Origin of the sequence: Vibrio nomapromontoriensis (genome assembly GCF_050337205.1) — a bacterium.
Classification (GTDB): Bacteria; Pseudomonadota; Gammaproteobacteria; order Enterobacterales; family Vibrionaceae; genus Vibrio; species Vibrio nomapromontoriensis.
Map to the genome: position 1 here is coordinate 287506 of NZ_JAKJSS010000007.1, position 115343 is coordinate 402848.

The 115343-nt window shown below is 44.0% G+C and carries 95 protein-coding genes (2 of these 95 only partly in view); 42 read left to right on the plus strand and 53 right to left on the minus strand.

The features are described from left to right. The 4 genes in view from L4D05_RS05440 to L4D05_RS05455 are tightly spaced (at most 9 nt apart) and all read left to right on the plus strand, a layout consistent with a single transcriptional unit that may run on beyond the window. A protein-coding gene (locus L4D05_RS05440) for a TolC family protein (protein ID WP_428793267.1) crosses the window boundary here: on the plus strand, nt 1-586 show its 3' portion. Its footprint begins 839 nt before the window's first position; 586 of the gene's 1425 nt are visible here — the last part of the coding sequence; the start codon falls outside the window, past its left edge; the stop codon is at nt 584-586. Beyond that, nucleotides 583-1557, plus strand: coding sequence for an HlyD family secretion protein (locus L4D05_RS05445; protein WP_428750967.1), 975 nt, complete (start codon nt 583-585; stop codon nt 1555-1557). Before L4D05_RS05440 ends, L4D05_RS05445 begins: the two co-directional genes overlap by 4 nt. A gap of 9 nt (nt 1558-1566) precedes the next feature. Further along, on the plus strand, nt 1567-2748 hold the full coding sequence (locus L4D05_RS05450) for an ABC transporter permease (protein WP_428750968.1): 1182 nt from the start codon (nt 1567-1569) through the stop codon (nt 2746-2748). Then, entirely contained in the window at nt 2745-3884 is a 1140-nt protein-coding gene (locus L4D05_RS05455; protein WP_428793268.1) for an ABC transporter permease, read from the plus strand. Before L4D05_RS05450 ends, L4D05_RS05455 begins: the two co-directional genes overlap by 4 nt. A gap of 129 nt (nt 3885-4013) precedes the next feature. On the opposite strand, the gene L4D05_RS05460 is transcribed toward L4D05_RS05455, so the two are convergent. The 15 genes from L4D05_RS05460 to L4D05_RS05530 all read right to left on the minus strand — a co-directional run bounded on the left by L4D05_RS05460 (nt 4014) and on the right by L4D05_RS05530 (nt 17424). Continuing rightward, complete coding sequence (locus L4D05_RS05460) at nt 4014-5507, minus strand: hypothetical protein (RefSeq protein ID WP_428793269.1); 1494 nt, start codon at nt 5505-5507, stop codon at nt 4014-4016. Between the two features lie 223 nt (nt 5508-5730). Further along, complete coding sequence (locus L4D05_RS05465) at nt 5731-6372, minus strand: OmpA family protein (RefSeq protein WP_428793270.1); 642 nt, start codon at nt 6370-6372, stop codon at nt 5731-5733. Between the two features lie 61 nt (nt 6373-6433). Then, nucleotides 6434-7984: a TadE/TadG family type IV pilus assembly protein gene (locus L4D05_RS05470; protein WP_428751170.1), complete on the minus strand. Its 1551-nt coding sequence runs from the start codon at nt 7982-7984 to the stop codon at nt 6434-6436. A 2-nt stretch (nt 7985-7986) separates the two neighbouring features. After that, nucleotides 7987-8529, minus strand: a complete 543-nt coding sequence (gene tadF / locus L4D05_RS05475) for a tight adherence pilus pseudopilin TadF (protein ID WP_428793271.1) — start codon at nt 8527-8529, stop codon at nt 7987-7989. Next, nucleotides 8519-8998, minus strand: a complete 480-nt coding sequence (locus L4D05_RS05480; protein WP_428750974.1) for a TadE family protein — start codon at nt 8996-8998, stop codon at nt 8519-8521. The genes tadF and L4D05_RS05480 overlap by 11 nt, the downstream gene beginning before the upstream one ends. Further along, nucleotides 8998-9744 (minus strand): tetratricopeptide repeat protein, encoded by a 747-nt coding sequence (locus L4D05_RS05485; RefSeq protein ID WP_428793272.1) that lies wholly within the window; start codon nt 9742-9744, stop codon nt 8998-9000. Before L4D05_RS05485 ends, L4D05_RS05480 begins: the two co-directional genes overlap by 1 nt. A 16-nt stretch (nt 9745-9760) precedes the next feature. Beyond that, nucleotides 9761-10609 (minus strand): type II secretion system F family protein, encoded by an 849-nt coding sequence (locus L4D05_RS05490; RefSeq protein ID WP_428750976.1) that lies wholly within the window; start codon nt 10607-10609, stop codon nt 9761-9763. Beyond that, on the minus strand, nt 10606-11508 hold the full coding sequence (locus tag L4D05_RS05495) for a type II secretion system F family protein (protein WP_428750977.1): 903 nt from the start codon (nt 11506-11508) through the stop codon (nt 10606-10608). The genes L4D05_RS05490 and L4D05_RS05495 overlap by 4 nt, the downstream gene beginning before the upstream one ends. Nucleotide 11509: 1 nt before the next feature. Further along, nucleotides 11510-12781 carry a TadA family conjugal transfer-associated ATPase gene (locus tag L4D05_RS05500; protein ID WP_428793273.1) on the minus strand — a complete coding sequence of 424 codons (1272 nt, stop codon included), beginning with the start codon at nt 12779-12781 and terminating at the stop codon, nt 11510-11512. Beyond that, nucleotides 12778-14019: a CpaE/TadZ family protein gene (locus tag L4D05_RS05505; protein ID WP_428793274.1), complete on the minus strand. Its 1242-nt coding sequence runs from the start codon at nt 14017-14019 to the stop codon at nt 12778-12780. The genes L4D05_RS05500 and L4D05_RS05505 overlap by 4 nt, the downstream gene beginning before the upstream one ends. Further along, nucleotides 14019-14498 (minus strand): hypothetical protein, encoded by a 480-nt coding sequence (locus tag L4D05_RS05510; protein WP_428750981.1) that lies wholly within the window; start codon nt 14496-14498, stop codon nt 14019-14021. The genes L4D05_RS05505 and L4D05_RS05510 overlap by 1 nt, the downstream gene beginning before the upstream one ends. Then, nucleotides 14495-15862, minus strand: coding sequence for a type II and III secretion system protein family protein (locus L4D05_RS05515; RefSeq protein ID WP_428793275.1), 1368 nt, complete (start codon nt 15860-15862; stop codon nt 14495-14497). Before L4D05_RS05515 ends, L4D05_RS05510 begins: the two co-directional genes overlap by 4 nt. Then, nucleotides 15862-16689 (minus strand): RcpC/CpaB family pilus assembly protein, encoded by an 828-nt coding sequence (locus L4D05_RS05520; RefSeq protein WP_428793276.1) that lies wholly within the window; start codon nt 16687-16689, stop codon nt 15862-15864. Before L4D05_RS05520 ends, L4D05_RS05515 begins: the two co-directional genes overlap by 1 nt. 19 nt (nt 16690-16708) lie before the next feature. After that, complete coding sequence (locus L4D05_RS05525; protein WP_428793277.1) at nt 16709-17161, minus strand: prepilin peptidase; 453 nt, start codon at nt 17159-17161, stop codon at nt 16709-16711. Nucleotides 17162-17217: 56 nt separating this feature from the next. Continuing rightward, nucleotides 17218-17424 carry a Flp family type IVb pilin gene (locus tag L4D05_RS05530; protein WP_428793278.1) on the minus strand — a complete coding sequence of 69 codons (207 nt, stop codon included), beginning with the start codon at nt 17422-17424 and terminating at the stop codon, nt 17218-17220. Nucleotides 17425-17907: 483 nt separating this feature from the next. On the opposite strand from L4D05_RS05530, the gene L4D05_RS05535 reads away from it, so the two are divergent. The 3 genes from L4D05_RS05535 to L4D05_RS05545 all read left to right on the plus strand — a co-directional run bounded on the left by L4D05_RS05535 (nt 17908) and on the right by L4D05_RS05545 (nt 22996). Further along, the gene (locus tag L4D05_RS05535; protein WP_428750987.1) at nt 17908-18798 is read left to right on the plus strand and encodes a LysR family transcriptional regulator; all 891 of its coding nucleotides are present in this window, start codon (nt 17908-17910) and stop codon (nt 18796-18798) included. Nucleotides 18799-19019: 221 nt separating this feature from the next. Beyond that, nucleotides 19020-20777: a gamma-glutamyltransferase gene (gene ggt / locus L4D05_RS05540; RefSeq protein ID WP_428793279.1), complete on the plus strand. Its 1758-nt coding sequence runs from the start codon at nt 19020-19022 to the stop codon at nt 20775-20777. A 152-nt stretch (nt 20778-20929) separates the two neighbouring features. Further along, nucleotides 20930-22996: an alpha-amylase family glycosyl hydrolase gene (locus L4D05_RS05545; protein ID WP_428793555.1), complete on the plus strand. Its 2067-nt coding sequence runs from the start codon at nt 20930-20932 to the stop codon at nt 22994-22996. Nucleotides 22997-23124: 128 nt separating this feature from the next. Here the strand turns inward: L4D05_RS05545 and L4D05_RS05550 are convergent, their stop codons facing one another. The 3 genes from L4D05_RS05550 to L4D05_RS05560 form a co-directional block, all read right to left on the minus strand. Next, entirely contained in the window at nt 23125-24582 is a 1458-nt protein-coding gene (locus L4D05_RS05550) for a glyceraldehyde-3-phosphate dehydrogenase (RefSeq protein ID WP_428750989.1), read from the minus strand. A gap of 307 nt (nt 24583-24889) precedes the next feature. Then, nucleotides 24890-25657 (minus strand): siderophore-interacting protein, encoded by a 768-nt coding sequence (locus L4D05_RS05555; protein WP_428750990.1) that lies wholly within the window; start codon nt 25655-25657, stop codon nt 24890-24892. Between the two features lie 276 nt (nt 25658-25933). After that, on the minus strand, nt 25934-27082 hold the full coding sequence (locus tag L4D05_RS05560; RefSeq protein WP_428793280.1) for an arginase family protein: 1149 nt from the start codon (nt 27080-27082) through the stop codon (nt 25934-25936). 234 nt (nt 27083-27316) lie between these two features. Between L4D05_RS05560 and L4D05_RS05565 the strand changes: the two genes are divergently transcribed. After that, on the plus strand, nt 27317-27538 hold the full coding sequence (locus tag L4D05_RS05565; RefSeq protein ID WP_428750992.1) for a hypothetical protein: 222 nt from the start codon (nt 27317-27319) through the stop codon (nt 27536-27538). Nucleotides 27539-27667: 129 nt separating this feature from the next. Here L4D05_RS05565 and L4D05_RS05570 read toward each other — a convergent pair whose 3' ends face one another. From L4D05_RS05570 to L4D05_RS05595, 6 genes are all read right to left on the minus strand, one after another. Next, the gene (locus L4D05_RS05570; RefSeq protein ID WP_428750993.1) at nt 27668-28051 is read right to left on the minus strand and encodes a Rid family detoxifying hydrolase; all 384 of its coding nucleotides are present in this window, start codon (nt 28049-28051) and stop codon (nt 27668-27670) included. 112 nt (nt 28052-28163) lie between these two features. Continuing rightward, nucleotides 28164-29378, minus strand: coding sequence for an aromatic amino acid transporter (locus L4D05_RS05575; RefSeq protein ID WP_428793281.1), 1215 nt, complete (start codon nt 29376-29378; stop codon nt 28164-28166). A gap of 100 nt (nt 29379-29478) precedes the next feature. Further along, nucleotides 29479-30939: a tryptophanase gene (gene tnaA / locus L4D05_RS05580; RefSeq protein ID WP_428750995.1), complete on the minus strand. Its 1461-nt coding sequence runs from the start codon at nt 30937-30939 to the stop codon at nt 29479-29481. A 221-nt stretch (nt 30940-31160) separates the two neighbouring features. Then, nucleotides 31161-31235: a tryptophanase leader peptide gene (gene tnaC, locus L4D05_RS05585; protein ID WP_390902880.1), complete on the minus strand. Its 75-nt coding sequence runs from the start codon at nt 31233-31235 to the stop codon at nt 31161-31163. A gap of 225 nt (nt 31236-31460) precedes the next feature. Further along, nucleotides 31461-32645 carry an alpha/beta hydrolase gene (locus L4D05_RS05590; RefSeq protein WP_428793282.1) on the minus strand — a complete coding sequence of 395 codons (1185 nt, stop codon included), beginning with the start codon at nt 32643-32645 and terminating at the stop codon, nt 31461-31463. Nucleotides 32646-32711: 66 nt separating this feature from the next. Continuing rightward, complete coding sequence (locus L4D05_RS05595; protein WP_428793283.1) at nt 32712-33074, minus strand: putative hemolysin; 363 nt, start codon at nt 33072-33074, stop codon at nt 32712-32714. 516 nt (nt 33075-33590) lie between these two features. On the opposite strand from L4D05_RS05595, the gene L4D05_RS05600 reads away from it, so the two are divergent. Together L4D05_RS05600 and L4D05_RS05605 are read left to right on the plus strand one after the other, a co-directional pair. Further along, nucleotides 33591-34799, plus strand: coding sequence for an MFS transporter (locus L4D05_RS05600; RefSeq protein ID WP_428750998.1), 1209 nt, complete (start codon nt 33591-33593; stop codon nt 34797-34799). A gap of 314 nt (nt 34800-35113) precedes the next feature. Continuing rightward, a complete protein-coding gene (locus L4D05_RS05605; protein WP_428793284.1) occupies nt 35114-35839 on the plus strand; it encodes a DUF3581 domain-containing protein in 726 nt (241 codons plus the stop codon). Nucleotides 35840-35907: 68 nt separating this feature from the next. Here L4D05_RS05605 and L4D05_RS05610 read toward each other — a convergent pair whose 3' ends face one another. Together L4D05_RS05610 and ydiJ are read right to left on the minus strand one after the other, a co-directional pair. Beyond that, nucleotides 35908-36375 (minus strand): methyltransferase family protein, encoded by a 468-nt coding sequence (locus L4D05_RS05610; protein ID WP_428793285.1) that lies wholly within the window; start codon nt 36373-36375, stop codon nt 35908-35910. Nucleotides 36376-36513: 138 nt separating this feature from the next. Further along, a complete protein-coding gene (gene ydiJ / locus L4D05_RS05615; RefSeq protein WP_428793286.1) occupies nt 36514-39558 on the minus strand; it encodes a D-2-hydroxyglutarate dehydrogenase YdiJ in 3045 nt (1014 codons plus the stop codon). 286 nt (nt 39559-39844) lie between these two features. On the opposite strand from ydiJ, the gene L4D05_RS05620 reads away from it, so the two are divergent. The 6 genes from L4D05_RS05620 (at nt 39845) to L4D05_RS05645 (ending at nt 45033) form a co-directional block, all read left to right on the plus strand. Then, on the plus strand, nt 39845-40522 hold the full coding sequence (locus tag L4D05_RS05620) for a DUF3334 family protein (protein WP_428793287.1): 678 nt from the start codon (nt 39845-39847) through the stop codon (nt 40520-40522). A 195-nt stretch (nt 40523-40717) separates the two neighbouring features. Further along, on the plus strand, nt 40718-41401 hold the full coding sequence (locus L4D05_RS05625; RefSeq protein WP_265673150.1) for a DUF2786 domain-containing protein: 684 nt from the start codon (nt 40718-40720) through the stop codon (nt 41399-41401). A gap of 61 nt (nt 41402-41462) precedes the next feature. Continuing rightward, a complete protein-coding gene (locus tag L4D05_RS05630; protein ID WP_428793288.1) occupies nt 41463-42518 on the plus strand; it encodes a tetratricopeptide repeat protein in 1056 nt (351 codons plus the stop codon). Between the two features lie 128 nt (nt 42519-42646). Then, nucleotides 42647-42832, plus strand: a complete 186-nt coding sequence (locus L4D05_RS05635) for a hypothetical protein (RefSeq protein ID WP_265673152.1) — start codon at nt 42647-42649, stop codon at nt 42830-42832. Nucleotides 42833-43311: 479 nt separating this feature from the next. Further along, nucleotides 43312-43722: a hypothetical protein gene (locus tag L4D05_RS05640; RefSeq protein WP_428793289.1), complete on the plus strand. Its 411-nt coding sequence runs from the start codon at nt 43312-43314 to the stop codon at nt 43720-43722. Nucleotides 43723-43926: 204 nt separating this feature from the next. Beyond that, entirely contained in the window at nt 43927-45033 is a 1107-nt protein-coding gene (locus L4D05_RS05645) for a phosphoribosylaminoimidazolesuccinocarboxamide synthase (protein ID WP_428751005.1), read from the plus strand. Nucleotides 45034-45114: 81 nt separating this feature from the next. Here the strand turns inward: L4D05_RS05645 and L4D05_RS05650 are convergent, their stop codons facing one another. Together L4D05_RS05650 and L4D05_RS05655 are read right to left on the minus strand one after the other, a co-directional pair. Next, complete coding sequence (locus L4D05_RS05650) at nt 45115-45501, minus strand: transporter (protein ID WP_428751006.1); 387 nt, start codon at nt 45499-45501, stop codon at nt 45115-45117. A gap of 210 nt (nt 45502-45711) precedes the next feature. Next, on the minus strand, nt 45712-48066 hold the full coding sequence (locus L4D05_RS05655) for a helicase-related protein (protein WP_428793290.1): 2355 nt from the start codon (nt 48064-48066) through the stop codon (nt 45712-45714). Between the two features lie 196 nt (nt 48067-48262). On the opposite strand from L4D05_RS05655, the gene L4D05_RS05660 reads away from it, so the two are divergent. From L4D05_RS05660 to L4D05_RS05670, 3 genes are all read left to right on the plus strand, one after another. Continuing rightward, nucleotides 48263-49951, plus strand: coding sequence for an NAD-dependent malic enzyme (locus L4D05_RS05660; RefSeq protein ID WP_428793291.1), 1689 nt, complete (start codon nt 48263-48265; stop codon nt 49949-49951). A 121-nt stretch (nt 49952-50072) separates the two neighbouring features. Continuing rightward, nucleotides 50073-50396 (plus strand): DUF3392 domain-containing protein, encoded by a 324-nt coding sequence (locus L4D05_RS05665; protein ID WP_265673158.1) that lies wholly within the window; start codon nt 50073-50075, stop codon nt 50394-50396. Nucleotides 50397-50488: 92 nt separating this feature from the next. Then, nucleotides 50489-51148, plus strand: a complete 660-nt coding sequence (locus tag L4D05_RS05670) for a SanA/YdcF family protein (RefSeq protein ID WP_428793556.1) — start codon at nt 50489-50491, stop codon at nt 51146-51148. 57 nt (nt 51149-51205) lie between these two features. Here the strand turns inward: L4D05_RS05670 and L4D05_RS05675 are convergent, their stop codons facing one another. Beyond that, nucleotides 51206-52486 carry a GGDEF domain-containing protein gene (locus L4D05_RS05675; RefSeq protein ID WP_428793292.1) on the minus strand — a complete coding sequence of 427 codons (1281 nt, stop codon included), beginning with the start codon at nt 52484-52486 and terminating at the stop codon, nt 51206-51208. A gap of 252 nt (nt 52487-52738) precedes the next feature. Between L4D05_RS05675 and L4D05_RS05680 the strand changes: the two genes are divergently transcribed. Beyond that, a complete protein-coding gene (locus tag L4D05_RS05680) occupies nt 52739-53563 on the plus strand; it encodes a DUF2797 domain-containing protein (RefSeq protein WP_428751011.1) in 825 nt (274 codons plus the stop codon). A gap of 113 nt (nt 53564-53676) precedes the next feature. On the opposite strand, the gene L4D05_RS05685 is transcribed toward L4D05_RS05680, so the two are convergent. Together L4D05_RS05685 and L4D05_RS05690 are read right to left on the minus strand one after the other, a co-directional pair. Then, nucleotides 53677-54903: a cysteine desulfurase-like protein gene (locus L4D05_RS05685; protein ID WP_428793293.1), complete on the minus strand. Its 1227-nt coding sequence runs from the start codon at nt 54901-54903 to the stop codon at nt 53677-53679. Then, nucleotides 54887-55543 carry a 2OG-Fe dioxygenase family protein gene (locus L4D05_RS05690; protein WP_428793294.1) on the minus strand — a complete coding sequence of 219 codons (657 nt, stop codon included), beginning with the start codon at nt 55541-55543 and terminating at the stop codon, nt 54887-54889. Before L4D05_RS05690 ends, L4D05_RS05685 begins: the two co-directional genes overlap by 17 nt. A 525-nt stretch (nt 55544-56068) precedes the next feature. Between L4D05_RS05690 and trxB the strand changes: the two genes are divergently transcribed. The 3 genes from trxB to cydC all read left to right on the plus strand — a co-directional run bounded on the left by trxB (nt 56069) and on the right by cydC (nt 60630). Then, nucleotides 56069-57025 (plus strand): thioredoxin-disulfide reductase, encoded by a 957-nt coding sequence (gene trxB, locus L4D05_RS05695; RefSeq protein ID WP_428793295.1) that lies wholly within the window; start codon nt 56069-56071, stop codon nt 57023-57025. A gap of 103 nt (nt 57026-57128) precedes the next feature. After that, nucleotides 57129-58916: a heme ABC transporter permease/ATP-binding protein CydD gene (gene cydD, locus L4D05_RS05700; RefSeq protein WP_428793296.1), complete on the plus strand. Its 1788-nt coding sequence runs from the start codon at nt 57129-57131 to the stop codon at nt 58914-58916. Next, nucleotides 58909-60630 (plus strand): heme ABC transporter ATP-binding protein/permease CydC, encoded by a 1722-nt coding sequence (gene cydC / locus L4D05_RS05705; RefSeq protein WP_428793297.1) that lies wholly within the window; start codon nt 58909-58911, stop codon nt 60628-60630. Before cydD ends, cydC begins: the two co-directional genes overlap by 8 nt. Nucleotides 60631-60684: 54 nt before the next feature. Here cydC and L4D05_RS05710 read toward each other — a convergent pair whose 3' ends face one another. From L4D05_RS05710 to L4D05_RS05720, 3 genes are all read right to left on the minus strand, one after another. Then, nucleotides 60685-61989: a hemolysin family protein gene (locus L4D05_RS05710; RefSeq protein ID WP_428793298.1), complete on the minus strand. Its 1305-nt coding sequence runs from the start codon at nt 61987-61989 to the stop codon at nt 60685-60687. Between the two features lie 335 nt (nt 61990-62324). Then, nucleotides 62325-63422, minus strand: coding sequence for a 3-phosphoserine/phosphohydroxythreonine transaminase (serC, locus tag L4D05_RS05715; protein WP_428793299.1), 1098 nt, complete (start codon nt 63420-63422; stop codon nt 62325-62327). 136 nt (nt 63423-63558) lie between these two features. Next, the gene (locus tag L4D05_RS05720) at nt 63559-64839 is read right to left on the minus strand and encodes a DUF945 family protein (RefSeq protein ID WP_428793300.1); all 1281 of its coding nucleotides are present in this window, start codon (nt 64837-64839) and stop codon (nt 63559-63561) included. A gap of 146 nt (nt 64840-64985) precedes the next feature. Here L4D05_RS05720 and L4D05_RS05725 point away from each other — a divergent pair, with 146 nt between their 5' ends. The 3 genes from L4D05_RS05725 (at nt 64986) to L4D05_RS05735 (ending at nt 68518) form a co-directional block, all read left to right on the plus strand. Continuing rightward, complete coding sequence (locus tag L4D05_RS05725; RefSeq protein ID WP_428793301.1) at nt 64986-66935, plus strand: ATP-binding protein; 1950 nt, start codon at nt 64986-64988, stop codon at nt 66933-66935. A gap of 105 nt (nt 66936-67040) precedes the next feature. Continuing rightward, complete coding sequence (locus L4D05_RS05730; RefSeq protein WP_428793302.1) at nt 67041-67538, plus strand: response regulator; 498 nt, start codon at nt 67041-67043, stop codon at nt 67536-67538. A gap of 434 nt (nt 67539-67972) precedes the next feature. Then, nucleotides 67973-68518: a hypothetical protein gene (locus L4D05_RS05735; protein WP_265673178.1), complete on the plus strand. Its 546-nt coding sequence runs from the start codon at nt 67973-67975 to the stop codon at nt 68516-68518. A 147-nt stretch (nt 68519-68665) separates the two neighbouring features. Here L4D05_RS05735 and L4D05_RS05740 read toward each other — a convergent pair whose 3' ends face one another. Then, on the minus strand, nt 68666-69265 hold the full coding sequence (locus L4D05_RS05740; protein ID WP_428751022.1) for a TfoX/Sxy family DNA transformation protein: 600 nt from the start codon (nt 69263-69265) through the stop codon (nt 68666-68668). A 371-nt stretch (nt 69266-69636) separates the two neighbouring features. Between L4D05_RS05740 and L4D05_RS05745 the strand changes: the two genes are divergently transcribed. From L4D05_RS05745 to L4D05_RS05765, 5 genes are all read left to right on the plus strand, one after another. Further along, nucleotides 69637-70560, plus strand: coding sequence for an HDOD domain-containing protein (locus tag L4D05_RS05745; protein WP_428751023.1), 924 nt, complete (start codon nt 69637-69639; stop codon nt 70558-70560). 111 nt (nt 70561-70671) lie between these two features. Next, nucleotides 70672-71577 carry a LysO family transporter gene (locus L4D05_RS05750; protein WP_428751024.1) on the plus strand — a complete coding sequence of 302 codons (906 nt, stop codon included), beginning with the start codon at nt 70672-70674 and terminating at the stop codon, nt 71575-71577. Nucleotides 71578-71666: 89 nt separating this feature from the next. Next, on the plus strand, nt 71667-72179 hold the full coding sequence (locus L4D05_RS05755; protein ID WP_428751025.1) for a hypothetical protein: 513 nt from the start codon (nt 71667-71669) through the stop codon (nt 72177-72179). A 178-nt stretch (nt 72180-72357) separates the two neighbouring features. Next, the gene (gene panP, locus L4D05_RS05760; RefSeq protein ID WP_428751026.1) at nt 72358-74025 is read left to right on the plus strand and encodes a pyridoxal-dependent aspartate 1-decarboxylase PanP; all 1668 of its coding nucleotides are present in this window, start codon (nt 72358-72360) and stop codon (nt 74023-74025) included. 373 nt (nt 74026-74398) lie between these two features. After that, a complete protein-coding gene (locus L4D05_RS05765; protein WP_428751027.1) occupies nt 74399-75253 on the plus strand; it encodes a MurR/RpiR family transcriptional regulator in 855 nt (284 codons plus the stop codon). Nucleotides 75254-75318: 65 nt separating this feature from the next. Here the strand turns inward: L4D05_RS05765 and L4D05_RS05770 are convergent, their stop codons facing one another. After that, on the minus strand, nt 75319-76545 hold the full coding sequence (locus L4D05_RS05770) for an iron-containing alcohol dehydrogenase (protein WP_428793303.1): 1227 nt from the start codon (nt 76543-76545) through the stop codon (nt 75319-75321). Between the two features lie 503 nt (nt 76546-77048). Between L4D05_RS05770 and L4D05_RS05775 the strand changes: the two genes are divergently transcribed. Further along, entirely contained in the window at nt 77049-77315 is a 267-nt protein-coding gene (locus L4D05_RS05775; protein ID WP_102470603.1) for a GrxA family glutaredoxin, read from the plus strand. Nucleotides 77316-77577: 262 nt separating this feature from the next. Beyond that, the gene (locus tag L4D05_RS05780; RefSeq protein WP_428751029.1) at nt 77578-79260 is read left to right on the plus strand and encodes an aspartate:alanine antiporter; all 1683 of its coding nucleotides are present in this window, start codon (nt 77578-77580) and stop codon (nt 79258-79260) included. 73 nt (nt 79261-79333) lie between these two features. On the opposite strand, the gene L4D05_RS05785 is transcribed toward L4D05_RS05780, so the two are convergent. Then, nucleotides 79334-80977: an ABC transporter substrate-binding protein gene (locus L4D05_RS05785; protein ID WP_428751030.1), complete on the minus strand. Its 1644-nt coding sequence runs from the start codon at nt 80975-80977 to the stop codon at nt 79334-79336. A 173-nt stretch (nt 80978-81150) separates the two neighbouring features. Here L4D05_RS05785 and mpaA point away from each other — a divergent pair, with 173 nt between their 5' ends. Beyond that, on the plus strand, nt 81151-81960 hold the full coding sequence (gene mpaA, locus L4D05_RS05790) for a murein tripeptide amidase MpaA (protein WP_428751031.1): 810 nt from the start codon (nt 81151-81153) through the stop codon (nt 81958-81960). Between the two features lie 59 nt (nt 81961-82019). On the opposite strand, the gene L4D05_RS05795 is transcribed toward mpaA, so the two are convergent. The 11 genes from L4D05_RS05795 to L4D05_RS05845 all read right to left on the minus strand — a co-directional run bounded on the left by L4D05_RS05795 (nt 82020) and on the right by L4D05_RS05845 (nt 95960). Next, nucleotides 82020-83303 carry a glycosyltransferase family protein gene (locus L4D05_RS05795; protein WP_428793304.1) on the minus strand — a complete coding sequence of 428 codons (1284 nt, stop codon included), beginning with the start codon at nt 83301-83303 and terminating at the stop codon, nt 82020-82022. 149 nt (nt 83304-83452) lie between these two features. Beyond that, nucleotides 83453-84487, minus strand: a complete 1035-nt coding sequence (locus tag L4D05_RS05800) for a hypothetical protein (RefSeq protein WP_428793305.1) — start codon at nt 84485-84487, stop codon at nt 83453-83455. Further along, a complete protein-coding gene (locus L4D05_RS05805; RefSeq protein WP_428751034.1) occupies nt 84474-85865 on the minus strand; it encodes a DUF3131 domain-containing protein in 1392 nt (463 codons plus the stop codon). Before L4D05_RS05805 ends, L4D05_RS05800 begins: the two co-directional genes overlap by 14 nt. Before the next feature lie 11 nt (nt 85866-85876). Further along, the gene (locus L4D05_RS05810) at nt 85877-87286 is read right to left on the minus strand and encodes a DUF3131 domain-containing protein (protein WP_428751035.1); all 1410 of its coding nucleotides are present in this window, start codon (nt 87284-87286) and stop codon (nt 85877-85879) included. Nucleotides 87287-87316: 30 nt separating this feature from the next. Next, nucleotides 87317-88633 carry a DUF3131 domain-containing protein gene (locus L4D05_RS05815; RefSeq protein WP_428793306.1) on the minus strand — a complete coding sequence of 439 codons (1317 nt, stop codon included), beginning with the start codon at nt 88631-88633 and terminating at the stop codon, nt 87317-87319. Continuing rightward, nucleotides 88623-90485: a glycosyltransferase family 2 protein gene (locus tag L4D05_RS05820; RefSeq protein WP_428751037.1), complete on the minus strand. Its 1863-nt coding sequence runs from the start codon at nt 90483-90485 to the stop codon at nt 88623-88625. Before L4D05_RS05820 ends, L4D05_RS05815 begins: the two co-directional genes overlap by 11 nt. Nucleotides 90486-90569: 84 nt before the next feature. Next, the gene (locus L4D05_RS05825; RefSeq protein ID WP_428793307.1) at nt 90570-92726 is read right to left on the minus strand and encodes a glycoside hydrolase family 2 protein; all 2157 of its coding nucleotides are present in this window, start codon (nt 92724-92726) and stop codon (nt 90570-90572) included. 18 nt (nt 92727-92744) lie between these two features. Then, nucleotides 92745-93194: an ATP-binding protein gene (locus L4D05_RS05830; protein WP_428793308.1), complete on the minus strand. Its 450-nt coding sequence runs from the start codon at nt 93192-93194 to the stop codon at nt 92745-92747. 39 nt (nt 93195-93233) lie between these two features. Next, complete coding sequence (locus L4D05_RS05835; RefSeq protein WP_428793309.1) at nt 93234-94358, minus strand: nucleotidyltransferase family protein; 1125 nt, start codon at nt 94356-94358, stop codon at nt 93234-93236. A 33-nt stretch (nt 94359-94391) separates the two neighbouring features. After that, nucleotides 94392-94724: an STAS domain-containing protein gene (locus tag L4D05_RS05840; protein WP_428751041.1), complete on the minus strand. Its 333-nt coding sequence runs from the start codon at nt 94722-94724 to the stop codon at nt 94392-94394. Between the two features lie 12 nt (nt 94725-94736). Beyond that, nucleotides 94737-95960 (minus strand): SpoIIE family protein phosphatase, encoded by a 1224-nt coding sequence (locus L4D05_RS05845; protein WP_428793310.1) that lies wholly within the window; start codon nt 95958-95960, stop codon nt 94737-94739. Nucleotides 95961-96107: 147 nt separating this feature from the next. On the opposite strand from L4D05_RS05845, the gene L4D05_RS05850 reads away from it, so the two are divergent. Beyond that, nucleotides 96108-97091 carry a hypothetical protein gene (locus tag L4D05_RS05850; RefSeq protein WP_428793311.1) on the plus strand — a complete coding sequence of 328 codons (984 nt, stop codon included), beginning with the start codon at nt 96108-96110 and terminating at the stop codon, nt 97089-97091. 305 nt (nt 97092-97396) lie between these two features. After that, nucleotides 97397-101836: a beta strand repeat-containing protein gene (locus tag L4D05_RS05855; protein ID WP_428793312.1), complete on the plus strand. Its 4440-nt coding sequence runs from the start codon at nt 97397-97399 to the stop codon at nt 101834-101836. Between the two features lie 125 nt (nt 101837-101961). Here the strand turns inward: L4D05_RS05855 and L4D05_RS05860 are convergent, their stop codons facing one another. The 4 genes from L4D05_RS05860 to L4D05_RS05875 form a co-directional block, all read right to left on the minus strand. Beyond that, the gene (locus tag L4D05_RS05860) at nt 101962-102195 is read right to left on the minus strand and encodes a YfgJ family double zinc ribbon protein (RefSeq protein WP_428793313.1); all 234 of its coding nucleotides are present in this window, start codon (nt 102193-102195) and stop codon (nt 101962-101964) included. Nucleotides 102196-102628: 433 nt separating this feature from the next. Next, a complete protein-coding gene (locus tag L4D05_RS05865) occupies nt 102629-103933 on the minus strand; it encodes an HlyD family type I secretion periplasmic adaptor subunit (RefSeq protein ID WP_428793314.1) in 1305 nt (434 codons plus the stop codon). An 8-nt stretch (nt 103934-103941) separates the two neighbouring features. After that, on the minus strand, nt 103942-105642 hold the full coding sequence (locus tag L4D05_RS05870) for a type I secretion system permease/ATPase (protein WP_428793315.1): 1701 nt from the start codon (nt 105640-105642) through the stop codon (nt 103942-103944). 125 nt (nt 105643-105767) lie between these two features. Next, nucleotides 105768-106400, minus strand: coding sequence for a hypothetical protein (locus tag L4D05_RS05875; RefSeq protein WP_428751049.1), 633 nt, complete (start codon nt 106398-106400; stop codon nt 105768-105770). Between the two features lie 232 nt (nt 106401-106632). Here L4D05_RS05875 and L4D05_RS05880 point away from each other — a divergent pair, with 232 nt between their 5' ends. Next, entirely contained in the window at nt 106633-108120 is a 1488-nt protein-coding gene (locus L4D05_RS05880) for a DUF3131 domain-containing protein (RefSeq protein ID WP_428793316.1), read from the plus strand. A gap of 75 nt (nt 108121-108195) precedes the next feature. Here the strand turns inward: L4D05_RS05880 and L4D05_RS05885 are convergent, their stop codons facing one another. Continuing rightward, the gene (locus tag L4D05_RS05885; protein WP_428793317.1) at nt 108196-108540 is read right to left on the minus strand and encodes a RidA family protein; all 345 of its coding nucleotides are present in this window, start codon (nt 108538-108540) and stop codon (nt 108196-108198) included. A gap of 258 nt (nt 108541-108798) precedes the next feature. Here L4D05_RS05885 and L4D05_RS05890 point away from each other — a divergent pair, with 258 nt between their 5' ends. The 5 genes from L4D05_RS05890 to L4D05_RS05910 all read left to right on the plus strand — a co-directional run. Further along, nucleotides 108799-109728 carry a 2-dehydropantoate 2-reductase gene (locus L4D05_RS05890; protein ID WP_428751052.1) on the plus strand — a complete coding sequence of 310 codons (930 nt, stop codon included), beginning with the start codon at nt 108799-108801 and terminating at the stop codon, nt 109726-109728. 160 nt (nt 109729-109888) lie between these two features. Then, nucleotides 109889-110119, plus strand: coding sequence for a glutaredoxin family protein (locus L4D05_RS05895; protein ID WP_250617161.1), 231 nt, complete (start codon nt 109889-109891; stop codon nt 110117-110119). Between the two features lie 372 nt (nt 110120-110491). Then, complete coding sequence (gene nosR / locus L4D05_RS05900) at nt 110492-112609, plus strand: transcriptional regulator NosR (RefSeq protein WP_428751053.1); 2118 nt, start codon at nt 110492-110494, stop codon at nt 112607-112609. 78 nt (nt 112610-112687) lie between these two features. Next, nucleotides 112688-114580, plus strand: coding sequence for a TAT-dependent nitrous-oxide reductase (nosZ, locus tag L4D05_RS05905; RefSeq protein ID WP_428793318.1), 1893 nt, complete (start codon nt 112688-112690; stop codon nt 114578-114580). A 75-nt stretch (nt 114581-114655) separates the two neighbouring features. Further along, nucleotides 114656-115343, plus strand: the 5' portion of a protein-coding gene (locus tag L4D05_RS05910; protein ID WP_428793319.1) for a nitrous oxide reductase family maturation protein NosD. The gene runs 638 nt beyond the window's last position; the window shows 688 of its 1326 coding nt (coding positions 1-688); its start codon is at nt 114656-114658; the stop codon falls past the right edge of the window.

Below are 115343 nucleotides of genomic sequence, written 5' to 3' on the forward strand. Positions count from 1 at the left end.
AGCGATCCTCGATGCAAAAGAAAAACAAGCTAGCAGTCTTATCAAAGCTGAGAACGGCAAATACTATCCTGAAGTATATGCTTACGGTGACTATAACCTTTATGAAGGGGATTCATTAGCCAATCAGATGACCCCTGATTGGTTAGTCGGTATTGGCGTCAGCGTGCCACTACTAGAAAATACCGGGCGCAGTGAAAAAGTTAAAGCAGCAAACAGTGCTGTGAGCCAAGTTCAATTCCTAAAACGCCAAGCAAAACTAGATTTAAGCGTATTAGTAGAAAAGACCTATTTAGAAGCCCAGCAAGCCCTCGACGAAGCGGTTGGACTAAATTCAAGCCTATCATTAGCAAAAGAGAATCTTTTACTAAGACAAAAGGCGTTTGCTCAAGGTTTAGGTCGCTCCATTGATGTCGTCGATGCCGAGCTTTATGTTGCGAGCATTAAAACACAACAAGCCGCCGCAAGTTTCCAGTACCTACTCTCTCTCAACAAGTTACTTGCGCTATCCAATGAAATGAACAGCTTTAACCAATATAAATATAACTCTATTAATCCTGCAAAAATCACTAGTAAGGACGTATCATGAACAAGGTTAAACCAACACTCGCGACACTAGGCGCGCTCGTTATTGCAGGTTGGGTCGGTTATAAGTTTTTTGACGCTTATCAAACGCCACCCTTTCGTCTTCAAGGACAAATTGAATCTCAGCAATACAGTATTTCCTCTAAGGTACCTGGCAGAATCGATCAAGTCATGGTTCGCAAAGGTGATGAAATTAAGGAAGGACAGCTGGTCTTTACCCTTCATAGCCCAGAAATCGACGCCAAGCTAGAACAAGCTGTTGCAGGTGAAAAAGCAGCTGGAGCGCTCGCGCAAGAGGCCAACAACGGTGCTCGCCAACAACAAATCAGAGCTGCAGAAGATCAATGGCGTAAAGCTCGCGCTGCCTCCCAACTTATGGAGAAAACCTATCTGCGTGTCAATAATCTATACAAGGATGGTGTCGTTGCAGAGCAAAAACGTGATGAAGCCAAAACACAATGGCAAGCCGCTAAATACACTGAAAGTGCCGCTTATCAAATGTTTGAAATGGCAAAAGAAGGCGCGCGTAAGGAAACTAAAGTTGCGGCAGCTGAAAAAGTTCGCATGGCAGCAGGCGCAGTAGCCGAAGTTGAAGCCTATGCCGCAGATACTAAGATTCACTCTTGGTTTGATGGCGAAGTTTCTCAAGTACTGCTTCATAGTGGCGAGCTCGCTCCGCAAGGTTTTCCGGTTGTGACCGTTGTCGATACCAAAGATTCATGGGCGGTTTTAAATGTTCGTGAAGATCTACTACAACATTTCGAAAAAGGGGCTGAATTTACCGCATACGTGCCAGCTTTAGATACCGACGTCACATTCAAAGTTAATCACGTGGCCGTGATGGGCGATTTCGCTACTTGGCGCTCAACGGACGCCACTCAAGGTTTTGATTTACGTACTTTCGAAGTAGAAGCTCGCCCTCTGGATCATAAAGATAAGTTACGTATGGGCATGAGCCTAGCCGTTGAGATGTAAGGGCTGAGTATGAACCAGCGTTCTAACACTGTATCGTCCATCTCCCCAGATGGGCGGCACTACAATCAATGGCATATACTCCGCCATGATAAATGGCTGCTTTCATGCCTGACTTGGGTCCCTGTTGCCTTGTGCTTTTCCATCTATTGGATATTTTCTCAAGGCATCGCCAATAATTTACCAGTCGGTGTTGTCGATCTCAGCAAAAGCACCCTATCGCAGAAGCTGATCCGTAATTACGATGCGACCTCAATGTTGAGTATTGATCATCAATATGACGATATTCAACAAGCTAAATCTGCACTGATTGACGGCGATATCTACGCAATCTTGTATGTACCCACCAACTTTGATAAAACCATTACAAAGTCACTTACCCCGCAAGTGACGCTGTTTTATAACAGCCAATACCTACTCGTTGGACGTTTAATTAATTCGGCTGCGTTGCAGGCTCAAGGCACCTTTAATGCGCAAGTCGGTGTGGTTAAAGCTCTGTCAAAAGGCAACACAACAGGCTTGGCTGCGATGGGGAATGCCGTCACGGTAAGAACTCAAATAACTCCCCTATTTAATAAAGGAACCAACTACGCCCAATTTCTTGTATCCGCCATTGTTCCTGCTATTTGGCAAATCGCTATCGTTTCATTTACGGTATTAGTACTCAGTGCAAATTATCGTATTTCTGGATTAAGGTCGTGGTTTGGAGGCACATCAATTGTGAATCACCTAGGCCGTACACTGTTTCCTTATTTTTTGTGGTTTTTATTGCAGGGTTCATTTTTCCTAATTTGGTTCTACGACATCATTGGTTGGCCGATGGAAGGAAGTTGGCTGGTACTGTTTTTTGCACAAGTCATCACGACGTTAGCCTGTATGATCATGGCTTGTTTCTTTTTCTTCCTTACCTGTGATGCGGCAAGAGCAATGAGCTTCGCGGGTGCATTTACTGCGCCGAGCTTCGCATTTATGGGGATCACCTTTCCGGCGGCAGATATGACAACCCTTGCAACGGCTTGGCGAGAACTGCTGCCAATCAGTCATTACATTGAGGTTCAAGTGAGCCAAGCAAGTTACGGCGTCACAGCCATTCAATCTCTTGCGCACCTCACACCTATGGTGGGTTATGTCATTCCACTAATGCTGACCGTCGTACTGATCAAACAACATATGAATAAGGAGTCACAGGTATGACGCTACTCGAACATATTAAACTCGAGCTAAAAGCGATTCTCACCAACCCTGTGGTCACTCTCACGGTATTCGGTGGTGTCATCTTTTACTCATTTCTTTATCCCCTTCCATACACTACACAGATCCCGCGTGAGTTGCCGATTGCCGTCGTAAACCTAGATAGAAGCCAAACCAGCTATCAACTCGAACGCATGGTCGATGCAACACCAAACGTAACGGTGATAAGCCGACTGAGCGCTATTGCAGATGCTAAACAGTGGTTTGAAGAAGGGAAAATTACTGGGTTTATTGTTATCCCTGAACACTTTTACAAAGATCTCATGATGGGAAAAAGTCCGGTACTTTCCTACGCAGGTGATGCCGCACTATTTCTGGTATACGGAACCGTGGTTGAAGGGCTTGCTCAGGCTGGAGGCACGCTCGCAGCTAAAGCAAAAGTGTCTAAGCTATTGATTGATGGCGTACCGCTCGAACTGGCAGCTAAGCAATATGCGGCTACTGTGCTAAATGCGAAGCCGACGTTCAACCCGCACATGGGGTATATCGACTACGTTGTACCCGCCGTCTTTGTGCTAATTCTTCAACAAACCCTAGCGATGGCATCGGGGTTAATCGGAGGCACTCAAAGGCAAGGGAGTGGCTACTGGCAAACACAATCGCCCTTCAAGGTGATAGCAGTACGCACAGGGATTTTATTGGGTTTCTACTACATACTCGGCATGTTTTATTTCGGTGCCAGTTTTGATATGTATGGCATCAGTAAACTCGCCCACCCTAGCGAAATGCTCACCTTAATGTTGCCGTTTTTTCTCACTACATGCTTTATTGGTATTCTGGTTGGGGCAATCACGCCTAGACGAGAGCTAGTGACGGTATTGATTCTACTTAGCTCAATGCCATTGATTTTTTCTGCTGGGTTTATTTGGCCAAGCGAAATGCTACCTGCGCCAATGCAATGGTTTGCCGCCATCTTTCCAACCGAACCGGCAATTAACGGATTTTTAAAGCTAAATCAGATGGGTGCCGATTGGTCACAAGTGTCAGCGCAATGGAGTCAATTGTGGCTTCAAGCCGTGGCTTGGGGTGGATTAGCGTATTGGAGCTTTTCAAGAAATCGTACTAGTAACACTGATTAAGTTCATCGCAAAATAGTGCCCACACAAAAAAGCCAATGGCACATACCATTGGCTTTATTCGACTAGTCGAGCAGTAAACACATCATTGAAAATAACGGGATAATGCTAAGCGTTCGATCATGCTGGGTCTTACCAATTTTCAGTCATGTTCATCATGCAAACAAACTTATTTTTAGTAATTTTCTTCGTTGCGTTTTCATCAAGAGTGGATGAGAAAACCTTGCCTGATGACAACCAGTAGTTACCAATTCCCAGTTTATTGCCGTTTAACAGATATTGATACGCGGTGCGCGAAGCCAATTTAGAAGACAGCTTATCAGCACAGTACCTTGCCGCATCTGACTTTGTTAAATACACCGCTTTACTGCCATTATTGGAATACTCGATAGGCAACAGATATTGATAAGCATCGTCTTTATGAATAACGGTATTCGTAAAACGCTTTCCTACCAATGCGTCCGCCTCTTGCGCTTTTTCTGGCGTACTCTTGGCGTAACCATCTAAGATTTGTTTCGTCAACGCGGGAGCAGACGATACTGATTTATCAGTACTAGTTTTAACGGTTTTCTTAGCCGTAGCATCTGCTTTCACTGGGCTTGGCGTCGACTTAGTTTTCACACTTGAAAAGGGGAAGAAATAATCACCTTCGTTTTTGAGACTAAGCTTTAAAGACTGTGTTTTTGAGTCATTCACCGCTCTTACGTTATACACACCTACGTAGTTACCTGCGATATCTACTTTATCGCCAGCCCCTACTTTTTGATCATTAATATAGAAAACGGTGTTGTTTGAATTGGAGCGGAAAACAAACCTAACTTTTTCAAGCCCTAGCGCCTTTCGTAGTTCCAGTTCGGTATTTGAGTCGAACTCATTTTTATAGCTTGCTTGAGCGGTGTATGTCAGGTTACCATTCATTTTTTGTGTGGCATCAACGATATTAAAAGACGTGATATTGACTCTTTCTAGACCGCCTTTTTCCAGCATGAATGTGCGTTTCATCGTGCTCATGTTACGGTTAACACACGCCGACATACTTTCGCTAGAATCACACTCTAAACTGCCAACAAAAGTCTCTTGATTCACTTTACGTGACTCTACAATATAACGAGATTTAACTTGCTTATATAACGCAAGCAATTCTTCATTTTTAGTACGATCTAGCCCTTTAATCACCGCTTCACTTTTTGAGATCGCAACTTTCTTTTCTGACAACTGCTTTTCTTTGTCGACCAGTTCTGTTTTGAGTTTAGCTACGTTCATTGCTAAATCACGCAATGTTTGCGACAAAGACTCATCATATTCACCGTCAACCAATTTCTTTTCCATTGAAGCTGAATCAACTTTGATGTTTTCGATATTGTTAACGAGATTAATCTTAATAGACTCAATATTTGAAAAAAGCTGAGTATACGTTTCGGTACTCTCTTCAAGTCCGGTTTGTAGATAACCGTTGTCATAATCGCTGCTGATTTTTTCTAACTGCGTTTTTTCATCAGCATTCATGACTTCCAATGCATTAGCGACGCCACTAACACTTAGACTTGCTAATGCGATCAACTTAACCGTTTTAGAATTAAAAACTCGGTGGGGAAAATTCACGACAACCTCATCTGACTTAAACATTGACTGGGTCGTCGCACGCAAAAAGTGCTTAACTAACAACCAGTCATTAATATTCCTTATATTTTGACTATCATATCAGCCCATTTCTAGATTGTCTTTACAACGTGTAATAGAACTGTGAGCTTTAGTGACCCACAGTCCATTTATCTACGCGTATTAAATACTATTTTGCGAAGTAAGACGTATTATTGCGCGCAACGTCTTACATTCCATTATAGGGTTATTATTCACTCAAGAGAATATCAACTCTTCGGTTGCTTGCTCTGCCTTGCGAGGTTGAATTCGTCGCAATCGGCTTTAGTTCACCAAATGACGTCATCACGACCTTCTCTCGCTCAACGCCTTGGAAAAACAACACTTCAGCCGTATTCACCGCACGCTCTAAGCCGAGCCCTTGGTTATATTGTTCCGTGCCCATACTATCGGTATGACCTTCTACCTGAAGGGCAACCTTTTGCTTAGCAAGATCTTGCGCAACACGGTTAAGAGATTGTCTCGCAATTGGCGATAAGTGAGCGTTATCAAAACCAAACTGCAAGCGAGCGACGTGTTTATTATCGCCTCCCCCCACACCTTGCGTCCCTTTATTGCTGATATAGGTCTGACAGTGGCTGCTACTGAGCTGAGCATGACTTGCTGCTAATAGAGCTTGCTTTAGCTCATCATCGTTAGAAACCTGTTCAATTTGCAAAAATCCCGCATGATGCTGCCCTATCCCTATCACGTTGCCAATTTCTGTGGTGTAACGAATTTCACCATTCGAGTCACTACAATACTCCATGACGCTGGATTCTACAGAATGTACTGTGCTGGTAAAACCAAGCATCAGCATAGGGACGAGAAAATGAAAACGATGTAGTAGCATGCTTTGCCTTAATATTGTCATGTTTAATTTTAATCAATTATTGCTTTAATCGAAAACGGGCTTAATAGAGCTTCGTCGTACCGCTAGTCCGGGAACCCTTGCGTATTAACTCTTCAATTTTTTCAATTAATTCATCTAAGTTAGATACATCTATAATGTCTTCATCAGGGTTTACTACGCACCGACGAAACTCAGTAACATTTGAAGAGGTGAAGCCGATCCCAATCACACCTATATACAAGCCTGGTATTTTTTCGCGCGCATCATCGCACATTCCGTTAGAAACAAGCCCGTTGAGAATGCCATTGTTGGGGCTTTCTTCACCATCACTTAAAATTAACAGCATTTTAATTTTATTGTCGTAGCTCTCTTGTTCATCTTTATCGCTACTATTGGGGTTTCCTTCAGAGATCTTTTGAATCCCCCTCAAAATACCTTGAAATGATGCCGTATTCCCACCAGCTCTCATGCCATTAATATCCGCTATATCACTAGTCTTGTTTGTTAAGCTAATCGTTGAGAACTGATCACGTGAAGTACTACCATAGCCTCGATACAATTTATTATTGTCGACTCGATATTTTGACAGGTTGCCTGGAAACTGATTGTTGAACATTTGTTCAACGCTAAAGCTTAGATCCACATAATCTTTATTATCGACAAAGAACGTTTGTTTAGAATACGTATACTGATTGATACCGAGAACTTTAGTTAAACGTTTTGCTTGCGCCGATTCTTCTGCCGTTTTATTCGGGCATTTGTTCCTATTTTGGCTACATCGATAGATATTTTTTGGCCTCACGGTGCGCCATGCATTCCAATCAACCTCTTCGTAACTTCTTTCTGGATTCACCAATCTAAAGCCAGTTTTATAACGAAGTTGACTAACCGCATATACGTTACGGTCAGAACCTATCTCACGCGTTCGAACATTATAAGGGACTATACCAATACGATTTAGCAATTTATCGGCTAACTCACTCTGGTCACTATCTTTACAAACCTCTTTACCTTGCCAACGGTCATACTCTATGTTTTGGCATAACAATTTGTTGGATACTGTCATCACCGCTTCTTTCAGAGCATCTATTTTGTAGTTTCCTCCCCACCAGTTATTCATTGAACCGGAAAAATCGGATACGAACACTATATCTATATTGTTATCACCTAAATAAGCCGGATACTTCTTCGCGACTGATTTACCGGTAAGATCTTGTGTTTCACTGAATGAAGGGATAAACGTACTCGAAAACCAAGAGTCATGCGTGGTTTTTACGTCGACCGTATATTGTATAAACTCCAGCGTATCGGTATCGGGTATTGCCTCTTGATGCTTTCTTTTCGCCGTCACCTGCGAAGATTTAATGTCGCGAACATAAGCGTTGACATACTTAGTCGCAAACGCATTCGCACTGCCTTCTTGGTCGGCCATTGTCACCGCAATGGCCGCGGCTTCTGCCGCGTCACCCAAGCGACTTTTTTCCTGCACATATCGGGTGCCTTCTACTGCCCAAAACGTGAAGCCCATAATGGGAACCAATGACAGCCCCATCCAAATTGCCGCAACACCACCTTGCTTCTTGATGCTACATTGTCCACGAGATCGTCTCATCATTATCTCCCTGGCATCACGGAACTAGACGCTAGTGTAATCGTCGGATTACCTGCGTTGGTGAAGGACTCAAACCATGAGTCATGCTTTTCACATAACGTAACCCGGTAGAGTGGATGTTTTACGCCATCCTCAACTGGAATCAGGTCCTTATAGTCGTTAATTGAACCACTATTACACGACATTTGGCCAAACAAACGGCTACTCAAGCTTGTTACCGTGGGTCCATCCGTCAATGATTCAATTTGAATCGCGACATTGTTTTGGCTCACATTCAACATACGCGCGGCAACGATCGCCATATTGTCCAAGTCTTGCGCGGTCACATTGAAATCTAACACCTGCCCCTCCGCATCAGAAAAGTAACGCGTCCTTTCTTTTAGTACATTAACCAAGGCGAAACTAGAGCGGTCTAACTTAGCGCGAACCAATAATTTATGACTCAGGTCCGTTGAGAATAAAAAGATCATACACAAACCCACCAGCACAAACGCGAGCTCTATCGCGAAAGAACCTTGCTGATTTCTGCAAGCATTAGTTTTCATCACGCCATCCTTCATGCTCTAGGTTAAGTACCATTGTGCGTGTGATTGGCGTCTCTCCGTTCCCCCACATTTCAATCATTGGGGAATACAAATATGTCACAGTGATCTCGGCAAGATCGTAGCTAAACGTGAGATCCTGACTCGAATGTCCCTCATTGGCGACAAACTTATCAAAAGTCTCAAAGTACTTGCCATCGATCGAAAATTTGCTGCTATCGATCAAGAAATGCCAAAGATTGTCCTGATTCTCAATCAAATCTTTAAATCGAGCTTCATACTGCTGATGAATGCTACTTCCTTGATAAATTTTGGTATTACGTATGGTTTCTCGCAGCGAGTATTCCGTCATATTAACCACATAGGTTTGATAACTAGACTCAAAAATTGCAAACGTAGAAAATATCAATACTAAAGCGCCAAGAGCAAACTCAACACTGGTGACACCCAACTGACGTATACGGCTAGTCATTAGTCTGCCTCTACATATGCAAATTGCTGAGTGATGTTAAGTAATTCACTGGCGTTATATTGGTCTCTCAGTAGCGCTTTGGCTTGCTCTGATTTGTCGAGTTTTAGCAAAGCAATCGCTAAATTTGCTTTTACCGTTTGATTACTCGGATGTTCTTTGAGGACGGGAGCTAATGTTTCAATAACCAGTTCGAAACGCTGCTCGGCGAGATAAACAACCGCAAGGTTATTTTTGATGACAAGGTCATCATAACCTCGAAGCCGAGCCTTATTAAATTGCTCCTTCGCCTTATTAAATTCATCAGATTTACTATAAGCGACACCCAGTAGTACTCTAACTTTTCCAGAGGTGTTACCTAGCGAGATAGACTCGTTGTACGATTTAATTGCAGATTCAAAACGATCGCTCTCTGCTTCTATTTGCCCCTGGAGCTGTAATAACTCTTTATTCACCAACCCCTTATCGGTTAGGTATTGGGTATAAAAACGTGAAGATTCTATATCACCTTTTTCAAAATATACGTACGCCAACTGTTCCATCGCATTGTCATCTTGAGCTCCCCCTTGCAGTTTGGACTTGTACAATGCAATCAAACCATCGTAATTATCCACTTTTTCCATACCTGCAATGATGCTTTGTTCCGAAGGCGGCTGTTTAGTGCTTTCACAACCGACCAAAACACCGCTTAGAACGACCACCAACGCAACTACATTCCATCGCATAGTATTTCGAATAGTATTTTGCATACCTTTTCGCATGGTATTAACCACCAACATTTATCGTCATCTGCATGATGCCAGGTGCAAGGATTAAAATTACGATAGGGAACATAATAAATAAAATGAGTGGCACACTCATTTTTGCCGACAGTCGACCCACTTTTTCTTCTACCGTTAGAATTTGTATTTTTCTCATATCTTCCGCTAAATCGCTCAGCACTTGAGCCACTGACGTCCCGTATTGCAAGTTTTGAATTAGCGTTAAGACGAAGCTTCGTACTGCGGGGGTAGGTAATCTTTCACTCAAATCATCCAACGCTTTTTCCAACCCTTTTATCTTGGCGGAATCTGATGTGCGCTTGATTTGATAGCAAAGGTCACCATCAAAAGCCTCTAACTCTTTTGCCAAGTAAATTAATGTCGCTTCTATTGTCATACCGGTCTGTACACATACCGACATCATGTCTAACAAATAAGGTAACTGGCTCGACGTTTTACCAATTAGGGTTTTACGACGCGCTTCAAGTATCAAGTCGGGCGCGATAATTACCCCAATCAAAGTTAACAGTCCCGCGAGCATTTTATTGGTATCGGAGAGATCAGAAAAAAAGACTCCGGCGCAAACCAACACAAGAAACAGTACCTTGGCTGGAAAATAATACTTTGCCCATTCCTTATTGTAATAACCCGCATTAACCAGCTTTTGCTCTAGTTCTTTTTGGCTGCCCTTGCCAAATCTAACCAGCAACCTGTTCACCGCAGTAGGGCCCCGTTGGGCCTCTTCTCCAATAAAATTGGCGATACGCTTGCGGCGCTGTTCATAACGTAATGCATTGGTAATAAAATAGAGTAAGGCAAACAAAACCACTGAAAAAGCAATAAGCAGAATCATGTTCGCACCCCTCTTACTAGCAACCAAACAATCGATAACCCAATGAATTCACTGCCAACAACGTAATATAAAATGTATTGCCCTCTTTCATCATGAAGGATGAAGTCGACACTGCCGGGGTTGATATATTGAAGAAGAATGGTGAAAGCCAGTGGAATAGCTGCAACGATCTTGGCGGATATTCGCGCTTCCGATGTCATTGCCATTTTTTTCTTGTCCAGTGTGCGAGCATCGACTAGAACTCGAATAAGTCTGGCAAGCACGCCTTTTAATTGCCCACCTCGGCTAATGTTGGCTTTTAGTGTCACAGTAAAAAACAAAAACTCTGGATAAGGGTAATTTTTACACGCACGTTGCAATACTACTTCTGGCGGCTCACCCATTTTCAGTCGCTCGCCCATCATTTTAAACTCGCGGCCGATACTATTGTCCATTGAGGTGCCCACATACGTGATCGCTTGCATTAAGCTGTCGCCCGCCGTTACCGCACTCATCAAAATGTTCAACGCATCAGGAAAGGTGTTCTCAAAATCTTTACGCTTCTTGTTCGAGAGGTAGCGATACCCCACTAGCAACGCAACGACTACCATCGCGACTGATATCCAAATATTTCCCATTTGTAGAAGGTCAAATATTAAGTACCATGCGCCGATAAGACTACCAACGGTATACAGCAAAATATAAATCGGAAAGCGCGGTCCAAGCACTTGCAATGTGGGAGAGATAGATTCTTTAAACTTTTGCCACTTCCGCTTGCCGGCCAATGTGCCAACATTCACCGCTTTGAGGTTCTCGACTTCCACACTCTCAATTGCAAAAAAGTGATCAATTTTTTTCGCTTTCGAACCTTGCATCAATAGCAGAACAATGGCGAATAGAATTAGTGAGAACCACAGCATGCTACGCCCCTCTAAATGACGCCATTAGGTCATCATATAAGCCAAAAAACTGCGCTTTTTTCGCTAATTCTGAACGCTGCATAATGCCGTTAGTAACGAAATCACCTTGAACCGTGTCGCTATAATGTGACTCATCATATTGAAAACGATAAACCTCCTCCATGACAACACTATCCCCTTCAAGGCCAACCACTTCAGAAATACTGGTGATTTTCCTCGAGCCATCTCGCAGCCTATTCACTTGTACAATTAGCTGTACCGCACTCACTATCGTCCGGCGAATCGCATCTAACGGTTGATTAAGATTCGCCATCATCACCATAGACTCGACACGAGCGATCGCATCTCGTGGCGTATTGGCATGGAGTGTAGACATGGAGCCATCGTGACCAGTGTTCATCGCCTGAAGCATTTCAAAGGCCTCTGAGCCACGACACTCGCCTAAAATAATACGATCTGGTCGCATACGAAGGGCGTTAATGACCAAATCACGTTGTGACACCGCCCCCGTCTGTTCAATACTTGAGGTGCGAGTTTCCAAACGAACAAGGTTGGGCTGTTGTAAACGCAATTCTGCCGCATCTTCAATGGTAATCACCCGCTCATCGTCAGCAATATAATTAGACAACGCATTGAGTAATGTCGTTTTACCTGAACCTGTGCCCCCAGAAATCAAAATATTCATACGACAACGCGACGCAATCATAAGTACACGAGCCATGTCCATGGACATAGAACCGAAACCAATTAAGTCTTCAAAGCCAATATTTTGTTCTCGAAATTTACGGATCGAAATAGACGTTCCATCGAGCGCGATCGGCGGTATAACAATATTGACACGACTGCCATCTTCAAGACGCGCGTCAACGGTCGGTGACAGTTCATCTACACGTCGGCCTACTCGTGAAGCAATCCGCTTTGCAATCGACAGCAGCAGCTCTTCATTAACAAATGTGACTTCTGATTGCTGCACCTTACCATGACGTTCAAAGAAGATATGGTTGGGTCCGTTCACCATAATATCGGTGATAGACTGATCTTCTATTAATGGCTGCAATGGCCCTAAGCCAAACAGCTCGTCAATAAGACTCTTGACTAAGCCTGATTTCATCACTGAAGTGATCGGTCGTTTATAATTCGACGCTAATAAATCAACAGCACTTTGAATTTGTGACTCAAGATCCCTACGGCTCATCTTCTGAACGGCTTCGGCATCCAAAGCTTCAAATATCTGGCTACGAAAAGCCAAATACAGTTCTTTATTTGAACTCATTTGTTATTGCTCCTCTTCAGCCAATGTAACAACCCTTTTGCTTCAAGCGGTTGGCCATTTATGAGCTTCATGAGTGCATCCATGGAGCGACTGATATTTCTGTCGTGTTTATGCGCACGTTTGCCATCAATAATGATATGAGAGAGTTTTTTACAGTAGGCAATCTCAAGATCAATATCCGCACCAACGTATTTTTTAAGCTCCGCGGGCTGCAAAACAAATGCACTCTCTGGACGGTGATAATTCACTACGGTGATCACTCGAGTTCGCTTGGACAATGTAAGTTGAAGATTCTCTATCCGCTCATACAGTCGTTTCGCATTGCGAACCGCCGAAACCGATGCATCAAAAACAATGACCACCACATCAAAGTTATCAACAAGTAGTTGTGCTTCGACTTTAAAATCTACGCTACCGGAAAAATCTTCCACTATAAAATTGGTATTTCGAGCAAGCAGCTCGCACAAGGTTTGATTGTAATTAAGAATATCGGTTTGACTCATATTGCCATCAATGGACAGCAATCTTAGATTCTTACGGGCAGGGTGGAGGTAACTCAACGCACCTTCCTCATCCATTTCATGTAATGGGGCGGTAAATTCGTCGATCGCCTTCGGTTTAAACTCTTTTAGACCCATCATGACGTCTATATTGCTATCGTTATATTGATGATCTACGAGAATGGTATCAGTCCCTTGAGTCGACAGTAAGGAACTCAATTCAGCAGTAATAAAAGACGTCCCCGCCCCACCTTTTGCACCAACAATTGCCACTCGTTTCGCTTTGCGCTGCTGACTCACCCCTGAAAAAGTTTTCAGGTTTTTATTCACATGGGTTAAAAAATCCGCGAACTCTTGCTTATTCACTGGCCAGAAAACGTAATAAAATCCCATTTCTTTCAAAGAGCGAAGCGTCGAAATCGCATCTTCTTTACCAATAACCACCACCCCTTTGTGGGTCGGCAGCTTACTCGCAAAAGCTTTGGCGTCTTCTACAACGTTATTCGATTCATTCAGTTCGAGGAGCACTATTTGACTGGTTTGTTGCTCCGATAACTTTCCGATTCCCTGATTTGATTTCAAACACGTTGGGTCATTCCACCCCTCAAAGCGAAATACCTCAGTTACCAAGTCCAAACACTCTTGAGATTGATAAACAAGTGTGCAACCTGATACACCCTTTATCGTTTTTGGTTCAGATTTACTCTTAGTGCTCAGTGCCTTAGAAAGATCAAACATTATTGAGCTCCCGCGATACGTGATTTGTTGGCGACTTGCTTCAAACGGGCAGATTCAGAAAAGCAATTAAGTTGCGAATGCTCGACACCAAACTGTACCGGTTGGCACTGCTCTGTTTTTAACACGTAGAAACTGACCTGAAGTTTAATATCGGTCAGCAGTTGCTTATTGTTTACCAAAACAACCTTGTCATTCTTCAATTGAAGTCGCGGGTACGACGCCAAAGAATGATCTAACAGTGCTTTACCGGCTTTACTTTTATACTCGATAAAGTACCGTGCACCTGTATCTTGATCTTCAATGGTGGAGAATAACGCATCCAGTTGAGACTGGGCGCGCGCTGTATCTTGTACCGACATTTCGATGGTGTGCTTTTGTTGGTACACCAAGGCCTCTAATCCATTGCCACCAAAATAGCGCTCAGCGGCGCATCCGGAGAGCATTGTTAACAGGCTTACTATCAACAGTTGTTTCATCATTGGATAAACCCTCCCTGTGACAACAATCGGATCGTGGCATCTGAAGGTGTGGCGTAACTATGATCGGTATCGATGTTCAACCAGCGAACAAGTGTGGATGTCTTTTTCATAAGGGGGAGTTGAATATCGGCAGGCTTAATTGGCTGTACCAGATTCACCGTCGCAACAATGATAAGTTCAGTACGCTTTCTTTCTGTTACTGATTTCCTAAACGCTGCGCCAATCACTGGCACATCCCCAATCAATGGGATTTTTTGCATTTTTTCAAAATCGGCACTACTCATCAAACCGCCTAATACAAAGCTATCACCATCGGCTAACTCAATGGTAGTCATCGCTCGTCGAGAGGCGAGTTGCGGCACTTCAATGCCTGCTGCTTTGATATATTTCTCAATTTCGCTCACCTCAGGAAAGAGCTGCATGCGAATTTTATCTTCGCTGAGTACCTTTGCCGTGAGATCAAGTTTGATACCGAATTCTTTAAAGGTGATATTGACATTATTGTTCGTGGTAACAATGACCGGAACTTCCCCACCCACTAAAAAGCTCGCCGATTCACCGGACAAAACCGTCAGGTTGGGTTCGGCAAGCACTTGCGCGATATCTTCGTTACCCAACGCATTAATCACCGTTGCCAAGTTGGCGGCTTCAAACTGGTTAAAGACAAACTCGCCCGCATTCGAACCAATAGAACCCCAATCGACCCCTATCGTTTCACCAAACGATTCCGTCACTTGGGCAACGGAGATTTTTACATTCACCTGTTGTACAGTGGCAACTTCTAGCCGCTCGACAATGCCTTCCCAAGTCATATTTCGGGCAAACACCATACTTTCCGGTTCTTTGAGTTTTACATGCTCGGAGGTGAATTCAATTTTCTCGGCTTTGTCGTACTTTTTTGTTTTATCTCGTCCCAACAGTGTGGCGACCAAGCGGTATACATCATCTCGATCCTGTTCTGAGCTCACAATACCGCTAACGGCAACTTGTTCGCCAATAGATTGCAATTTGATATCAAAGTCTGGAAAGTGAAACTTAACCTGACGACGAACCTGAGTTAAATCCAGATCAACGATAATTCGGTCGGACAGCAAAACATCTTCTGCCATTCCATAGACAATGAGTCGTGACTGCCCCATGCCATTAGCAAACACCACTAAAGTCGTGTCATTGATGATCTTGTAATCCGCAACATCAGGGTTACTGATAAACACCTTGCCAATCGGCACAGGCAATTGAATATGACGTCCGTCATTTAAGGTAATATAGCGATCTGCGGCGAACGCTGATTGACATGCAAACAACGCATAAAGGCTAAATAATAGACTCAGAAAGCGGGGGGAATTTGGTGTCATGGGACCCATTACATTGCCTCTCTTGGGTTGCTGACATTGCCACGAAACTCTTCGACTCCAACATAATTATCCATGATGGTGCGAACTTCCGCGTAAGTAGGTTTTTTATACGTTTGACTGCGGTAAATCTCGATATGCATGGTTCTTTGTGCGAGAGCAAGCCTTGCCAAATCGTCCGGGTGGACCTCTATCACTATCGTGGTCATACCTTTTTCTTTAATCGGAGCACGGGCTGATACAACATCACTGTCTCCACTTTCATCCCCGACATTTAACACTTTGACGTGTTTAAGAAACATCGAGGCTTTCACCCCTTTGAAGCGCGAAGGCTTATCGGCATTTGCAGCTAGATTAACGTTGGGCGAACTCACTGTTAGTACATCGATATACGCGCCAGGACGGATATAGTCATTAATGAGATTTCTGTCGCTGACCTGTAATGGATACAAGGTCATACCATCGGTAATCAAAAGGTCAATATAACCTGGCTGTGTGCGGCTAGTTTGATACTCAGACATGACAATCGCGCCTTGGTGAATATCGGTATTAGTGAGCGTACTGGGGTCAAAATCGACTTTAGTGTCATTCTTAATGCCAAACTGGAGTGCTTCACTTAGTGGAAGTTGCGTTTTTTGTACTAGTTCGGTGGAGATCGGCTGACCCTTTGCTATCGGCTGAAGTGCTTTCCATACCGTCACATGACGCTCTTCAACCACTTCAACAACAGGTTCATTGGTCTCAGCCTGTTCTGGTGTTTTGGTCATTAAATCAACGAGGCCAACTACCCCGACAATCAATGCCACTAAAGCAATGAGTAAAACAATTCTTGAACGCATGAGCTATATTCGCTGTTGTTTAAAGTAATTGCTGAGATTGCAGTTGATGGCTGGCAATCGTGAGAAAAAAGCCAACGCTGATTGCTACTCCGTAAGGAAGTGTCACATCTTGAATTAGACTACCTGGTGTCATACGGTGTTTTAAGTAGTAAAACAGAATTAATACACCACCACTGTATGCCGTCAACATTAAGGCCTCAACCAATTGGGGCAATGGAAGAGCTAACGCTAGAATGGCAGCATACTTTACATCTCCAGCGCCAATGTAACCTAAAGCAAATGTAAGTAAGCCAAACGCCATTATAATGATAAACGGAACGATATTTATCGCATCTATTCCTAAGAATAATAGTTGTGATATCAACAATACTAGTAACAGCTTGTTTGGTAGCACTCTACTTCGAATATCTAATATCGCTAGTAAACAGCAGAATAAGAGCGTAACCGCGATATAAAGCATTTCAATTCTCATATAGGCATGTCCTCGAGCTTCTTTTCAAAACTCGAAGACATTTTCAACTACTATTTTTACGGTGTTTTAAGTTTGTCTTCTACTGTTTTGAATGCCGCTTTTAGCGCTTCAATAAGAGTTCCATCACCCGATGCAAAAATAATCCCTAAAACTGAAGCCATCGCCACTGCAATTAGGCCGTATTCAATAGCAGTTACACCACGCTCGTCATTTTTAAATGAAGTCATGAACGAAGCAGTTTTTACATATAGTGTTGTTAACATAGTTTTCCCTTTTTTATAAGTTTTTCCCAAAGCAAGCCCCATTTTAATTAACTATTCATCTTGTATAAAAATACCTGCTATCGATGAAATCGATAGCAGGTGATTAAAAATCAGGCATAATTGCAAGGTTAGGCGATATAAATCAATCAAATAAAGTAAAAACAACGCCTTAGACAAATAAAGAAATAGAATACATGAATATGAAAAAGCTTTCAGCTAGAACCAAAAGTGTGGCTCACATCACAAATTTAGCGTTTTACATTCTTTTACACTACTGCTAAATGCCGCTCTCACTTCATATTTACATGATCAATAGAGCAAAAACACTAAGTAAATTGTGTGACTTGAGTAGATTTTGCCTATTTATATTGTTTTATCTTTATTCGCTTGTTGTAAATTGGCCGATGAATCGGTATCGTTTTAGTCATAATTATATATAAAAATATTAATAACACTTATTATGTCACGCGCCGGGGTCTATTCATGAAACTACAGTTCGAAAATATTGTTTCGTTTGTAGCAGTTGTCAACGAAGGCTCTTTTAGCTCTGCCGCTAGAAAACTGGGCAAATCTCAATCGACTGTTAGCACTGCGATTCAAAACTTAGAGTCAGACTTAGGCTTCGACTTATTTTCTCGACAGAACGCTAAGATATCTCTTACTCACAAAGGGAGACGGTTATTTCACTTGTCTACTCCTGTTATAGGGAAATATAAAGAGCTCATTACCACAGCACAACAAATGAACATCTCTGAACAAATCGTCTACCGCGTTGGTATTGACCCGTTGGTCTTTAACAATAAAGTAAAACACACCTTACTCGAATTTTCCGAAGCATTTCCGAATGTAGACTTACACGTTGTCACAAAACCAAGCTTTATCCTCGGAAACTACCTTAGTGAAAGAAAAATCGATCTCGCACTTGGTAATCCATACCACAAAACCAATAATGACTTTAATATTGAAGAATTATTTCGGGCAAACTGTTGGTGGGTCAGTCACGAAAACGTACGACTTGACGACCAGGCAAACCCTCCTCGCATCCTGTTAATGGACGGTGTCGATGAGCTGCTAAACCTATCCCATGTCGCGTCCAATAATTTATGGCGCCTGGACGATTTGAACACTATCGTTGACTTATGTGCTGCGCAAAAGGGCATTGCGCTGTTACCAGAATATATTCTCGACCAGTATAATCGAAGCAAGGGGCTACGCATCATCAGCGACCATCCCAATTTCTACGGCAAAAAAGTGGTCGCATCGTTGTTTTGGCCAATACATTCTGATTTTGGTTTATTCAATAGCTGGATCAAAAGCCAACTCAAGCGCACCGCATTAGAATCACAAGAGTTCATTGCTGATTTAGCACAATAATTCTACAGTCATACCACTCTGTCTAAGGGCGCTATTTGGTTATAAATAGCGCCTGACTGCTTCCCTTTTTGTAACTTGAGGCGTTCCACTTCAAATTATCTGCCAAATTTCGATAGCCCTGCCACTAAAATCAGTCTTAACGCATCGCTTTCATTGCTAACTGAGAACTTGTCACCGAGACTTACCTGTATCAAACCAAAACGACGAGTTAAGGAGTAACCATGTATTTGTGTGTGCCTGTTAAACGCATACTGCCATTACTTTTATTTGCGGTGAGTAGTAACGCTTATTCTTCACAGCAAGCCACTGACGCGTTTGCACCAGAATCCACCACTGCGCTTGAAACTAAATACATTGTCACCGCAAAAGATTGGATGGTTACGGCCGCCAACCCCACCGCGAGCCAAGCCGGTGCCGACGCTCTCGCCAGAGGCGGCAATGCCATTGATGCCATGGTGGCTATTCAGTTGACGCTCGGTCTTGTGGAACCTCAATCTAGTGGTATTGGCGGCGGCTCTTTTTTAGTCTATTGGGATGCAAAAGACAACAATCTAACGACTTATGATGGTCGGGAAACCGCGCCTCTCAAAGCCACGGGCGACCTTTTCATTGATGATAACGGTCAACCAATGAAGTTCTACGATGCCGTTGTTGGCGGGCGATCCGTAGGCACGCCAGGTACCGTTAAATTACTGTGGGATACTCACCAAAAGTACGGGAAACTGGACTGGGCATCATTGATTGAACCCACTATCGCCCTCGCGACCCAAGGTTTTCCAATCAGCGCCAGACTGGCTGCTCTGATCGAAAAAGATAAAGCTTTCTTGTCTCGCCACCCAGCAACTCGCCAGTATTTGTTACAAAGCGATGGCAAAGCGAAAACGCAAGGCACAGTGCTTAAGAATCCAGAATACGCCCATACGCTGTCATTAATCGCGAGTAAGGGTACTGATGGGTTTTATGAAGGCCCAGTTGCACAATCGATCGTCGATGCTGTCCACAATGCAAAAGGCAATACTGGTCTGTTAAGTCGAGAGGACTTATCCCAATATTCAGCGGTGCAACGTACACCTGTCTGCGCGCCTTACAAGCAGTACGATGTTTGTGGGATGGGACCACCAAGCAGTGGCGCGCTGACCGTTGGTCAAATTCTGATGACGGTTGAGCCATTTAATCTTGCCACCCTCGGCGCAAACAGCCCAATCAGTTGGCAGATCCTCGCCGACGCTTCGCGTTTAGCATTTGCTGATCGAGGCATGTATATGGCCGATAGCGACTTCTTTAACGTACCAACAGCTGAGTTATTAAATAAAGACTATGTGGCAACTAGGAGCGCACTCATTACGCCTAAAAAAGCCCTAAAATCCGCACCACATGGTGCCCCTATGGCAAACTTTGCTAGTCTGTCGAAAGACCAATCTCTAGAGCTACCATCCACCACGCATTTTAATGTCGTCGATTCTGAAGGTAATGTGGTGTCAATGACGTCATCGGTGGAAAATGTGTTTGGTTCTCGGGTCATGGCATCGGGTTTTATCCTCAACAATGAACTAACCGACTTCTCTTTTGTGGCTGAGAAAAACGGCAAACCTGTCGCCAATCGACTAGAACCCGGGAAACGACCACGCTCTTCGATGGCGCCTACCATCATCATGAAAGACGATATGCCCTACATGGCGATAGGCTCGCCTGGCGGCAGCCGCATTATTGGCTATGTAGCACAAAGCATTATCGCCCATGTCGACTGGGGAATGGATATTCAACAAGCAATCAATCAACCTAAAATGATCAATCGCTTTGGAGAGATGGATTTAGAAGCCAACACGGCGCTCTCCGAGTTCTCTCAACAATTTGAACGTATGGGGTATTCGGTCAAAGCGAGAGACCTAAATTCTGGACTACACACCATTCGTATCTCAGAAAGCGGATTAGAAGGCGCCGCAGACCCAAGACGAGAAGGTGTCGCTATCGGAAATTAAGACTCACTTCCATTGGTAAAGCATACAAACCTAGAGGCTCATCACGCTAAAAAACCACAATTTAGGACCGAGCGTGATGCTCCTCTCTCAGCCCTCTATCTCCTCCCTACTTGGTCTCTAAATGGAGGATTTTTCTCTCTATAATCCCAGCGATAATTCACGGTGCCCTACCCATAATTAGAAAAGGACATCACGTGAAACCCATCAAAACCGCTCTTTGCCTTTCCATCACCAGCGCGCTAATTTTTGGCTGTGCTTCTGAATCAAATTCACCATCAGAGCAAGCTAAAACGCCCTTTTATAGCTGCGAACAATCCAACATTTCGGCGGCCAATGATCTTCGAATTTATCAAGTAATGGTAGAAAGCTTCGTCAATAGCGACAACAGTATTGGTCATGGCACAGGCTATGGCACCAGTCATCACATGGGTGACATACAAGGTATTATCGATTCACTCGACTACATACAATCACTTGGTATGAACGGCTTATGGCTCACGCCTATTTTCAACTCTGAGCCTATCGACGGACAAGATCATTGGGCGGATAGATTAGATGCCACAGGCTACTTTGCCACTAACTACTTTGAAATTGACCCGCGCTTTGGCAACTTAGATGACGCCAAAAAATTGGTCGATGAAGCGCATTCACGCGGAATGTATGTTTTCTTCGACGGCGTATTTGGGCATCATAAAAGCAACGTTGTACCGTCTCCTAGCGGTTTAACACCTGCTGGCAGCGACAATCCCGTCAGCTACCCTGAGAGTCTCCCGTTTTACCAAGAAGTCGCTGAATATTGGATTAAAGAGCTCAAGATTGACGGGTGGCGTCTCGACCAAGCGTATCAAGTTCCAACGCAGGCCTGGCAAGAAATTCGTAAAACCGTTGACGAGGCCTCTCAATCAGTCACGTATTCCAACCAAGATGGTAAACAGGTCCACCCTTTAGGTTATATGGTGGCGGAAATCTGGGCGGGGGAAAATAAAATCATTGAAACTGGCTACGGCTCTAACGAAGCGCCGGCACTTTGTTCAGCCTTTGACTTTCCCGTGCGCTATCGACTTGTAGAAACATTAGCAGTAAATGAATCTGGCGTAGGCGGCAAAACAGGCGAATGGATAGCAGAAGGTATGAATCTTCATACTCTGTATCCCGATCATGCTAAGCCAAACCTTATGTTAGGCAACCATGACCTAGTCCGCTTTGGTGACCTCATTCAACGAGGTAATCTTGCCGAGCCCGAAGATGATGGCTACTGGCAGCGCTATAAAGCTGCAATTTCATTCCAAGCGGCTTATACCGGCCCTATCACACTATATTACGGAGACGAAATCGGCGACGAGCTGGAAGGATTTTCCGATCGAATTGAAAATGACTGCGCGATTATTGGCAAGTGCGATGATCACGTCGCTCGCACAAGTGGTCGCATAGAAGGCATCAATACCACGCTAAATTCGCAACAGGCGAATCTTAAGGCATACGTTAGCGAATTAATGACACTGAGAGCACAGCATCCCGCATTATCTAAAGGATCACGCACCAATGTGTTGGCGGATAAAGTCAGTTATGCTGATGTCAAACAATACCAAGGTGAGTCTATACTCTACATCCTCAATGTCTCAGACAGCGATCAGAAAATATCCATATCTAGTGACACTATAGCCTCCTCTTCGACATTAACTGACTTACAATCGGACGAAAAAATCGCGCTGTCTTCAGGATTCTACACCATAGCGCTATCACCATTTGAAGGGCGTTTTCTTCACATTGATCAGCCAACTGACGCTGCTCCAATCGGGCTAATTGCCACCTCAGCCACCAGCACCGGCGATACATTCATGAGCGCTTGTGATAACCCAACATTGCCAGAGGCAGGTCCCATGGATGAATCACTCTACGTTGTAGGTGACTTTAGCGATTCAAACTGGAAACATACATCGTCTCGAGCTTTTGAATATAAAGGCAACGGCGTGTATCAAGTCGTGGCTAACGAAAAGCCCGGCAGCTATCGTATGCAATACGCAACAAAAGATTGGAAGCCTCAATTCACGGCGGAAGGGCTAAGCGTAAAACTAGGCCAAGAAAACACGCTAACGTTTGGCGGGTATGGTAAAGACACGGCAGTAACGATTCTTGAAGAAGGACGCTACGTCTGGAGCTTGAAGTTTGATGATAATGGCACACCGTTAACGATGTTAGCGGCCAAGTGCGTTAACTAATAAGTGCGCTAACTGATTTGTCACTCTTTTAAATATCACACAAGAACTAGATACGTCACATAAAAAACCGCCACTGCTTCTAGCAAGCAGTGGCGGTTTCACCATCACGTAACCATATCACGTTACCATTAAGCTAATTCAGGGTAAGTTTTAAACTTCACACCCATCATCTGCTCCATACAATGGACAACTTGGCAGCTATAGCCAAATTCGTTGTCATACCAGATGTAGAGAACACAACGATTATCTTGTGCTATCGTGGCTTGACCGTCGATAATGCCCGGATGACGTGCTCCAACCAAATCAGTAGACACGATTTCCGTAGAATCCGTGTAGTCAATTTGCGCGGCAAGTGACGACGTTAATGAGATTTCACGAAGGTAGGTATTCAACTCCTCTTTGGACACAGAAGTCTCGAGATTTAAGTTAGCAACCGCCATTGAAACATTCGGTGTTGGTACACGAATCGCGTTGCCACTTAACTTGCCTTCTAGCTCTGGTAGGGCTTTAGATACCGCTTTTGCCGCACCCGTTGAAGTCAATACCATGTTTAACGATGCCGAACGACCGCGACGATCACCACTATGATAGTTATCAATTAAGTTTTGATCGTTAGTGTAAGAGTGAACGGTTTCAATATGCCCTGATACGATACCGTATTTGTCATTAACAGCCTTAAGTGTTGGTGTAATCGCATTCGTCGTACAACTCGCGGCAGACACAATCGTATCGCTGTCTTGAATCACATCGTGATTAACACCAAATACAACGTTTTTAATCTCACCCTTTCCTGGAGCTGTAAGTAATACACGTTCTGCACCTTGACAGGCAACATGTTGGCTTAGGCCTTCAGCGTCACGCCATACACCCGTATTATCCACAACCAGAGCGTTGTTGATGCCATAGTGCGTGTAATCCACATCGGTAGGCGAATTTGCGTAAATAACCTGAATGTAGTTGCCATTCACAATCAACGCTTTGCTCTCTTCGTCAACAACAATGCTACCGTTAAACTGACCATGCACTGAATCTCGGCGTAATAAACTCGCGCGTTTTTGTAGATCACCATCTTTACCGCCACGCACCACAATGGCTCGTAAGCGAAGTGGATAGCCAGGGCCGCTCTTCTCTACCAAGATTCGCGTTAAAAGACGACCAATTCGGCCAAACCCATAAAGCACAACATCTCGAGTTTCCTTAACGCCGTTGCTGCTAATACTCTCGGCCAATGAAGTACTCAAAAAGTCAGCTATGTTATTGTTATCTTCGTGAGACGCCCAATACTGCTGTGCTAATTGACCGATATCGATACAACACGGCGATAAATCAAGCTCAATGAGTTTTTCAATTAACGGGGCGGTTTGAGCAACATTGACCGATTGAGGAGCGTAGTGACGAGAGACACGGTGAGTTTTAATAATATCAATCGTGGTGGCGTTAACTAGGGTCTTACCAAACAAAAGGATTTCTACGCCTTTTTCTCGATAGAGTCGACCTAGAATAGGTAAAATTGACTCAACAAGTGTTTGATTTAATTGCCATTGATTTTGATGAATTTCCGATTGCGAGATAGTGCTATTACTCATAGTACCTGGGGGACCTCTATCAGTTATTTGCGCCTCTCTTTTGTATGTAGGGTACAAAAGGCAAGACACGTGTTTGGGATGTGATTATGTTGTTATTTTTCTGTGCGGGAGTGTAACAAGCAGACACTTAATCTGCTAGGAAAAATAAAGCCGAATATTAACGGGGAATAACGTGATGTATGTAGCATTTATTGCGGAGTTAAACGCAGACCTAGCTGATTTGTTAGGAAATTTGGTGAGCTTATTTTATATAATTAATCAAACTCACCAATACTAGTGTCACAATCATCAATATTTACTAAAGTATCTAACCTTCGAATTCATCGTGATCTTGTTTCTTAATCACTTTATGTCCATCCTCAGCCACACCTTTTTTCCAATAGCTACTAATGTAAATGTCGTCTTTAGGAATGGCTTTATCATTACGGAAAAACTGTCTCAGCTTCTTCATTTCATCAAACTCGCAAGCACACCACACGTACGGTTCACCGTTGAGCCATGGCTGTAACATAGCTATCTTGGACACGGGTTCTGTTGTCCAAATAATATCCATCCCTTGTGGAGCAGTGAGCGTTTGCTGATCGGCCACATCAATCAATTGAATGATAGCGTAGCCTTTGGCTTCTGCTGGTAGCTCTGCTAATTTCACGGATAGCGCAGGCAACGCTGTCATATCGGCGTTAAAGAAAAACCAATCTTTATCAGTATTAACACTTTGAATCGCGCCAGGGCCGACAATGCTAATTTGATCGCCAATTTTCGCATCCATCGCCCAGCGACTACCGAAGCCACATAGTTTGTCCTCGGTAATATGAGTGACAAAGTCCACCTCTATCTTGCCGTGTTCAATATCGAGGGCCCGTATCGTATAGGTACGCATTTTTGGTCGACTATCTTCACTCAAGTCACTAAGTGCAGTACCGCCATGTTCATTAAACAAGAACTTGATGTAACTTCCGTTACTGCTCGGGTCCCATGTCTTTAAAGCTTCTGACTGTAGGGTGAGACGACGCATGTTTGGTGTCAAAGACTCAGAGTGGATCAAGGTAAGCAATTTAGGAGAAGGCTTTTTCATAGAACACGTTTATTAATGATTATTGTTATCATTAAGTTTATCACAGACTTTGCGTTGGTTTCATCAATTTACTTTGTTTTACACGTATAAAATCGGCAATGTCACGTCCTGTGTCGCTATCACCAGCCTTAATTTACCAATGCCCTATTTAAGACATGCAGGATCAAAAAAGGTCCGACATTGTCGAACCTTTTCTCATTTAGCTAACTAAGCTCATCACGTTTTACGCTTATAACGATTTAAGCTTGTACCGATTTAAGCTTATAAAGTCTCTGCTTATAGCGTCACAGAACCGAATGCCAATGGCCATTCCGTATGGCGATCTTCGCCATTCTCGTCACGTTTGTTTTCTGCCAACCAGCAGAACAATTCCCAACCGAAACCAGCAGCGATGATACCATCTTTATCTGTTGGATCCGTGTCTGGTGTATATTCAGCAATATCAGCACCAACAAGACGAACTTTACCTGAAGCCTTCACTTTACGCAGAATTTCGTACACTTGTAGGTGACTTAGACCGAATGGATCTGGGCTTGAGTTGGCACGACAGAACGCAGTATCTAATGCATCCAAGTCAAATGTTAGATAAACCGGGCCACCATCACCACAACGTTCGATAATGCTTTCTACCATTGCATCAACACCAAGGTCATAGACTTCATTCGAAGTAAAACCAGTGGTACCAAATGCAATGTGGTTGCCTTTAACTAATGCAGTTTGACGACCACGCATACCAATTTGAACTGTACGCTCTGGATCCGCTAGGCCTTCAGAGTACAACTTAGCCAACCAGTGACCAGAAGTGTACGGGTAATCAAAGTCCGCTTTTGTTGATAGGTCATAGTGGCCATCGAAGTGGATAACACGTAATGGACCGTATTTTTCACCCAAAGCACGCATTGTTGGATATGGAATTGTGTGATCACCACCAAAGACAAGTGGTGTACAATCTTTTTCAACAACCATGTGATGAAGAAGCTCTGTCAGCTGTTCAACTTCTGCTTTCAGCTCAAATTGACCTAAGCTATCCCAGTTTCCGTAATCGATAACGCGGCACCATTCGAATGGCAGCTCACCGTTATCACCAACAGTACCCATACCCATTTTACTTAGGTGGCGTAGGCGCTGTGGTGCAAACTTATGAGACGAGCCAGTTGGTGAGCATTTTTCAATACCCATGCCGTAAATAACAACGTCAGCATTATCCAGATCTTGTGAAAACGGCGCTTGATAGAAGCCTAAGTAATCTTTGTTGATAAAACTAAGCTGTTCAATACCTTTACCGCCACCCTGCTCTTTAACACGAGCTAGATAAGCAGCGATTTTTGGATCTAAATTGTCAGCGGCGGATACATTTTCCCAGATGTATTTATATTTAGCGACTTTCTCTGGGTCTATGGCTGGCCATTTTTTAAAGTTTGACATGATGTATCTCCGATCAAAACAAGGAAACTTGTTGAAAACTACAAACAATAGTAATTCGCATTGCTTCCTTTGGGCAGTAACATACTGGATGTAACTTTGTCATTTCTAACCCATCATTATACGTCGCATTAACACTATCGAATTAATTTCTCAATAAAATATTGCTCATTATTTGACCGACATCTAATTCCCTCCTATGGTTTGTAAATCGCTCGCAGCAGAAGGAGGTAAAACATGAAAAAAATGAGTAAGTCGTACCGCATGAAAATCATAAAAGAAGTCGCGGAGAGGAAAGTTCGAGAACAGTGTGATGACCCAATGGCAAGATACATCAACTCTTTGTTAGATCAGGATCCAGAAAGAGATCATATTGTTGAATTCAAACAAGAATTTACTGGCAATTATTTTGATGAGAACGCAGGAGGTTGGGTAAGTAAAACGTGGAGGAGCAAGTAAATCATCACAAAGCAATGAATTCCCAATTCATTACTTGAAATACCGATGGGGAAGCAAGCACCCAGCTTGAGATGAGGCGCCTTTTAACGGCGCCCCCTGACAAAATAACCGTCTTTAGCCTACTCTTAATTATTGCAAAACGGCTATCACTTCAATTTCGACTTTTGCGTCCATAGGAAGGCGAGCGACTTCCACACATGAGCGTGCAGGAAACGGAGCGCTGTGAGCTTCAAAAAATGCTTCGTAAGCCGCATTAATTTTTGAAAATTCATTTAAGTCCTTTACAAATACCGTTGTTTTTACAATATGGTGAGGCTCTAACCCTGCTTCGCGAACAATCGCCACAGCGTTAGTTAACGACTGTATGGTTTGTTCAGCAACATCGTCATCCATCACTTTAGTTTCTGGATTAATTGGCAATTGCCCCGATGTAATTACCATATTGCCGAATGTCACCCCTTGAACGTATGGCCCAATCGCCAAAGGCGCTTTGGTGGTAGAAATCGCGGTCATATACATATTCCTTCATTAATTCTTTGTTTACTCAGAGTAATTAAACCCATCTCTAAGTTAAATAATTGATTTTGATGATCGAACATCTAAGCAAGTATCAAGTTCAGGCTAATTAACCGGTGAACATTGGCAACATTCCTAGCATCGATAAGAAATGGAACACCGCAGTAAGCACACCAAATCCAATGACTAAATAGATCATTACTGTGCCGCCTGGCGCTCGGAAACCTTCTGATCCATTCTCTCCATCTCGCGTTTTCTTCGCTAGCATCGCAGGAATAATACATGCCCACACGGTAGCTGCTGCGCCCGCATAGCCAATCGCGATCACGAACCCAAACGGAAATAGTAGAGAAAATATTAGTGGTGGTATAAATGTAGCTAGCCAAGTTTTCGCACGCCCTTGACGGGTATCTTCAAACTTAAAGAAATCAGCAAGGAAATCAAACAGCCCCAACCCAACTCCAATGAAGGAAGATAAAATAGCCGCCATTGAGAACGTATTAATAGCATTCGCAACTCTATCGGATTCAATAACAGAGCCGAGCGCAGTTAGCAAAGCATCAACATTACCGCCTTGTGCAATTACAGGCCCAAAATTTGCGCGAGGTAGATTACCAAAAATACTAATCAACCAGACAAAATAAAGAACAGACGCGATAATTGTGCCTCCTAGAATCGCTTTCTTCGCCTGAGATTCGCACCCGTAGTACGCACGCATTGATGACACCGAGTGATGATAACCAAAAGAGGTTAATGCAACCGGCAGCATCGCCATGGCATAAGGAGCATAGTTGTTTTCAGCACTAATAGTGTCAAGCAATACACCCATATCAACGTTGACAGCTAGACCCGACACACCAAAAATAAAACTAAGTACCATAAAGGCTATCAGTACAACCGATATGCGATCGACAGCTCGGGTGGAATGCCAAACAAAGGTGGAAAAAATAAGAACAAAGAAAATGGAAGCAAGTTTGTCATTTATTCCAAGTACGTCTTTTAATATAAGACCAGAAGAGGTAATATACGCATACAAAAGAATACCACCGACAAAGTACACGGTTATATTGTTAAATAAGTTTATTTTTGAACCTAGTAGATCTTTCGTTACCGTATCAAATGAAACTTTAAGATCGTAGTTTTTAAATGCTTCTAACAACATCCAGCCGGAAATTGTCATGACTATCATGGTAATAGTTATTGCCAACAGAGACCAAACTGTCCACGCCCCTGCTCCTGCACTTGGTAGCCCTAACATTCCAGCACCCACACAAACGCTGGCAATAATACAGGCACCACCTATTAAAGATGGACTCTTATTCATAATATATTCTCGTAGAATTTCTCGTTATGATTTAGTTTCAGCTTTTATTATTTAGGCAAAAAAAGAGCGTAGCATTTTCTTGCTACGCTCTCATTTATATTTAAGCTTCTGCCAATGCTGATTCAGTCGTATTGGTTGTTACTTTCTCAACTTCTTTCAGGCGAGCAGTAAAGTGACGTAATACTTCAGGCTCATAGGTAAAGTCTAAACCTTTTACTTTATGGGCATTTTCTTTCACTTTTTCGAACGCTTCAATGACATAGTCCATATGCGTTTGAGTATAAGTCGCACGAGGAATCGTTAAGCGAAGTAGCTCAGCAGGACAAGCGTGTTGCTTACCTGTTGCAGGATCACGACCTAGCAATAGAGAGCCAATTTCAACCGCACGAATACCAGCAACCTTATACAACTCACAAGCTAAGGCATGAGCAGGGAACTGATCCGCTGGAATGTGTGGCAGCAGTTTACCTGCATCTACAAATGCCGCGTGCCCACCAGCCTGTTGGCAAACAACCCCGATTGCTTCTAAGCCGTTTACTAAATATTGAACTTGGTTAATACGGTACGCTAACCACTCTTGACGCATACCGTCATATAGGCCAACAGCTAGGCGCTCCATTGCACCACCTTCAAGGCCACCGTATGTAGGGAACCCTTCTTGTACCACACAAAGAGTACGACATTCAGTGTAAGCATCCATCAAAGAATCGTCTTTGAAGCACAATAGTCCACCCATTTGTACCATTGCATCTTTCTTCGCAGACATTGCAAGTGCATCAGCATACTTGTAAGTTTCACGAGTGATTTCTTCGATTGTCCAGTCTTGATAACCCTCTTCACGTTGCTGAATGAAATAAGCGTTTTCAGCATAACGAGCGGAGTCCATAATGACAGGAATATCGTACTTACGAGCAATCTCATACACCGCTTTTAAGTTAGCGATCGATACTGGTTGTCCACCAGCAGAGTTACAAGTAATGGTACTAACAATATAAGGAACGTTGGCTGCGCCTGCTTCAATGATCGCTTCTTCCAGTTTTTCTAAGTCAAAGTTACCTTTAAAGTCAGCATTCACTGCCGTATCAAACGCATCTTTGGTGTAAACGTTTTTCGCAACACAGCAGTTAACTTGAGTGTGGCCTTGAGTCGTATCAAAGAAATAGTTCGACAACGCGACCATTTTAGTACGATCCAAACCTTTCTCTTTCTCACGCTTTTTAATAAGCACTGGAATATAAATTTGCTCTGCACCACGTCCTTGGTGAGTTGGAATCGTCAATTCATAGCCAAAAATATCTTTAACGGCATTTGCTAGCGCATAGTAACTACGGCTACCACTATAAGCCTCATCGCCACGCAGCATTGCAGCTTGCATTTCTTGGGTAATTGAACCTGTACCGCTGTCGGTTAATAGATCAATAAAGACATCTTCACTGTCTAATAAGAATGGGTTCATTCCCGCTTTTACAATAGCTTCATCACGATATTCACGTGTAGTACGTTTTACTGGCTCAACAACACGAATACGGAATGGTTCTGGCAGATGTTTAAAGTTTTCCATGATATTATCCTAATAATATTTATTGCTTGCAATAATATAATTGAGTAGCAAACAATTAATTAAAGACAACCCTACCTAGAAATTATTTCCAGATACGATTTATTTTTTAAATTCTATTTTTTTTGATTTAACACAGCACAAACAAAGCAATCTATTAAAATATACTTTACTTATATCTACTATATAAAATCAGGACGCACTGGAGTGTGCATTCGATAGAGTTATCTCGAAGGAAAGAAAAAAGCAATTTTGTAATCTAGTGTAATCCAACTATTTGTCATGTTGAAGTCTTCCATTGTTGTACCTATTTGAAACGTCTATTTCAAACTACTGAGACAATTATCTATAGATCATAGGGATTTGTCATTATCACAGATTACAATATGAGATATCGTTAACAAAAAAACGTAATTAACTCTTTTTAAGCTCGAAGACAGGATATTTAGTATGATGAAGATCAATAGAGCGTACTAGTAAACTAAGTCATCATTAAAAATAATATTAGTGGATTAAACAATTTTTTATTTATTTCTTTCCATAAATTCGACCACTCGCTTCATTGTTGGTTCAAAGTAAGGGTTCCAACTTAACCTCGCACTAATGGTATCATTGTCAAACAGCTCCCAAGCGGCGTAAGTTAAAGTCGGCATTTTAGGGCAATCTACCTTATATATTTCCCCCTCTTGATTATCTCCGCACTGGCGCATCAAACCTGCTCTACCATAAAGCGGGTTGTCTGGGCGGTACAGCACCGATATGTGAGAGCCACTTTGTATATAAAACTCTGGTAACTTCATGGGGAACTTCACAAACCGTGGATCACTATAACCCCGATCACCATACCAAATAAGTTCAGATTCAGGAGAGCTAAAGCGTGTTTTGAATAGATCGTACACGCCCTTCGCATCAATAAGTTCATCACTTTCAGCAAGCATTAAGATCGCAGGAACGTTTAGCGCATCGCTCTCTAGCTGCGCTTGTACGTTAACCGCACTTTGATAGTAGAGTGCAGCACCATCCATTGCTAGTGAGTCGTAGCGAGAATAATTCTGCTCTTTTTCAATGCTGACCCAATCGACAAAATGGCTGGCGAAACCTGCTAGCCCAGCAAACGGGTCTTTAGGTATGAATGCCGGAGAAAACAAGATTAGGCCTTTAATATCTCCATCGGTGCTAGCGTAACTGGTGACCAAATTGGTGCCCGTAGAAAACCCACCTAACCAAACTGAATCCACGTCTTGACGAAGCAATGCTACCTGGTGAGCAACGGCTGTTGTCCAATCCTCATAACTCGGGTTCATTAAGTCCGCAGGTCTAGAGCCATGCCCCGGTAATAACATCACATGAACTAAGTAGCCCTGTTTGGCGAGATAAGGCGCGATATCAACAAAAGAGTAAGGTGAGTCCCCTAATCCATGCACTAACAGCACACCATGACCATTAGGCACCTTTGGTTCTAATTTATATGGACTCACCGCATCCATTTCCCGTTCGTAGCCAGCGCCATGAAAAACACGGTACTCATCTAGCCAGTCACGAGTTTGCGCCGCATATTGATTAAACGTCTCTTGTTGATACGGAGCTAAGGCGCCGGAGCTTTGGTACATTTGAGGGTTAGCCTCAATGATCCGGTGGCTACACCCGCTAAGTACAAGCACGAATAAAACGACAATAACCCACTTGCCTGAAAACGCACGTCGAACCACCAGTATTTCCTTACGTTAATCACCTAAATAGAACGCAATCGATTAAATAAAGTCACTTAAATAACCCTAGTTGCTCGATGCCTGATGATCTCGGAAGTACTCCTCTGCGTCCATCACATCCCCGTTTGCCAATGTACATTGCTGACTTGTCGCCTCATATACACCCTCAGTCGCTTCGCAGTAACGCTGGGCTTGGGATTTAACATCTTTATCACTGTGCTGTTCTCGGTAGTAAGTCCATGCATCAACTGACTTTCCTGAACTCAACAGGCATTCTCCTGTTGCTAGGTCATAGCTACCGTGCTGCTCACAAAACACAGCGGCTGGGTTTGCCATGTTAAGTTTACCTTCATCTTTCGCCACCTCAGACTTTGCACAGCCGAACAAAGCTAAGCTTGATAGCACGGCAATTGATACGAGTGATTTCATTATTTTTACCTTTTCGATATGTGGACAACGCAGACCCAAATAAGAAAACGCCATTTTAGGTCCTTCTTCCGTGCCAATGACATATAGCTCAGAGACTGGCAGGTTTACCAATGAGGGGCTCCCATGTCTAACCTTTGTTGCGACGCAAACGCTGTCCGTTAAAAATCAGATCTATTCACACGATGTATTACATCTGGTCCTACAACAACTTGAACATCCACTAAAAAGCACGCACTCCCACTAAACCCTAGATGAAATCTCAGCTGATTCAACTCAGACTTGAACTTTAATACGTCAGATGTTACAAAATTATAGCCCTCAAGCGCACTTGTTATAAAATCCTCCCATCCTGCTTTATCTCGTCATCGATATAGCAACGCCTTTGACTATATCTTTAGATAATATCAACCAATATCGCTACTCAGATTGAGAAGGTAACAGTAGGTAATTTACTTGTAACTTACAGTAGATCATCGACAATTCATGAGTAAATTATTAATAAAGGAATCTCCGCTCATGAACGGCTTTCGATTATGGCATTTTGCCCAAGCATCGCTTGGAATCGTCCAATGGGTTGGCATCGCGATCTTGCTCAATCCTATCATTATAGAAAGAACCTCTAGCGGAGCATTGTTGGGGCAAGTCATGGCCCTAATTGGTGGCGCAGGGCTACTTGCACCATTGATTGGTGGAATTGCAGATAAATACGCTTGTCACCGAATCATGCAAAGAATGGCGCTGTTCATTCATATCATTGCGCTTCTGATCCTCTATTTCGCGGAAACTACCATGCCTATTTATTGGACGGTTGGCATTCTTATCGGAATTGGTAGCGTCAGTCTATTGGTACTTAATCCAACGTTTGTTCTCGCGTCTAGTCAAAACCAAGAACAAGAGGGCCGTGGTTTAACTAGTCTATTTCAGTGCCAATTCTTTGGCATTATTGTGACGGGTGTTCTCGTAGCCATTGCCGAAAACTTTGCTGTATCCAGCGATAATCAGCTGCTCATACTGCTTGCGCTTGTTGTTTGCGTGCTGGTTGTCGTCTCCATTGCCCCTCCACCTAGTGTCAACGTGTCAGAAATTACCTCTGAAACCGAGACTAACGAAAACACCATTCAAGATACGCCAAAGAAATTCCTACCATGGGTACTGTTCCTTTTGGCCGTGTTTTTCTCTATGTTTCTCTCGTCAAACCTTATGGAGCTCGGTCCTCTTCTCATCAAAGAGGTTTACCATGTTGAAATTGGTAACTCCGCGCTTGGTATGGCTGCCTCTGCATTTATCAGTATTTTCATGCTGGAGTCGGCTGGCAGATGGATGCAAAAAAGTGGCCCTTTTAATGTCTGGTTTACCGCACAAATTGTCTACTTAGTTATTGGCTCACTATTTTGGTTTACTGCAGGGAAAGACGTACATAGCCTTATCCCTATCGCTTTACTCGTAGTACTTATGCAAGCAATGTCTTGGAACGATATGATCATCCCTGCTATTGCAGGCCGATTAAGTCCAGCGTCACCTGCGCTAACCCAGGGGTTGCTCATGCTTTGTATGGCCGGTGGTTTCGGTGTTGGCGCTATGCTAGCGGGTATGTCGATTGACCAATTTGGTTATGCATCGGTATTTACCCTTTCTTTGTTCGGCATTGTGGTTGCGTTAGTCTGTATCCTGTTATTAACGCTGTCGTCTAAGTCATCGGTAATGAAAACAAGTATGGCTCAATAACCTTTAAACGTTCATCTTGGTAACCAACCTACCGCTGGCACTTTTTTCGCAAACAGGCAACGATCTGCTTGTTTGCGAGCTCTGCCCCACTCTTAATCTTAATGTATAACGTCACTTAAAATGATTACGGTTGGTCATCCACTATCGGTTCAAGAAGCTGCGGAAAATAGACCTGTTTGCCATCAGTCTCCCTATATCTCTGATTTACAACCATGTAGATTGTTGAGTACACCTGTCAAATTTTTCACTGGATAGACCATTCAATCCAATTACTCATATATAATTCGCTCAATTGCGTTTAATCGAAGAGTATTATGTTTCTAACACCTTACGTATCAACCACCAACGACCATTTTGAGTTCACTCGCCAGCAAGCCAGCCACTTTGCAAAAATAGTAGCCGGTGACTTCAACCCTATTCATGACGAAGGCGCAAAACGCTTCTGCGTACCTGGCGATTTATTATTTGCGGTATTACTGCAAAAAGAAGGCATTAGCCAGAAAATGCGCTTTGATTTTTCTGGTATGGTCGCCAATGGAACACCGCTGAGTGTTAGTAAAAAGTGCGATACCGAAAGCTCACTTGTTGACAGCAACGATAAAGAATACCTACATATGACTCGCGAAGGTGCAATCAGTCATGATCAGGCTTTCATTGAACACGTGGTCACGAACTATGTGCAATTTTCTGGTATGAACTTCCCACACATCATGGTGCCCTTAATGCAAGAGCAGCAAATGATGATCAACTGCCAGCGTCCTCTGGTTATCTATGAAAGTATGGAAGTTGAATTTGCTCGCATCGATCTTAAACATCCTGAAGTTGAATTCACAGGCGCGACATTTGATGTCGAAGGCAAACGTGGTTTAGTTACACTTCACTTTTCTTTTACTGAAGATGGTGAAGTAGTTGGTAAAGGAATGAAACGAATGGTTGCCACAGGATTAAAGCCTTACTGTGATGAAGCCGTCGCTGATTTAGTTGAACGTTTTAATCAACGAAAAGCAGATTTTATCGAACAAAATGGGCCACTAGTCTAAACGATATATAAGCGCCAGCTGATGCTGGCGCTCGTCTTAGTCAACAGGCTATAAGCGAGAAAAGCGACTTAAATCCAGCGCCTAACCTTAGCTTTATAATCTCTGTACCCTGCTCCAAACTTTTCCTCTAAAACCCTCTCTTCCGGTTTAATCTGAAATCGAGTCATATAGACAATAAACAATAAACTGACGAGGAGACCCAGCACATCTTCTAAATAAACGCCCCAAGCCAATAGTAAACAATACAGTGCGACATACATGGGGTTTCTTGTCACCGTAAACACGCCTGAATCAACAATTTTACTGGCTTTGTGCGGACGAGTAGGATCAACCGTTGTGCTTGAACGATGAAACTCTCTTACGCCCGACACACCAAGGTAACCACTGACCAGGACAAGAAGTCCAATCCAAGCCACTTTTAAAGGAATGTAGAGAAATAGCCAAGTGCTATCAACCGCGTGAATACCGTACATCACCACAGCAAAAATAACGAAAACCACCACTGGCGGCACTTTAAGCTCTAACCCTTTAAGCATGGCTTACTCCTTTAATAAAGCTGCTATTACTGTTTATATGGTCGTCAACTCTATCACCAAGCAGCAAGGTCAGTTTACGCCTTATAAACCGACCAATAACGTAGCAATTCGACTATCAATACTTAAGTAACGATGTAATTAAACAATGTTAATCAAACGCAATATTGCTTGTAGAGGATGCTGAACTGGCTGATCTTCAATGCGTTTCACTTGGCTTCGACAAGAATACCCGGTCACAAGACAGCGCTCTTTCGGCAAAGATGCCATCTGCGGCTTCCAACTGAGTCCATAAATATCTTTCGACATCTGTAGCTTATCTGACTCATGCCCAAACGTGCCCGCCATACCACAACAACCTACTGGCACTGTGTGTAATACGCCACCAAAGTGCTTAAAAATAGTGCCCCACTCCTTCTCTGCATTTGGCATCTTGGTTTTTTCTGTACAGTGCGCAAATAGATACCAGGGTTCTTTATCACTAGAAGGTGATGAGGTAAGTGTATTTATCAACGGCAATAACCACTCATGCACAGTCAGGACATCAAACTCACCGCGTTTTTCTTCAAGAATCTCAACGTATTCATCGCGGTAACAAAGAACAAGCGCCGGGTCGACACCAACCAACGGAATATTGAGCTGTGCGACTTGCTGTAAGAAGTCAGCAGTGGATTGGGCGCCTTGTGCAAACTGCTTTAAAAAGCCTTTAATATGTGCCGCTTTGCCATTTGGTTTAAACGGCAATATAACGGGTGTTTTCCCTAGTACAAATGCAAGTTTAACGAAATCTTCTACTACCGCAGCATCGTAGAAACTGGTAAATGGGTCTTGAACAATAAAGACATATTCCGCTCGCTGAGCATCCGTCAGTTTTGACAACTTCTCTAAATCAAACGCTTCTATTAGCTGTACCTTCATTCGCTGCTCCAGCGTTGGTACAGACAACAAAGGTGCATCAACATAGCCAACACTTTTAGCGGTAAGAGATTGAACCCACGGTTGTTTGAGCGCGAAGTTTATCGTCTTGGGCATTTTTGCCATATAAGGCAGCAATGTCTCAATATTTGCCACTAAATAATCTTTAGCAGGACGCTGATAGCGAGTGTAGTACAAGTTCAAAAAACGAGCTCTAAAGCTAGGTACGTCGACTTTAATTGGGCACTGACTAGCACAAGCTTTGCAAGCTAAGCATCCGTTCATCGCATCGTACACTTCATGCGAAAAATCATACTCATGACGCTTATTCAGTGTATTACGCCACTTTTCGATCAAGCCTTTTGCGCTGCTCGTGTATTGGGTCTGATTTTCTAACTCAATCACGTCGAAACCCTGTTCAGACAGCTGTCGAAGCCACTCTCGAACCATGCCAGCTCGCCCCTTCGGAGAGTGACGTCTGTCCGCTGTCACCTTCATCGATGGGCACATAGGCGATGCCGTGTCATAGTTGAAACACAGGCCATTACCGTTACACTCCATGGCCTGAGAGAAACTATCACGAACTTCGATCGGAATTTGGCGATCGTACGTGCCTCGTTTAACATCTGAAACCTTAACCAATTCGTCTTGGCTATTAAGAGGCGTGCATATCTTGCCTGGGTTCATCTTGTTGTGCGGATCAAATGCTGACTTGATTCGACGCAATTCATTAAAAAGCGTCTCGCCAAAAAATGCCGGGCCATATTCTGAGCGAAATCCTTTCCCGTGCTCTCCCCACATTAAGCCACCATACTTCGCCACCAGTTTCACGACTTCGTCCGACACTTGATGCATCAACGCTTCTTGTTCCGGGTCACACATATCCAGTGCAGGTCGAACATGTAACACCCCCGCATCAACATGGCCAAACATGCCATAATGCAATCCATGCCCATCGAGTAAAGCGCGAAACTCATCAATGAAATCCGCTAAGTTTTCTGGTGGTACGCAGGTATCTTCCGCAAAGGCAATCGGCTTAGCGCTACCTTTTACTGCGCCAAGCAAACCAACGGCTTTTTTACGCATGTTATAAATTCGACCAAGACTGGCAACATCACTCGTGACTTGGTAGCCAATAATGCCGCCCTTCTCGGTTTTCAACATCTCATCAAGTTGCGCGGTTAACTGCTCCACACTAAGGCGAACTTCTTGCTCATCTGCGCCTGCGTACTCAACCATATTAATGCCGAGCATCTCTTTACCCGGCACATCGGTAATTAAGTCGCTCACCGTGTGCCAAACAATATCTTGCTTAGCTAAATTTAATACTTTTGAATCAATGGTTTCTACTGACAATGCATTGGCTTGAACCATAAACGGTGCATTTCTTAATGCCGCTTCAAACGTGTTGTATTTAACATTGATCAAGGTTCGTGCTTTAGGAATAGGGGTCAGGTTCAGCTTGGCTTCAGTAATAAACGCGAGCGAGCCTTCCGCACCACACAATATTCTGGTGATATCAAACGAATTATTGTTGGGATCAAACGCGTTTTTAAGATCATACCCCGTCAAGAAACGATTAAGCGCAGGAAATTTCTCATCAATAAGTGGGCGATGTTCACGGCACACTTGCTCGGACACCGTTAATGCTCTCGAGACAAAGTTATCATCTCCAGAAAACCCGAGAGAACCATCACTTTCTAATACAGAACCGTCAGCAAGTACCGCCTGTAGAGACAATACATGATCCGATGTCTTACCATATTTTAATGACCCTTGCCCCGACGCGTCAGTATTAATCATTCCACCAACAGTAGCTCGGTTACTGGTTGATAAATCCGGGGAGAAGAAATAGCCGTATGGGCGAACCGCGTCATTAAGCGCATCTTTGACCATTCCAGTTTGAACTCGAACCCAGCCTTCAGCTTCATTAACCTCCAACACCTGATTCATATGACGAGATAAATCAACCACAATTCCAGAAGTCAGTGACTGACCATTTGTGCCTGTCCCTCCACCGCGAGGGGAAAATTGAATAGACTTAAATGGGTCAGTATTTGCAAGTTGAGCAATGATTTGAACATCGTTAGTTGTCTTAGGATGAACCACCGCCTGTGGGAGTACCTGATAGACACTATTATCCGTTGCCACCGCAAGGCGACTTGAATACTGCGTTTCAATGTCGCCAGAGAAACCTTGTTGATTAAGATGATCAAGAAAAGCGATCACTGTAGGATTAATATCAGATTGAGAACTGAGTCTTGGTAACATTTTGCTTCCTGCCCCTAAACATGCTGATCCACTCAGCAAGGGAGTATTAAAAAGTGATGATGCAGCTGACAATTAACACCAATCATTCACATGCTTAGGCCGTGATTTCCTGTGTTTTTTGCAGGTGCGTACTAATTTTACTTATCTCGTCACTTTACAACAATTAAAAGTGTGATCAAATCGCAATCTCATAGCAATTGTGCATCGTTTATATCTTTTCAAGATGTTTCCTTCATGCCAAACTCGGCACTATCAAGGAAGCAGACATTCAATAAAGCGGTATCTAATGAAAAAAACCAAGGTTATTACCACGGAAGACATCCTTCTTAAGCTATGCCAATCCGTATCACATGTACTAACAGCGGCAACGCAATCTAGCGTAACGTATTCTGCCATGGTACAAAAAATCACTAAAACCACGCTCAAACCCGATTTCGGTTGTTTTGTATTATTTGATGGTGGTTTCTCAGGCCTTGTTGTCATCAACTTCACTTCTCAAGCAGCATTGGAAGTGTATTCCAACTACATGCGCAGTATGGGTATGCCTGAAGAAGAGCTTGCGATCCACCATAACGCAGATGAAGTCGGCGACGTACTTGGTGAGCTAATGAATCAACTGGTTGGTGATTTCACTAACAAAGTGAGAAAAGAACTGCAAACCAATATCACGCAAAATCAACCTAAGATGCTAGCGATAAACAAACAGGTAGTGCTATCGGTTGATACTAACTTAGAGCGCCCACAGGCAAGACGAGTCACTTTCTCAACTGCAAACAACAATATCTTCTATCTAGAGTTTGCTATGGATAAAACCGAGTTCATCCAAATGGAAGAATTTGAAGTGCAAGCCGATGAATCCCCTGACGCTATTATTGAGCAAGCAATAAAAGATAAAGCAGCAGAGAAAGCCGAAACAAAGCAAAGCAGTACAAGCCAAGACTTGTTAGATGAGTTAGGCATCTAACGCCTAGACGTATGTCACGCCTAAGGACTAAGAGAGAGTCTTTACGACTCTCTCTTAAATGTCTCATCTAATAATAACGGCAACATCATTCAAGTCATCACATAACCTAAATCCAAACCCACGCTTCCCCTTTCCATGGAAAATCGTTAAAATAGTGCCCTTTTTCTTTCGCGGTACAGAGAACTCACATTGTCGATGGATAAACAAAAAGCCCTTAAAAAAATTGCCAAATGCCTTGAACTAGGTAATTCAGCTAACGTCAATGAAGCCGCAAATGCGATCAAAATGGCGCATAACCTCATGCTGAAGTATGGGCTGGATAAAGATGACATCGAGTTCATCAAAATGGGGAAAACCCAATCGACACATTTGTTGCCAGCTAATATTAGTTCCACTCTTCTACGCGTTATTCGTGGCATTAACACCAAATTTGGCGTGGAGGCCGTTTTGCTGAATCACAAAGGACTCAAACGTGTTGAGTTTATTGGTGAGGCCGATCGAGCGATCTTCGCAGCGTTCGCATTCGATATTATCTATCGAGAAATGAATGAGCATACTGGGCAGTTTAGAAATGGCTTTGCTGGCTCGGGTACTTCTACAACTGAAGTCACGCGACGTGTAAATTCCTTTGTTTCAGGCTGGATTGAAGGCGCACTAGAAAAGCTTCCAATCATTACCCCTGACGATGAGTCAAACAACAAAATCAACAATTACATCGATAAAGAATTTAAAAATATCGACCGTGAGACATTCAAACAACAACTTAGAGACGCGATGAAAAATATCACTGCCGATTACGAAGTTGGACTAAAGAAAGGTCGTAAGCTCTCAGTAAACCGACCAATTAATGGCGCGCAAGCCCCTAAAATGCTCAAATAGTGTTACCTATTATTCGTTATTAAGGAAGATGATGACTCAGCGGCTTTATCGGGCATGGTCAATGACTATCCGTGTCATTACCTTGTATATTGTGCTGCATACAGCAGTTCTGGCTAGCCCCATCGCTTCCCTAGAGCAGCAAGCCCTCCTTGATGACGCCAATGCCCAGTATCAGTTAGGCCTTGCTTATGAGACGGGGCAAGGCGTTAAACAAGACCTTGCCAAAGCCAGCTACTGGTATCAACAGGCAAGTAACAATGGTCACCTTAATGCGACCTACAACTATGCCCAAGCACTTGAATACGGAAGAGGGATCACACAAAACGCTTCCCGTGCCGCGCTTTTATACACCAAACTTGCGGTGTTAGGTGACAAAAGTACTTATGGCAAACTCGCTAAACTCTATAGTGATAATAACGTAAATATTCCAGCCACCGACCAAGCCGTGCTTTGGTATTCCTTGGCTGCTGAGCAATCTAGCGCCTTTGAGTCAGAATTTGAGCACGCACTGCAACAGCAATTTAACGAGCGACAACGCCGCCAAATAGACGCTTTACAGCAGCAAGAAGGAATAGCTGCCCCCCAAGCCTCGCTCGCTCAACCCGCGGCATCAGCGAGTAATCAACCTAACGTTAGCAGTGAGAAACATAACAATAGCAATGTTATACGTAACAACAGCGGTACTCTCTCTTGGAGTACACACTTCGTATATTGGGTAGTGCTATTGCTCATCTTGCTAGGCGTTGGCTACTATTTGGTACAATTCAAACGATCTCTATCGAATGAACGTCGTAGTGATCAACGTTTACAAGAAGTGTTACAAGCTCAGCAACGAACTATTGCAACACTTCAGCACAAATTAAAAATAGCGCAAACCACACAAAAGAGTGCGCCTACAACGCCTCCACCAAGCGCTTTCGAAGAGGCGTATTTGCGTTTTGGGTTTGCGCCCAAGCAACAAAAGCTGCTCACACCTACCCTACTGAAATCTCGCTATAAGCAACTCTCTCGTATTTTTCATCCTGACATTCAAGGATCTGAAGACGAAATGAAGCAGCTCAATATCGCGTTTAAAACGCTCATGTTACATGTTAAGCAGTCTCAAAAAATTCATTAAAACTCGCACCGTTCTCACTAATACTTATAAAAACGCAATAAATGAAACAATTATTTAACATCGCGTGCCATTTCATGTCATAATCAGTGGTGAGAATAACACCCAGTATTTAAGGGTGGGGAGAAAAAATGTATACGTTCACCATTGAAGGTTTTTGTGATTGGTGCCAGAAGCCAAACTATGTGACTAAGCACCAATATGTCGACGGCAAGTGTCATTTCTCGTGTGAGGGGTGCGTCAATTACGCCGCGATGGATGTAAGGCAATTTAATCAAGCGGAGTTGGAATACAGAGACTCCCTATGTAAGTCTTAGTTTTGTCTCAAGCGCCTCTTTTAAAAAAGGGGCGTTATTACTTCTATTTTATATCTACTCGCCATACTCCTCTGCTACGTTCACGCACCACTCATAGGCAAATCAAACGCTACAACATCGCTAAACCCACCGCCGCTATTTAAACCTCTGCATTAGTAAGCAAGCTACAGCCGCTACCGACAATAGTTACGTGATTAATAATAGTTACGCGATTAATAATAGTCACATGATTAACAATCGTTAAATCGCTACGGACTGACTCCCTCCACGCAGTAGTTATACAGTGCTTACACAGTACCTCAGCGCTATTACGTCTATATCCGAAAGCTATTTTGCTCGACATCACATTTACCAAAATTATAATTACTTATATATCAACATCTTAAAAAATAACCTCGAATAGACTTAAAAAACACATTGACCTTTTCACACCTTAAAACTACTGTATAGACATACAGCATGTATAAAAGGACAGGTTTATGTTGCGAGATACTGAAATTCTTAACCCACTGAACATCCACTCACGTCGTGACGTTACGACCAAAAGAGCACTGCCGCCGTATCAGCGGGCAATGGCAACGAATGTACTCAGTCAGGTGTCTCAGCTCGCTTCAAAACATCAATGGATACTACTTACTGCAGAATGTCCTCGCCCAACAATGGCACAAATTTCTCATTATGAAGAGCTTGGTAACCATATGGTGCAAATGAAACCATCACTGCACTTAAGCCAGACACAGGTTATCGAAAAGGCGATTCAGTCAGGTAATGCCTGTGCCATTATTGCCCATGGTGACTTTTCATCCGCTAGCCAGCAGCACTTACAACAGCTTGCTCAGCAATATAACTGTGAAGTTATTTTTCTTGCGCCCTCTTCTTATCTACACTAATTCCCTCTTGGATAATTGATCAAGCCTAGAAATGACGCTTTTATGAACGGACAAGAAAGATAAATAAGAAAACAAAGCAAACGTTTGCTTTTATGATGGAAGCGCGTCTGAATTCTGGTATGATGCGGGGAAAAGTGAGCATTTAGTTGCTCTTTCTTCTTTGTCGCCTTTGCTGCGACGCCAACGTTAGATAGGAATGTCTCAATGAGTCTCGCTGATCAAGTCCTTGCTGTAAACGATGATCTCCCAATTCGTACCGATAAGCCTGTGCATAGTGGCAAAGTACGTTCAGTCTATTGGTTGACCGAAGCAGATAGTCGCCGCCTGATAAAAGATAAAGGTTATGATGTGGCTGAAGATGCCCCTCTGGCTATTATGGTAATCAGTGACCGTATTTCAGCATTCGATTGTATCTGGCATGGTGAAGGTGGACTAAAAGGCGTTCCTGGAAAAGGGGCTGCACTCAATGCCATTTCTAATCACTGGTTTAAGCTCTTTAAAGAGAGCGGGCTTGCCGATAGCCACATCTTAGATATTCCTCACCCATTTATCTGGATCGTTCAAAAAGCCAAACCCGTCATGATTGAAGCGATTTGCCGTCAGTACATCACGGGGTCAATGTGGCGTGCTTATGCGCAAGGCGAGCGAGAATTCTGTGGTATTACCTTGCCAGAAGGATTAAAGAAAGATTCTAAACTTGACGACGTACTCATTACTCCGTCAACAAAAGGAATTTTACGTGATATCCCGGGTGTACCAGAAGCGGATGACGTTAATATCACTCGCGACAATATCGTCGATAACTACTCAGCCTTTAACTTCTCTGACATCGCAGGTGTCGCACAATACGAAAAATTGCTAAAAGAAGGTTTTGCGGTCATTAGCGACGCGCTTGAGCAAATTGATCAAACATTTGTCGATACCAAGTTTGAATTTGGCTACGTGACAGATGCAAGTGGCAATGAGAAATTGATCTACATGGATGAAGTAGGCACGCCAGATTCATCTCGTATTTGGGATACTACGGCCTATCAAGAAGGTAACATCGTCGAAAACTCTAAAGAAGGCTTTAGACAGTTTCTACTTAACTACTTCCCAGACCCTGATATTCTGCTAAACAAAGAACGTATGCCGGAGCGAGAAGCGTTAGCAATCAATAACGCTCTACCGCTTGACGCACTAACCAGCGTATCTGAAACCTATATTGGTATTGCAGAGAAAATTACCGGACAAAAAATTGTATTAAGCGATAACCCTAAACAAGAAATCATTGATATTCTTCGCCGCGATTATGATTTGATCGCTGACTAATTTCTGTTTAACGGTCACTAACGTATTGATAGCAAGAGAGGGGTTAGATGCCCCTCTCTTTTCAATTACGACGATTCTCCATTACGACGATAGTATGATCGTTAGTACATCATCATCGCTATTTAGTAAAACTTCGGCTTGGGTTTTTGACTGAATCTCTTCTAATTGTTCGGCTTCTAATGAATAAGGCATCACGACTCTAAGGCGGGTAATTTTTTCCTCGCGAGCCAACCTAATCAAGCGAATCAAATTACGCTCATCACTTTGTCGGGTTGAAAGCGTATTGAGTGCTTCATTCCACAAACGTGAGTCTACATCCTCCAATCCTTTTGCGTTCGCTTTCCAAACTTCACCAAAAATAGGCGCGACAGAGCTTAATGCTTCAAGAAACGTCCACTTCTTACTGCAAGATGCGCCAAGAAAGCTTGTATAGTCAAATTCTATTTCCGTTAGGGTCTCACTGCTCATCACCACTCCTGCTTACAGAATGTTATATAGCTACTATTGTCCAACAATCAGCATATAGCAATAGGATATATTAAAATCATCTTTTATTACTTCATTGGCGATTTAATAGTGATATAAAAATCTAATTCGCAACATAATATGAACAAAAATGCACAAGATTGCATAACCTTATTTAACCGATTGCGTGCACCAGCCTGGCTTTTAAATCGCTCATCTTAAATCGATCACTCGGCTTGCTTTTTTATAACGGACACGCCACCCTTGCCACGCTGGCAACTCTTTGCGCATTGGATCCGCCTTTCTACTGCCTCCGTTGAAGTGAATCTGGACGAGTTTGCTACGTCCAAAATACTCCACATCCAGTTTCAAACCACTTAACTGAATGATAAGCGGAAATCGCGCGGCAAAATCTTGGTACTCCCACTTCGGAATTCCTTCGACAATAAAATCGTCTTCATCCAATAACTCAAGATCACTCAATGACTCCACGCCCAGTGCTTTCAGATTATCGTGCAGCCATTGCTCTACAGTGATCGGTGAGGTTACTTTACTGTGCTCAGCCAACCCTAAATCTTGGTAGAGCTGCCAATGCTGTAGCTCACTGTTAATACGATGAGCTAACGCAGGAAAAACCTTCTTACTCATGATGGCGTTGACCATCATGGTTAATGCACTACCACCTTCAGGTTCTGATAATCGAGTGGTAATCACCCTTCCAGCGTACTGCAATTCATCGAAATTTTTCAGACCCAGTTCGGTATTAACGGTTTCTTTTGTCTGCCACTGGCCAACTCCTGAGTGTTCGATCATCGTCATGCTGACGGGCATAACCGCAGTCGCTAGATTCATTGTTTCCCTAACGCCGCGCCCTGGTAAGCTATGAATAGCAAAGACTAATGCCCCTTCAGAGCTTGGTTTAAGTCGACTTTGCCGTCCAAGAAGCACTTCCATATGACCATTACCGAGCGCCTCTTTACGTTTCTTTCGGCGAACAAATAACAGTTCATTGTTAGCCTGAATCGTTGCCAGTATCCACTCAGAAACATCATAACGTGACGCGACCTCTCGTGTAGGCAGTTGAAATACGTCTCGCATCTGTTGGGATAGACCTTGAGCTTCCTTTAACGCTTCCGCATTAACGGTGATGCCACCAAACTCCTTGCCACGTACCAGTCCAACTAAAAGCGTGGCATCGCAGCCTCTAGGCTCTTGTTTATCCAACGCTTCAAGTGCTTCTTCATTACTAGAGAGCTGGTACACGCTGCCTGTTGTGCACAACGCCGCCGTTAAGTCGATCATCACTTCTTTTAATGCGTTAGTCGGCATCTTAGCGATCAGGTGTGCGTATAAGGTATCAACAGGTAATGGGGCGAGCTGACGGCCATGATCGGTGATACCAAACTCATTAATTGCGCCAAGTTCCATTAAATGCTGCCTAGCTTGTTCTAGCGATTTCATGGGAATAGCATCGATAAAATCCAATCCCTCTAGCGACTGCCCACACATTGCCGCAACAAGAGCTGGCTCCACAACGGACTCTCGCTGAAGTTCTGGAGGCGTCACGACAGCAAGGGCGGCATGTTCTCCATACAAACGTACGCATTGCCCATTCATCACTCGCCCCGCTCGCCCACTTCGCTGCTTAGCGCTGGCTTTGGAAATATGAGTGAGCATCAGCGTAGTACGACCATTTCTTTGCACATTGCGGCGCTCAAGACCTGAATCGATCACCAATTCGATATTAGGTATTGTCAGCGAGGTTTCGGCCACGTTCGTCGCCAAGACAATCTTACGCTTGGTCTGCTTTGTCATTGCGAGCGCACGTTCCGTATCTGTGACGGCCGCGTATAATGGAGCGATAACAATATCGTATTGCTCGGCCATTGCTCGTAACATAGACGCCGTTTGTTGAATTTCCTTGCGACCAGGGAGAAACACCAGCACATCACCGTTTAATGTATGCCAGTAGCGCTCAACCGTTTCTTTGATTTTCTGCTCTAAATCTCGGCTATCTGGCAACTGGCGGCTATCGGCTCGAACATGCTGAAGCGTGACGTCATAGTGACGTCCCTGCGCCACCAAGCGTTGCGCGCTGAAATACCCAGCAAGTTTTTCCCCTTCAATTGTCGCCGACGTGATGACAGTTCTATGGCTCTGTGCTTGTTTTAGTAGCGCCACCAATAAGTCTGTATCCCAGCGCCGTTCATGAAATTCATCAATGATGACAATATCAAAGCCCGCCAGTTGATTTTCAGCAAACCAACGCAAAGCGACACCCGGCGTGACAAACACCACACGAGAGCTATCTTGATAGCAACTTTCGAGCTTTATCGCATACCCCACACTCACGCCTACCTTTTCAGATAGCGTTTCTGCGACAAACCCAGCCAGTGAGGTACACGCAATCCGACGCGGCTCAACCACCAGCACCCGACCTTGTGTCATCGCCCAAAGTGGCAAACGTGTCGATTTACCCGATCCCGTTTCAGCTTCAACCACCAAATGGTGCTGAGTAAGTAACTGTTTAAATTCGGATTCAATGCTATCAATTGGGAGAGAAATCATAACGACACTAAGCAATAAGTATTGGGAAAGTGAGTATAACGAGGGTCCAACAAAGTTTCGAGGTGCATCGGTGCACTTTTACCTAGTGTGACACAAGCCGTTAACAAAACTTCATCGCGATATGGTGAATTATATGGTAAATTACGCATCTTAATTGTGCTCAATTCCATCTCCACTGTTCCCAAACAGGTAACCCATGAATAACAATAAACGACCGCTTTATATCCCATATGCAGGCCCTGCCCTACTTAGTACCCCGCTCCTTAATAAAGGCAGCGCCTTTAACACCGAAGAACGCATGTCTTTCAACTTAGAAGGGCTACTGCCGGAAACGACTGAGACTATTCAAGAACAAGTAGACCGCGCGTATAAGCAATATACGAGCTTCGAAAGCGACATGGATAAGCACATTTATCTTCGTAACATCCAAGACACCAATGAGACGCTTTTTTACCGCCTGGTTCAAAACCATATTTCAGAAATGATGCCGATCATTTACACCCCAACGGTTGGGGCAGCGTGTGAAAACTTCTCAAACATCTATCGTCGTGGACGCGGCTTGTTTATCTCTTACCCAAACCGTGATCGTATTGACGACTTGCTAAACAATGCACGTAACCACAACGTTAAAGTTATCGTTGTCACGGATGGTGAGCGTATCTTGGGATTGGGAGACCAAGGCATTGGCGGCATGGGGATCCCAATTGGGAAGCTGGCACTTTATACGGCATGTGGCGGAATTAGCCCAGCCTACACGTTGCCAATCGTGCTCGATGTGGGAACCAATAATCCACAACGTCTTGCAGACCCTATGTACATGGGTTGGCGTCATCCGCGTATTACCGGCGATGAATACCGCGCGTTTGTAGAAGACTTTATTCAAGCTGTCCAGCGCCGCTGGCCAGAAGCGCTCGTTCAATTTGAAGACTTCGCACAAAAAAATGCGATGCCACTACTAGAGCGCTATAAAGATCGAATCTGTTGTTTTAACGATGATATTCAAGGTACCGCTGCGGTCACCGTGGGTTCTCTGCTCGCGGCATGTAAAGCGGCAGGCAGTAAACTGTCTGATCAGCGCATTACATTCTTGGGTGCGGGCTCTGCAGGTTGCGGTATTGCCGAGGCAATTGTGGCGCAAATGGTCTCTGAAGGCATCTCTGATGAACAAGCGCGTTCACAAGTCTTTATGGTCGACCGTTGGGGCTTATTGCAAGAAGGCATGCAAAACCTTCTCGACTTCCAACAACGTTTGGTTCAAAAACACACTAACACTGCCGACTGGCAAAGTGAAAACAGTGGTTTCTCGCTACACGATGTCATTAAAAATGGTAAGCCAACAGTATTAATTGGCGTATCTGGTGCGCCAGGTCTGTTTAGTAAAGAGATCATCCAAGAGATGCATCAACACTGTGAACGCCCAATTGTGTTCCCACTTTCAAACCCGACAAGCCGTGTTGAAGCGACACCTAATGACATTCTTCGCTGGACCAAAGGTCAAGCATTAGTTGCAACAGGCAGCCCTTTTGATCCTGTTGTGGTGGAAGGAAAAACCTACCCTATCGCGCAGTGTAACAACAGCTACATTTTCCCTGGTATCGGGCTTGGTGTACTCGCGGCTCAAGCATCACGCGTTACCGATGAAATGTTAATGGAATCTAGCCGTGCGTTGGCCGAATGCTCTCCATTAGCACAAAAAGGCTTTGGGCAACTATTGCCACCGTTGGAAGAGATTCATTTAGTGTCTAAACGCATTGCCTTTGCCGTCGCTAAAAAAGCCATCGAGCAAGGCGTTGCGAAAGAAACCTCTGACGAGACGCTACGCGAAGCGATTGAAGAAAACTTCTGGCAGCCAGTGTACCGTAAGTACAAGCGCTCGGCGTTCTAAACGGAATACACCTCACATTTAGCGGTTTACCTACACATAGGCTCTTGTTTACAAGGGCCTTTTTTTTGTTTAATAACTTTGTTTTCGACTCCATTTTCCCAAATAAGTAAGGATCTCCCCAATGTTCCACATCTTCTCGCCCGGTGGCCAATTTATCTCTCCCTATCTTTTTGAGGTTTCAACGGCACTTGTTGCTTGCGTACTTGTCGTATTAGGTGCAGACATTAACCGCTTGATGCGAAATGCATTACGAAACACAAATTTCGCAATTCGCACGGTCTGCTTTATACTACTTAACGCATTTGGATATGGGCTGGTCATAATAAAAGCAACGCCCTTATTAGCAGATGTTTTGGATAATACCGAACCCGGCTTGATGTTCAGCATTGTGGTTCTAAGCTTTGTGAGTATAGGCATTTGGGCTCAAAGGAATCGTCAGATTTAGTGACCTTTAGATTTAACAAGGAAACGTTGTTCTCCGCATCCATGTTCTCTTTCATCAAGAGAGGGCTTCGTATTGCTTGTTATACCGTCATCATGTTCGTTGTCTTTGTCATCTCCGTTGACCGTTGGGTCAGCTGGCAGGCTGAAGACCGCATTCTCACGTCTATTGAAGAGATAGATAACGTCCAAGTTGCGGTCGTGTTGGGCACCAGTAAATACTTGGGGCGCACACTCAATGAGTATTATTCACATCGCATCGAAGCGGCTATTGCTCTCTACGACGAAGGGAAGGTGTCACACTTTTTACTGAGCGGAGACAATGCTCATCGTTCATACAACGAGCCTTGGACGATGAAACGGGACTTATTACGAGCGGAAGTACCGGAGCCCGCCATTCACCTCGATTACGCTGGCTTTCGGACGCTAGATTCCATTGTGCGAGCCAAAAAGATCTTCGATACTGATGACTTCTTAATCATCACGCAAAAGTTTCATTGCGAACGAGCGCTGTTTATCGCCCGCTCTTATGATATTAACGCAACTTGCTTAGCCGTTTCCGGTCCCACGACGAAATCTGGTTTTTCTGTACGTCTTAGAGAAGTATTTGCGCGAACAAAAGCGTTTTTGGATCTCTACATTATGGACACGCAACCTAAATATTTAGGTCCAAAAGAACCCATCATTTCTGAAACGGAGGCGATAGAACGCAAGATGATACAAACTGACCCTATAGAGTCTCACCTCAACCCGTAATTTTCATCAATGTTGATAATTTCAATGATGTTTATACATAACTCAAATAAGCAGTCATTAGCTAAACACGACACAGTTTCTGCCCGCTTGTTTTGCACGATATAACCGATTGTCGGCTTGGGTTATCGCACCGTAGACATTATCCGCACACACCTCAGACACACCGATACTACAGGTCAGCGAATCGCCGTGTATCCATAAATGACTACTGACTTTCTGTCGAATTTTTTCTGCTTCTCGCGCTGCCATCTCGCAATTTTTATCTAAACAAAAAATAACAAATTCTTCTCCGCCCCAACGTACAACAATGTCTTGTTCGCTAACAACATCCGACAATATCACTGCAAATTCACGTAGAACGTCATCGCCAACACTATGCCCGTAGCTATCATTGATAGACTTAAAGTAATCAATATCAATAAAAAGGAGGCTCATCACGCTTTTCGAGCAATTTCGTTGCTGGTTCTCCAACCATTCTCTTACTGCATGACGATTTCGAATCCCTGTCAGAGCATCTTTATGCGCTAACTCGGCGAACATAATATTTTCGCTGGTCAATCTTTGGTTAAGACGCGCCAAATGAGCCGTTCTACGATGCGAACGCTCTATATCTCTACGGTGCTTTCTAAACTCCCAGGCGATCAAAGAAATCGCCGCCATAACCCAACCAGCCAGTAACATTAGAAAAAGCGACTCTCCCTCAATATATCGCCCTATTAAAGTAATGTTCTTAATTCCTATTTGGTGCTCTCCCAACATAGAGCCAGAGCCAGTCGCTAACTCAAATTTGGTGATGTTACTGTATTCAGGAGAAGCAAATTCAATCGGTATTTTGTTATCAACCAACCACCACGTCATAACTTGAAAGTTCTTGATGGGAATCGACAGCAGCCCGCTCTCATGGTTGAGCGTAATACCGTTGTACTTATGGGTATACTCGTCTTCAAGGTTAGAATAAGCGGGATTATAATTTCTAAAGTAAAGACGCAACGTTTTATCCACATCAGCCGGCAATGAATAGTCGAGCTCAATTTCGAGTGTATGATAACTGGACAAGTCTATGCCTTTGGATGCGTCAGCACTTAGGTGAATCGACAGACCACAATATGGCCAAGGGTAGTCGCTACTTTTTAACTCACAGTTAAGACGTGTCTGATTATTGCTTGTTGTTAAGATCGACTGACTTTGCCCCCCATCTTGTTGATCGTTGGTAGCAAAGAGTTCGAATTTGTTTGTGGTTAAGACAAGCCGTTTTTGTTCTCCCCACAAATGGTAAAACTGAACAAACGCAACCGTCACAAAAACCAATAACAGCAATAAACGATAAGGAAACTTCATTGGGTAGCGCTAAACTCAAATTCTGACTAATCCATCAATAAAACTAGCGCTTGCCTCATCCATTAGCAATACTCAATTCACGATACCATGAAGCCTCTCGCTGTATATGACGTCTAACATTGACAATTTCTTATGATCTATAAATCATTCAGTAGCTCACTCCCCTATTACCGCAGACTCCGCTCTCTTTTTAAACAGACCACAAGCGCTGTATTTGTTACACTAAATAAAACAACAAAAATGAGTAATGTCATGTCGCTTTTAGCATCTGGTACGCTATCCAAAATGCGTGCTACTCTCGACTCAACGGTTCAATATCGCCTACCTGTCGGCGAGCAAGAAATCGAACTCGCGTCTTTCATCGGTCGCACATTAACTCTTACCCATACTGGCAATATTTTTTGTAGTGCCTGCGGTAAGAAGACTAAAAAAAGCTACTCTCAAGGTCACTGCTTTGTCTGTATGCGTAAGCTCGCCAGTTGCGACATGTGCATAATGAAACCTGAAACGTGCCACTATGATGCCGGTACCTGCCGAGAGCCTGAGTGGGGGGAAGCCAACTGCATGGTGGACCATTTTGTCTACTTATCGAATACCTCTAGTCTAAAAGTGGGTATCACTCGCCACACTCAAATCCCCACTCGCTGGATTGATCAAGGTGCCACACAAGGTCTACCTATATTAAAAGTGTCAACTCGCTACATTTCTGGCTTAATTGAGATTGAACTGGCGAAACACATTGCCGACAAAACCAATTGGCGCACACTATTAAAAGAGGATGGGTCGCCAATTGCGTTGCAAGAAAAAGCGCTAGAGCTACTTCCTCTTGTAGCGGATAAGATTGCGGAAATCCGAGCACAATATGGCGAGCAATCTATCGAAATACTTGCCGAAAACATTACGTCTCTTAGCTATCCGGTAGAAGAACACCCGACTAAAATCAAGTCCCATAATTTCGATAAAGAACCTGTTGTTTCAGGCATACTAAAAGGAATTAAAGGTCAATATCTGATCTTCGACACGGGCGTGATTAACATTAGAAAATTTACGTCTTACGAAGTAGAAGTCTCCGAATAGCCTGTAAGGTAAGGGGGTAAAACAACAATTGTTAACAGCGCGCCACCTGTAACAATCCCCTATTTTTGCACCCAATCATTGCCCTCTTTCACGAGGGCAATGACGGACAAACATTAATGCATCGATTCAAGGGCGTCGAAAAACGTATCGACTTCCGCCAAGGTGTTATAGTGCATAAAGCCCACACGTAATACGCCCCCTGACTCCTCAATACCAAGCTGCTTGACCAAGCCTAACGCATAGAAATGCCCGTTCCAAACACAGATATTCTCTTCACCGAGTACTTTTGCCATCCATTCCGGTGAATGTACACTTGAACGTAAAGCAAAGGTTGGGGTTCTAAGCTGATGGTCTGCTTCCGGCGTCCCATAGAGTGTCATGTAGTCTAATCTAGACAGCCTTTCTAAAAAGTAACGACTAATTTGTTCTTCATGCTGGGCAACGACGCTAGCTGATGATATCAATTTTTCACGAATACCCTTTCCGTCGCCCCATTGGGATAAATACTCAATCGCCGCGACTAAACCTGCCAATGATTCAAAGCTTTGAGTCCCTGTTTCAAATCTACCCGGACCAATATTGGTTGCTGGTTCAACCTTGTATGGTTTTAGCGATTGCAAATGTTGCGGTGCAATGTAGGCAATACCTAAATGGGGTCCAAAAAACTTATAGGCAGAGCACACTAAATAATCGCACCCCAAACTTTGAACGTCGATCAATGCATGTGGTGCAAAGTGAACTGCGTCTACATATACTTGGGCTCCCACTTTCTTTGCAGCCGCTACAATACGACAAATGTCTGTAATGGACCCTGTCGTATTAGACGCATACGTCACAGCAACCAGCTTCGTCTTATTGGTCAGTAATGATTCAAAGTGTTCATAATCAAGAGTGCAGTGGCGCTCATCTACCTGAACATGCTTAACAATGGCGCCTTTATCGTCCGCTGCTTGCTGCCAAGACGACACATTCGAATAATGATCCAATGCAGTGACAAGGACTTCATCATCAGGTTGCCAGTCACGAGAAATCGCACGACTTAACTGGAACGTTAGCGACGTCATATTAGCACCAAATACTACCTGCTCAGCGCTTTCTGCATTGAGAAATTCAGCGGAGGTGCTGCGAGCCTTTGCCATTAACGTGACGGTATGTTGACTCGAAAAGTAATGCCCACCAAGGTTTGAGTTATAACGCCCTAAATAATGAGTCATTGCCTCAAGTACTGTTTGCGGTACTTGCGAGCCACCCGGTCCATCGAGAAACACAACAGGCCGTTCATTATGCCATTGCGCCAGCGCCGGAAATTGCTCTCTTGCTGAATTAGGAGTGAAGTGCATTATTCGCATCCTTGGCTGTGAGTACAAAGACATCCATGTGCCCTTCTGTTTTGGAGTCTACGCAGCGAATAGGTTGCGCGTTATGCCACAAGCGATGATCATCTAAAATGGCCACCTCACCATCTTCAAGCACTTTTCTAAAGAACGGCGCTTCATGATTGTCGTTGTACAGCATCACTTCCCCACCAACGATGTTCTTGCGCTCAATGCCCACAATTGCAACATGGTCAAACCCATCTTGATGCACCCCTTCAGGCGCGACTTGAGTCTCTTCATAAACTGCAGCGATGCGCATTTGATGAATTTCTATCTCTTGTCCATTAGGCAGTTGATTTGACGTCATAAATAACGATACCAATTCTCGCATGCCCTCACTGTGCAATGTTTTGGAGAGGATAGGCTCAAAGCGACGAATCACATCCCCTTGAAAGTGATTAAAGTGTTCTGTCTGCATAAAGTCATGTTTGTCTTCTTCAACGACTTTTCCATCACAAAATTGAATAACAGAGTAACGACGCAGACGATATTGCCCGTCAGCATGCTCGGTATGGGGCAATTTAGAAAAGGAAGGAGAAAGCTGTTGAGTAGCCTCTTCACTAAGCTGAGTTAAATGTAGGGTATTTTCATTGGAATGTAACATAATAATCGCCTTAACAATTTGCATTTTAACCACAAATGCAACAACTTATTTACAAATAAGTAAAACGCATTAACTCTGAAAATTCAACCATTCATAGCATTTGCATCCATCAACATGGCAATTTCAAAACATTAATCCACCATTTACCCGAAAGTTAGCTTTTTATCATTACAACAACCGCGCTCAACAAACAAAAACTAGCATAGCTGACTACAGCAAGAGATTTAACCGCCATTTATCAATCAGTTAAGCTAGAAAAATAAGATAAAGCACTGCCTAATGACAACCCAACGCCATTACAGCTTGGGCTAGTCAAATATGCTATAAGATTAGATACTCAAAGCGGGTTACCACAGAAAGCACAGTCTATTGGACTATTTATCCACCTATCGTCAGCGGATTTCGTAAATATCTGACATTGTTGCTCGCTAAGTGTTGATTCTTATCCGCAAAGCCCAATATATTAGAAGAGATAAAGCGAGTAGCTCAACATCGCTGCCTAAAGATAAATAAGTGAGAATAAACATGGCTGATTCAAAACATTGTAAATTGCTGATTCTTGGCTCAGGTCCTGCAGGATATACCGCTGCTGTCTATGCGGCTCGTGCCAACTTAGATCCTGTGCTCGTCACAGGAATGCAGCAAGGTGGACAGCTCACCACTACCACTGATGTTGAGAACTGGCCAGGCGATGCCGAAGATCTTAGCGGCCCACTACTAATGGATCGGATGAAAGAACACGCAGAGAAATTCGACACCGAAATCATCTTCGATCACATCAATAACGTCGATTTCAGTGCGCGCCCATTTAAGCTCTTTGGAGACAGTCAAGAGTACACAGCGGATGCGGTTATAATCTCAACGGGTGCTTCAGCCAAGTACCTAGGACTTGAGTCCGAAGAAGCATTTAAAGGACGTGGTGTTTCAGCATGTGCGACCTGTGATGGTTTCTTCTACCGCAATCAAAAAGTCGCCGTCGTTGGTGGCGGTAATACTGCTGTGGAAGAAGCATTGTACCTTGCGAACATCGCCTCCGAAGTGCACCTAGTTCACCGCCGTGAAACATTCCGCGCGGAAAAAATTTTAATCAAACGCTTAATGGATAAGGTCGAAAGCGGCAATATTATTTTGCACACCAACCGCACGCTTGACGAAGTAGTAGGCGATGAAATGGGCGTAACGGGTATCAATGTTAAAGATACTCAAACCGACACTATTGAGCACATTGAAGTCATGGGGGCGTTTATTGCCATCGGCCATCAACCAAATACATCGTTATTTGAAGGCCAATTGGAGATGAATAATGGTTACATCATCGTAAAATCAGGCTTAGAGGGCAACGCCACGCAGACCTCTATTCCAGGTATCTATGCAGCAGGAGATGTTATGGACCATAATTATCGCCAAGCCATTACCTCTGCAGGCACGGGTTGTATGGCTGCTCTGGATGCAGAACGCTTCCTCGACGCTATCAACGCCTAAAACAATTACAAAACCTTAGAACCCAGTGGTGTATACACTGGGTTCTTTTTTGTATACTCCCCGCTTCTTCTAAGAATAATACTCATTAAGTTAAGCTGTCTAAATGGATAAAAAGAAACAACGGAGCTTGAATAACTGGCTCAAAACGCAAAGTCGTTTAGCAAAGCGCTGGCTACTGATCGCAGTAGGCCTTGGCGTGTTATCCAGCTTGTTCTTGCTCGCGCAAGCTGCTTTGATAGCGACCATACTCCACCAGCTCATTATTGAACATACTGACAAATATGAACTTATCCCCTATTTTATCGGACTAATTGTCTCGGTCGCAGGGCGTGCTGGGTGTGCGTGGGGAAGAGAAATTGCAGGATTTAAATGTGGCGAAAAAATCCGCTGCTACATTCGAGAGCTTATTCTCAATAAACTCCACGAACTGGGGCCAAGCTATATTAAAGGTAAACCAGCCGGCACTTGGGCAACACTGGTATTGGAACAAGTCGAAGATATGCATGATTTCTTCGCTAAATACTTACCACAGATGTCGCTAGCGGTCTTAGTACCCTTTGTTATCTTGATTGTCGTGTTCCCTATTAACTGGGCTGCGGGCCTTATCTTCCTGATTACCGCTCCTCTTGTGCCTCTTTTCATGGCATTAGTTGGTATGAAGGCAGCAGACGCGAACAGAAAAAACTTCAAAGCACTGCAACGCTTGTCTGGTCACTTTTATGATCGCTTGCAATCCATGACAACAATCCGTCTATTTAACCGAACAGCAGCAGAAAAAGATGTACTTGAAGGTGCGTCAGAAGTCTTCAGAAAGAGAACAATGGATGTACTTCGCTTAGCGTTTCTCTCTTCTGCGGTCCTAGAATTTTTTACTTCCATCTCTATTGCAATGACCGCTGTATACTTCGGATTTAGCTTTATTGGTGAAGTCAATTTTGGTCACTACGGCGTTGGCGTTACCTTATTTGCGGGTTTGTTCATTTTGATCCTTGCCCCTGAGTTTTACCAACCTTTAAGAGACCTTGGTACGTTTTATCATGCTAAAGCTCAAGCGGTTGGCGCGGCAGAAAGTATTGTTGAGTTTCTAGATACTAAAGTGGACAATTTGCCACAGGGTCAAAACACACTTAACACTCACTCTCATATTGAGCTCTCCGCTGAGAATCTTGAGATATTTAGTCCAGAAGGTAAGCGACTCGTTGGACCTATCAGCTTTCATATTCAAGATGGCCAAAGCATTGCGCTCGTCGGTCCGAGTGGCGCGGGTAAAACAAGCTTAGTGAACACGATTTTAGGCTTTATGCCTTACTCGGGGTCCCTGAAAATTAATGGACAAGAACTGCGTGATCTTGCTTGCGATGATTGGCGTGAGAACGTCAGTTGGGTTGGGCAAAACCCACTACTTTTACACGGCACCATCCGTGAAAATATTACACTGGGCAAAGAAAATGTCAGCGATAGCACCGTGCTAAGCGCCCTATCCTCCTCATTTTCAGATGAATTTGTGGATCAGCATGGCCTTGATTACCACGTTACCGATCGCTCTAGTAGCTTATCGGTCGGGCAAGCTCAACGCTTAGCACTGGCGCGCGCGATGATTCAAGATGGGCAATTTTGGCTTCTTGATGAACCCACCGCCAGCTTAGATGCCAAAAGTGAACGCTTAGTGACAGAAGGCATCAGACAAACCACGCAAGGGAAAACCACGTTAACGGTGACTCACCAGCTATCACAGCTTAAAAGCGTCGATAGTATATGGGTCATGAATCACGGTAAGTTGGAACAATCTGGTCACTTTGAGGCATTAGCACAAACTGATGGGTTATTTAAATCCATGCTGTCGGCACACAATACGATGGTCGATAACAATAAGGGGAATTTAGATGCGTGAGTTACTCCCTTATCTTAAATTATATAAGAAACATTGGTTTGGTCTGTCTCTGGGGATGGTGCTCGCCTTTGCAACACTTTTTGCCTCAATCGGATTATTGACGCTGTCAGGTTGGTTTATCTCAGCCTCAGCCGTCGCCGGACTGACTATCGCGAGAGAAACGTTCAACTATATGCTTCCCGGAGCGGGCGTTCGGGGTGCCGCAATGGGAAGAACAGCGGGTCGATGGGGAGAGCGAGTCGTTAGCCATAACGCGACGTTTAAGCTTCTGACCGATCTGCGAGTGTTCTTCTTTAGCAAGCTTGCGCCGCTGATCCCAAGTAAAGCGATTAATATCCGTGATGCAGACATGCTTAACCGTTTAGTCGCAGATGTTGACGCAATGGACCATGTCTACTTACGTTTAATCAGCCCTATTGTTGTCGGCTTCTTGGGCATCATTGGTCTGACTGCCGTACTTTGCTGGTTTGACACAACCCTAGCCCTTACTCTAGGGGGAATTTTACTGGCGCTGTTGATTATCTGGCCAGTGTTATTTTATTACCTTGGGAAAAACAATGGTCATGAACTGACATTAAACAAGGCTGATCTTAGAGTTCGAACGTTGGACTGGCTGCAAGGTTACAGTGAATTAACGTTATTTGGTGCAGAATCTCGCTACCGTGAAGCTATTCTCGATGCTCAGCAGCGCTTACTCAGCAATCAATTTATCCATGCCAAGGTTTCAGGTCTTGCGCAGGGTCTGTTGATTCTAGCTAACGGCTGGTTACTCATCCTTATTTTGTGGTTATCCGCTGATGGTGTCGCTGGCAATCAACCAGATCCACTGATTGCGCTAATGGTGTTCGCCACCATGGCCAGTTTTGAGCTACTGATGCCCATCGCCAGCGCATTCCAGTTCCTTGGACAGACACTGACATCGGCCAAGCGGTTAAACGAGATTATCCTTGCTGAGCCAGAAGTGCAGTTTCCTATGGAGCCAGTCACGCACAACGACCACTTCTCTATCGACTTTGACAAGGTACAATTTAGCTACCCTGATGCCCATCAAAATGCACTAGAAAATGTCTCTGTTTCTGTTGCGGGCGGCGAGAAATTGGCGATTGTTGGACAAACAGGTTCAGGTAAATCTACGCTATTGCAACTCATCTCTCGCTATTGGGACGTTCAATCTGGCAGTGTCAAACTGGCTGGTCACAATATTCAAAACTGGAGTGAGGTGCAGTTAAGGCAATCAATGAGTATTGTCAGTCAACGTGTTGATATTCTAAACGGCTCGCTACGCGATAACTTAGCTATGGCAAAACCTGATGCTCAAGATTCCGAGTTAGAGGCGGTATTAAGTCAAGTTAGTCTAAACACGTTGCTGACTGAATCGGGTTTAGATACTTGGCTTGGTGATGGCGGTCGTCAACTTTCGGGAGGTGAGAAAAGACGAATTGGTATCGCTCGAGCACTGCTGCACGATGCACCAATTCTATTACTTGATGAACCAACCGAAGGCTTAGACAAGCAAACAGAACAGCAAATGATGGCGCTATTTGACCAGCATTTCGTAGGTAAAACCGTTGTGTTCATTACCCACCGTTTAGTTAACCTCGATACGTTCGATACCATTTGCTTACTTGAAGATGGCAAAGTCCTAGAGCTTGGGCATCATGATGCATTGCTGGCTAAACAAGGGCGTTATTTCGAGCTGCATCAAACACTATAATGACTCATACAATCCGCTCCTAAAGGAGCGGATTGTTGCTTTTCGTAATAGTTGTCATACTTCAACATCATTGTTATCCGGCACCTCCTTTGCTTTACGCACTCTTACTTGAATAATTCGATTATTCTTCACGACGACGACTTCAAATTCCCAGTGTTGATAGTGAATTCGTTGCCCAACACTTGGTACACGACCCATCAACCAGATTAAGAACCCGTTCAATGTTTGAAATCTTTCTTCCGCCTCCCCTTCTAACTCCGCGAAATCTAACTTATGTTTGAATTCGTTGAGAGGCATCAATGCGTCCATCTGCCAGCTCTCATCTTTTAATTGTTTCGCCCACACTTGTTGTGGCGCCATTCCTAACTGACCAGCAATGGATTTAAGGACATCATAATGGGTCACTAGCCCTTGCACATCGCCGTACTCATCCACCAAAAATGTCATTTCTGAGCTGGTCTTTTGCATGTATGTCAGTAGTGACAGTCCCTTCATTGACTCTGGCACAAACCTAGGCTTGCGTAACAACCTCGCAAGCTTGGCGATAGAAAGGTCATTGTATTCATCAAGCAGTACTTTCGATGATATTGTCCCTATCATATTGTCTAAGCCACCTCGACATACTGGCCATACTGAGTGCTGTGTCTGGCGAAGGTTCTTTAAAATTTCATCGATTGACTGTTCAATATCTAAATAGTGGATATCACTTCGAGGGGTCATTAATGATGTCGCAACCCTGTCATTAAGATAAAGTAAATTATCAATCATGACTTGCTCTTGATGTTCAATCACCCCTTTTTCAGTGCCTTCCCGCACCAAAGCGACAATATCCTCTTCGGTTACATTTTCGTTCTGATTATCCTGCTGTCGCATCATACGAAGTAAGGCGTCTGTTGAGATTGACAATAAAGCGACAAAAGGCTTGGTGAGTTGAGCGAGCCAATGTATTGGATAGGCCACGAAAACGGCGATTCGCTCAGCATTATTTTGTGCAAATCGCTTAGGAACAAGCTCTCCAACTACAATGGCAAAATAGGTAATCGCTATCACCACAATAGCGGTGGCAAATACCGACGCAATATCATGCTCCACACCATGCTCTATGAGCCAAAGCTTGAACGGTGCAGATAGTATCGCCTCTCCAAAAACGCCGCTCAAAATACCAATAGCGGTAATGCCAATCTGGATAGTAGACAAAAATAACGTTGGGGTTTCCTTGAGTTGCAGCGCGAGTTGAGCCGATGCCTGTCGTTGAGCCATTTTTTTCAATCGACCACTTTTGGCAGTAACAAGTGCAATCTCCGACATAGCAAAGAGACCGTTAAGTGCAATGAGACTAACCAGAAAAATGATGTCCATACGCTATCTCCGAGATAAACACACTACGATCATAGCCGACTTCTCCCTATGTAAAACGTGAAGGCGAGCATAGAAAGAAACGTAGTTGTTCACAAAGTTTTTATGGAGACCATAATTTATAGCGATAATAATTTATAACGAGAGCGCCGTCGCGTAAGAGCCATAACGCAAGAATAAAAGGCTGCTACCAAGCCACTCCTTAGAGTACGTTGACACCGTTGTGATTATGCAAAAAAAAAGCCGCACTCGCGTGCAGCTCTATTTATTAAAACGATGATAGCGATGCGTTATCTATAGCAGTCAAAGCTTTCGCTAATGCCACCGTCACATGACTATTATTGCGCGTATTGCGCTTCAAACTCTTTCATTAACGCGACAAGCGCCTGCACACCTTCTATTGGCATTGCATTGTAAATTGACGCTCTCATTCCACCTACCGCACGATGCCCTTTCAACGCCCGTAAACCTCGTTCCTCTGCTAATGCCAAAAACTTGTCATCCAGCTCTGGGTTCGCAAGTTGGAATGGCACATTCATCAATGAACGATTGGCAGTGTGCACATCGTTTCTATAGAAATCTGAAGCATCAATAAAGTCATATAGGATCGCGGCTTTTTCTTTGTTACGAACTTCAATCTCAGCAACACCACCCTGCGCTTTCAGCCACTTAAATACAAGCCCAGACAAGTACCAAGCGAACGTTGGAGGCGTATTGTACATCGAGTCTTTCTCTGCCAGTACTTTATAGTTCAAAAACGATGGCAGCACGTGGCTAGCAAGATCTAATAAGTCATCACGAACAATGACTATACAAATACCAGCTGGACCAATATTTTTTTGTGCACCCGCATAAATCACACCGTACTGAGATACGTCAATTTCACGCGATAGAATCGTTGATGACATGTCGGCAACAATTGGTAGATCAGTTTGAGGAAGCTCATTGATCTCAATACCATCAATCGTTTCATTAGGGCAAAAATGAACATAAGCGGAGTCTGCATCGATTTGCCACTCACTTGCTGGTTTTACCGCAACCTTACCGTCAATCGTCGTTTTGGCTTTGTAGACGCTTGTTGAGCAATATTTTTGAGCTTCTTCAACGGCACTCTCTGCCCAGTAACCAGCATCAATGTAGGTTGCGCTTGTCTTTTTCCCTAACAGATTCAAAGGAACGGCAGAAAACTGTGCTCGTGCTCCACCGTGACAAAATAGGACTTTATAGTTATCAGGAATCGCCATCAAATCACGAAGATCCTGCTCAGCTTCATCGGCAACCTGAATAAAAGGTTTACCACGATGACTAACCTCCATGACCGATGTACCTAGATTGTTCCAATCAATAAACTCTGCTTGAGCTTTTTCCATTACTGCTTTTGGCAGTGCCGCAGGACCGGCACTGAAATTGAAGACATTATCTTGAATCGGTTCCATGAACTTACTACTCCTAACTACTCTTTAATCGGTTTAAGATTCAGTAATATCATGTTTTTACATAGATAAGAAGCAAGAAAAGAGGTCCTAGGACCTCTTTTCTTGCTTCAACACAGTGAGTTTTCATTCAATGCGATTATTGAGCACCTGGCTGTCCCATCATCAACGGTAGAAACAGGGCTAGCAGCGGGATTTTTTGTCCATTTTCAAACATCAACTGACCGTTTTCAATGTCAGCTTTCAACTGATAGCCGGATTCTTGTTGCTCAATCATCTCCATGACCACGAGTTCATCTACGCCTTGAGACAACATAGGGTGAGATGCAATCATTGCATTTGACATGTATGCATCCATATTGCCAGTCAGAGCCGGCATAATTAGACTTGGATCCTTAGATACATTCGTCGTCCCCTCGGGGATTTCAACCAGCCACTTAGACTTAAACTCACCATCTTGAAGTGCAAAATGCATATCATTCATCGCAATTTTAAAGCCTCTTGCAAACAGCGTCTCTATGAGCGGTGCTAGCGTATTAATGTCAGCATGTTGCAAAGAAGGATTAGACTGATAAATCCCGACCAAGCCCTCAAATGCGGCACGATCTAAAGACTCCAGTGAGAAATCCACTTTTAAGTTACTAAGCTCCCCACCTTCTGGGTACGTCAACGCTTTTAAGTCAAACAGATGCTGAGTATCAATTCTATCTAGTTCTGAATCCAACATGGACTTAAAGGTATAAGACGCCTTATCAATATCAAAAATGCTAGTGTGTTGCTGATCTAAGATGCGGAAATTTTTCATCGATGCTTGCTGTTCGCCCAACCAAAAACCTTGCTCTTTTTTTCCATCACCACTAATGCTTAAGTCAGAAACCAGTAGTTGCTCACCATTTTCAAAATCTAATTGAATAGAAGGAACCATCGCGTCCATCGTCACTTGGCCAAGCACGGTCACTGTCCCACTCGCCGACGCGGGAGAAATAGAGAAGTTTACGTTCTGACTTTCGTTACCTTGATAACTCCAACTACCAAGAGTGAAGTCATAATCTGTGTTTCCGTTCAGTTGGGTGACGGTTTTAAGCAACAGTGGGAAGTCTGGATAATTTACCATTACCGATTCAGCGCTAAGGCTAAACAAACCATGCTGGATATCACTCGCAACCACAAAATCTGTCGGTAACCCATCTACTTCCAACTGTTCTTTCAAAACAGGATCATTCACTTGATAGCGAGTTTCCACCTGGGAAGATAAGTAACCACGATCATAACGAACCACTTCAGCGCTCACAGTATCGCTATCTAGATGTTCAATCCCATCTTCGATAACTTTCTGGCCAATATGGCCGACCGCAAAAGGCCAACATAAAACAAGTGCGACAGCGCCACCGATAGCCGCCATTTTCTTTAATTGATGCATAGAGGTATAGACATTTTATTGATGTGTATTTCATTCAGTCTAACCTAACTTGAAAGGATCTCCAATCTCATACCTACTTCTCATAACCCTATGCTTTTTATTGTTATATTAAAATGTAACTCTCAATAGAGAAGGTTTGGAAACGAATGCGACAACAGAATCGATATGCAGTGTTATGTCTAGACAATGACTTGGTGAATCTCGACCTACTCGACACTGAGTTATCCTCATATCAATCGCATTTTGATGTTCATCTTGTTACCTCTATTGAGGATGCTCATGAACTCTTAGCACTAATAGGATCGGCTGGACAACAGCTTGCGCTGGTACTAGCCCGTCACTCAAACGTCTTTGATGGCGGAGCGTTTCTTATTCAACTCGAGCAATCTCGCCACACCCAAACCGCTCGAAAAATTCTGATGACAAAAACAAACTATGGCGACATTCAGGCCATTCTTAACGCCGTGAATGAAGGCCAGCTTGACCACTGTCTAACGCTACCGCTTGCGGAACATGTCCTACAAAAAACCGTTAAAAAAGAGCTGTCTACTTACATTGTCTCCCAAGAGAAAAAAGACTTGTTGCACTACAGCCAAATACTCGACCAACAAAAATTAATGAGAGCGCATATCGAACGCAAGATGCACTCTTATCGTGCAAGTTTTATTCATGATTTCCATGAACTCTCCGATGACGACCTTGCTGCGCAAGTCATTGAAGCTTTACTTAAATTCTTTACCGAAAGTGATGAAACGAAAGCAGTGCGACAATACTCAGCCGAACACTTGCTTACCAAGGAAGGACAAGCCAACCGATTTTTGTGGTTCATAGTGGATGGTCACGTTGCTCTGTATAAAAAAGACCAACTCGGGCAGCAGTGCGAAGTTGTCAGGCACAGTAAAGGGGGTATTGTCGGAGGAATGTCATTTGTCACTGGCGAATGTTCATTTTCCACGGCGATGACACTGACCCAAACCAAGGTAATAAAATTAGACCGACAAGTCTTCACGCAAGTCATGCATTCTAATACCGACCTATTACCTTTGTTTACTAACCTGCTATTGCGACACTTTAATCGCCGACTTCAACGTAGTATCAACACTAAACTCCAGCTACAAAAGACGTTAGAATCACTAGAATCTGCACACCAACAACTCATCGACCAAGAAAAAATGGCCATGCTCGGACAGTTAGTCGCCGGTGTCGCCCATGAACTCAATAACCCCGTTTCTGCCATTTTACGGGGTGCCGAAACGGTGACTGACAAAATAGGCCAAATCCTTCAGCAAGATAATAACCAAGGCGATCTTTCTTTTGGGGTTGATGTATTCGAAAAATCGAGGTTAGCAACACCGCTCTCTACATCTGAGTTGCGCGCTAGAACGAAGAGTTTACAAACTACCATCACAGACAGGCGCATAGCAAAGCGTCTTGTGCAGCTCGATTTGCACCACAACCCAGATTTAATCAATCTTGCCCGCGTTTCACCAGAACAACTGTCTCATCGCCTCCACCAGCTCGAACAGTACCAACAAACGGGTGCCACATTGCGGTCTATCCAGGTGTGCGCACAGCGTATCGCAGACATGGTAAAGAGCCTCAAGGGCTATGCGAGACCAGACAACGAATCTTATGAGTTTGTTGACTTACATGAAGGCATCGAGGACACATTGGTCATTTTTGAAAATAGACTGAAACGCCACAATGTCATCAAGGAATACGGAGATATTCCTAAGATTCGCTGTATGCCTATTGCCTTGCAACAAGTATGGACCAACCTAATTTCGAATGCGCTAGATGCGCTTCCTGACAACGGACAATTGCAAATTCATACTAGCTGCGAACAACGCCAAGGCATCAATTACGCGGTTTACCAATTTATCGACAACGGCGATGGCATCCCGATTGACCAGCAAGGCGCTATTTTTGAGCTAAATTACACCACCAAAAAAGAAGGCAATTTTGGCCTAGGGATCGGCTTATCCGTTTGTCAGCAAATTTTAGCCCAACACCAGGGGTGGATTGAAGTTGATTCTAAGCTAGGAGCCTATACCAATATGTCTGTCTACCTTCCGTTAGACACACTAAGTACGTAACGGCACACATTAAAGAGAAGCGGCAATTGGCATAACCAAGTCGCACTTACAAATCCAAGTAGCACTTACAAAACCTAAGAAGCGACGCGCGAAAAGGAGAAAAAGATGAAAGAGTATTTGATCTTATGTGTTGACGATGAGCGAGAAGTTCTCGACAGCGTGTTACAAGACCTATCCGATTTTGAAGATGACTTTATTCTTGAAGGTGCTGAATCCGTAGCTGAGGCAAAAGAAATAATTCAAGAACAACAACGTGAAAATGTCCCACTCGCCCTCATCTTATGTGACCATATTATGCCCGGAGAGACTGGCGTCAGTTTCCTTATCCAACTCAATGAAAACGATGATACTCATGCAAGTCGCAAGATTCTTCTTACTGGACAAGCGGGCCATGAAGATACCATCGAAGCCGTCAATCATTCCTGCCTGGACTTTTACATCAACAAGCCCTGGCGCGGCGACGAACTAAGAGATGTCATAAAACAGCAGTTAACCACCTTTATGATAAAGCACGAACCCGAACTCATTCCTTGGGCAAGAATATTGGACACTGAGCGCATTTTTGACGCATTGTCTAAAAATCGCATTAATTATGGTGACTAATTACATAGCTAATCAGCTTAACGTGGCTGATAAAGCTAACGTAGCTGATAAATTTAACGTAGCCGATAAACCTAACCCATCTACGTTAATGGACGTATTGCGACTTACTTTGGATATATGCCTAGTAAAAAGAAAAGTAGATAACGGCATCCTTAGTAATCGACACGAGTCAAAGCACTTGCTTGTCACCATAAGTCACTCATTAGAGAAGGTAACAAATCATTAGTTTTACCGTATAGATGCGACAATACTGATGGAATTTTGTATACCTATGTCATTTTTTGGGAATTTCCCCGCGTTGATGACACATTTTGTTGGTGATTAAGGGACACTTTCGATTATTATGTCCACATATCATTGCCGCCCAAAATGTAATACGCGGCGCGCACTTATGTGCAAGGAACTAAAATCAAACAAAAAGGTTTACAAAGATTATGCGCAAGACTCTTTTAGCAGCATTAATGGTCGTAACATCGCAGCATGCATTTGCAGAGCAAGAGCAAAATCAAGCAACGATGAGTAACTTTAGCTACGATTACGCCGAAGCTCGTATCGGTGCTAGCCCAATGACATTTGGAGCGGGAATCAGTAAATCTATTCACCCAAATGCGCACATCGTGGGTAGTATCGATTCAAAATTCGAAGGCGATTATGACATCACTGGTGGTGTCGGCTTCCATGCTCCTGTGAATAACTGGGCGGACTTTACCGGTGAAATGCTTGCGCACATCCACGACAGTGGTGATCACCATAAGACAGACACAGGTATGGAAGTTAATCTAGGTGTACGCCAATGGTTAGGTCCACAACTTGAGATCGGTGGTAAAGCGGGTTACCTAAATGTTGGCGATAAAGACCGCTGGATGGGTTCTATTTACGGACGCTTCCACTCAACAGAATTGTTCTCTCTTGGTTTGGAAGGCCGCATCAATCACATCTACGGTGATCAATTGATGTTTACAGCACGCTTCGCATTCTAAGCGCCAAACAGGCGAACCCGGTTGGCTAAGCTTCTTTTGTCTAAGTTTTCCTTATCTAACCAGGGCTAGAAAGCAAAAAGGTCATACATATCGTATGACCTTTTTAATGACACTCTCCCCAGAAATAGACGAAAGCGTGAACAGCGATTACGCATCAAGTTGAGAGCAATTATCTAATAACTGCTGTTTCATTGGATCTTGGATTAGTTTCCAATGCACACCATCAACCGCGCCAGCAAACTTCCATAACAGCTTCACGTCAACATCACTACCGTAAGTACGTTTAACGCGATTGAAAACATTGGGAGCACCTAGCTCTAAGAACGTTTTTACGTCTTCAATACCCGATTTTTTCACCATACGCTCTAACGTCAATTGCATATTGGGTAGGTCACGAAGGCGTCGGTTTTCTATCGCCCTTTTTGTACACCGTTGACTTACCGAATTTTCAATAGATTTTTTAACTAAATCATGCAAGCGTGGCGCTTTCGACTCGAATATTTCCGTAATATCATAGTAGTTTACTGTTGCAGTAGACTGTTTTTTCACATGTTTAAATTTGTCGCAACCTAAACCGTTTAAGACATCATCAAGATCTAAACCGCCGCGAATAAAAACCCGTTCATTACTGACCAGTGCATACATGGCGCCTTCCTTGAACAAGCCTGTACCACCAAACATTGAACGTTTTTGAGATTCACCAAATTTAATTGTGTAGTCGTAGAAATTTTGCTCAATCATTTCCATTGATCCTTTAATCCATTACCCCGATTAACGTGATCACCAGAAAAGCAGCATTTTTAAGCGAAAAAAGTGGAGCTAGAGTAGACCTGCATTACCACTGCGGCGTCTCTCTTTTTATATAATGTGCATTAATCATAGTTCACATTGCAAAATAAGTCTGGGTAAACATCACATTTACATAACTACAACCCCCAGCAAATGCGAGTCACTTCACTATTTTATATCATACCCATCTAGTGGCATAACTATCAATATATGAACGCTGTTTTAAACGTCAAACAATTGACTTAGCACGACATTTTGGCACTAAGGATATTGTCAATTAAGAGTAAGGACAGGTAAACTGGGTGCTTATACTTAGCTGTCGAAGTCCTATGAATCACTTATCGTTTTACTGGCTCCCTGATAATCAACAATTATTGATAGAGAGTTTAGAGACCGAGTTTGCCGAGCTCGTGGAACAATCCATCAATACCGGCAAAATTTCCCTACCACCTATCTCTGAAGTTGTTTTAAAGATACAAAAGCTTTGTACACTTGAAGCTACTGGAATCACTGAGATTGCTGAGTGTCTTCTTGACGACCCGGGTCTCGCTGCCATTGTTTTACGCGTATCCAACTCTGTTGTCTTCAACCGCAGAAACATTACCTGTAATGATTTGCATACTGCAGTTTCTCGACTTGGCATATTAAGAGTACGCGACATCGTGACTGCCCAATCGATCGAGTTGCTTAAACACTCTGTTAACTTATCCGACAACTGCAAAAGTGTTCTTGTCCAAAGTGCCGCCGTTTCACGTGAGTTAGCTGCGACGATGGTCCTCGTAACCCGAGCGTTTCAAGAACAATCAAAAGACGAGTACAGTTACCTAGAACAAGAAAAAGCACTATTGGTTGGCCTACTCGCTGATATAGGACTCTTTTGCTTAGTCAACGAATACCACCTCTACTTAGAGAAAGGTAATTACCTTGATCCAGAACTTGCGATGCAAATCTTCCATTCACGCTGCCCTCTTATTAGTGAAAAAGTCCTAACAACTTGGGCATTTGATCAAGACTTTATTGAAGTGGCATCTAACCAAGAAAAAGTCGCTGAAAGACCGGAAGTCTCGTATCTCGATATTGCACGAATCGCTAACCACATTCTTTTATATCGAAAGCAAAATGACGAAGCGTTAGAGGAACACGAAGTTGAGATCAATCTTGCCGGCGCAGAAGTGATGTTTCAGCTAACAACAATGAGCGAAGCTGACTTTCTATCACACACTGCCGATATCATGCGTAGCTCAGGCTTGTAGTGAAAGAAATGGTTATTATCTAGTATGTAAACACTATGCTACATGCTTGTTTTTAAAGCTCAAACGCTACACAATACGATTCAAATCATATTTTGAAGGATTATTGAGCTTATGTTCTCCGGCATGTTGTTTATCTTTGCTCCATTGGTAATCGGCTATCTTTTTTCGATCTCTCGTATCGAAGTGCTCGAAAAAATCAATCAGGCAACGTCTTGGCTCATCTATGTCATTTTGTTTTTGATGGGACTGAGCCTAGCTGCGCTTGAGGATTTTGGCAGTAATCTAAAGATCATCGTTACAATGACAGTAACATTCTTTGTCATTATTAGTGCATGTAACTTACTGTGCCTCCCCTTAGTTGATCGCTTCCTACCGCTTGAGTCAGAAAACAAGAGTTCAAACTTACCTCTGTCTCGCATGGCTCTTGAATCTCTAAAGCTGATTGTTGTCGTTGGAAGTGGCCTTGCGGCAGGTCTCGTGCTCCCACTTGGTTTAGCTTGGGTCGAGGCGGCAAGTGAATGGATCTTATTTGTCCTTCTCTTTTTTATTGGCATTCAACTCAGAAACAGTGGCTTATCGCTTAAGCAAATTCTGGTGAATAAACAGGGCATGGCCATCGCTTCTCTTATTATTATAAGCTCACTCATTGGTGGCTTATTAGCAGCATGGCTACTCGAAATCCCTGCTTATCAAGGGCTAGCTATGGCATCAGGGTTTGGCTGGTATTCTCTTGCTGGTATTTTAATGGGCGATGCATTTGGTCCCGTCTTTGGCGGTGCTTCCTTCATGATAGAGTTACTAAGAGAATTGGTGGCGCTCGTCTTTATACCCCTTTTCATTCAGAAAAAACCAAGTACTGCCATAGGCTACGCTGGTGCTACGGCAATGGACTTTACTCTACCCGTAATTCAAAGTACTGGAGGCGTGAAGTGCGTGCCTGTTGCTATTGTCAGCGGGTTTATTCTCAGCTTATTAGTGCCGATTTTAATGCTGTTCTTTGTTTCTCTTGGAAGTTAGATCGCAGGTTTTTCGGCGTAAAGTCGTTATACTCCTCGCGTTCTAATAATTATAATTAATCAAATTCAGCCCATTTAAAGGACCTAACAATGAAAAAATGGCTTGCCGCTATGATGCTAGCAACAACTTCATTCTCTTCGCTTGCTGCAGATACTCAATGCCTTTCCGGTAAATATGATGCCTATATCGATGCATCCATTAACTGGTATCAAGACCTTATCACTCTTACAACTGAGCAATACCCTGAATTACAAGATGTCAGCCAATGGTTTTTAGAAGGTCGTAAAAACCACTTTGAACTCAATCGAGCGGCGGTACATTACTACCTTGAAAATGACCAAAATAAAGTATCAACAGAGCGTCCAATTGAAAGTTGGCTGCAGCTAGAGCAAAAAGATATCAAAACACTATCTCAACGCAATGACGAGCTTGGAAAGATCGCCGCGACAAGCTTCGCCGACCGTCAAGCAACACCACATCAGCAAAATTATGAATTGCGCAGTGCCTTCGCAGACTTGCTTAGCCACCCAAAGAAAATTGACTCCGCACTTAATAAGTACAACGATGCGATTACTAAAGTCGAAGCAACCCGTTGTAAATAGCGCTCCACCTCAAAAGCTGGTTTTTTCGCCAGCTTTTGCTTCTGAATCAGCCAAAACCTAACCATTTTATCTGTAGCACGGTGAAACTTTAGTTCTCATTTCAATTATTGGAAGACATTCTCGTTTAATTGGTTTAGATTGTGCCGCTTGCACCAATGGAATATTAGTAGATTACGATATGGTATCTGAGCAAAAAATTGCTAACGTCAGCTTTGAGAGCCTTCTTCGCATATTCACTATCCCTGAAGGACCAGATTCAACGCTGACACAAATCGAAGAAAGCTTATCGCGAAACCTTAATGAGTTTTTGCGAGAGCATATTGTGGCCGAAGAAAAACCGCTTTATGAAATTGAAAAAGATTTCTCTAGTGCTGTTATTCCCGAACAGCCTGAATTCGTTTCAGAGCATACGCAGCACTTATTAGACACGCTGGTTTCTCATTCAGTACATACATCGTCGCCAAGCTTCATTGGCCATATGACATCAGCCCTGCCCTATTTTTTGATGCCGCTATCGAAAATAATGATCGCGTTGAATCAAAACCTTGTAAAAATAGAGACTTCAAAAGCGTTTACGCCATTGGAGCGTCAAGTGCTTGGCATGCTTCATAAGCTTATCTATTCACAAGATCAACCTTTCTATCAGCGCTGGATGCACAGTGCTAACCATTCCTTGGGCGCTTTCTGCTCTGGTGGGACTATCGCCAACATTACCGCGCTTTGGGTCGCACGAAACAACGCCTTAAGAGCCGACGGCGAATTTAAAGGTGTTGAACAAGAAGGTTTGTTCAAAGCCATGAAACACTTCGGCTATGAAGGGCTTGCCATTTTGGTGTCGGAGCGTGGTCACTATTCGCTGAAAAAAGCCGCTGACATTCTTGGAATTGGTCAAGAAGGCCTAGTTGCCGTAAAGACTGACAGTAACAACCGAATTTGCCCTAAAGACTTGCAGCTAAAGTTTAAACAGTTAAATCAGCAACGCATCAAGCCGTTTGCTGTTATTGGTGTCGCAGGTACAACAGAAACAGGCCACGTAGACCCATTACGTGATATCGCTCAAATCTGTGCACTGGAACAGTGTCATTTTCACGTTGATGCCGCATGGGGTGGTGCAACCTTGATGTCTGACAAGTATCGCCATTTGCTTGATGGTATTGAACTTGCCGACTCAGTCACGATAGACGCACATAAACAACTCTACATTCCAATGGGCGCTGGCATGGTGCTTTTCAAAAAGCCCGATGCCATGAAAAGTATTGAACATCATGCTCAGTATATACTTCGCAAAGGATCAAAAGATCTCGGAAGTCACACATTAGAAGGTTCTCGTTCCGGTATGGCCATGCTCGTGTATGCAGCGATGCATATTATTAGCCGTCCTGGATATGAATTGCTGATTAATCAGAGTATAGAAAAAGCGAAATTCTTTGCTGAATTGATCGATAAACAACACGACTTTGAATTAGTGTCCAAACCTGAGCTGTGCTTATTGACGTATCGTTATGTTCCAGAGTCTGCCAAGCAAGCATTAAACAATGCGACGCCTGAACAAGTCACTCGCATTCATTCGCTTTTGAATGAGCTGACTAAGCTTATCCAGAAGAAACAACGCGAAACCGGACGCTCTTTTGTGTCTCGCACACAATTGAACCCAACTCGATGGAATGAACTTAATACCATTGTTTTCCGTGTAGTGTTAGCGAATCCACTGACCTCAACGGACGTTCTAAGAGCCGTGTTACAAGAACAGCGTGAGATAGCACAAAACAGTGGCGCGAGCTTGATCACACAGATCGAACGTCTCGCGAAGCAGATTAACTCTGCGCAGCATCATTCAACAAACTGATGCATCGCAGCGTAACACCGCAAATTTAGAAGAAACCAAGTGCAATGCTCACGTTATGAAATTTTATTTCTATTTTGTGGCGCTAATACGGCTGAAACGGGCTAGAAAAGCACCATTTTCGCTTATTTTTTATCCATTTGTTTTTTTCTTCCAGAATTTTGTTTGATGCCTGTCATATTCTAAAGATTTCATGTGACCTTTTGTTACAGCTGACTGGCTTGTTCGTTTATACTGAACTTATGGAGTTAGCGCGCGTCGAAAGTCGCTAAAAAACTCGATATTGGTTGAGAACCCACTAATCTACCCCAAGATCGATGGTTCCTTATCAAACTATTATGCGCTAACAAGATGTTCTCTTTACCCTGTGAACACTATGAATACATTAGAGAAAATCCAAAAGAACTTAGAAAATTTCAGCAAATCTGAAAGAAAGGTAGCTGAAGTTATAATGGCATCTCCCCAGACTGCCATTCACTCTAGCATTGCCACTTTAGCTAAAATGGCTGATGTCAGTGAACCGACGGTAAACCGTTTTTGTCGACGACTCGATACAAAAGGTTTCCCTGACTTTAAACTGCATTTAGCTCAAAGCCTTGCGAACGGCACGCCATACGTCAATAGAAATGTTGAGGAAGATGATGGTCCTGACGCCTACACCCATAAGATCTTTGAATCAACGATGGCGTGCTTGGATGTGGCAAAAAATAGCTTAGACTCAATGCAGATCAACCGTGCGGTTGACCTACTAACACAAGCGAAAAGAATCTCATTTTTCGGGCTCGGTGCGTCGTCTTCTGTTGCTCGAGATGCACAAAATAAATTTATTCGCTTCAACATCCCAATTTCGTGCTATGAAGACGTAGTGATGCAAAGAATGAGCTGTATCAACTGTTCAGATAACGACGTTATTGTCCTTATTTCACATACAGGTCGAACAAAGAGTCAGGTAGAAATTGCGCATCTTGCTCGTGAAAATGGTGCGACGGTGATTGCGATTACGGCTAAAGACTCTCCCCTTGATAAAGCCAGCTCGCTTTCTATTACGGTTGACGTACCTGAAGACACGGATGTTTACATGCCAATGGCTAGCCGTGTAGTGCAAATGACTATTATCGATGTCCTTGCTACTGGCTTTACCCTACGACGTGGTAGTCGCTTCAGAGACAACCTGAAACGTGTCAAAGAAGTCCTAAAGGACTCTCGCTACGATAAGCTGCCTAATTTTTAAGGCTGCTGACAACAAAACATAAAAAAGAGAGGCTAACACCTCTCTTTTTTTATCACTTCTCATCCCTAATCGGTTTCAATTGGATTATTTCTATACTCCACCTGCGCTTGTTCTTCTGTGATGCGATCTCTCGAGTCACAATGACACTGACATACCTGATTTAAAATATGCTCTAATCGATCGACGGTTAATGGTAACGGGTTGCCTTTAATGGCAACAGATTTCATTGCATCTGCAGCAACGACATCAAACGATGTATGACAAACCCCAAAATCGGATAATTTAGGCAACTCCAAGCGCTCCAAAATCATTGTCACCCATATAATCCCATCTTCAATCGTTGCGTCTGATCGTGACGTTAGAATCTGAGCAATCTGACGATAACGATTCAACACATCACTACGGCCAGCCCGCTTTGCCGCTTTAACGTTTTCAGCCATGACATGTGGAGCAAGTTGCGCGGTGATAACACTATGGGGCGCGGTAATTTTCCCGCCTAACGCAGAGGCAAGCCCATGTGCCGCTCCGAGCTTAGCATTAGTAATCGCAATACCACCAAGCATGGCGGCAAAGGAGAGGTCCGCGCGTGCTTTCGGGTTATCTTGCTTACAGCCTGAAATAATTGACTGGCTTAACCTTCTTAACCCTTCCTCACAGACCATATCGGTAAGCGGATTGGGCTCGCCACAGACATAGGCTTCCATTAGATGGGTAAACGCATCCATTGCCCCTCTTCCAGAGGTATAAGCATCCGTGCCATAAGTCAGTACCGGATCAACAATCGCGACATCAGGCAACATATCAGGACTGCGCAAACTCACTTTTACCTTATCTTGTCCTGATTTTAGTACCGCATTTTTCGTCACTTCTGCCCCTGTACTCGCGGTGGTCGGAATCGCAATCATTGGGATAGGTTTTGTCTTTAGCGGCACATTTCTCCCCACGACCTCAACATAGTCATAAACATCACCTTGGTTGGGGATAATGGCGGCAAGCGCTTTACCCATATCGAGAACACTGCCCCCCCCAATGGCGATCACCATATCAGGCTTGAAGCGGCGGCCCATAATCGCCGTTTCTTCAACCATGGTTATATTGGGCTCTCCACAGATTGCGACATGTTGATAACGCATATTTTGACTGTGAAGATAGTGAATGACAGGTTCAGCACGCTGCCTATCCTGCCCCGTTACCAGTAATACGCTGTAGCCAAATTGGTTAATGATAGAGAGAGACGATTGCAAAGCCCCTTCGCCAAATATGATACGACTCGAAGTCATAAACTGAAACATACCAATATCCTTTCGGTATATCGTCAAGCTCACCATCACACCATTGTCGATTCAGCTTCTATGCTAGAAACTTAAGCCCCGGCACGTAGATGGTTCATCCGATGCCAAAACCTAAAGCGCAGTGTCGTTGAAGTTCAAAATACAACGTTGAAAAAGTGGTGTCTCAAATTGCGAGCCCTATCGATAGTAAAAACACATGAGAGTTATAAGCCACTAATAGCATGCCGTGACCTAAGGGATGAAAAATTGATATAAACCAATCAACATACGTTTTACCCATTTTTAAATTCGCAATTTCGGTATGAGTCACAACATAAAGTAACCAATTGAACTTGCAAACTGACTAACATATGTACTAATAGGTTTTGCCTATGATAGTGAGTGGTATTTCCGGCTTTATTTCCTTTTCATCTTAAGGCATAGTTATTGTCAATACACTATAAGAGCCGAGTTAATCAAACTCCTAGTGCTTAGTAAGAATTTAATCTTCAAGGAGAAAGTCAATGTTTGTCGTAATTTTTGGTCGTCCAGGTTGTCCATTCTGTGTTCGTGCAAAAGAGCATGCAGAAACGTTAAAAGCAAAACGCGACGATTTCAACTTCCGCTATGTTGACATCCACGCGGAAGGCATCTCTAAAGCTGACCTAGAAAAAACCGTTGGTAAGCCAGTTGAAACCGTTCCTCAAATTTTTATCGATCAAGACCACATTGGTGGTTGTACAGAATTTGAAGCGTACGCAAAAGAAAATCTAGGCCTTTTCGACGAGTAACTCACTGTCTAATCAACAGTATAGTTGAAAGAATCGTGCATAAAGCCAACTCTCTTGAGTTGGTTTTTTTATTGGGATCTATATCAATATTGCTACAAAGCTATACCAAATCACTATTGACCCCCTACGGATAAGTCAGAGAATCCACACAATATGTAATCTAATGGTCAAACTTAAAAAAAATCACTTATCTTTTTGATTATTTCCGCTACAATCGCCACACTTTATAACCCACTCAACTTCGTTGCTTCGAGTCGCTACAGTGAACATTGACGTAGTACAATTGTTAGATCAAAACCCTATCCTCCTTATTTTCGTCGCCTTAGCGATTGGCCTTGCATTTGGCAAAATTCGCTTCGGAAGTCTTCAGCTCGGTAATTCCATCGGTGTATTAATTGCCTCATTGGTCATGGGACACCTCGGATTCTCATTTAATGCCGAAGCGCTCACCATCGGATTTATGCTATTTATCTACTGTGTCGGTATTGAAGCAGGTCCAAACTTTTTTGGTATCTTCTTTAGAGATGGCAAACACTACCTTATCCTAAGTTTAGTGGTGCTGGTCACGGCATTAACGGTGACCTATTTTGCCAGTCATTACTTAGGGTTAGATTACGGACTATCTGCTGGTGTCATGGCGGGCGCTCTCACTGCAACGCCGGTACTCGTTGGCGCACAAGACGCGCTAAATTCAGGTTTGGCGACCATTCCACGTGGTATGGATTTTGGTCTAGTGTTGGAAAACCTTTCAGTAGGTTATGCAATGGCTTATTTGATTGGCCTCATCAGTATGATTATGCTGGCCAAACTCTTGCCAAAACTGCAAAAGCAAAACCTGCACGATTCTGCCCAACAAATTGCTCAAGAACGCGGTCTTGGCGGGTCTGGTCAACGTAAGGTTTATCTTCCAATTATTCGTGCCTACCGAGTGGGTCAAGAGTTAATTGACTGGACTGACGGCAAAAACCTCCGTGAGCTTGGCATCTATCGTCAAACGGGTTGTTATATCGAACGAATTCGTCGTAATGGTATCCTTGCCCACCCTGACGGAGATGCGATTTTACAAGAAGGCGATGAAATAGCACTTGTCGGTTTCCCTGACAGTCATGCACGTTTGGACCCAAGCTTTAGAAATGGCAAAGAAGTGTTTGATCGTAACCTACTTGACCTTCGCATTGTTGAAGAAGAGATTGTTGTTAAGAGTGATAATATTGCAGGAAAGAGTTTATCAAATCTTAACTTGTCAGAGTTTGGCTGTTTTCTAAACCGTGTTGTTCGCGCTCAAATCGAAATGCCGATGGACGCTAATATCGTTCTTGCTAAAGGTGATATTTTACAAGTCAGTGGCGAGAAAAGCCGCGTATTAGGGCTTGCTGAAAAAGTAGGTTTTATCTCCATACATAGCCAAATGGCAGACCTGCTTGCATTTTGCAGCTTCTTCATTTTAGGCATCATGTTTGGTTTGATAACCATGACATTTGGTCAGGTATCATTTGGTTTAGGCAATGCTGTTGGGCTGTTACTTTCAGGCATCACACTTGGTTTCCTCCGGGCAAATCACCCTACTTTTGGTTACGTGCCACAAGGTGCCCTCAATATGGTCAAAGATCTGGGGCTGATGTTTTTCATGGTTGGAATCGGGTTAAGCGCGGGCGGTAAAATGTTTGAGCACTTAACTCAAGTTGGCCCGCAAGTGATTGTTATCGCATTCTTAGTCAGCGTAGTGCCTGTTGTGCTCGCCTATCTAGTTGGCGCGTACTTCTTGAAGATGAATCGCGCGCTTCTTATCGGTGCTATTGTCGGAGCGAGAACATGTGCTCCTGCGATGGATGTAGTAAACGAACATGCGCGGTCAACCATCCCAGCGCTTGGCTATGCCGGTACTTATGCCATTGCGAATATATTAATGACCCTCGCCGGCACCATACTGATTATTCTGTCTTAAATTAAGTAAGTTAGAAACTATGGCTTAGACGTAAAAAAGGATGCCAACGGCATCCTTTTCTTTCAATGCTCACTCACTGAGCCAATACGTATAAATCCTTTGAGTATATCCGCCCCTCTACGTTATTAACGGGAAACCCTCCAATGGTTGGGCGAACCAATCTTGCCTGCATATAGTAATAAATTGGGGCTATTGGCATATCTTTCACCAAAATAGATTCCGCTTGATCGTAGTGTTGATTACGTACTTCACTATCCGTCGCCAGTAACGCACTACTGATCTGCTTATCGTAAGCATCACTCTTATAGAATGCGCGATTACCAGCGCTATCTGACGTCATCAAAGATAAGAATGTGGAGGCTTCGTTGTAATCGCCACACCATGAGGTTCGTAAAATATCAAAATCGCCTTCTCGACGCGCAACCAGGTAAGATTTCCACTCTTGATTTTCTAGTTCTACCTTGGCACCTAAGTTCTTTTTCATCATTGAAGAGATAGCAACGGCGATGGATTTATTACTTTCACTGGTATTATAAAGCAGCTTAGCCTCTAACGGCTTATCGACCCCATAGCCTGCTTCAGCTAACCACTGCTGGGCTTGTTGATCTCGTTGCTTTTGCGTCCAACGGCTATATTCTGGTTGAGTTGCACTAAACCCCGCTACGTATTGGTGTGAAAACGTATAAGCGGGAATATTACCGACCTGTGTAATACCATTGGTTATCACATCTCTCATAATCGTGTAAGACACCGCCTTGCGAACTCGTTCGTCATTAAAAGGGGCTCGAGTTGTATTAAAGGCGTAGTAATAAGTGCACAATAGCGGCACGACTTTATACGCCTCTTGTTGTTCATTTTTCAACTTTTCTGCCATCTGAGCAGGAACATCCGAAGTAATATCTACCTCGCCTGTCATATAACGATTCATCGCCGCGGTTTGGCTTTCGAACGGAATGAACGTCACCGCATTTAACACTGTGTTTGAATTATCCCAATACTCACTATTTCTCGCGAGTTCAATACGCTCATTCACAACCCACTGCTTTAACGTGAACGCCCCGTTTGACACTAGTACACCAGCACGGGCCCACTTATCACCATTTGTTTTCATCGATGCTTGATGAATAGGCATCATCGACGTATGCCCCGTCATCGCCACAAAATAAGGCACAGCACTGTCGAGTGTAAACTCGAGAGTTTGGTCATCAATCGCCTTAACGCCAAGTTCTGACACCGGTTTCTCGCCATTTAAGATCATTGCGATATTATTAATCTTCGTCATTTTCAAATACCAGCCATTAGGCGAAGCAGTTGCTGGATCAGCAGCCCGCTTTAATGCGAAGACGAAATCAGAAGCGACGACTGGGTCTCCGTTTGACCATTTGGCATCTGAGCGAAGGTGAAAAATAAACGTTTTGTTATCCTTTGTTTCCCACGACTTTGCGACGCCAGGCACCACATTCCCATCGGCATCTTGAATCACTAAGCCCTCAAAAAGATCCCGAATAACATGCATTTCAGGTAAACCCTCTGCCTTTGCAGGGTCCAAGGTCGCCACTTCAGCGTCATTGCCTCTCACAACATGTTGAGTAGTAGCTAGTTGCACCTGCTTAGGTAGCTGCGCTGTATGGGCAATAGAAGGAACAAGAGTGGTGAAAGCCGATAAGAATATAAGCGGGGTCACTGACACCCTCTGACGTTTACTGTTATTTTTCATAGAGACGTATCCAACATTCCATGTATATTTATTGTTCATACGAGGGTTCAAAACCAGCAGACGATCGTATGAGCTGAGATAAGTTATAATTAACAAACTTACCCACCACTTTTATCACAGGCAAACCCATAAAGCCGTGAGGTTATTCCAAGTAATGCGTTTCGAGGTAGTCTATGTCATTTCAGAACATACCCAAGCAACATACAGTAACGGTGCAAGATAACTCGAAAGATGGCTGTTCATCGTCAACAGATCCATCACTCCCGCTAACAACGCGAATTCCCCGACCTCAGCGCGCGCAATTTTTAATCCAACCAGAACCATTTGGTCACAGCGTTTACAATGCCCCGTTACAGTTTTTCCCCACGCAGATACCTTCCAGACGCAAGGGGTTGATTATTGCAGGAACTCACGGCGATGAAACCGGATCAGTGGCGGCATTATCTGCAGCTCTAAGAAGCATGCGACCTGAACATCTTCGTCATGATGTTGTGTTATCTATCAATCCTGATGGCCACCAATTAGGGACACGGGCCAATGCTAACCAAGTCGATTTAAACCGTGCATTTCCCACGCAAAATTGGTGCAAAAATGGCACAGTCTACCGTTGGACCACCAACAACGCCCAACGCGATGTCAATATACGGACCGGACAAGAAGCCATATTGGAACCAGAGATAGCCGCTATCATTCACCTCATTGAAACCAGAAAGCCGCACTTTGTTGTTTCACTGCATGAACCACTCGCATGCGTAGATGATCCTGAGGACTCCCTATTAGGCCGCTGGTTGTCCACTCGCTTTCAACTACCACTTGTCACCGATATTGGTTACGACACTCCCGGATCATTTGGTAGCTGGTGTAAAGAGCAAACACTCCCTTGTATTACCCTTGAATTCCCCAATTTATCTTCCGACCAATTAACTATTCATTATCTCGAATCATTAATATCATTGCTGCAATACAACGATAAGTCAGCATAATTCGACTAACTGACGCGCTCGAAGTACAACAATACTTGGCTTTGTACTTCGAGGGTTCACTAGGAAATTGCCGCAGGTCGTGAGATTTTCGCTCGTTGGATCCACTCACGCATTTTTTGTGGTGACATCAGCTGTGGATCTCCAAGGTTAGCGTCTGTTGCCGTCTCAAGCTCTGGTGGAAGAATATCGATGAGCAACTCTAAGTCTTTGTGTGAATGAATTTCTTCATCAAATACCGTTGCCATTTCACGGCTGTAACTCGCCTGACGAGCGCGCGCTGCTTTCACCAAGCCTTCTAACAAAGTAAACCATGTCGTCATTGGTCCTTGTACTATCGAGGCGGATTCAGCGGCTGAGTCAATGAATGCAAACGGCACGGTAGTAATTGGCTTGTTGTATTCCATTGCCGCCAATATCCAGTCAGTATCGAACGAAAAGTCATAAACCGTCGGTCGTTCCAAAATTTTTGTTAACGCCTCTCTGGAGTACAATTTAAACGCCGCTTGAGTATCTTTAATGCCCTGAGAGAAGATCTGTTTACCGATCATTCTTTGCATGTGCCTCAACGTCTTAATCCCCACTCCCCAACGTTCCTCTTGTTTCACCAATATCGAATCTGGGTGTTTCCTATTACCAAGGATGACGTGTTTTCCTTGCTCTAAGTACGGTCGCAACAACAAACCAAGCTGCCCAAGATGCACTGAATTGTCAGCATCTGTGTAAACAACCACATCAACGTTGTTCTCAACGGCCTTCATACAGCCGAGTATAATCGCCCCCCCCTTACGTGAATCGTCTGCGCTATGTAAGTTCGCTAATGGTCCTGCCCCAGTCGCGACGTAGTCTTCTAGACAGGAAACCCTTATTTGCTTACTCGATTCACTTGTAATGCTAATGCCTCTTGCTATTTCCGCACTACCATGTGGACAGCCATCATCAATAGGATACAACCGCCAAGAAACCGGACTACCTTGTGTTACCCAATTAAGTTGGTCGATTTTGGCACGCAGAGAATCCTCACCATTTGGATTATGAGCTGACTTGGGATTGAGGCGATTATGTTCACCCCACATCGCAAACACCACACCAACGGATATCGGCTTAGTTATTTGTCTCATGTAACGCTTTGAATCCACCAATTTAACCGCAAGACGAAACTCTAAGGGAGCCTGCTCGTCAATTGCTAACTGTTTAAGTTGCTCGACTGAAAGCAAGGTCAATGAATCTAGCTGCTCAGCTAAACTCAATAATTGCTTTTGGTGCTCGTTATCAGTGAGGTCGAAATGCTGGCTAGAGTGTCGAAGAAGTTTTGTTGCGCTTTGTCGTTGATGTTTTTGGGTCATATCCTTTGCCTCGCGTTCACGGAACGAAATGTACGTAACGAAAGCAAACTAGGATTTATCTTCGTGTTATCAAGAAATTGTCCCACATTAATCTTATACGAGGTCGGAACGTTGACGATTACTAACCACACCAACCAATTTATCGATAGTTATTCTGTTATCGGTGCGAAGCTTCGCCTCTGTATCGCTTCTACGCCTTGATTCGTTTCAGTACCAATATTGGCTTTTTGCAACTGTGACGCTGCCTCTGGCTGCTGCCCTTTATCTTCTGTTACTTTGGGCATTGAACGTTCATTATGAGCCGTTTCTGCTTGTTCATAATCAAACGCTTCAATAGGTGTCGCAATCGTCACTTCATTATCTGTAATTGCAGCCTGTGGCGAGATTGTACCTTGAATTAAATGCCTATTGGTGCGGGGAATATTTAGCGTAGGAGTACTTGTTGATACCGGGTCCGCCGCCGCTTTGGTATCCTTGCTTTCAACAGCAACAACAGGAGCGACAGGAGCAACTTCGGTTGGAACGAAAGACGAAGACTGTGAAAAATTAGACTCTAATCCATTGAGTTTTCTTTGCCCCGGCGCCACTTGGGCAGGAACCTGTGAAGCAGGTCGCCGCACTTGTGGCTGAATAGGAAGAGCGGATGGTGAGACGGCCATCCCTGCTCTAGGGCCTGAAAAAACAAACAGGTTTAGTTTTTCCTGCCACACTTGTAATACAGCGGCATCCTGCTCCCAAGATTGATCATAGCCTCCCGCAACATCGATCGTTTGCATTTGCGTGAGAAGCTGAGTATTGGCTTGCTCATTTTGCTGATGCAGATATTGTTGCATTTGAGTCCAGTCAGTCCCTCCCGTTAACAAGTATCGGACGCTATTCGCCCAATACTCATACGCTTTTGCATCATTATCTAAATTAGCACATACCGTTGCCAGTACTTCAGCAAGGCCTGCATATTGCCACATTTTTTCTGTGCCTAACTTAGACTCTGACGCCAAAATTTGAATACTCAGTCGGTGATATTGCTCAGCCGCTTGTTTATACCTTCCATTACCAGCCAACAACGTCGGTTTACTAAAAATTCTTAAGTCGACATCTTGCACTGCCGCATTAGCAAAGTTACAGACCATTAATCCATTAAACGCGAGCACTAGAATTAAAAAACCAGCTCTAATCATAGTCATCAAAGGTCTCCGTCAAGCACTTACCTGGGTGGTAAAAACGCGAATCAAATTGAACATCTCGATATTCTCGATCCCCTTTAGGCTGGTAGAGCTTTCCTTTCTTTTTATAGAGTAACGCCTCCAGTACCCCTGCATTTGTTTTAAGGGTAATACTTTTCTCATACTTACTATTGCGCTCGTACCGGCCTTCATACCAACCCCGTTGAGGATCGTAGAGTTCCTTTACCAAAATCATTAAACGATCGGTATAATCCGTTTTCCAAAGCGCCCACATCTGAAATGCGACCCTTGTTGATACTAACGCTAATAGGTCATGGGAACTGCCATCTTCTGCGACCGTTATCCATGGAGTTCCAAGGGCATAAACAGCGTCATAGACGAAATAAGGGTCGCCAGAGACCACATGATCACCACGCGCGGTATAAATTCTATCAACATCCCAGCGCGCTTCTTGCACCCGGTAAAGTGAGTCCGCCATCGCCGACATCACTTCATCAGTATGCGTCGCATCAGAAGAGGTTCGGTCGTCGATCTTATCCCAATTAAATTCCAAACCCATCCATAGGTAAGGTGTGCTATAGACAGGTCTTAACACATCAAAATCACGAGGATCTCGACCGTCAAATAAAAGGTCAATGCCGTAAATCGTCGCAACGTCATAAGGGTCTATACGCATCGCTTTGTAAGGTACGACTTGCCAATCTAAATACCCGTATGAAGTATACTCCTCTACCCCTAAGCGCCCCTCTTTGTATCGCGTGACATTACCGTCAAAGATAGCGCCGCCAAATAGCTCACCGTCTTCATTTATGAGCTCACAAAAATTCCATCGCAACACGGCTTTATCAACATACTCTGAAAATTCCGGTGAATATTGCTTTACCATAGCAAGCGTGATCAACAAACGGCCAACATCAAGGGACGACCAGCCAATGTCTTTGGGTTGTAAACCATAATCGGTCATCTGGCCGGTTTGTGTATGGTAAACCTTGTTTGGGATCTGACCGATGCTTAAATTCATGTCATTGAGGAAAGTGAGTACAAGCGTCAATCGTTCGTCGTACTGCTTGTTTGAAATAAACTCGAACTCTTTTGCCGCTAATAAGGCAATGAGGTAATCTGAAATCCCAGACATGTTAGTGGAAGGAAAATTATCGATGCCATTAACTAATCCAGTTTGCAGTTGAGTATTATTTTCGATGTATTTCCATGCTGTGCTTGCCCACGCAAGCTCTTCTTCGGTTAGCGCACCGAATCGTCCTTGCCTAAAGCTTTGAGAAGCGTTAATTGCATCGACACCATCGCTCACACCGCGGACAATTGTCCCGCATGCGACTAATACTGGAAATACAATAAGCAATACTGCGTGCTTAACCATCAGCGACATCTCTACGTTTTATTTTGCTTTTTTTTGTAATTTTCTCGCGGTAAGCACTGCCCTTCATAGCCAAATGGTGTCTCTAACGCTTTTTCCCATAAGCTTGGCGCAGGTTTGTCCTTATAGCGCAGCAATTTCCCTTGTTGTTTGTAGAGCAATATTTCCAACGTGATGCCGTTATTATTGGAAGTAAACGTATTGATGAGACCGGTACCATTTTCATAGATCCCTTCATAGAATCCCTTGTCTCGATCATACAAATGAGAAACATGGTCAAAGAGTAGATCCGTATATTCTGTGTCCCACAGCACCCACATTCCCATCGCACCCTTAATGGCGACAGCTGAGTATTGTGGTAAATATTCGCCGACCTCAGAGATGGTATTCCAAGCAAAACCATCGGTATAAATCGTGTCGTAAACAAAGTAAGGCGCACCTGCTAATTGGTGCTCGGTCCTAGCGGTGATAATACCGGTTTGTTTATAACGCTCCTCCTGAACGCGATAAATCTGTAGTGCAAACTCCGCCATCCATTCATTGGAGTATTTCGCATCATGCCCTGTTTTGTCTTCCGTTAGATCCCAACCCAGCTCTATACCATCTAAAACGTAGCTTTCAGTTACAACGTAACTATGTGCTTTTAGCTTTCTCGGATCTCGGGTATCGTAGGGCACGTCGTAGCCAAATAAATTGATGGTCGCATATGGCTCTGGATCAGACGCCTGACTGGTATCAAAGCCCCATAACTGGAAGCCTTTTGCTGCGTATTCTTCGTAGCCAAGTCGCCCCTCTTGCAAGTATTGGACTGGCTTATCTTTTTCTAACAATGCACCAAACATCGTGCCATTTTCGTCTACAACATTACAAAAATTCCAACGTAAAATTGCAGAGTCTATACTCGGTGCAAACTCAGGGTACCTTTGCTTAATGATATATAGCCAAACAAGTAATCGCCCTAGGTCGAGTGCCGAATAGCCAATTTCTCCTGGTTGGTTGGCGTAATCCACTTTCGCTGCATTTTGAGTGTTATAAGCCTTGTTTGGCAATTCGCCACGAAATAGGTCAAGCCGATTTAATGTTCCTATAAAAGCAATTAAACGCTTATCAAGTTCTTCTTTCTCAATAATCCCTAACTGATGCGCACTTACCGCACCAGCAAGATATGAAGCCGCATCCCACCATGTGACAGATGGGTAGTTATTTACCGCGTTAACTAAGCCCGTTGATTCTTGGTAGTTATTTTCAAAATATTTCCAAGCAATCCGAGCCATATCCATTTCTTTTTCGGTCAGTTCTCCATGACGAGGCTGAGGTATGCTCCAGTGAGACTTGCGCTCAACAATATCTTCTGAAAACTGATTATATTTATTACCACATCCAGCTACGGCCAGCGCGATACATAGTGTTGACAAATAGCGCATCGAATTCTCCCTAATACTGCACAATCTCACTTACTGAGCTCCAACCCGTAACAGAGGGCCATTTTCTATGTAGGCCAATGACTCCAATACGATTCCATTGGTATTGGCCGTAATCGCCCTATTAGGACGACCGTCCGCTTCATAACGCCCTGAATACCAGCCTTTCCCATCAGAAAATAGAGGCGATACTTCGCTAATTAGGAGATCGGTATAGGCATTCTCATAAAGGGCATACCAACCGAAAGCAGCTTTAGTTGACAAGGTTTTAAGGTGCGATTGATCTTTACCGTCGTCAGAAATCGCGTTCCATTTTTTCCCATCCGAAAAGACGGTGTTGTAGACGAAATAAGGCGCTTCATCAACGTTATCTTCACTCACTGCTGTCACGATGCCTTTGTCCTCATAACGGCGCTCTTGCGCACTAAATACACGATGAGCGAATATTTTTGAAACACTGTCTGAGCCAAATTCAATGCCATCTAAAATATAGGATTCACTCACCACATAGTTATGGGCGTGATACTTAGCTGGGTCTCGCTTATCCGTTGGAATTTCGATCCCATAGACATCCACCATATCTAGGTAGTCGATATATTTCATAGAGTTAAATACATCTCGCCCCATCAAGAATAATGATTTCGATGCATACTCTTCGTAGCCGATTCGCCCTTCTTGGACAAGTTCAAATCCACCTTGCTCACTTGGACGAGAGCCGTATAAGTAGCCTTCAATTAACATTTCATCCATTTTCCAATGATTTAGAATATTGGTGACTTCAGTATTAAATTGTGGATATTGCCAAATAAGAATATTAAGCGGTACTAGAATTCGACCAATATCAATCGCAGACCAACCAATCCCTTCAGGTTTAGGATTATTTTGATAATCCACCATGGCTAATGTTTGTGTGTTATAGGCTTTGTTAGGCAACTTCCCTTCGACTAACGGCAAGCGAGCTAACGATCGCAAGGCTTTTTCCATGCGTATCTTAAACACGTCTTGTGTAACAATATTGATTTTTTCTGCCGCTATTAGCCCCATTAAATAGGACGCGGTATCCCACATCGTCGTAGAAGGATAGCCATCAACCGAGTTCACTAAACCCGTGTTCTCTTGGTAGTTATTTTCAAAATACTGCCAAGCCGTTGTCGCCCAAGTAAACTCTTCTTGAGTGAGCACTCGCTGCGCTTTTAGCGGAATCTCTTCATGTGCCTCAAACGTGATGTTGCCTAATGTTTTACCATAGTCACGCGTTTCAATAGAAAACGCGATCACAAGGGCGGTGGCGAGACCTAGAATAAATACAATATGGTGCCTTGCTGCTAGCATTGCTTTACTAAACTTCATATTTAAGATCCTCTGTCTCTGAAACGGCTGCTTTATCTGCAGTATCTTCTTTCGGTGGCTCCCAGAACGCGGCCGCTATCATGCCCCACATCGCGAGCATATTATTAATAATCCAAAACGTATTCAGTACTAGCCCACCTTCTGAGTATGATCCCCAGCCACCAAAGTAATGCCCGTACCAGGCAAAACATAAGCTAAATAAACTCAGTAAGAATACCGCCATTTGTGGGGCCACTAACTTTGCAAAATTGCCAGATTGACGCTCTTTCGGCGTGGTTGGAAAGCTGATTTTACGCCCTCTTAATACCGTCCATAGTGCTCTCATATTAACGGGGAAGAAGGACAAAAAGTTGGTTTTTCCTTTGTAACCTGCCACACCCCACGTCCCAAGCATCATGGCAATCTCAGCGGTCAATACATAAGGAAGAAAATGCAAATAGAAAGTCACGTCATATGCGCTGACAGGCGCAATCGAGGTCAAAAAATAAATGATAGGGCAAGCTAAAAAGACGATGTTCCATACCGCAGATAGATTTGACCAAAAACTGCCGCCATACATTAGTTTCTGCTTAAAACTCAACCCTTTCCTAAATATAGGGTTATCGTTCATAAAAATATCAATGGAGCCGCCAGAATATTTAAAACGCTGAACGGTCCAAGTCTGTAAGTCTTGCGGCGACAACATTTTGCTCTCCACTTCCGGATGCATAATAGATCGCCAATTACGTTGTGAATCAGAGTGAAGAACGATAGAGGTATATAAGTCTTCTGATACATGAAATTTATAAGGGGTAAATTCAGTATCAAAGAGAATCTCATTACGCAGATTATCGGAAACGGATTGATCAACATTTTTTTCTTTGGTCAGTTTACGAATCTGCTTTTCGACATCTTTTTGTTCGTTGGTAATCTGCTCAGCATACGCTCTAAGCGCGGCTTCCATCACAGCTTCACGTCGATGTATAGAGCCGGCTCCACAACAAAACGCTGCATTCACCCAATTACGTCTACGCTGGATCACGTCATAAAACATTTGTGGATCATTAACAAAAGGGTCTTCACCCAATGTCACTGGACCATAGATCTTCTCTACGCCCTTACCCAAAGGACTTGCCCACTTACCAAATTTACTCGATAGCCATTTAGGGAGGCGAACACCTGCAGGTAAGTCGAAGAACCACTGTGGTGTTTGAACCCATGCCACATCAGGGTCTTTAAAGTAACCTAAGGTATGTTCCAAAATCGTAGAAAATGGTCGCGTATCGGCGTCACATATCACAACAAAGTCACCATAGGTTTGCTCCATGGCGTTTCTCAAGTTACCGGCTTTGAAACCCACGTTGCCTTCACGAGTGATATAACCAACACCCATTTCCTTGGCAAGTGCTTTCATCGAATCACGCTTGCCATCATCTAAGATGAAGATCTTCATCTCGATGGCGCTTGGGTAGGTGATCTTTTGCGCGTCTTCAATACTAAGCCTTACTAAATCAGGCTCTTCATCATAACTGGGAAAAAACACATCAACTGAGACTGGTCTATCTTCATCACAATCTCGTACACATTGATTTATGTTGCTTGGTGGGGTTCTTTTCGGTTCATCTTTGGTTTTCCACATATTGATGGTAAACAAGATAGAACCTATAAATGCACAAGATTCCGCAAAGGCAAGTGGCAACGAAAACCACAACGCGTCCATATTCAATGCATAGGTCCAGCGCCACCATAAATACCACATACCTAATGTCAGGTTACAGGTGGCAATATACTGATATAGCAGCTCACGCGGAATGCTATGTGGCACGGGTTCTGGCGGTGTTCGGTGTTCGAACTTTTTGAAATACATATCCATTTACTTAACTTCCCTTATTAAGCATTCGCATGCTTCAGTTTCGTAAATGACTAGTTAAACGCTAAGCCTGTTCATTCTAGCCACTTAATAATCACCTGCTTTGTAGTGATTACTTGAAATAAGTTTCCCTTGCTCACTAATGATATTAATTACAAAGTCATCAGTTATTTTTAACGATTCAATACTGGCAATTGTTACCACTTGGTTTTGACCAATCTTGATATTTTCGCCTCGCCAACACTGTGATTGTTCAGTGTTCGCCTGAATGCAATTAATTTCGATCTTAGCATTATAAATATCTGTTCTTGAGTCATTGATTACGCTGATATTTATAAGCTTAGACGAAGAATTTTCTTTTACACTGGCAACAGGCAAAATTGGTTGAAAAGATTCTTTTAATGCCTGATAAGCGGGCTTCATCTCACGATTAACGTCCAGTATTGACCATGTTATAGAAGGCCAACTATCCACAAACATAAATTGATAAATGGCCGCAACGCCATTATTTTTTTTCAGCCGCAGCTGCTCTGCGGCATATTTATTGACAACGCGCTGGTACTCTTGGCTATTAATGATTAGCTCATTAATATTCTTACCCATATCGACTTTCGCCAAATTTTTCAATTCATGAAGCTGAAAGTTATGATAATCAAGCTGACTTAATTGTTCAGCATTCAAAGGCCACGTATCCGTGTCCGTTAAAAAGCTAGATAACAACTCAGAACTTGGAAATGCTTGCGCGCCAAATTCACTAATGATGGGCGTTCCATTAAGCGTTTTGTAGTCCGTATACTGCCCAGAATACCATCCGTACCATGGATGTTCATTAGTATAAGAAGCCTCTCTCACTACTCTGCCATCTTTTGACTTGCTCAAAGCAGAATACACAGCTTCTGTCAGCTGCTTATTGTGGGACGGGCTATACGTTGAATATTTATATTTCATCCATGTTGCATCCCATGGGGGCTCGTTGTGCCCACTCCAAAATGCAATCGAAGGATGGTTAGACAGCATGCTGGTCATTTCTACGGCTTGACGGGCCGCTTCTACCGCGGTACTCAGTGAATCGTCATAGCCCCACTGCAAAGGGAAATCTTGCCAAACGACAAAGCCAGCTTCATCTGCAAGTTGATAAAAGGCTTTGCCGGCTACATGACCATGAACTCTAATGCCATTAATATTTGCCTCTTTCATTAGAGCAAGATCATTGGCGTAGTCTTCTCGAGTCACGGCTCCTAGCCATTGGCTAGCGATATAGTTAGTCCCTCTGATGAAATATGGTAGCCCGTTTATATAGAAATGCTTATCGTCTTCTGAGTAGCGAACCTCCCGAAAACCAACACGCTGCTGACTACTATCTGAAAGCGCACCTTTTGGTAACGATACTTTTACTACTAAGTCATGGAGGCTTGGTTTCCCCCAGTCATACGGCCACCACAGTGCTCGTTTCATACTCGGCACGGACCACTCAACGGTATTTTGCCCTTGCTTGACAGCGGTGGTGATAACGTATTTTTCACTGCGAGTTTGCGTTTTCACATCGTGTGGTGAAGTAAGTGAAATCTCTATCGTTGCCTCAGCGTCAATCGCACTATCTAGCTCGATCGTCACGATGCCAGAAGTGCTGTCATTGGGCTCAATAGTGGGGATGAATGTTATGTCGCGGATAGCGATTTGACCGGTGCGCTTTAAGGCAACAGACCCCCATATCCCGCCCGAATTTGCATCTTGTCCTTTATCCGACCACGCGCCTCCTGGTCTGGTATCATGATGATTTAGCACACCTTTTATCTCTCGCTTGTTTAAAGACCAATCCGCATTTTTATCATCATTCTCACTGGTTACAACCACGCTAAGTTCATTGTTCTTCGGTTGAACAAAACGGGTTACATCAAACGAAAAAGGAGAGAAATACCCAACGTGAGAACCCAATGGAATATTGTTAAGTGACACGTCGGCGGCATAATCAACGGCTTCAAACATTAACCAATAGCGCTCACCACCAACATATCCCTGTAAGTCGAACGATGTTTGATAAAGGGCCTGGCCCGAAAAGCTGACCCCTTCAGAATGCCAGTTAGCTGGCACTTGTATAGATTGTTGATAAGGTAATATAGAAGGTGAAATCGACGTAAACTGCCATTGGCCATTCAAATTTTGCGAACTGATAGATTGAACTACCGATTGACTCGTGCAGCCTTGAAGGAAAATACAAATTAACATCCAACTAATAAATCGCACTAGCGGCCTCCTAACTCATCATGACTGCACGGTTTTAATTAGAGTAAACGTGTTTTTATCTCCTTCTTGCGTCAACTCCACATCATCAAGTAGCGCCGCCAAAATAATAAATCCACGTCCAGACGTCGTCCAAGTGTCCGGGTCATCTGGATCAGGCTCTATAAAATCGGCTTCCAACGCGGAACGAAATTCAGCTTGAGACATACCGTCGCCAAAATGAGTGATATCGACAATCACTTTGTTCTCATTGTAGCGACTTAGGACCTCAATCGGCTCACCATCTTGGCTAGCGTAAGCATGCTCATAGGCGTTATTGACCAGTTCAACCACACATAACTCAAGTTCACTTATGGTGTTTTCGTTTATGCTGCGCGAATACCAAAACCCTTTTAGGTCTTCAGCTGCAACTCTCGAAACATCAATGGCACTTTGATATGTATTTGAAAAAATGTGGCCGTCTCTGGTCATTATGCTGTCCCTATCATACTGCTAAACATCGAAAGTCATTTACATGGTATTAATTGCATCGGTTAGGCGATTCATCGCTGGATAAGGTCTTAAGTTTGTCCACATTATTGAGCTTTGCGTTTCTCCATCGTGGCCTATACTAAAATCTCCAAATATGGTTTGTTCGTTGATTTCCACGCCCTGATGAATTTTGGTGTAGTCAAAAATAAGAGAGTGCTTCACCGTAGCACCTGTTTTTACATTACAATTTGCGCCAATAAGCGCTGGACCTATGATGGTGGCACCGTCTTCAATTTGGCAACCGCTTCCAATCACAACCGGCGGGACAATAGTGCATTTCGACAAATCGATATCCGTATTAATACCTAACCAAATACCGGCCTTTACCTGTGTACCTGGTATGCGATAACCAGGTACCTTGCCACTTAATACATCTTCCGTAACGCCCCAAATATCTTTGATATTACCAACATCAAGCCATTGAAAATTCATTTCAACCGCGTGGAAAGGCACGTGCTGCTCGACAAGTTTAGGGAAGAGTTCACTACCAATATCAAACTCTGTATCTTTGGGGATATAGTCAAATATTGCGGGCTCAAAAATATAAATACCTGTATTCACCTGATCAGACAGAGCGTCTTCCTTCGCTGGCTTCTCTTGAAAGCTTTGGACGATCCCCTTTTCACCAGTTACGACCACGCCGTACTTTTCGACTTCATCGGCATGCACACGCTTCGTAATAATTGTCGCGATACCGCCGTTTTTGTGATGTTTTTTCACCGCTTCTTTAAGATCCAAGTCAATCCATGCATCTCCACACACCACCACAAACGTCTCATCAAAAAAGCCTGAAAATTCTTGAATTCGCTTCATGCCTCCAGCAGAGCCCAACGCTTTACTCTCGAACACGCCATCCTTTAATGCCCCTTCACATGAATACGACAACTGTGCATCGAAATGATGTCCATCCCCAAAATAGCCCTCTATCACTTCCGCAAGATGGCTCGTGTTGATGACGATTTTGCTAATATTATGTTGAACAAACAATTCAATCATCGACTCCATCACTGGTTTCCCTAAAATCGGGATCATAGGTTTGGGTATCTGCTGAGTGATGGGACGGACGCGCGTCCCCTTCCCTGCTGCGAGAATCATTCCTTTCATATTGTATTCCTAGCCTTATTTCGTTATTTGTGATTAAGCTGACGTCGCAACCGCATCTTCGACGGTGTCATACGTTTTAATCAACCTATCCATACGGGTTAACTTAAATAATTCCCGTACTGGTTTTTTTGCACCTACAACCGCAATTTGCTTATCTCTCAACATCTTATAGACTGCCATTACCGCCCCTAACCCACTGCTATCCATGAAAGTGACTTGTGAAATATCGAGCAACAAATTTGGTTTTATATCCGCCTGAACCTCTTCTATTGTTTGACGAAATGACGTGGCAAGCTTGGCATCAAAACGCGCTTCCTGAACTTGAATAACAGTAAACAAGTCGCTACTAGAAATGTCATACTTCATATAATTCCCTACCTATTGTGGTGTCCATTTACAAACTAGAATGCTGATATCGTCATCAAACATTTCATTATTTTGCCATTCGCGTACAGAGGACACGATATGACTTGGTTTAGCTTCAAGATTCATGTTGCCTTGAAGTGCTATTAATTCTTTTAAACGTTCTTCGGTATAAAACTCTTCTCCGACTCTGGCTTCAGTAATACCGTCGGTATAAAGCCAAACTTCATCATGTGGGCCCAAGCAGATGGTTTCTTGCTTGTAATCGGCAAAATCAAACATGCCCACGACAAAATTGTCATCGCCCAAAAATTCTGTCGTATCTGTTTTATGCTGTAGCCAAACAATGGGAGGATGGCCAGCTGCGCAATAGTTTAGCTCACCGGTTTTTTGATTTAACACCGCATAAACCATCGTAAAATAAAGATGGTTTGACGAGTCCTGACTGTATATTTCATTCAATTTAGTCACCACTTCGTCAGCAGGACGTATTACCTTTCCGGCACTCGTTTCTTTAAAAACCACAGAGCTCGGCCCATTAACAACAGAAAGTGTTTGATGAACAGAAAACGACAATAAGGCCGATGCCACACCATGCCCAGACACATCCAACAGATAAAAGCCAACATGATCTTCATCAAGAGGAAAGTAACCTAATATGTCGCCCCCTACTTGCGCACTTGGGATGGAGGTATAAGCCATCGAGGCGTGCTCAAATGAAGTCCGACTGGGAAGTAATTGGCGGATGAAATCACCCGCAGAATCTAAGTCTTGTCTGATTGTTGCGTAGGCAGAATCTAATTGATGATTCTTTTGCAGCAGTTCATTGTGGAGGCCAAGGTTTCTGAAACCGGCCCGAATACGCGCATCCAGTTCATCAATTGCGGTATTTTTAGCGACAAAATCATCTGCACCGGCATCAATACCACTAATAATTGAATCTTGGTCATCTTGCGAAGACAGCAGTACAAAGAATATATAGCGATTGTAGTTGGTTGATTTCAGCTCTTTACAAAGCTGTACGCCATCCATTTTAGGCATGACCCAATCACTTAATACAAATTGAATATGTTCGCTTTTATTCAGGGCATCTAGCGCTTCATAGCCGTGGCTTGCTACGGTGACATCATAGCCGCGCTTTCTTAACAAAGAACTCATTAAGATCTGAGTAGTCTTATTATCCTCAACCAGAAGAATGGCTCTTTCTAATTGATTATTACTGAATTTATCACTTTCCATTCATCAGTATTCCGCGACATTTCAATCATTATAATCAGGATAGGAATAGAAACCGGAATTACCAAAAATATTTTTTGTTTTCTTCACGTTAGCGTGAGATTGTGCTTGAATTAGCATTATTGAGAGCTATTAACGTCGTAGGTGAATATGAACCGTAAAGTGGGATTTCTGAGTATTATCGCTCTCACTCCGCTCATCATAAAAGCTGACGACTATTTATCTCACTCTCGTCAGCATGCACCTGAGCCTATTTCACCTAATATCACTTCAGGTGATAATTCTGTAAATAAAGAACCTGAAGAAACAGAGGCTGACTTGATTTGGCGTGGTGTAGAAAGCTCATTTGAATTACCTCTTGGAGAATTAAAAAACCGGAAAGGACTTTCAGGGCTAAGTGGCAACCTTTCAATAAACCTGCCCCTTATTCAGACGCCAGATGCTAATTTGCCCTCAGGTACCACTAATGGTCCTGCGAACGTAAACTATACGTCAAACTTATCTTTAAAATATGTATTAATGGGCAACTGGTTTGTCTCTGGAACCCTCTATTACTATTGGGACAAAGAACAACAACAACCTTGGAATCCAGACTTTACTTATGTTTTCGGTTACAGCGATTGGCGCCCCTATACATTTAGTCTGCTTTACTCTAATTATGGCGGAAATAGATTCAGTCCAGAGCCTGGAGGATCACGAACCAACTTTAATGAAGGAACTTGGTCTCTGGGTTGGAAGTTTCCAGTAACAGGAAAACTCCTAGAATGGACGCGAATCAGTAAAGATGGCAGTATTGGTTGCCAAACTGATTACAATTACACCCCTTCTTATTTTGATCTCGCCTCAACTGGATATAAAGCTCATCACCAAACACTATCACTAGGGTGTAAGTACGCGATAACAGGAAACTGGTACATTAACGCCACCGCATTTTATTATTTTGACCGCTCTCAACAGCAGCCGTGGAACCCCGATTTTACCTATGGATTCGGGTATTTCGATTGGCGACCAGGTACAATTACCTTGCAATATAACAACTACTCAGGAAACCGTTGGAACTCACAGGATGCAGGAGAAAACACGGGGAGGTTTCTAGATGGCTCCGTCATGATTGCTTATTCATTCTCATTTTGATTTTCCGATAGCCCCCTACCCTTCATCACTATACCTTCCTGTCATTTTGCGTCTCAAATGGCAATTTCACACTCGTCCATTGGCGGACTTACTACCAACATATCCATCATTCTAAAAAACTAGCCTTATTTTCAAGAAGTTAACAGAAACCTCCACTTTGGCATGCTTCATGCTGCATATACAACAAATACAGATTTAGTTGATTTTGATACACATTTTACTAGTTCATACATATCGCTTTGCACATTTCGGTAATCGGCGTATTACAAACGACAGTTTCATTAAATGACTTAGAGAGGCACTCCATGGAAGGAACAAAACACGACGACCTTATCATTGGGACAGAAAGCGACGATAACGTGAATGCCCGTTCTGGTAACGATGAAGTGCATACTCAACAAGGTGATGATTTTATCGCTGGTGGTGAGGGTTCAGATCATATCGAAGCCGGGGATGGCGCAGATACCGTACTTGGTGATGTAGAGTACGATACCCCAGCAGAAGATGCACCGCCAGTCTCGACCAATACCGATGACTCATGGGGGGCCAGCCAATCGGTCTATTCGTTTTCAGCTGAAACTCAAGGCGATAACGCCGATCCAGTGACTCACAGCGTTCGACTTGGCAATTACATGGTTGATCAAACCAGTAACTTGACGGCTAGTTTCAATGTAAGCAGCACTCAAGAAGAGGTTGTGATTGTTATGACTGATGAGAGCGGTCAAGTCATTCAATCGCAACCCGCAACGATTGACGAAAACGGCGACATCTCATTAAGTTTTGCCTATACCTCGGAAGATTCCTCCACCGATTCACCCATCTACTTCTCACTAGAAACGACTGATGGCACGCCTATCGCTGAAGTTAACAGCGTTGACATTGCCGTCAACGGCCTATACGACGACACCATACTCGGTGGTGCTGGCGATGATATTCTTAAAGGCCAGCAAGGTAACGATACTATCTATGGTGGCACTGGCGATGATTTCTTAGACGGTGACATCAATGATGACCAACTCTTTGGTGGTGAAGGAAATGATGTCTTGGTCGGTGGGAACGGGGATGATTTTCTCTCTGGCGGCACAGGAAACGATACCTTAGTCGGGAGTGATGGCAATGATACCCTGCAAGGTGATGCTGGCGACGATATGTTACTTGGCGAGCTTGGCGATGACATTATTTATGGTGGTGAAGGCGCAGATGTCGCCATTGGTGATGACGGTGATGACTTACTCTACGGCGAAGGCGGTAATGACGTTCTAATCGGTGGTAAGGGCACGGACTATATCGAAGGTGGCACTGGCGATGATGAAATTCAAGGCGAAGATGGTAATGACACCCTTTATGGAGGTTCAGGCGCGGATTTCGTCATGGGCGGTGATGGTGACGATGTAATTTATGGTGAAGATGATAACGACGTTCTACTTGGTGGTGACGGAGAGGATACCCTATCGGGCGGCTTAGGTGATGACGTCATCGTCGGTGAAGTAGGCAATGATCATATTTCAGGAAATGAAGGCAATGATGTACTCATTGGAGACGCCGGGGATGACTATTTAGTCGGCGGCGTTGGTAATGATGAACTCTATGGCGGGACTGGCGACGACACCCTATTAGGTGGTGACGGTAGTGACATCATACATTCAAATGAAGGTGACGATATCATCTCGACTGGCGCAGGGGATGACCAAGTCTATGCAGGCTCCGGCGATGACCAAATTGAAACAGGCGCTGGTGATGACCTCATTTTCGGTCAGAGCGGCAACAGCACCATCGACTCCGGTGACGGTGCCGATACCATTTATACCGAGTCTGGCGATGATGTCATTTCTTCTGGTGCTGATGACGACACCATTTACGCGGGCAGCGGCGAAAACGTCATTGATACTGGTGAAGGTGCCGATACGGTTTATGCCGATGACGGTATTGATATCATCGATGCCGGTGCTGGTGATGACATCATCTATGCCGGAGGTGGGGATAATCAGATCTTTGGTCAAGAGGGTGACGATCACCTTTACTCAGGTTCCGGCGCAGATTCGATTCAAGCAGGTACGGGGAACGACACCGTTTATGCGGGCTCTGGCAACGATACCATTTCCGCAGGCTCTGGGAACGACCTTATTTTTGCTGGCGGTGGTGACGACACCATCACGGGTGAGCAAGGAAATAACACCCTATTTGGCGAAGGGGGTAATGATACTCTCACCGCAGGCTTAAACGCCAGTGAACTTCACGGTGGAGCCGGCCACGATACGCTCACGGGGTCAGATGAGGACGATGTATTAAAAGGCGGCGCTGATAACGACACATTGGTATCAGGCAAAGGTAACGACACCGTATTTGCTGGCTCTGGTATTGATACGGTTATTACTGGCGAGGGGGATGACATCGTCTTTGGCGAAGCCGGAACCAATACCATAGAAACAGGTGTCGGTAATGATTCTGTTTACGGCGGAACGGGAACCGACAACATTAATACGGGTGAAGGTAATGACACCATCTACGCTGAAGGCGGCGCTGATACCGTCTATTCAGGTACGGGGGACGACCACCTTGACGGCGGCGCAGGCGATGATGTGTTGTACGGTGAAGATGGCAACGACGCTATTTTTGGTGGTGATGGTGACGATGAACTCATTGGTGGCGACGGCTACGATTTTCTTGCCGGAGGGGCGGGAAATGACACCATGACCGATGATGGCCAGGATACACTTCTTGGTGAGGCTGGTGATGACACATTAATCGCCGCAGCGACGGGTTCTCACAACATTTTTGGTGGCAGCGGCAACGACACACTGGTCGGCAGCAACGTCGCGGACACCCTCTATGGTGGCGATGATAACGACACAATTACTGGCGGCGACGGTGACGATAATCTATTTGCCGGTGACGGACAAGATACCGTAGACGCGGGTCTAGGTGATGACACCGTGTTTGGCGAAGCAGGCACAAACACCATTACTCTTGGTCAGGGTGACGATATCCTTTACGGCGGCGAAGGCAGTGATACCGCAACCGGGGATCAAGGTGATGACGCGCTTTATGGGGGGGCAGGTGCCGATACACTCTCCGGTGGAGAAGGCGCTGATACAATTGATGGGGGCATTGGTAACGACCAACTGTTCGGAAATGAAGAAAGCGACGTTCTGCTCGGTGATGCTGGCAACGATAGTCTAGACGGTGGTTCTGGCGATGATTACCTATTTGCAGGCTCGGGTAATGACCACCTCATAGGAGGTGAAGGAAGTGATCAACTACATGGCGAGTCCGGTGACAATACGCTCGATGGCGGCCTAGGTGACGATATTATTCTTGGTGGTACAGGCAATGACACCATTATTGGCGGCGAAGGCGATGACTATATCAAAACGGGTGCGGGTAATGATTCCGTCACTGGAGGCATCGGCGATGATGAAATCATTGCTCAAAGTGGCGATAACACCTTATTTGGTAACGAGGGTAACGATACAATAAGCTCCGGCGACGGCAATGACAACATTGAAGGTGGCGAAGGAAATGACACCCTATCATCAGACGATGGCAACGATATATTACGCGGTGGTAGTGGTGCTGATTCACTCATTGCCAACGCTGGCAACAATAAACTGTACGGCGGCGATGACAGCGACTCTCTCTCCTCTGGAGCAGGTAATGACCAACTTTGGGGCGACGAAGGTAATGACAGCCTGAGCGCTGGCGCTGGCGACGACAAACTGTATGGCGGAGCTGGCAATGACCTATTAAACGCAGGGTCAGGTAACGATTTACTCGAAGGCGGCGAAGGTGATGACAAGCTTTATGGATATGGCGATAACGATACGCTAGACGGGGGCACTGGCGCCGATAAACTTTATGGCGGTGACGGTGACGATACGCTAACAGGTGGTACTGGTGATGACCGGTTGAAAGGCGACAGTGGCACTGACCAACTATTCGGTGGCGAAGGTAATGACCGTCTTGAAGGTGGATCCGGTAACGACCTTCTCTATGGTCAAGACGGCAATGACACTATGTATGGTCAATCTGGCGACGACCACATGTATGGCGAGCTCGGTAATGACAAAATGTACGGCGGTTCTGGTGCTGACCACATTTCCGGTGAAGAAGGTAACGACACACTCGATGGTGGCGGTAACAATGATTACATTGATGGTGGAGTTGGTGATGACACACTTCGTGGCGGATCGGGCGATGATTTGATCTTTGGTCAAGAAGGCAATGACTCGCTCGACGGTGGTAGCGGCCTTGATCAATTATTTGCTGGCAGTGGCGACGACACGCTTATATTCGACAGTGAAGAACTGACCTCTGGTGATGTTAACTCGGTCTACTTTAGCGGGGGCGAAGGCTTTGATGTTCTGGTCGTGGGCAACGATGGTGACAACCAAACCATCGACATGTCAAAAACCGCCTTCCAAGAAATTGAAGGCATAAAAGTCAATTCAACCGATACCGACATTTCAATTGCGCTCGATAAGGTTACCGTCAATGACACCGCCGGTGACGCAAACGGTCAGTTTGTTTGTACCGGTGCAAAGTCTATCGACTTATCTGGTTGGGGGTGGGAGCTCAAAAGTACCACGACAGATATGGATCAAGGGCTTAAAGATGCCTACGAAGCACAAAACCTTGATACGTCTAATTTGTATGGCTACAAACTCGAAAGCTCAGATGGAAAAGAAGTCACTATTTGGAGCGACTTAGAGCAAGACGATATTAACTTCCCATCAGACGTGGTTTAACTATTTAATTAATAACTTAGCTATTGAATTAACAGTTTAGCTTCCTTGCAACATTTGACTGTTTGCCCTCTTCTACAGAGGGCTTTTTTTTATCGAAGCCATGAGCAAAAATTAATTCGCTAAGGTTAATTCGCTACGGGATGCAATCGCCAATCAATCGTCGTGCGAGACTTTTGCATCCTGCAACCATTACAGTAATAGCTCACATTACCACACGCTTTTAACGCTTCAAGTGAGTCACCGCACTCTGGACAAAAAGGGATTTTACGGTATTTCGTTGTACACTCTGAACATGTGTGTCCGGCGCTGCTTGTTACTTCCACGTCGCAGTTCGGGCACAATAACGTTGGCTTACTCATAACGGTTCCTCTTTCGCCAAATCTATGGCAAGTTCCTGAATCAACTGAAAACTCGCCGGATTATTGACCGTAAGAAACTGACAAACAAGTAACATACCGTATTGACGGCATCTATTAGAGAAGGCGATTAGAAACTAAGCTGAGAGCAGCCTACAAGTGCGTTTTCACGTTAGTGAGAGTGCAAACAACCGTACACTTTTTCATGACAGCATTGGCACTGGTATGAGTGTCGGTGCGTCTTCTCGCCACAATGGGGACAAGGTATCATCCTCTTATCTGAGCTGCATAAAATAAGGATTAACCCCACAGGACCAAGTACATACCCTAACAGCGCACCCGCAATGACTCGCCCCTTCTTTGCCCCTACTATGACGGACAGCACGAGAAAAAAACCATAAAAGGACAACCAAAATACCATCTCCGGCTCCATATCCTATACCTCTCTCATCGCTCGATAATAACTGACTGTCAATGGCGCAGTTAAGTAGTCCCATAATGTTCGTTGCTCTAACACAATAAACACCTCAGTCTGCATGCCCGGATATAGCTCTATATTCTCTAATCCGTTCAATGCATCTTTTCCTAGTTTGACCTTCACCATATAGCCCGTTTGTTGCTCGTTCGTGTCACCACTTAATCTGTCAGCGGCAATATAAGTCACCTCTCCATCTACTGGCGGTGTTTTCCTCACATTGTACGCACTTAACCGCACCTTAGCTTGCTGCCCTACGCGCACCACGTCGATATCTTGCGGTGGAATCAGCGCTTCAATAATAAGCTCGTCACTATCAGGTACAATCTCCATCAGCACATCGCCTGGATTAACCACGCCACCAACACTGGCCACATTAAGTCCCACTACCGTGCCATTATGTTCGCTTCGAATAGTGACTCGAGACTTAACATCCGTGGCGGCTTTTAATGCTTCGCTAATATCGCGTGACTCCTTTTGAATCTGTGCCAGTTGCGAAGAATAGGTCTGTTTCAACTCCAAAAGCTGGGCTTGATGAGTTTGTTCTAATGTCTTCAATTGACGATGATTCACTTCTGTTTCTGCCGTAACTTCTGCAAGCTCTGCGTCTACCCGTGCCGCGGCTCTTTTTAATTCCAACATTCTTGTTTTTGACACGTAGCCTTTTTTGACTAGCCCTTGCGTCATATCAATTTCTTCTTTAAGTAGTGCTCGCTGCCTCGCTATCGCTCTTCTTTGGAAAGTCCCACCGCGAATCTGCTCGTCCAATAGTGCTTTTCTTTGAGTATACTGACCTTTTGTCAGCTCCAACTTCAGCATTGCTTGCTGAAATTGAAGTTGCTCGCTACTAATGACATTGGCAACAATTTGAGTCTTATCGACGGTATCAACGCCTAAGCCATCATCAATAAACGTCCAATCCACGGTATTCTTTCCAGCAAGCAGTGCATTAAGTCGACGTTTTTGATAGTCCAAAGAAATAGATTTCAACATCAAACGTTGAAAGTCTGCTTCGGCTTTTGAATTGGATAACTCTAGGAGTACGTCTCCCACTTTTATACTTTGCCCTTCTTTCACATAAACTTGTTTCACCCACCCCCCTTCAAGGTGTTGAACTTGTTTACGTTTGCTTTCTACCACCAGCACTCCTCTGGCAATAGATGCGGCACTTAAGTCGACAGACGTCGCCCACCAAACGAAACCTATCGTTGTAAGTAAGCTAAGAATAATGCCCTTTTTAACGACGTTCGCTGTATCAAAAACCATACCGACTCCTAACTCGCGCTGCGCGATTGTCTCTTAGATGATCCCACTGCATTTTCCGCTTCCGCATGCAACCCAAGAAACTGTTCACTTTTGCCCGCTTTTTCTACTTTTCCATCTTTAAGTAAAATGACCCAATCCATTTGCCTTAAAAATCCAGGACGATGGCTTATCATAACCGCGGTGATTTCATTTTCCTTACAGTGCTGCAATACAATTGCGAGTGCGACCTCACCTTCGGGATCAAGGTTTGAGTTCGGTTCATCAAGCACCAAAACCTTAGGGTTGGAGAAAATGGCGCGAGCCAAACCTATGCGCTGCATTTGTCCACCTGAAAGTTGTAAACCTCCTTCGCCACAATAGGTTTGATAACCATCCGGTAGAGATATAATCAACTCGTGTATACAGGCAAGTTTTGCAGCGGCGACGACATCTTCATCTTTGGCATTGCTAAAACGACAAATGTTGTCTCTAACCGTACCTGACAGCAACCCCACATGTTGGGGTAAATAACCAATATGTTCACCAAACTGGGTTTCTGACCATTGTTCAATCGTCGCCCCATCGACTTCAATCATGCCAATACTAGGTTGATAGATACCCATGATGAGCTTAGCTAGCGTCGACTTTCCAGAACCCGAATTCCCCAAAATGGCGAGCGACTGACCACCTGCTAATTTAAAGTTAATATTTTGCAGCAAGGGCTCTTGCATCGCTGGCAGCTTCAGTGCCACATTTTTAAACTGAATATTACCCTTAGGTTGCGGTAGCGTGACTTTCGCCACGGAGTGTTCGCTTTCACCTAGTTTATTTAAACGACGCCATGCGCCCATCGCGCTATACCAAGACTTCCAGCCCGATACGGCTTGTTCGAAAGGCGAAAGAACACGTCCCATTATGATTGAACTCGCAATAATCGCGCCTGTCCCCAACTGTTGAGTCAGTACCAAATACACACCCAATGTGAGCACTGCTATTTGTAACAAGGTGCGAAAATATCGACTCAATGACAGCAGCCGGCCAGTTCGAGAATTCACCTTCCATTGATACGCTAATAGCTTTTCACTCTTGCTTTCCCAAACCTTACCAATATTTTCAGACATCCCCATCGCTTTTAACATGGGAGCATTTCGTAGGTAGTCGTTTAACTCCATATTGGTACGATTAGAATACTGGTTGGATGCATCATTCGATTGTCGGCTCTGATACATCATCACCACAGCCATCACCATAAAAACAGTGCTGCCCAGCAATGCTACCGCCCCAATATATGGATGAAGCATAAACAAAATAACAACAAAGAAAGGCACCCAAGGAAGGTCAAAAATAGCGGAAGTAGATGGTGTCACTAAAAAGTTACGTATTTCAGAGAGATCTTGTAGACCTTGCTTCTCTATCCGATTGGTAATGGATGACTGAGAAATACTTTGCGCGAGCAATAGACCGCTCAAAGAAGAATCTAACTTTAACCCTGACTTTTGCAGCAGTTCTGTACGAATATATTCCATCAAGAATTGCGCTGTCACTAAGAAAAGAGCAATTCCCATCAGAGCAAACATCGTTTCAAGGCTGGAGCTTGACAGCACTCTATCGAATAGCTGTAAGCCATAAATAGGCAGTGACAATACTAAAAAATTAATCACTAGGCTGAAGTAACACACTATCCATAGTTCTTTTCTTGCTTGTGCAAAGGCAGACTTTATGCGCTCCATGAAAGTCTTTACTCCAAATAAGGTCCATTTAAAAAGGAGTATAGTAACTACAATGCCAATGTGTACTTTTTTACGGTTCTATAAATTTCTTTACAAACAAATCGTTAGCTCCGTCAATTACGACGTTATGCTAAGTTAAGTTTCTTACTGATTTCAACACCGGTCGCCACCGCGCGGTGGCTTTCTTTTAGTATCCAGTTAATTGGATTCCTGACCCAAGGTTGTGGGTCTTCCGCAGGAAAGCGGTTCACTGTTTTAACCGCGACGACATTGAGCCCCACCTCCTCACACGTTTCAATACAGCGTTTAGCATGCCATGACTGAGCCACTACAATGACATTTCGTCCCACAGCACGCGCAAGTGCTTGCTTAGCAATATCCGTTGTTGTTAGGTAGCTTTCACTTGTTATGACATGAGCGTGTTTAATGCTATTGATGGCATGGGTCGCAACTTCTTGTTGAAGGTGTGCATCCAAAAATGGATATTGCTTAACAATTTTTATTGTTTCTTGAGCAAGAGAGCTATTCACGTCATCGCTATCGCCAAAGGAAAATGCAATCACGCTGTGAGCATCTAAAGGGTTACCATAATCGTCAATCGACAGAGGGGTTTCCCCTAAATAAGTTTCCACTCTTTGTTTTTGTTGTTGACTAAGTTGATAGTCGCGTGAAGACGCAAGGAATTGTTGTAACACTGTCGCCGAATGGCGAACGGGAGAAAGTTCTGAGCGAGTTAAAGTATTGATAAAGTTTCGCATAGCAGCACCTCTTTAGGTTAGCCCTGCCTATCCGTTGACTCAATACAGTCCGTTGACGCCATGATAGTATCAACTTCAACGGAAAAATGACAGCGCCTAGTATAAAAAGTAATCACTTTTTCTTAACGCTGAGCGTTCGATTTTGAGACACTCTCGATCTAATCAAACTCGAAAATAATAACTTATGTATTATCATTAAGTTATCTTCTGTATTCCTTCCGGGGATTTTTTATTGGCATCTCGCTTAATTCGGTACTTTTTCATCACCTTACTGTCAGCGGCTTCTGTGCACGCTGATACTGACGCACCCGAATTGCCAAGCTTTTACGGTGGTCGGTCTGTGGCTCCCGGTGAAACAGCAAAAGAAGCGACAGCCATAGACTATCAACGGCGCGCTTTAGCACCGCCCATTCTCCCAGAAGACACCATTGAAGAGTATAACAAGGCCAATTCATCACCCTCTCCCTTAATCGTGATGGATGAGTACGTACACAATCAGGAATTGTTTTTAGCAGACATTCAAAAACTTTCTCGCAATGATTGGCTTCTTGCACGAAAAGCCCAGCATTACTTTCAGAAAAACTACCACGAACCAACGGGGATGTGGGACTCTGTCCAAGGCTACCACCATGCGACAATGTGGGATATTGCCAGCGGGTTAGCCGCCACATTAGCGCTGCACGCTCTTGAGTTAGAAACAACCGAAATAACCCGAGATCGACTTCGTACTACGTTGACCACACTCGCTGACTTTCCGCTTTACAAAGCAACGCTACCCAATCGAGAATACAGCGCAAAAACTGGCTTACCCAGTGGCAGTTATAGTACCAGCTCATCAAACGGTAATGGTTGGTCAGCATTAGATATTGGCCGTCTGCTCATTTGGTTGAAGATTACCGAAGCTCGTTTTCCGGAGCTGTCACCCATTGTCCAAGACATCACATCCCGTTGGACCTTGTCGGCAGCAATAAAGAAACAAACTCTCTATGGGACAAAATTGTATAAAGGTAAGGAGTATTTTAGGCAAGAAGGTCGATTAGGTTATTTGCAGTACGCGGCACAAGGTTACGCGCTCTATGGGTTCGACTTATCTGCTAGCTACGACAATACCACATCAGAAACCATTACCGTGGATGGGATGGACCTGCATGTAGATACACGCAATGTGCCCTATTTTACCAGCGACCCCTATGTATTACTTGCATTGGAGATTGGTCGTCCACAAGTATGGTGGAATCAATTAGATGCGCTCTATCAATTGCAGAAAAAACGCTCAACGCTAACAAATAAACTACACATTTACGCAGAAGATGCGATGAGTAAAAGCCCTTGGTTCGCCTACAATAATATCTACTATTACGGGACGAGTTGGTTGAGTGTCAGCCCTGGAGGCAAACCCATTGAAACACCACAGCGATTTAGTAATAAAGTAGGATTTGGTTTTAGCGTGTTATTTGACGACACTTTCAGTACAAAACTAAGAGATGAAGTCCTTCGAACCAGCTTAAACGCTAGAAGCATACCCACAGGTATCTATACTGACAATGGCACTAACAACGCGTTCAACATCAACACTAATTCATTAGTTTTGGTGTCATTATGGTACAAAGCACTCGGAAAAACCCCTATCCTAGAAGCCTCAATGAGCCAGCGCCTTCAATGGAAAAATCAAGTATCCGAAGATCAAACGTTGCGAATAAAGAACATGAACGACGGATAGTCAGAGAATGTTGATGTCCCTTTAAATAGACCACCTTTCTTAGGGTAAAGGCGGTCTTTGTACTACAGTGCCGACTTATACTGCTGCGACGACTGATATTTCCACTAACAGCTCTTCTCTCGCCATGCTCGCTTCAACACACGCTCGCGCAGGCGCGTAGCCTTCGGGTACCCAAGCATCCCATACCTCATTCATGGCTTTAAAGTCATCCATGGTTTTCACATAGATAGTTGCTGACAGTAGTTTTTCACGGCTCGAACCCACGCTTTCTAATAACTCATCCACTTTTTCTAACATGGTTGTGGTTTGGTGAGTAATATCTTTTGTTGAATCCTTAGCCACTTGCCCACAAAAATAAACCGTGCCGTTATGAATCACGGCGCGACTCATACGTTGTTTTGTCTCTTTTCTTTCAATCATCTTACTACCTACTATTACATCAACATGTGCGGCTTAAACCGAATAAATACCCGCAAATGATAAATTGCATATCATGGTGTAGCAATGGATTCCTTCTAAAACCGAGAACACGCGCTAAGTATCTGTATCATCATTATTAATATCAGAAACTTAAGGTAGCCGACAATTCACATTTTGCTACCAATGTTGCCTCCAAAGGTTCACTAATTCGTCAGTTCATGTACATTACTTGAATCAAGGTATAACGAGGATGTAGATATGACAAAGAAGGTGTTCGCGGTAATTGGGACTGGCGCTATTGGCGGCTACTATGGTGCAAGGCTGCATCACAGCGGACAAGAGGTGCATTTTCTTTTTAACTCTGATTTTGCGCATGTTCGTGAGCACGGTTTAACAGTTGATTCTCACTATGGCGACTTTTCGATTGCTCCCAACTCGCTGCATGCCTATTCAACAAGTGAAGCGATGCCGAAAGCCGATGTCATCTTGGTTGCCATCAAAACGACAAGCAACCAGCTGTTATCTAAGCTCATCGCACCAATAGCCAAACCCAATACGCTAGTAGTATTACTGCAAAACGGTATTGGCGCAGAACAAGAGCTATCTGAACAGCTCAACTTACCCTTTGTTGCTGGTGGGCTTTGCTTCATCTGTTCTAATAAGATTGGCCCTGGGCATATTCATCATATCGATTACGGCCGACTGACTCTGGGAGTGTATGGCGAAGAAGGGCTTATACCATTGGAAAATGTTGCGAGCGATTTTCGAGGCTGTGGCGTAGAAGTTGACGTAGAACAGCGCATTGTCGACGCGCGTTGGAAAAAACTGCTGTGGAATGTGCCATTCAATGGACTGTCCGCCGTATTATCTGCCGATACCAAGCAAATCATGCAATGCCCCGAACTTGTCTCTTTAGCAAAAGAAGTCATGCAAGAAGTCCAAACGGCAGCAAAGGCATTAGGAACAGACCTGCCATCCTCTTTAATTGATACCATGCTTAGCAATACGGCGGCGATGAAGCCTTACCACACGAGTATGCTGCTCGATCTAAAGAACCAAAGAGCATTAGAACTGCAATACATGTACAAAAATGTATTAGAGCTCGCAGGTTCTCATGATATCGGCATGCCGAAAACAGCAACGTTATATCAACAACTGTGTTTTATCGACCCGGCAACAAACACTTAACGCACTGTCACACATCATCTAAACGAGTCAATTTCACTCATAAACAACGAAAAGACCAATTTAGTCACTCTACTCACCTGCTCATCGTTAGCAGGCGAGTGGTAATTTCCACCAATTATCGATAAACTGCGCCCGTCAAAACCCGCTTTAGAGTAATGCTATGAAACGTTTAGTCCTGTATGTCGCTGACAAATGCCCTCACTGTAAAGATGCCCAACGCTATTTGGATAGTAAAGGCTACAAATATCGTCTGACTAACGCAAAAATGCAAAGAGGACGCAAAGAGCTACAAGCAATGGGGGCTCGCTCTATTCCTGTGCTAAAGATTGGCGATCAAGTCATGGTTGGCTGGAATCAAAAAAACTTCGAGCGCATGTACAATTCGAACTAAGCCGTCGCGCTGTATATAAGTAATAGCGCTCCATAACCATTCCTTTGCTCTAGTCAAGCAAAGGAAAATGGATCAAATAGCATTCAGCGTTTCACGCCTCAGTTACTCATCCTTAACCTCTTCCTTCTAATCTCTAATTCCGCTTACACTTATAGGTCAAAATGACCTACTAAAAATCAATAATATTTCGTTACAACTCTGTGATCGCGAGCAACCCTTGTACTATTGATAGCTTGCATTGTATTTAAACTTGATACAAATCAAAAACACCCCATTAACAAGACTCTACTCTAACGCCTCACACCTGCCCGTCTCATCGTATTTATCTCGATGATTGTTCGGTCTGGCAATATGGATAGAAAGGGAGCGCTTATGCTGAGAATTGCCACAAAAATTCTAGTGTGTCAGGTGTTCGCTCTACTGTTTATTAGCGTGCCCAGCTACGCACTATTTGTCAGCCCTCCCAAAGATCCTATTCCGCTCATCGAACAAGCCTTCCCTACCCAGACATCCATTTCAGATAAGCTCGGCGATCCTCTAGTAAGAACCATCAAACATAATGAGGACGTTCTCGGCTATGCCTTTGAAACTAATGACATTGCAAGCATACCTGCCTACTCAGGTGAGCCTGTTAACATGCTAGTGATTATGGATCCTGAAGGCACCTATCTCGCCTCCAAAGTTCTTGAGCACCATGAACCGATCATTTTAGCCGGAATACCCGAAAGCAAATTATGGGGATTTAGCGATCAGTATGTCGGACTGTCAGTGAAAGACCGGATTAAAGTGGGCGGTAAGGTAAACGAAAACTACATCCCTATTGACGGTTTATCAGGTGCTACGGTCACAGTCATGGTCATGAATGTCGCCATTACAAAAGCAGCGACCAAGGTGGCCGAGTCTTTGGGCATCGTTAAACCGAGCAGCAATATCATTCAACCAAAATCAACCATAAAAAAAGAACTATTTGAGCAGAAAAACTGGTTGGAATTAACCGGGGATGGCTCCATTCGTAAATTATTGATACGAAAAGGAGCCGTTCAAGACGCGTTTACCGATACCGCAGCAGAAAACATTGATCGCGTAGCAACCAGCGAGAGCGATCAGCCTTTTGCTGAAATCTATTACGCACAAGCCGACATCCCTACCATTGGCAAGAACCTATTCGGCGAGCAAGAGTACCAATGGCTAGTTAACGATCTTCAAGTCGATGAACATCTTATTGCTATTTTTGGCAATGGTTACTCTTACAAAGGCTCTGGCTATGTGAGGGGTGGTATCTTCGACCGAATCCAAGTCCACCAAAGCGACAATGAAATCTCTTTTCGAGATCTAGACCATAATCGAATCCTCGACCTATATATCTCAGGTGCCCCACGATTTCATGAAATGTCGGTATTTAAAGTACAAGCGCACCATGAATTTGACCCCGGTGCCGACTGGCAAATTGAATTGCTTGTGCGCCGCCAACTTGGCGCGGTGGATAGCGTTTTTACTAGCTTTAAAGGCGACTATAGCCCTCTACCACAATACGTAGACACACCAGCGCCGATCATATTGCAACCCGAGCTTTCCTTAACTCAGCAAGTGTGGCAAGAAAACCAAGTAAAAGTAGTGCTGCTTTCTCTTCTCATTGTGACCTTACTGCTTATTCTATTCTTCCAAGATCTCTTAGTACGCCATCCGACTTTCATGCACCGCCTACGCCACGGTTTTTTAATTATTACCGTTGTTTTCATAGGCTGGGTCTGGGGCGGACAACTTTCCGTCGTCAATGTTTTCACTTTCCTCAACGCGCTAATGACACAATTTTCGTGGGATCTTTTCCTACTCGACCCAATAATTTTCATGCTGTGGTGCGCAGCGGCAGTGACCATTCTAATGTGGGGACGCGCAGTCTATTGCGGCTGGTTATGCCCTTTTGGCGCGCTGCAAGAGTTGATCAATCAAAGTGCGAGAGCGTTTAAAATCCCACAATTCGAATTGCCATGGGCAGTTCATGAACGACTATGGGCGATCAAATACCTTATTCTTCTCGGCCTATTTGCTCTGTCTCTTGACTCACTAGCACTCGCTGAACAGTTCGCAGAGATCGAGCCTTTCAAAACCACATTCTTGCTCAAGTTCGACCGGGAATGGCCTTTCATCCTGTGGGCAGTGTTTTTGCTGTCTCTTAACTTATTTAACCGCAAAACCTTCTGCCGCTACTTGTGCCCATTGGGCGCTGCACTTTCCGTATCCAACAGTATTCGTCTTTTCGACTGGTTAAAAAGACGCCCTGAATGCGGCTCTCCATGCAAAATTTGCGCAAAAGAATGTGAAATTCAAGCAATCCATCCGAACGGGGTTATTAACATGCGTGAATGTCACTACTGCTTAGATTGCCAAATCACCTATTCCAACGATGGAAAATGCCCACCATTAAAAAAACAGGCATATAAAAAACGGAAACAGAGCGACGCTGATATCCCAGTAACACAAATACCGTAATGGATAACGAGGCAATGACGGACGTGCCGCATTGCAACACTACGTATCAGCCCTACATACGAAGAATGGAGACTCAACATGAGCGATGACAAAAAGACCCTCACCCCGGACAATATGCCCGTCGATACCGAGCGAAGAAAGTTCTTTGGTAAAACTGCTGCCATCGGGTTAGGCGTCGCAGCTGCGCCAATGTCGGCCGCCATGTTTGCCTCAATGGCAAAAGCGCAGGCAGCCGAGTCAGGTAACAGCCCTTATGTTGAGCCGGGTGAGATGGATGAATACTATGGATTTTGGAGTGGTGGTCACTCGGGCGAGGTACGAATCCTAGGCATCCCATCAATGCGTGAATTAATGCGTATTCCAGTCTTCAACGCAGATAGTGCAACGGGCTGGGGATTTACTGACGAAAGTAAACGAATCAAAGGTGACAGCGCCCATATTCTATCCGGTGATTCCCATCACCCTCATATGAGTATGACCGACGGTCGCTATAACGGTAAATACGTGTTTATCAATGATAAAGCAAACTCACGCGTTGCCCGTATCCGCTGTGACGTCATGAAAGTGGATAAGATGATCACTATTCCTAACGTACAAGCCATCCATGGTCTTCGAGTCCAAAAAGTACCGGAAACCAAATACGTTATTTGTAACAGTGAATTTGAAATTCCAATGAACAATGATGGCAAGGCGACGCTAGAAGACGTCAGCACTTACCGTTCACTGTTTAACGTAATTGATGCAGAAAAAATGGAAGTGGTCTTTCAAGTCATGGTTGATGGCAACCTAGACAACACCGATGCAGACTATGATGGTAAATACTTCGCTTCAACGTGTTACAACTCAGAAATGGGCATGAGTCTGGGTGAGATGATTACGGCAGAACGTGACCATGTAGTGGTCTTTAGTCTGGCACGTTGTGAAGCCGCATTAAAAGCCGGTAAATTTAAAACCTACAACAACAATGACATTCCAGTACTCGATGGCCGTAAAGGATCTGACCTTACTCGCTATATTCCTGTTCCAAAATCGCCACACGGAATGAACACCTCTCCTGACGGCAAGTATTTCATTGCTAACGGTAAACTGTCCCCTACTGTTTCGGTTATTGCCACAGCAAAACTTGATGATCTCTTCAATGACAAAATCCAGCCAAGAGACACCATTGTCGCAGAGCCGGAACTTGGTCTTGGTCCTTTGCATACAGCATTTGATAACCGTGGATTTGCGTATACTACGTTGTTCCTAGATAGCCAGATTGCCAAATGGAATGTAGAAGAAGCCATCCAAGCGTACAACGGAGAAAAGGTAAACTACATCAAACAGAAAATTGATGTGCATTACCAACCAGGACATAACAGCACCTCTAGTGGCGAAACTCGTGACGCTGACGGAAAATGGCTGGTCTCACTCTGTAAGTTTTCTAAAGACCGCTTCTTACCTGTTGGACCACTGCGTGCCGAAAACGATCAGCTAATCGATATCTCCGGTGACGAAATGAAACTGGTTCACGACGGACCTACGTTTGCAGAACCGCACGACGGTACCATCATTCACCGCAGTAAAGTGAAGCCAAGCAAACTTTGGTCACGTGATGATCCTATCTTTGCTGAAACCATTGAAATAGCCAAAAAAGACGGCGTCAACGTGATGACGGACAACAAGGTTATTCGAGACGGCAACAAAGTCCGAGTATATATGACCTCCATCGCACCAACTTTTGGCATGAACGATTTCAAAGTCAAACTCGGTGACACTGTGACCGTGGTCATTACTAACTTAGATACGATTGAAGACGTCAGCCACGGTTTCTGTATGACGAACCATGGCGTACAAATGGAAATCAGTCCTCAACAAACCTCATCTATCACGTTTGTTGCCGATAAACCTGGGGTGCAATGGTACTACTGTAACTGGTTCTGCCACGCCCTACATATGGAAATGCGAGGTCGAATGCTCGTCGAAGCGTAGACACTTCTGCGTATTGCTCCCTCCGCGATGATGGAGGGAGCACTCTTCTCCCACGACTTAATTAGGATAACGTCATTGAAGCACTTTTCTTGGCTACTCTTTGTTACTTTCCTCTATCACGGCATCGCCTTCGCCGCGGTAACGACAGTGAACCCAAGTGATGATTTACAACACGCACTCGATCGAGCCCAACAAGGTGACACCATTGTACTTGGGCAGGGGCGGTTTTACGGGAACTATGTGGTTTCTACACCGCTGATACTCACGAGCAAGGGCGACGCGATTATTGATGCACAAGGCACTGGCAATGCGATTACCCTTACCAATTCGAATATCGAGGTTTCCAACTTATATATCGTAAATTGGGGACAAGATCTTACCGAGCAAAATGCGGGCATCTACTCAGATACCACAGCAGAGCAGCTAACTATCACTAACAATAGACTTGAAGGTGATGGGTTTGGCATGTGGATTCAGCGCGCTCAAAACATTACCATTAACGACAACACGATTATTGGCAACACCGAATTGCGCTCTTCCGACCGAGGTAATGGCATACAGCTTTCAACCGTCAAATATGCTTACGTTAGTAACAATACCATTTCTCAAACTCGTGATGGTCTCTACATCATATCGAGCCAGGATTGTGAGCTTCGCAATAACACCATGTATAACCTCCGTTATGGCATTCATTACATGTACTCACACAGTAATCGCGTCATAGGAAACACCGCTTACAACACACGTGCAGGCTATGCTTTAA

Coding starts and splice junctions, on each gene's coding strand:
- L4D05_RS05855 (WP_428793312.1), top strand. CDS start 97,397: ATGGAAGGAACAAAACACGACGACCTTATCATTGGGACAGAAAGCGAC.
- panP (WP_428751026.1), top strand. CDS start 72,358: ATGGTATCTGAGCAAAAAATTGCTAACGTCAGCTTTGAGAGCCTTCTT.
- L4D05_RS05745 (WP_428751023.1), top strand. CDS start 69,637: ATGAATCACTTATCGTTTTACTGGCTCCCTGATAATCAACAATTATTG.
- cydC (WP_428793297.1), top strand. CDS start 58,909: ATGCGTGAGTTACTCCCTTATCTTAAATTATATAAGAAACATTGGTTT.
- L4D05_RS05610 (WP_428793285.1), bottom strand. CDS start 36,375: ATGCTTAAAGGGTTAGAGCTTAAAGTGCCGCCAGTGGTGGTTTTCGTT.
- L4D05_RS05510 (WP_428750981.1), bottom strand. CDS start 14,498: ATGATGAAACAACTGTTGATAGTAAGCCTGTTAACAATGCTCTCCGGA.
- L4D05_RS05450 (WP_428750968.1), top strand. CDS start 1,567: ATGAACCAGCGTTCTAACACTGTATCGTCCATCTCCCCAGATGGGCGG.
- L4D05_RS05895 (WP_250617161.1), top strand. CDS start 109,889: ATGAAACGTTTAGTCCTGTATGTCGCTGACAAATGCCCTCACTGTAAA.
- L4D05_RS05525 (WP_428793277.1), bottom strand. CDS start 17,161: ATGAGAATTGAAATGCTTTATATCGCGGTTACGCTCTTATTCTGCTGT.
- L4D05_RS05480 (WP_428750974.1), bottom strand. CDS start 8,998: ATGACTAGCCGTATACGTCAGTTGGGTGTCACCAGTGTTGAGTTTGCT.
- L4D05_RS05670 (WP_428793556.1), top strand. CDS start 50,489: ATGTTCGTTGTCTTTGTCATCTCCGTTGACCGTTGGGTCAGCTGGCAG.
- L4D05_RS05630 (WP_428793288.1), top strand. CDS start 41,463: ATGACTATCCGTGTCATTACCTTGTATATTGTGCTGCATACAGCAGTT.
- L4D05_RS05810 (WP_428751035.1), bottom strand. CDS start 87,286: ATGCGCTATTTGTCAACACTATGTATCGCGCTGGCCGTAGCTGGATGT.
- L4D05_RS05655 (WP_428793290.1), bottom strand. CDS start 48,066: ATGATTTCTCTCCCAATTGATAGCATTGAATCCGAATTTAAACAGTTA.
- L4D05_RS05875 (WP_428751049.1), bottom strand. CDS start 106,400: ATGCGAAACTTTATCAATACTTTAACTCGCTCAGAACTTTCTCCCGTT.
- serC (WP_428793299.1), bottom strand. CDS start 63,422: ATGGAACCGATTCAAGATAATGTCTTCAATTTCAGTGCCGGTCCTGCG.
- L4D05_RS05755 (WP_428751025.1), top strand. CDS start 71,667: ATGAAAAAATGGCTTGCCGCTATGATGCTAGCAACAACTTCATTCTCT.
- L4D05_RS05565 (WP_428750992.1), top strand. CDS start 27,317: ATGAAAAAAATGAGTAAGTCGTACCGCATGAAAATCATAAAAGAAGTC.
- L4D05_RS05665 (WP_265673158.1), top strand. CDS start 50,073: ATGTTCCACATCTTCTCGCCCGGTGGCCAATTTATCTCTCCCTATCTT.
- trxB (WP_428793295.1), top strand. CDS start 56,069: ATGGCTGATTCAAAACATTGTAAATTGCTGATTCTTGGCTCAGGTCCT.
- L4D05_RS05560 (WP_428793280.1), bottom strand. CDS start 27,082: ATGTCAAACTTTAAAAAATGGCCAGCCATAGACCCAGAGAAAGTCGCT.
- L4D05_RS05675 (WP_428793292.1), bottom strand. CDS start 52,486: ATGAAGTTTCCTTATCGTTTATTGCTGTTATTGGTTTTTGTGACGGTT.
- ydiJ (WP_428793286.1), bottom strand. CDS start 39,558: ATGTTACCAAGACTCAGTTCTCAATCTGATATTAATCCTACAGTGATC.
- L4D05_RS05795 (WP_428793304.1), bottom strand. CDS start 83,303: ATGACCCAAAAACATCAACGACAAAGCGCAACAAAACTTCTTCGACAC.
- L4D05_RS05490 (WP_428750976.1), bottom strand. CDS start 10,609: ATGATTCTGCTTATTGCTTTTTCAGTGGTTTTGTTTGCCTTACTCTAT.
- L4D05_RS05625 (WP_265673150.1), top strand. CDS start 40,718: ATGGATAAACAAAAAGCCCTTAAAAAAATTGCCAAATGCCTTGAACTA.
- L4D05_RS05860 (WP_428793313.1), bottom strand. CDS start 102,195: ATGAGTAAGCCAACGTTATTGTGCCCGAACTGCGACGTGGAAGTAACA.
- L4D05_RS05495 (WP_428750977.1), bottom strand. CDS start 11,508: ATGCTGTGGTTCTCACTAATTCTATTCGCCATTGTTCTGCTATTGATG.
- L4D05_RS05775 (WP_102470603.1), top strand. CDS start 77,049: ATGTTTGTCGTAATTTTTGGTCGTCCAGGTTGTCCATTCTGTGTTCGT.
- L4D05_RS05520 (WP_428793276.1), bottom strand. CDS start 16,689: ATGCGTTCAAGAATTGTTTTACTCATTGCTTTAGTGGCATTGATTGTC.
- L4D05_RS05680 (WP_428751011.1), top strand. CDS start 52,739: ATGTCGCTTTTAGCATCTGGTACGCTATCCAAAATGCGTGCTACTCTC.
- L4D05_RS05555 (WP_428750990.1), bottom strand. CDS start 25,657: ATGAAAAAGCCTTCTCCTAAATTGCTTACCTTGATCCACTCTGAGTCT.
- L4D05_RS05730 (WP_428793302.1), top strand. CDS start 67,041: ATGAAAGAGTATTTGATCTTATGTGTTGACGATGAGCGAGAAGTTCTC.
- L4D05_RS05800 (WP_428793305.1), bottom strand. CDS start 84,487: ATGACTATGATTAGAGCTGGTTTTTTAATTCTAGTGCTCGCGTTTAAT.
- L4D05_RS05870 (WP_428793315.1), bottom strand. CDS start 105,642: ATGGAGCGCATAAAGTCTGCCTTTGCACAAGCAAGAAAAGAACTATGG.
- L4D05_RS05530 (WP_428793278.1), bottom strand. CDS start 17,424: ATGTTAACAACACTATATGTAAAAACTGCTTCGTTCATGACTTCATTT.
- ggt (WP_428793279.1), top strand. CDS start 19,020: ATGTATTTGTGTGTGCCTGTTAAACGCATACTGCCATTACTTTTATTT.
- L4D05_RS05735 (WP_265673178.1), top strand. CDS start 67,973: ATGCGCAAGACTCTTTTAGCAGCATTAATGGTCGTAACATCGCAGCAT.
- L4D05_RS05845 (WP_428793310.1), bottom strand. CDS start 95,960: ATGGAAAGTGATAAATTCAGTAATAATCAATTAGAAAGAGCCATTCTT.
- L4D05_RS05785 (WP_428751030.1), bottom strand. CDS start 80,977: ATGAAAAATAACAGTAAACGTCAGAGGGTGTCAGTGACCCCGCTTATA.
- L4D05_RS05470 (WP_428751170.1), bottom strand. CDS start 7,984: ATGAGACGATCTCGTGGACAATGTAGCATCAAGAAGCAAGGTGGTGTT.
- mpaA (WP_428751031.1), top strand. CDS start 81,151: ATGTCATTTCAGAACATACCCAAGCAACATACAGTAACGGTGCAAGAT.
- L4D05_RS05805 (WP_428751034.1), bottom strand. CDS start 85,865: ATGGTTAAGCACGCAGTATTGCTTATTGTATTTCCAGTATTAGTCGCA.
- L4D05_RS05635 (WP_265673152.1), top strand. CDS start 42,647: ATGTATACGTTCACCATTGAAGGTTTTTGTGATTGGTGCCAGAAGCCA.
- L4D05_RS05485 (WP_428793272.1), bottom strand. CDS start 9,744: ATGCAAAATACTATTCGAAATACTATGCGATGGAATGTAGTTGCGTTG.
- tnaA (WP_428750995.1), bottom strand. CDS start 30,939: ATGGAAAACTTTAAACATCTGCCAGAACCATTCCGTATTCGTGTTGTT.
- L4D05_RS05445 (WP_428750967.1), top strand. CDS start 583: ATGAACAAGGTTAAACCAACACTCGCGACACTAGGCGCGCTCGTTATT.
- L4D05_RS05685 (WP_428793293.1), bottom strand. CDS start 54,903: ATGCACTTCACTCCTAATTCAGCAAGAGAGCAATTTCCGGCGCTGGCG.
- L4D05_RS05640 (WP_428793289.1), top strand. CDS start 43,312: ATGTTGCGAGATACTGAAATTCTTAACCCACTGAACATCCACTCACGT.
- L4D05_RS05710 (WP_428793298.1), bottom strand. CDS start 61,989: ATGGACATCATTTTTCTGGTTAGTCTCATTGCACTTAACGGTCTCTTT.
- L4D05_RS05765 (WP_428751027.1), top strand. CDS start 74,399: ATGAATACATTAGAGAAAATCCAAAAGAACTTAGAAAATTTCAGCAAA.
- L4D05_RS05455 (WP_428793268.1), top strand. CDS start 2,745: ATGACGCTACTCGAACATATTAAACTCGAGCTAAAAGCGATTCTCACC.
- L4D05_RS05505 (WP_428793274.1), bottom strand. CDS start 14,019: ATGTTTGATCTTTCTAAGGCACTGAGCACTAAGAGTAAATCTGAACCA.
- L4D05_RS05570 (WP_428750993.1), bottom strand. CDS start 28,051: ATGACCGCGATTTCTACCACCAAAGCGCCTTTGGCGATTGGGCCATAC.
- L4D05_RS05750 (WP_428751024.1), top strand. CDS start 70,672: ATGTTCTCCGGCATGTTGTTTATCTTTGCTCCATTGGTAATCGGCTAT.
- L4D05_RS05820 (WP_428751037.1), bottom strand. CDS start 90,485: ATGGATATGTATTTCAAAAAGTTCGAACACCGAACACCGCCAGAACCC.
- L4D05_RS05575 (WP_428793281.1), bottom strand. CDS start 29,378: ATGAATAAGAGTCCATCTTTAATAGGTGGTGCCTGTATTATTGCCAGC.
- L4D05_RS05865 (WP_428793314.1), bottom strand. CDS start 103,933: ATGGTTTTTGATACAGCGAACGTCGTTAAAAAGGGCATTATTCTTAGC.
- L4D05_RS05835 (WP_428793309.1), bottom strand. CDS start 94,358: ATGAAAGGAATGATTCTCGCAGCAGGGAAGGGGACGCGCGTCCGTCCC.
- L4D05_RS05725 (WP_428793301.1), top strand. CDS start 64,986: ATGCGACAACAGAATCGATATGCAGTGTTATGTCTAGACAATGACTTG.
- cydD (WP_428793296.1), top strand. CDS start 57,129: ATGGATAAAAAGAAACAACGGAGCTTGAATAACTGGCTCAAAACGCAA.
- L4D05_RS05460 (WP_428793269.1), bottom strand. CDS start 5,507: ATGTTTAAGTCAGATGAGGTTGTCGTGAATTTTCCCCACCGAGTTTTT.
- L4D05_RS05595 (WP_428793283.1), bottom strand. CDS start 33,074: ATGAAATCACTCGTATCAATTGCCGTGCTATCAAGCTTAGCTTTGTTC.
- L4D05_RS05840 (WP_428751041.1), bottom strand. CDS start 94,724: ATGAAGTATGACATTTCTAGTAGCGACTTGTTTACTGTTATTCAAGTT.
- L4D05_RS05690 (WP_428793294.1), bottom strand. CDS start 55,543: ATGTTACATTCCAATGAAAATACCCTACATTTAACTCAGCTTAGTGAA.
- L4D05_RS05650 (WP_428751006.1), bottom strand. CDS start 45,501: ATGAGCAGTGAGACCCTAACGGAAATAGAATTTGACTATACAAGCTTT.
- L4D05_RS05830 (WP_428793308.1), bottom strand. CDS start 93,194: ATGACCAGAGACGGCCACATTTTTTCAAATACATATCAAAGTGCCATT.
- L4D05_RS05600 (WP_428750998.1), top strand. CDS start 33,591: ATGAACGGCTTTCGATTATGGCATTTTGCCCAAGCATCGCTTGGAATC.
- L4D05_RS05885 (WP_428793317.1), bottom strand. CDS start 108,540: ATGATTGAAAGAAAAGAGACAAAACAACGTATGAGTCGCGCCGTGATT.
- L4D05_RS05770 (WP_428793303.1), bottom strand. CDS start 76,545: ATGTTTCAGTTTATGACTTCGAGTCGTATCATATTTGGCGAAGGGGCT.
- L4D05_RS05660 (WP_428793291.1), top strand. CDS start 48,263: ATGAATAACAATAAACGACCGCTTTATATCCCATATGCAGGCCCTGCC.
- nosR (WP_428751053.1), top strand. CDS start 110,492: ATGCTGAGAATTGCCACAAAAATTCTAGTGTGTCAGGTGTTCGCTCTA.
- L4D05_RS05535 (WP_428750987.1), top strand. CDS start 17,908: ATGAAACTACAGTTCGAAAATATTGTTTCGTTTGTAGCAGTTGTCAAC.
- L4D05_RS05605 (WP_428793284.1), top strand. CDS start 35,114: ATGTTTCTAACACCTTACGTATCAACCACCAACGACCATTTTGAGTTC.
- L4D05_RS05515 (WP_428793275.1), bottom strand. CDS start 15,862: ATGGGTCCCATGACACCAAATTCCCCCCGCTTTCTGAGTCTATTATTT.
- tadF (WP_428793271.1), bottom strand. CDS start 8,529: ATGAAAACTAATGCTTGCAGAAATCAGCAAGGTTCTTTCGCGATAGAG.
- L4D05_RS05550 (WP_428750989.1), bottom strand. CDS start 24,582: ATGAGTAATAGCACTATCTCGCAATCGGAAATTCATCAAAATCAATGG.
- L4D05_RS05645 (WP_428751005.1), top strand. CDS start 43,927: ATGAGTCTCGCTGATCAAGTCCTTGCTGTAAACGATGATCTCCCAATT.
- L4D05_RS05620 (WP_428793287.1), top strand. CDS start 39,845: ATGAAAAAAACCAAGGTTATTACCACGGAAGACATCCTTCTTAAGCTA.
- L4D05_RS05815 (WP_428793306.1), bottom strand. CDS start 88,633: ATGAAGTTTAGTAAAGCAATGCTAGCAGCAAGGCACCATATTGTATTT.
- L4D05_RS05465 (WP_428793270.1), bottom strand. CDS start 6,372: ATGCTACTACATCGTTTTCATTTTCTCGTCCCTATGCTGATGCTTGGT.
- L4D05_RS05850 (WP_428793311.1), top strand. CDS start 96,108: ATGAACCGTAAAGTGGGATTTCTGAGTATTATCGCTCTCACTCCGCTC.
- L4D05_RS05500 (WP_428793273.1), bottom strand. CDS start 12,781: ATGAGTTCAAATAAAGAACTGTATTTGGCTTTTCGTAGCCAGATATTT.
- nosZ (WP_428793318.1), top strand. CDS start 112,688: ATGAGCGATGACAAAAAGACCCTCACCCCGGACAATATGCCCGTCGAT.
- L4D05_RS05890 (WP_428751052.1), top strand. CDS start 108,799: ATGACAAAGAAGGTGTTCGCGGTAATTGGGACTGGCGCTATTGGCGGC.
- L4D05_RS05720 (WP_428793300.1), bottom strand. CDS start 64,839: ATGCATCAATTAAAGAAAATGGCGGCTATCGGTGGCGCTGTCGCACTT.
- L4D05_RS05740 (WP_428751022.1), bottom strand. CDS start 69,265: ATGGAAATGATTGAGCAAAATTTCTACGACTACACAATTAAATTTGGT.